The following is a 113,430-nucleotide window of genomic DNA, read 5'->3' on the forward strand; positions in this document are numbered from 1 at the left end:
TTGTAGCCGGTGGTGCTCGCATTGGCGATGTTCTCGGCGACCGTGCTCAGGCGGTTGCCCTGGGCGCTCATGCCGGAACCGCCGGTTCGCATCATTCCGTAAAGACTCATTTCGGATCCTCGTTTTCGTCGATGGTGACAGACTTAGGAGATGGGCCTTGCGTGAACCTGTCTTGCACCGGTCGGGAAAGCCGCCGCCACGGCCGCCGGCGCGACGGCTCAGCTCCAGTCGATGCAGTAGCCAAGGAAGCGCTTGGAATCGATCGGATCGGTGCCGAGGCGCTTGCGCAGCTTCTTGCGCAGCTTGCTGATGTGGCTCTCGACGACGTTCTCCTCGACGTCCTCGTCGAAGATGCCGTAGATCGCGTTGAAGATCTGGGTCTTGGACACGCGGCGGCCGCGATTGGCGACGAGATATTCGAGGATGCGGCGCTCGCGCCGCGGCAGCGGGAAGACCTCGCCGGCGATCTCCGGATCGCGCCCGTCGGCGAAGACGCGGATGGCGCCGATGTCGGTGTAGCCCGTCACCGCCTTCAGGCGGCGGCGGATCGCCGCCGCGCGCGCCAGGATCTCGCGCGGATGGACAGGCTTGCGCACGACGTCGTCGACGCCGCAGTCGAAAAGGGCGAGCGTCGTCTCGAGCGAGGGGCTGTCGCTGACCGCGATCACCGGAGCGCTGGTGCGGTCGCGGATCGCTCGCGGCAGGGTCAGCGTCATCTCGCCCTGGCCGATCAGGAAGGCCTCGACGGCGTCGATGTCGCCATCGGCGGCGGTCGCCACCCATTCGCCGAACTCGCTCGGATCGAAGCCGGTCGAGGGGATGCCCTCCCGGCCGAACAGCGACGTGTATCCGTCCTTCACCAATTCACGCTCATCAACCACTACGATCATTCGTCCGCCTCCGAATCAGTATGGTGTTTCGATGAGATACAGGTACGAATCGCGCGATTCTCCCTCAACTAGAGTTTCTCGTGGGGTGATTTTTACAGTTGATTAACCATGTCGGCGCGATTTGGACTAGATCTGGTGGGTCTCCGCGGTCAAACCCACAAAAATTCCTGGGGAAAAGTTAACGAGTGGTTAATTGCCATTTGCACGCCTCATTTCAGCACAAGGCGCCAAAACGCCGCCTCCCGGCGGCGTCGAAATTATAAATTCAACTTAAAAGTGTTATTGACAGAAGGTGCGGGCGTTCGGCGTCCACTGCCCGTAGCCGGTCGCGACGAGGTTGGCGATCACCCGGCAGACGTAGCGCTTCTGCGCCGGATCGTTGTTCGGACCGGCGTGGTAGCGCGCCACCGCCATCGTCCAGGTCTCGTGCCGCGCATGCAGGTTGGCGAGGAAGCGGGCGGCGTATTCGACATTCTTGCGCGGGTCGAGCATCTCCGCCGGCGAGGCGAAATTCTCGCCATGGAAATGGTGGTTGATCTGCATGCAGCCGAGATCGATCAGCTTGACGCCGCGCGCGCGCGCCTCGGCGAAGCGGCTGAGCACGTCGGCGCTCGACGCCCCGAAATAGGCCTTGCCCTCGATGTTCATCGCATAGGGTTGCAACGACCCCTTGCGCCCCGTCTCCGTCAGCCCGACGGAATAGAGGATGCCGGCCGGCACCTGGTACTTCGCGGCGGCGGCGAGGATCTCGCGTTCGCAGACGCCCGTGCTGGCGCCGGCGTCAGATATAGACGTCCCCAGCGCGAGTGCGCCCAGAAGCATGCGGAAGCTCATCCTGCGGCTCGCCACGCGTCCCACGGCCGCCTGGGCCCTGCTCACTGCCATTGCCGTTGCCATTCCTGTCCCTGCCGTCGTTGAACCCGGTCTCGCCGGAGCGCTCGCGCATGGCCTGCCCGCCCTGCTGCGGCTGACCGAAGGTCGCGTCACCCTGCTGCGCGCCGTCCGGCGGCGTATAGACGATGGTGACCTGATCGACCGAGAAGCCCTGGGCGCGCAGCGCCTTCACCATCTCGCCCTGATCGTCGCTGAGCTGGCGGAAGGCCTCGCCCGTCTCGACCTTCAGGTCGACATGCAGTTCCTCGCCCTTGAGCCTCAGCGTCGCCGTCACCAGGCCGAGCTCGATCGGCTGCATCTGGATCTTCAGCGTGTTGACGACCTTCCCCGTCGCCGCCGCCTGGGCCTCGCTCGTCAACGTGCCGGGCGTGCGCATCGCGTCCGCCCAGTGCGGGTCGGTCGGAAGCAGGCTGGTCACGGCTTCCGCATTGGTGACCGGCGTCAGCCCGAGGAAGCGGCGCGCATCGAGCACCGTGACCGTTTCGGCCCGCCCGTTCGCAGACGGCGCTTCGGTCGAGAGGGCCGGGCGCGTGCCATCGGCGCCGAGGCTGACCGACATCGCCTGGCCGCGCCCGTCGGCGCGCGCGAAGCGGAAGAGGGTCTCGCCAGCGGCAGCCGGCACGGCCTGCTGCGTCGGCATGGCGAGCGGCGGCATCGCCCCGGAGGGGAGCGCCGCGCGCGTCTCGGCCGTCAGGTCCGGGCCTGCCGTCCGGGCCGGGCCTGCCTGCCGCGCCTCCATCAGCCGGGTCACGAGGCCGGGCGTGCCCGCCTCACGCGCCGCGTTCGACGGCGGCATGGCGGCGCGTTCCGTCACCGGACGAAGCGCGGCCGCCGGTACCGGATGGGTCGCGGCATCGAGCCGGGCGAAGGACTGTGAGGGATCTCCCGCCGGCATCGCGCTTGCGGTTTCGGCGTCGGGGGTGCCGGACGGCAGATCGGCAAATGATGCATCGGCCATGCGTCCGTCCAGGCGCTGGAACGACGCGTCGGCCATGGCCGGCTGTGCCCTGAGAAGTGCCGCGTCCGCGCGGCCGGTGGCGACCGACGTGCGCGTCTGCGGCATCTCGGCTGCGGGCGAACGCTCGCTCCGCACCGCGACCGAAGCCGGCGACGCGGCCGCGGCGACGAAGGCGGCGGCACCGGCAAGGGAACCGTCCGCCGGGACCTGCGCAGCCGAGGCGCCGTCGAAAGCGGGAGACCGGCCGGTCGCAGCGTCGCCAGCAGGGCCGTCCTCCTCGACGCCGGCGGCGATCGCCCCGGGCGAGGCTTCGGACGGAGGAAGGACGGCGCCGTGGTTCACGACCTGCGCGGACGATACCGGACCCGACACCACCAGTGTCTCCCGGTGGGTCGCTCCCTGCACGGCCACGGGCGCGGCCGGGGATACGGCAGGGGAATCGGTTGTGCGCGTCCGCGCCGCAGGCGCGGCGTGACCGTCCGCCGTAGCGGAAGGCAACGGCCCGTGCGCCGTCTTCGCGGCGGCATCCGCGCCGATGCGCTCCCCGGACAGGGAGGCCGTCAATGCGGCCGAGTCTGCCGTCTTCTGCCGAGCCTGCACCACGGCCGCGGTTCGCGCCTCGACGGCCGCCGCAAGCCGGCTTTCGGCAATAATGGCACGTCGCTCGGTGGTCGCGGCCGTCTTCTGCACGGCGTGGTCGGCGAGCGCCGCCCTGGTCCCGGCGGCGCGCGTCACGACGGTTCTGGTCTCAGTTCGATCGACCGCCTCGTGCTGGCGGACACTGCGAAACTCCGCCGCCTTGCCCGCGACCGTCGCCTGCACCACCGCCCGCTGCACCTCTCTGGTCGCAACCGTCCTGGAATCCGTCGCCGCGACCTTGCGCGCCTCGGCAACGATCGCCTGCCGGCCGGCCTTGGCGGTCCGCCTGTCGTCGACCTGTTCGGCGATCGCTTCCTTGGTCTCCGCGCTCCGCGTGAGCACGGTGCGGGTCTCGACGCGCTCGGTGGCCAGCCGCCCGACGACCCGCCGGGCTGTCGCCATCGTCTCGCCCGGCGCCGTCGACACCGTGCCGGCCGGCTTCAGCTCCCCCGACCGGCTCTTGCGCTCCGGCTGGTCGGCGGCTGTTCCCGGACGGGTCGCCGCCGGCGGAACCTCGGAAGAGCCGATGGTCCTTGCCTCTGTCGTGTTTCGTATCGCCGACGGCCCCGTCGGATCCCCTCCACGGGACGGGTCCGCCTTCTGTCCGGCCGCGATCTTCGGCTCGTCGAGTCCTGGCCTTTGCGACCGCAGCGCCTCCGCCGCGGATCGTGCCTGAGCAGCGCCGGTCCTCGAGGAAACAGGGTCGGTGCCGGCCGTCCTGCCAGACGCCTTAACCGAGGGAGAATGCCGGTCGGCACTCGTCTCGACGCCCGCGGACGGGCCCGGAACCTGCGACGCGCCCTGAACGGCGTCCTTCGTCTCGCCGGTTCCTGTCGCGGGCACCGGTCGGGCCATGGTGGAAGATCCGGCCGCAGCGCCCGCCGGCCTCGGGGAGGTGAGACGGGCGTCGGAGGCGCCGGCAAAGCCTTGCCCTGAGGGGAGGCGCAGGCCGGGCGGTGTTTCGCGACGCGCGGAGGGATCGTCGGCGCGCCCTGTCTGAGGAATCGCGACGGATTTTCTTTCGCCGACACCGGTCATCGGCGACGGCCGGGCGCCGTCTCGCGATCCGGCCGCGGCGTCTAAGGCGCCGGCAACGCCTTGTCCTGAGGGGAGACGCAGGCCGGGCGCCGTTTCGCGGCGTGTGGAAACCTCTTCGGTACGCGTCGTCTGAAGACCCGTGGCGGCTTTCCTTTCGCCGATCCCGGTCGTCGGCGACGGCCGGGCGCCGTCTCGCGATCCGGCTGCGGCGTCAACCCCTCGTGGTGAAAGCGGAAGGGTCTCGGAGGCGGCATGTCCTTGCCCCGCGGCGGGCCGCGCATGCGCGCCCGCCTCGCTGCCGGAGGACCGGAGCGGCGTGGGCTCGGCTCTTTCCGCGCCCGTCTTCTGCGCGACGGGCCGGGTCGTGGTCTCGGCCGGCGGCTGCTCCAGTGTCCGTGCCGTCCTGCCGGGCACGCCCTCGGCCGTGGCCGCAGCGTTCCCACTAAGGCCCGGCAGCGGCGTCCGCGGCGCAGAGGATCGTTCCGGGACGGCCGTCGCCCTAGCGTCGCCCGCTTTCGTCACAGCGGCCGGAACGGACTGCGCCGCCGGCGCGCCGCGGGCCGGCACACTTGCGTCACCCGGCATCGCCGGCGCGGCCTGGACGGCGGCGCGGGCTGCGATCTGGGCCGACTTGGTCAGCCGCGCGTCCGGCCTGCGATCGGCCCTCACCGCGTCTGTCTCGCCGCTGCGTGCGTCGGTGTCCGGACGCGCTGCGGCCAAGGCGCTCGCGGAACGGTCGGCGGGCGCGGAAGCGTCCGCCGCCGGGTGCCCTGCGGGAAAGGCGGTCTTGCCGGGAGCCGGCTCCAGTATGGGTGCGGAGCCGCCGCCCGGCGATGCGGTTGACACCGCCCTCCCCTGTTCGCCGGCCTCGGTGCCTCGCGACGCCCAGGAAAACATGGCGGCGCTCGTCGCCGCGCTGACGCCGCGCGTCTCGGCGGGGATGGGTGCTGATGGAGACGGGCCGGACGCCTGTCCAAGCGCCCGTCCTTGCACCTGTCCTTGCACCTGTCCTTGTGCCTGCCGCGCCGGCGTCGCGCCGACGGGAGTGGCGGTCAAAACCTGCGCCGAAAGGCGCGTGCCGGCGGATGGCGTGGTCGCGGATGCCTGCGTGGCCTCCGCACCCCGTGCCGGCCCGGCGGCCGCGACCGCGCGGTCCGGCTGGTCGCGGCGCTGCGGGTTCTGGCGCTGGCCCTGGGAGGAGCCGCGCTCCTCGCGCCGCTCGACCGCCGTCCGATCGCCGCGCGGCGCGCGTGTCGCGCGCCATTCGCCGTCTCCGTCCGGATCGGCCATATGGCGCCGCGCGGCATGGGCGATATCGTCATCGCTGTCGCCCGCGTCCGGGTCCGCCGCCTGCCGCTCGATCCGCGCGCCGTTTCCCTCGTCCGGGAGCGGACTGGCCGCCGTCGCGGAAGGGATCTGCGGGCTCCGGCGCCCGGCATGGGCGACGGCCTGCTCGAAGGGCGCCGCGCCGGTTGCCGCAGTCGCCTTCTCGGCCGTCTTCCCGCCGCCGGCTCCGTGCTTCGTCGATGCCGCACCGAGGAGCCTGTCGTCGAGCTTCATTGCAGTCCATCTCCCTTCAGGAGCGAATCGATCTCGTCCAGCTTCGACCGCCCGGCGGTGACGAAACTGTCGATCGCGGCATTCGGCTCCGCGGGCGCGGCGGCTGGGGGCTCGCCCGTATCGGCGGCCTTGCCGGCGACCCCGTCATCCGTCTTTTTCTGTGGGACCACACTGGACCCCGACGCTTGCGTCAGGCTTTCAGGATCGGGTGCGCGCATCACCTCGTCGGCGACGAGCCGCGCGGCATCGCGGAGCGCACGGTCGCGCGGCGACAGGCTGTCCTCGGGAATGGTCTCGATCTGCTTGACGGCCGTCAGGATGTCGGTCGAGGGAACGGAGACGAGGTCGGAATAAAGTCCGGCGCGGGTCAGCACATCGGCGTCGTCGGGACCCGAGAGCTCCTGCGCCCGTTGCGAGGCGAGGCTCGCCAGATCCTTCATCCCGGCGATCGCGGCGCGCCGCGCGATCCTCAGATAGACCTCGCGGCGGCGGTCGGGATCCATGAAATCGAGGATCTCGACGATCTTCTCGCGATAGCTGCCATTGTAGTTGCGCACGGCCATTTCGACGAAGAGGTCGGCGAACTGGCTGGCATAGGGCGAGGTCATGAAACGGCGCGCGTAGAAGAGCGCATAGTGGAAGCCGCGTTCGGAATTGTAGGTGTCGAGCGCGATCGACACGGAGCGGCGCAGCGCCGCCTCCTCGATGATCGTTCCGGGCGCCGTCAGCCGCGCCCAGTCATAGGCCCGCATCGCCTCCTTCGGATTGGAGATCGACGCGGCATTGCCGAGGATCAGATAGAGGTAGGGGCCGAGCCGGCCGTCCTTGTATTCCGGCGCCGCCTTGGTCAGCATCTCCACCATCATCGCGCCCTTGCCGTTCAGGTACTGGCGCAGGGCGTCGGTGATGCGGTTGTCGAAATTGCCCTCGATGTCGCGCGCGGTCAGGAAGGACAGGGTCTCCGGATTGCCGCCGCTCATCGCATAGATCATCGCCGCGTCGGCATTGCGCGGGTCGTCGAAGACCGCCGGGTCGGCGGCACGCAGCCGCCGGTCGATCGCGCTCAACAGGTAGCGCTGCATCTCGATCGCCGAGTGATCACCGAGCACCACGCTGTCCTGGACATATTCGAGCGAGCGGATCATCTTGTAGGGCGGCAGGTCGTCCTCCCCGGTGGCGCGGGCGGGTCCGCTCGCCAGCAGGCAGAGCGCCATCGCCGCCGGAACGAGGGCAGAGGCGATCACGGACAGGCGGGCCATGGCGGTCACCCCTTGCCGGCGCCGGACTGGATGAGGATCTCGATCCTGCGGTTCTGCGGCGCCATCGGATCGCCCGCCACCTGCGGCCGGCGGTCGGCGAAGCCGGTGATCTGGCTGACCCGGCTTTCGGCAAGGCCGCCGCGCACGAGCATGTAGTAGGCGCTCTGGGCGCGCGCCGCCGACAGGCGCCAGTTGTCGTAGCTGCCGTCCTTGAACGGCCGCGCATCCGTATGGCCGCGAATGGCGATCGCGCCGCCGCGGCTCGCGAGTACCTTGCCGATCTGCTCCATCGCCATCACCATCGAACGCTCCGGCACGGCCGAACCGAGGCCGAACATCGGCGCATCGCTCTGTTCGCTCAGCGTGACGAGGATGCCGCCTTCGGCCGGCGTCACCACCAGGCCCTCGGCGAGCCTGCCGGCGGTTGCCCCGATGTCCTTGCGGATCTCGGCCTGGAGGTCCTTCGCTTCCTTTTCCGCCGCGGCCGCGCTCTCGGCACCGTTTGCCGCATCCGGGGCGGTGGCGTCCTTGCCCGTGCCGTCGGCCGTCCTGCCCGCCGCCATCTCGACGGCCGCATCGCCGGGCTCGGTGCCGGGGGGCGCCGGCTGGCCGCCGGTCGCATCCGCCGTGCCGCTGCTTGCCGAGCGCACCTCGACCTGCTTTGTCCAGAAATCGGGGTCGAAGGGATCGCGGTAGGCTTCGCCGCCATCGGCGCCGGTGGCCGGGCCGGACTGGGCGGCGCCGCCGTCGCCCTTGACGCTGACATTCGCCTGCTGGCCGACCTCGTTGGCGATCTCGGAGAGAACCGCATAGGGATTTTCGAAGAAGTCGGCGTCGGAATACTTGGTTTCCTCGCCGGAGGTCGCGTTCTGCTCCTCGCCCGCCTTGGCGGTGCCGCCGGATTTCGACTGGTCGCCCTCGGTCTTCGACTTGTCCTGCGAGGACTCGCCCTTGGCGTCCTTGGCCGGCTTCTTCAGGCCGCGCTCGGAGGGTTTCTGGTCGGTGAGCTGGACGGGGTTGAAATAGGAGGCGATCGCCGCCTTCGTTTCCTCGTTCGCGGCGTTGATCAGCCACATGACGAGGAAGAATGCCATCATCGCCGTCATGAAGTCGGCATAGGCGATCTTCCAGGCGCCGCCGTGATGGCCGTGCTCGTGGCCGCCATGGCGCTTGATGATGATGATCTCGTTCTTGCCGTGGTGGCTGTCACCGTCACTCATGCCAGAACCTTCCGGACTGCCTCGGCCCAAGCGGCCATCCTGGTCATCAGCAGGCTGCCGTCGATGTCAACGCTGATGTCGATGTCGGCCGTCTCGACGTGGCGGAAGGCCGCGGCGCCGTCACCGACCTTCTGCTTCAGCGCCTCGAAAAGGCTGGCCGGGCCGCGCACGACGACGGTGGCGATCTCGCCGGCGGCGATGCCCTCGCGGATCGTCGAGGCCATGTGGTCGAGCGCCCGCGCTGTCAGCTGATCGCCGAGGACGGGCACGAGCGCGCGCGCGGCCTGGTCGCCGATCGCGAGAGAAAGCGCGCAGGCCATGTCGGTGAAGCGGTCGAAGATCATCGCGGCGAGCTCGTTCTCGCAGCGCATCTGCAGCGCGTGCATCTGGACGGCGTGGTCGGCGCGCAGGTCCGACAATTGCTGCTGGTGCTCGAAGCTCAGTTCGGAAATCGCCTCGAGCCGCCCCTCCTCGAAGGCCTGGCGACGCTCGGCGTCGATATCGATCTCGGGTGCGGCGGGCATGTCGGGAAAGCTGGCTGCGGGGCCGGCAAGATCGTCGAGGTCGGCGAAGTAGCGCGGCGACGGCGGCAGGCGCAGCTCGACCTTCGGCGCGCCGAAATCCTTGAGGTAGCGCGACAGCGGCAGGCTCATGGCTGAGACCTCCGCGGCGCGACGGCTGCGACCGGATGGCGCGGCACCCCTGCCCGGGCGCGTGAATCATGGGATCTTTGCACGCTGACAGTCTCCTTCGGGCGGAAGCGCGGCTCCGGCCCTTGACAGATGGCTCCGTACCGCCCCCGGCAACGCATGGAACCCCGGGTTCAAGGGGTTGCCTGCAAAGGCCGGCAATGCCGGCCGGGGGTATGGACGTGTCGGCCCGGACGTCATTCCGGGCGGCGGCCGCTGGTCGATATGGCCGCAGGAGGAGACTTACGCGGTTAAACTTGTGCGAAGATGAAGGGTGTTGGACCGCGCCAGGGCAATTAGCGCGGTCCAACCGTTCCAGCGACGCCGATGACCGGCGGCATCGCGGAATGTCGTGGGCACCGATGCGGCGCCATGCACAGGTCCGGCGGACCGGGAGCCGGCGGCGCCTACCCGCGCCGCCCGGACGACCCGGCCTAGTTCTGGAACAGCCGGAGGATGTTTTCCGAGTTGGTGTTGGCGATCGACAGCGCCTGCACACCGAGCTGCTGCTGGGTCTGGAGCGCCTTCAGCCGCGTCGATTCCTCGTTCATGTCCGCATCGACCAGGCGGCCGATGCCCTTGTCGATCACGTCCATCAGGTTGGCGACGAAGCTCTCCTGCATGCCGACGCGGCTGGTGATCGCGCCGAGCGTCGCGGTCGCGTCGGTCAGCTGGCTGAGGATCGAGTCGACGACGCTGATCATGTCGTCGAGTTCGGAGTTCAGCGTCGACACGCCGATCTTGATCTCCGCGCCGGCGGCCGACGTGGTCGAGTTGGCGTTGATCAGGTAGTAGTTCGCGGCCGTGCCGGAGGCGGTCGCCCTCAGCGTGTCGGCGTCGACGGCCTTGGTCAGCATGCCGCGGCTGGCGTCCGCGGTGTCGATCAGGATCGATTCGGACGTGTCGTAGTCGAGCGTCGCGACCGAGACGACGCCGTCGGTCGAGCGGTTGAAGGAGGCGACGATCGACTTGGTGCCGAGCGGCGCGGAATTCGCGTTGTAGAGCCAGTTCTCGCCGGAGAAGGAGGCGGATTCGGCGGAGGAGGCGAGCTGGTTCTTGAGCTCGGAGATCTCCTTGTTAATCTTTTCCTTGTCGACACCCGGCTCGCGGGCGGCGACGAGCTTCGCCTTGATCTCGCTCAAGACGTCGATGGCGTTGTCCATCGCGGCATAGGCCGTGTCGACCTTGGCGGCGCCGAGGCCCAGCGCGTCCTGGACGGTGGAGAGCGCCTTGTTGTCCGATCGCATGGTCGTTGCGATGGACCAGTAGGCAGCATTGTCGGCAGCCGTTTCAACACGATAGCCGGAGGAGATGCGGCTCTGCACCGATTCCATGTTGCTGTTGATGGATCGCAAAGTCTGCAGCGCGGCCATGGCGGCGCCGTTGGTCATGATGCTGGTCATTGGTCTTTGCCCTGGGAAAATTGGTCGGAACATTCCGGGAAAGGCCGGCAGCGATCGGCTCGCATCATGCATCCGCCCCGTATTTTACCCTGAGGGGCGGCGTCTCGCTCTTGAGAAAGAGTTAACGCCGATATGGTTAACAAAGCTTTAACCGCGGCAGGATTTCGGTCATCTTCATGAACGAAAATCAATCTCGATTGCGATTGTCTTAACGCAAGCCGCCGTCGCGCATGGCCATGGCGGCAGGGCGCAGACATGCAAAAAGCCGCGGCCCAGGGAGGGCACGCGGCTTTTCGGGAGGTCACGGAGCGGGGGTTGGCCCCCGCCCCGGATCGGCGGGCGTCGCTTAGCGGAACAGCGACAGGATGCTTTCCGGGTTGGAGTTGGCGATCGAGAGCGCCTGGACACCGAGCTGCTGCTGGGTCTGCAGCGCCTTCAGCCTCGTCGATTCCTCGTTCATGTCGGCATCGACGAGGCGTCCGACGCCCTTCTCGATCACGTCCATCAGATCGGCCATGAAGCTGTTCTGCATCTCGATGCGCAGGTTGGTGGCGCCGAGATTGGCGGCGGCATCGGTCGCCTGCGACAGGATCGAGTCGACGACGCTGATCATATCGTCGATCTGCGTGTTGGTCGTCGACAGGCTGAGGTTGATTTCCGTGCCGGCGGCCGAGGTCGTCGAGTTGACGTTGACGAGATAGTAGTTCGCCGCCGTACCGGAGGCCGTCGCCTTCAGGGTGTCGGCATCGATCGCCTTGGTCAGGATGCCGAGGCCGGCATTGTTGGTGTCGATCAGCAGCGAGGTCGCGGCATCGAACTCGACGAGGCCGACCGTGACGTTGCCGCTGGCATCGCGGGTGAAGGAACCGACCATTTCCTTGACGCCGAGCGTGCCGGTCGTGTCGTTGTAAAGCCAGTTCTCGCCAGAGAAGGAGGCGGACTTGGCGGTCGAGACGAGCTGGTTCTTGAGCTCGGCCAGTTCCTTGTTGATCTTTTCCTTGTCGACGCCCGGCTCGCGCGCGGCGACGAGCTTGGCCTTGATCTCGCTGATGACGTCGATGGCGTTGTTGAGGCCGGTATAGGCGGTGTCCGTCTTGGCGGCGCCAAGCCCCAGCGCATCCTGGACGGTGCCGAGCGCCTTGTTGTCCGAACGCATCGTGGTGGCGATCGACCAGTAGGCGGAGTTGTCGGCGGCGGTCTGGACGCGGTAGCCCGACGAGATGCGACCCTGCGTCGTCTCCATGTTGGAGCCGATCGTGCGCAGTGTTGCGAGAGCTGCCATTGCGGCGGAGTTAGTAAGAATCGAAGTCATGGCGAACTGCCCCTTTTTGACAGAAGTAAAACGAAGGGACATTCCGGAGCTACCGGGAAACGACGGCCAGCCTCATGCTTGCTAACGCGTTAATATTTGTGGTTAACCCGTCGTTTCGATGCTCATAGAAAACACCAACATGGTTAAAAAAACTCTAAACGTGAAAAATTCTGCAAAAGAAAAACCGCGCCTCTTGCGAGGCGCGGTTTTCTGGACGTCCGGAGGCCGGTGTGGGGGATGCCGGCCGCGGGCGGCCCTACGGTTCTTAGCGGAACAGCGACAGGATGTTCTGCGAGTCGGAGTTGGCGATCGACAGCGCCTGGATACCGAGCTGCTGCTGGGTCTGGAGCGCCTTGAGCTTCGTCGATTCCTCGTTCATGTCGGCGTCGACCAGTCGGCCGATGCCCTTGTCGAGAACGTCGCGGAGGTCGGACATGAAGTTGTTCTGCATGTCGATGCGCTGGTTGGCGGCGCCGAGGTCGGCGGCGGCATCAGTCACCTGGCTCAGCAGGTCGTCGACGACGCGGATCATGTTGTCGACCGTCGCCGAAGACGTCGACGAGGTCAGCGCGATTTCCGTGCCGGCGGCAGAGGTCGTCGAGTTGGCGTTGATCAGGTAGAAGTTCGCAGCCGTACCCGACGCGGTCGCCTGCAGCGCATCGGCGTCGACCGCCTTGGTCAGCAGGCCGTTGCCGGCGTTGTTCGTGTCGATCAGCATCGACTTCGACGTGTCGTACTCGATCAGGCCGACGGTGACGTTGCCGTCCGCGTCGCGGTTGAACGAACCGACGAGTTCCTTCGTGCCCGGCGCGCTGGACGACTCGTTGTACAGCCAGTTTTCACCGGAGAACGAGGCGGACTTCGCGGTCGAGACGAGCTGGTTCTTGAGCTCGGTCAGTTCCTTGTTGATCTTTTCCTTGTCAACGCCCGGCTCGCGTGCGGCAACCAGCTTGGACTTGATTTCCGAGAGGATGTCGACGGTGGTGTTGAGGCCGGTGTAAGCGGTGTCCGTCTTGGCGGCACCGAGGCCGAGGGCGTCCTGAACGGCGCCGAGAGCCTTGTTGTCCGAACGCATCGTGGTTGCGATCGACCAGTAGGCGGCGTTGTCGCTGGAGTCGGCGACGCGGAAGCCCGACGAAATGCGACCCTGGGTGGTCTCCATTTCCGAGTTGATCGAACGCAGGGTGGAAAGGGCGGCGATCGCGGAAACGTTGGTATGAATGCTCGACATAAGCGTGTCCCTCGAGTTACGAAATACAGGAGATTAGGGACATACCGGACTCAGATACTTACCGGTAATGACGGACCGGCTTCATGCCACTCGGCTCCTCGTCTTCGGTGAAGGAAACCAAACCCGTCATGTGAGGATGAAGATCGCAGCCAAACATTGCGATTTGCTTAAACGGCGGGACGACGCGGCACCGGCAGCGAAAAAAAATCACGAAGCAGGAAACGCCGCGTCGCCACGAACGTTAAATAACGATATTAAATCAATATTTTACGGAATATTCACTCTGTTCACCACACGCAGGGCGCGTCAGTTGAACGAGCGCACGAGACTGCCGACCATCAGGTTCCAGCCGTCGATCAGCACGAAGAACAGGATCTTGAAGGGAAGCGAGATCGAGGTCGGCGGCAGCATCATCATGCCCATCGCCATGGTGATGGTCGCGACGATCAGGTCGATGACGAGGAAGGGAAGAAGGATCAGGAAGCCGATCTCGAAGCCGCGCCGGATCTCCGAGATCATGAAGGCCGGCACGACGGCGCGCAGGTCGACCCGGTCGCCCTCGACCACCGTCTGCCCCTTCTCGGCGGCAATGTCGATGAAGAGCTGCAGGTCCTTGTCGCGCGTGTTGGCGAGCATGAATTCGCGAAACGGCTCGGAGACGCGCCGGGCGGCCTCCACCTCAGTGATCTGGTTCTGGATCAGCGGATCGACGCCCTCGCGCCAGGCCCGCTCGAAGGTCGGGCCCATGACGTAAAAGGTCATGAACATCGCCAGGCTGACGAGGATCATGTTCGACGGCGTCGTCGTCATGCCCATGCCGGAGCGCAGGATGGCGAAGGCGATGACGAAGCGGGGAAAGCTCGTCACCATGATGAGGATGCCGGGCGCGACCGACAGCACCGTCAGAAGGCCGAAGGTGCGCACGATCCAGGACGCGGCCGAACCGCTCAACGGCTGGTTGAGCAGATCCGCGGGGAATCCCTGGGCCTGCGCCGCCGCGGTTCCCGTCAGCGCCATCATGGCGCCTATGAAGGCAAGGATGCGAATCATTGCACCACGAACGTCCTGAACATGACGTTGGTTACGCGCCCCTCGGAGCGCAGGTCAACCCGCTCCTTGATGTCGTCCTTCAAATACTGGAAACCGCGCGGCCCCTGGATCTGCTGCAGCGACACGGTCTTCATGTAGGCGGCGATGTCCTGGTGGATGGCTTCGGCGATCGTGACGTCGGGCGTGCCCTTGAACTGCAGCGCCACCTCGATGCGGATCCAGTTTTCCGAAGGGTAGGAGAGGTTGGTCGTCACCGGTTCGAGCAGGACGACGCCGTTCGCCTCGGTGGCGATCTTGGGGATCTCCGGCGCCTCGCCCTCCTTGCCGCCCTCGTGAGCCGCGGCCGCGGGCTCGGCGACGGCCACCTCCGCCTTCGGCGTCTCCGGCGGCGGCGCCACCATGGCGCCGACGACCCAGCCCCCGCCCGCCCCGATCAGCGTCAGTACGACGATGACGGCGATCGGCAGCAGTTTCGACGCCTTCTTCGGCGCCCCTTCTTCGGTCTTCTCAGCCATGATGCCCCGCTATGCCCTGCCACGATCCCAGGGCCTTACGGCCCGGCGCTGCGCCGCGTTCAGATCGGCGAGATGATGTCCATCAGCTGCTGGCCGACCGGGGGCTGCTGCACCTCGGTCAGGCGGCCGCGGCCGCCATAGGAGATCCGCGCCTCGGCGATCTTCTCGTAGGAGATGATGTTGCGCGCGTCGACATCCTGCGGCCGGACGATGCCGGCGACGTTGAGGATGCGCAACTCGTGATTGACGCGCACTTCCTGGGAACCGCTGATGAGGAGGTTGCCGTTCTCGAGCACGCCGGTGACGACGGCGGCGACCTGGAGGCGCAGGTTCTCCGAGCGCGCGGTCTTGCCCTCGCCTTGCGTCTTCGTGTTGGAACCGTAGTCGAGCGAGCCCTTCCAGCCGTAATTGCCGCCCGTCGAACTGCCGTTCGAGCCGATATTGAAGCCGCTGTCATTGGTGCGGCTGCGGTCGGTCTTGTTGTCGAAGGAGGCGCGGTCGTCGATCTTGATGTCGACGGTGAGGATATCGCCGACATTGAGCGCGCGGGCGTCCTTGAAGAGGGCGGCCTGCTGGTCGCTCCACAGCGAATAGCCGTTGGTCACGTGGCGGACCTGCTTCGGATACATGGCGAGCTGGGGCGTCTGCGAATATTGCAGGCCGCTGCCGATCGGGCTCATCGATGGCGCGCGGCCGATCTCCTTGAAGGTCTGGCTGTCGCAGCCGGCAAGGAGGCCGAGCGCCAGGAGCGCGGGGAGGCGGGATTTCATGACGGCTCCTTGGCTACGCCCGCCTCGGCGGCGCGGGACATGATGTTGGTGATCGAGGCCGCCTTGTCGTTGGTCATCTCGCTCAGGATCAGGCTGGACTGGCGGGCCGGAAGCTTCATGATGATCGCCGCGGCGATCTGGGAATTGACCTGGTCCAGCTTGCCGGCGGCGGCATCCGCCTTCATGTTCTTGTAGATCGCCACCAGGTTCTCGTCGGCGAGCTTCTGGAAGTCCTCGCGCCGCTTCAGCCAGGTGCGGTATTCGTCGCGGCGCTGCTCGAGGAGCGCGATGCGCTTGTCGACCTCGGCCTGCAGGGTCTCGAGCTCCTGCTTCTGCAACAGGTAGCGCTGGTCGCGCGCCGCATCGGCGATGTTGCCGCAGAACTGCTCGACCTCGCTGCGCTGGCGGCCGGACGCGGCCAGCGGCACCGGCTCGATCGTGCCCTGATCCTCGGCATAGGCGCCGGGGATCGAGAGTGCGGCCAGCAGCGCGGCGCCGATAAGGAGCGCGCGGCCGGTCCTGCCGGAGAGGTCTGGACGTATCGTCATTGCAGCACGAGCTCCGCTTGCAGGGCACCGGCCGACTTGATGCTCTGGAGGATGGAAATGATGCCGTCGGGCTTGACGCCGATCGAGTTCAGCCCGCTGACCAGCGAGCGCAGGCTCGATCCGTTGAGCAGCGCCACGGTGCCGCCGTCGGCCTTCGCCTCGATCGTCGTGTTCGGCTCGACCGCGGTGACGCCGTCGGAGAAGGGTGCGGGCTGCACCACCGTCGGCGCCTCTGTCACCTGCACGGTCAGCGTGCCGTAGCTGACGGCGACCTCGTTGATGCGCACATCCTGGCCGATGACGATCGTGCCGGTGCGCTCGTTGATGACGACGCGCGCCGGCACGTCCGTCTCGACGACGAGGTTCTCGACATCGGCCATCAGTCGGGCGAGATCGATGCCCTGCGGCTTTTCGACCACGACGCTCTGGGAATCGCGCGCCTCGGAGATGCGCCGGCCGAACTGGGTCGCGGCGTAGCGGTTGATCGCCTCGGCCATGCCGACGGCGGTGGAGAAATCGGGATTGCGCAATTGCAGCGTCAGGTTGGTGCCGTCCTTGAAGCGGGCCGGCAGCTCGCGTTCGATGATCGCCCCGTTCGGCACGCGGCCGGCGGTCGTCACCCCCTGCTGGACCGAGGCGGCGGTGCCCTGCGCGGCAAAGCCGGTGACGACGACGGAGCCTTGCGCCACCGCGTAGATCTGCCCGTCGGCGCCGGAGAGCGAGGTCATCACCAGCGTGCCGCCGCGCAGCGACGCGGCGTCGCCGAGCGAGCCGACCGTCACGTCGATGCGGCTGCCGGGACTGGCGAAGGGCGGCAGGTTGGCCGTGACGAGGACGGCGGCGATGTTCTTCGAGCGCGCCTGGCCGCCTTGCGTGGAAATGCCGAGATTCTGCAGCATCGCCCGCATCGACTGCTCGGTGAAGGGCGAGGAGCGCAGGCTGTCGCCGGTGCCCTGCAGACCGACGACGAGGCCGTAGCCGATCAGCTGGTTCTCGCGGCCGGACTGCAGCGAGGCGACGTCCTTGATGCGCGAGGCGGCCTGCGCCGGAAGTACGGCGGCCGCGACGAGCGACAGGGCGAGAAGAAGGCGGACGGACAGGGTCAGGATCATTTGGCCACCACCTGGATGCTGCCGTCGGCCATCACCGTGCCGGAGACGATGACGCCGCTGTCGATGTTGCGCACCCGGATGAGGTCGCCGATCGAGGCATCTTGCAAGGGAGAGCCGGTCGCGGAGATGACGAGCGGCCCGTTCTGGAAGACGAGGCGGACGGAACTGCCGCGCGCCACCGCATAGGCCTCGCGCAGGGAGGTGTTGAAGACGACGCGGCCGGGCAGGAGCGTACGCTTGCTGACCATGCCGCGGATCTCGTCGATCGAGGTGGCGTAGTCGCCGGACAGGTCGGGATTGGTCACCTCGACCTCTTCCAGCCGGCCGGCGTCGATCACTTCGCCGGGATAGATCACCTGGGTCGGCACAACCGCCATGCGCGGGCTGGCATCCGCCGGCGGCGCGGCGGCGAGACAGGCGCCGAGCGCGACGGCGGCGCAAAGCCATGCGGGCCGCCGGCCGGCGGCGATCGATCGGAGCATCCTGTCCGCCATCCTCGCTTACCTCAGGTTCTTGCTGACCGTGGAGGCCATCTCGTCCGCCGCCTGGATGATCTTCGAGTTCATCTCGTAGGCGCGCTGGGCGGAGATGAGGTCGGTGATCTCCTTGACGGGATCGACGTTGGAGGCCTCGAGATATTTCTGCTTCACCGTCGCATAGCCCGGATCGCCCGGCACGCCGACGATCGGCTGGCCGGAGGCGGGCGTCTGCTTGAACAGGTTGTCGCCCTGCGGCTCCAGGCCAGCCTCGTTGACGAAGTTGGCGATCGTCAGCTGGCCGATCTCCTGCGGCACGGTGTTGTTCGCCGTCAGCGCCAGGACCTGGCCGGAGGTGGTGATGGTGATCTGGCTCGTATCGGCGGGCACGGTGATGCCGGGGACGACCGTGTAGCCGTCGATGGTGACGAGCTGGCCGTCGGCATTGGTGTTGAAGGCGCCGGCGCGGGTGTAGAGCGTCTCGCCGTCCGGCGTCTCGATCTGGAACCAGCCGCGGCCCATCAGCGCCACGTCGAGATCGTTGCCGGTCGAGACGAGGCCGCCCTGGATGTGCAGGTTGCGCACGGCCGAGGTCTGGACGCCGAGGCCGACCTGGGCTCCTTCCGGCACGATCGCCTGGTTCGCCCGGTTCGGCACGCCCTGGGCGCGCTCCGTCTGGTAGAGCAGGTCGGAGAATTCGGCGCGGGCGCGCTTGTAGCCGGTCGTGTTGATGTTGGCGATGTTGTTGGCGATGACTTCGAGATTGAGCTGCTGGGCGTTCATGCCCGTCGCGGCGATGGCAAGTGCCTTCATCGTTCCCTCTCCTCAGATCTGCATGCGTGCGATTTCGAGATAGGCGGTGACGAGCTTGTCGCGGATCGACATGGCGGTCTGCAGCGACTGCTCGGCCTGCATCACGGCGTCGACCACCTCGCGGGTGTTCGCCTCGCCGCGGATGCCCTGGATGGAGAGCGTCTCGGCCTGCTTCAGGTTGTCGACGACGCCGCCCGCCATGTCGCTCATCAGCGAAGCAAAGCTCTGCGGCTGGGCGACGCCCTGCATCATCTGGGCCGATGCCTGCCCGGCGGCGCTCCCGCCGGTCACGCCCTCGGTCGCGCTCATCTTCGACAGCGCGCCGATCGTCTGGATGGGATCGATCATTATTGTGAAGCCTTCAGGAGGTCGATGGTGGCGGTGATCAGGTCGCGCGCCTGCTTGATGGTCTGGAGGTTGGCCTCGTAGGAGCGGTTCGCCTCGCGCATGTCGGCCATCTCGATCAGGATGTTGACGTTCGGCATCTTGACCATGCCCTTGTCGTCGGCCGCCGGGTTGCCGGGATCGAATTCCGTGAGGAAGCCCGAATCGTCGGTGCCGATCCGGTCGACGCCGACGATGGCGGCGCCGCTGGCGCGGTCGACCTCGGCCTGGAAGCTGATCGTCTTGCGCCGGTAGGGATCGGCGCCCGGCGCGTCGCCGGTCGAGCGCGCATTGGCGATGTTTTCCGAAACGATGCGCAGCCGGGTCGATTCCGCCTCGAGGCCCGAGGCGGAGATTTTCAGGGAGGCGATCAGCGGATCCATGGCCTACTTCCTCACCGTCATCAGCATCATGCGATGGAAGGCCTTGACCAGGCCGGCGTTGAGCTCGTAGTCGCGCTTGATCGCGCCGGTCTTCATCAGCTCTTCCTCGATGCTGACGCTGTTGCCGGAGACCTTGACCTCGGCGTCGTTGAGGAGGCCGACCTCGGTGACCTCCGCGGCGGAACTGCCGTCGGTGAGGTGGCCCGGCTGGGTGGCGGCCATGCGCATGCCCTGCTGCTGCAGGACGCTGTTGAAGGGCATGACGTCCTTCGCCGCGTAGCGGGGGGTGTTGGCATTGGCAATGTTGCCTGCGACCACGTTCTGGCGGACAGCCAGCCATTGGGCCTGCCTCGAAGCAAGTTCGAAAAGCTGTATCGGTTGCATCATGCGACTCCGTGCCTGTTGAGGACAAGCTACGGTGTCAATCTTGCGCGGGACTTGCTGGCCTTGCCGGTCGACGGCCACGGGCGATCGCGCGTCCGGCGGCGGAAGGGCCGGCCGGGCGCGTGGGGTCAAGGGAGGAAAGAAAAACAACGCCCGCGCGATCATGGCGGGTTGCGCTCACAGGGCGCGGAACCGGCGCTTCACCGCGACGCGGCCCGGAAAGGCGGGCATACGCGTCGCAAGCGTCAGTTGGCGGCGAAGACGTCGCCCTTCGAGGTGACCATCACCCAGGCACCCTCGCGCTCCTCGAACCGCGCGAGCCTGCTGTTGTCCGGCAGCACGGAGCCGACGCGGACGATGTACATGCCGTTGCCGTCCTCGATGAGGGCGCGGCCATTGGCGACATGCATGAGCTTGAAGCCGGTCGGAACCGGGAAGGGCTGCTCGGCATCGGCCTGCGCGCCGACGGGCGGCGGGCCGCCCTCCAGCGTCGGCACGGTCGCCGTCGTCAGCGTGTCGGGCAGGACCGGCGTCGGCTTGCCGGAACTGTTGGTCATCGCCTGCGGCGAGACGTTGACCGAGGGCGAGCCGATCTTGGTCGAGAGATCGCGCGTGTCGCCGCGCCAGAGTGTGGGGATCGAGAACTTGTCCTGGTTGAAGAAGGCGTACCAGGGAAAGAAGGTTGCGAAGGCGGCGAGCGCCACGCCGGTGGCGCCGATGACCATGTCGGTCACCGGCATCTTCTTGCGGCGCTTGCGCTGCTGGACGATGTCCCTGTCGTCGTTCATCTCGATCACGCTCTATCCCCTCCGGATGGTGCCCGACGGCTGCGGGCCGGCCGAGGCGGCCGCCTTCAGCGCGTTGGCGAGATCGGTGAAGGCGTCGAAGGCCGGACGCTCGCCGGGCGTCTGCTTCAGGATCTCGTAGATGACCGGCACCTGCTTGACCGCCATGTCGAGGTCGGGGTCGCTTCCCGGGCGGTAGCCGCCGATGAGCCTCAGGTCGCGCGTCTCCTCGAAGCGGTGGATCAGCGTCTTCAACCGCGCCACCAGCTTCTCCTGGTCCGGCGTCCAGGCCTTTCGGGCGAGACGCGAGATCGAGGCGAGCGGATTGACCGGCGGATAGCGCCCCTCTTCCGCGAGCGACCGGTCGAGGACGATATGGCCGTCGAGGATGCCGCGGGTCGAATCGGCGATCGGATCGTTGTGGTTGTCGCCGTCGACGAGGATCGAGATGATTGCCGTGATCGTGCCGGTGCCTTCCGCGCCCGGTCCCGCGCGTTCGAGAAGGCGCGGCAGTTCGGTGAACACCGAGGCAGGATAGCCGCGCGCCACCGGCGGCTCGCCCGACGCCGTCGCCACCTCGCGGATCGCATGGGCGAAACGGGTGACGCTGTCGACGATGAGCAGCACGTTGTCGCCCTGCTCGCGGTAATGCTCGGCGATGGTGATGGCCGTCAGCGGCGCCATCTTGCGCAGCATCGGGCTTTCGTCGCTGGTGGCGACGACCGCGACCGACTTCGCCAGATTGGCGCCGAGCGTGTCCTCGATGAATTCGCGCACCTCGCGGCCGCGTTCGCCGACGAGCGCGATCACCACCTTGTCGAAGGCGTCCGCCCGCGCCAGCATGGAGAGCAGCGTCGACTTGCCGACGCCGGAGCCGGCGAAGATGCCGAGGCGCTGGCCGAGGCAGAGCGGCGAGAAGATGTCGATGGCGCGCACGCCGCAGCGAAAGCCGGTGTCGACGCGCTTGCGCGTCATCGAGGGCGGCGCCGCATTGTCGATCGGCCGGTGCACCTCGCCCTGCATCAGGGGACCGAGGCCGTCGATCGGCTCGCCGAGCGCGTTGATCGTGCGGCCGCACCAGCTGGCGTCGGGCGCGACGCGGAAGGCGCCGCGCCGGATCACCTCGTCATGGATGCCGATCGGATCGCCGGGCTCGATCGGGCAGACGACGACGATGTCCTCCTCGACCTTGACCACCTCGCCGAGATGGATGCCGGCCTTGCTCTTGTGCGCGACGAACTCGCCGAGCCGCACATGGCGCGACAGGCCGCTGACCGTATAGTGACCGGGCGAGATGGTCTTGACCCGCCCTCCCGGCGCCAGCGCGACCTCCGGATCGGCAAAACGCGCCGTCAGGCTGGCAAGCGCTGCGAGCGTCTGCGAGGCACCGGCGATTTCGATATGACGACGCTGCATGTCCTGTCTTCCTGCGCTTGCGCCTGCCTCCGCGACCGCGGATCAGTCGTCCCGTCCCTTCGCGCCCCGCCGGAGCGGGGCTGCCGGACCTGCCTTACCGGCTGCCGCCGAGCGTCTTGATCGCCTCGTCGAGCGTACCCTCGCCCTGGCGCATCAGCGCGCTGACATGGTCGAAGGCGCGCGACACCGCGATCAGCTGGGTCATCGACTGGATCGGGTCGACATTCGCCTCCTCGACATAGCCCTGCATGACGCCGACGTCGAAACGGTCGATCACCGCCTCCGGCGGCGTCATCGGCATGACGGCGCTGTTGCCGTAGCGGGTGAAGCCGTTCTCGAAATTGCCCTCGAACAGGCCGAGCGCGGCGACCGGATTGCCGCCCTGGGAGATGGCGCCGTCGGCGCCGATGACGATCTCGCCGCCGCCGGCATTGAGCTGGATCGGCGCGCCGCCGGCATCGAGCACCGGATGGCCGTTGACGGTGACGAGCTCGCCCGCCTCGGTTATGGTGAAGCGCCCGTCGCGGGTGAGCGCCGGTCCGGCCTGGGTGTCGATCGAGAACCAGGCATTGCCCTTGATCGCGACGTCGAGCTGGCCGCCGGTGAGCGTCAGCGCGCCGCTGCTCGTCTTTAGATAGTCCTTGCCCTGGTCGACGAAGGAGACCTTGGCCGGCTGGGTGTTGCCGAGCACCTCGTCGAACTTGATCTCGGTGCCGCGGAAGCCGACCGTGTTGGCGTTGGCGACGTTGTCGGCGATGGTGTTCATCCGCCGCTCGAGCGCGATCTGCGACGAGAGCGCGACGTAAAGGCCGGTCTGCATGGGTCTATCGACCTCCGAGTTTCAGCGTGTTGATCGACAGCAGCAGGTCGGAGGAAATGCCGAAGCCGCTTCTCGAACCGAAGACGGCCAGCGGATCGTAGCCGCCCGTCGCATTGTCGAGTTCCCAGAGCGCGGTGAACCGTTCGAGGAATTTGCCGAGCTTGCCGGGATCCTTGAAATCGGCGAGGTCGACGGCGTCCTCGATCGCCGCCTTCTGCCGGTCGACGTCCATCGCGGCGAATTCCGGCGGATATTGCAGGACGGTGCGGACGACCTGGGCGAGCGCCTCGTCGGCGATTACCGCATATCCGTTGGTGATCGTCGGCGCCATCCGCTCGAAATAGAGCGCCAGCCGCACGCCGGCATTGTCGGCGCCGGCCGTCTCCTCCAGCGTCTGGCGGGCATATTTGCCGGCGACCTCTTTCTGCGCCCGGTCGAAGGAGGTCGCGGCGGCGCCGTAGCGGACAAAGTTCAGCGATTCGGCGAAGTCCTTGTAGCGGCTGTCGCTCAGCTGGTTGGCGAAGGCCGTGTCGCTGTCGACGCCCTCGGTCAGCACCTTGCGCATGAAGGCCTTGGCGTAGGTCATCTCCTCGAGGCCGTGCGCCTTCATCGCGTAGGCATAGAGCCGGCCGTCGGCGAAGAAGTCGTCGACCGATTTGATCGAGGAGATCTTCGACAGGTAGTATTCCGTCTCGCGGGCGACGTCCGGCTGCTCGGACACGCGCTTCAGCGACGTCGGCATGTCGGCGGCAATCGTCCTGTAGCTGGTGTAGGTCGTGGTCACGGGCGTTCGTCCGGGCGTTCGCGGGTCTAAAAAGGCGCGGGCCGCGCCAGAATGCCGCTCGACCATCGCGTGGCTTGCTTGCGCGAACCTGTTGCCGAACCTTCGCTTTTGGCGCGTTGCGCGCCCCCTTCCGCCAGCCTCACGCAAGGCTGCCTTCCTAAAGCTTCCGTCAGACTGCAGAACCCCGGCGGGATTACTCCATGAACATCATCATCGGCCTCCTCATGACCTTCGGCTGTATCCTCGGCGGCTTCATCGCCATGGGCGGCCACCTGGAAGTGCTGAACCAGCCGTTCGAGCTCGTCATCATCGGCGGCGCCGGCCTCGGCGGCTTCATCATGGCCAATTCGATGAAGGTGCTGAAGGATACGGGCAAGGCGCTCGGCGAGGCCTTCAAGCACTCGGTGCCGAAGGAGCGCAACTATCTCGACACGCTCGGCGTGCTCTATGCGCTGATGCGCGACCTGCGCACCAAGTCGCGCAACGAGATCGAGAGCCACATCGACAATCCCGAGGAATCGACGATCTTCCAGTCGGCCCCGACCGTCCTCAAGAACAAGGAACTGACGTCCTTCATCTGCGACTATGTCCGCCTCATCATCATCGGCAATGCCCGCTCCCACGAGATCGAGGCGCTGATGGACGAGGAGATCAACACGATCACCCACGACAAGATGAAGTCGTACAATTCGCTGGTGACGATGGGCGACGCCTTCCCGGCGATCGGCATCGTCGCCGCCGTTCTCGGCGTCATCAAGGCGATGGGCGCGATCAGCGAGCCGCCCGAGGTTCTCGGCGGCAAGATCGCCGCCGCCCTCGTCGGCACCATGCTCGGCATCTTCCTCTCCTACTGCATCGTCTCGCCGATCGTCGCCAACATCAAGACAGTGCGCGAGAAGCAGTTCCGCCTCTACATCATCGTCAAGCAGACGCTGCTCGCCTACATGAACGGCTCCGTGCCCCAGGTCGCCCTCGAATACGGCCGCAAGACCATCTCCTCCTATGAGCGTCCCTCGATCGATGCCGTCGAGCAGGAGATGATGAATCCGGGCGGCGGCGGCGAAAGCAAGGCGGCGTGACGACGATGGCACGCCCGGCCGCCTCCCCCCGCCCCGCCTTCGACCCGCGACTGCTTGCCCGCATGACCGGCACGCTCGGCGACGACCGCGCGATCGGCAAGATCTGCGGCGAGCTCGGCCACGTGCTCGTCGCCTTCCTGCCCGACGTGATCGCCGGGGAGACCGGCCTGACGATGGCCTTCGAATACAAGGGCTTCACCACCGGAGCGAAGAGCGCGCTGATCGCCGCCGCGAGCGACGGAACCGCGCTTTGCGACTTCTCGCTGCGCAACTGGTGTCCCGACTTCACCATCGCCTGCGGCAGCCCGGTCTTCATCGCCATGATCGAGACGTTGCTCGGCGCGCTCGGCAGCACGCCGCCGAAGCCGCGGGCGCTGTCGACCATCGAGATCGACCTTGCGACCGCCGTGTTCCAGCGCGTCGCCGACGTGCTGCGCTCCGGGGTCAACGCCGCCGGCGGCTTCGAGCCGGTCGGCAACCGGCCCTACAACGCCGCCGAACGGCCGCCGGCCGAAAAGGGCGCGCCCGACCCCTTCGCCGCCGCGATCCACCTGACGGTCACGCTCGGAAACGTCCAGGCGCCGATCAGCCTCGTCATCCCGCAGCAGGCCCTGCTGAAGACGGTCGTCGCCGTGCCGAAGGGCGCGGACGCCGCGCGCAAGACGAAGAGCGACTGGTCGGTCCATCTCGAGGAGCAGGTGCGCCGCTCGGCCGTGACGATCGAGGCGCGCATCCGGCTCGAACGGCTGACGCTCGACACGATCAGCCGGCTGCAGCCCGGCGACGTCATTCCCTTCCTCGACACGCAGGACGTGCGCGTCGAGGTCAATGCCAACGGGCGGGAGCTCTATGTGTGCGAGTTTGGCCGCAGCGGCGCGAAATACACCGTCCGGGTCAAGGATACCTATGCCTCGGACAACGACATTCTCAACCACCTGATGCAATGATGGCGGATACTGCCCCGGAGCATGCCTGGGGCAAGTTTCAACTGGAATAGTGTGCCCATGGCGACCAAGACATCCCCCCTTGACGAGATGACCGAGTTCGGCGGCAACGATGCCGAGCTCGACCAGGCGATCGACGACCTGCGCGGCATCCTCAAGCAGGACCATACCGGCGCGGACGCACCGGCCGACGGCCTCGGGGCCTTCGGCGGCGGCGCGGATTTCGGCGGCGACTTCGGTGCGGATTTCGCCGGCTCCGGCTTCGGTGGCGGGCATGATGCCGACGCCGCGCCGGCGATGGGCGGCTTCGAACCCGCCTCCAGGAGCCCGGGCAGCGCGCTCGATTCCAATCTCGGCCTGATCATGGACATCCCGATCGACGTGCAGATCGTGCTCGGCGCAAGCCGCATGCCGGTGTCCGCGCTGATGGGGCTCTCCGAGGGCGCGACGATCGCGCTCGACCGCCGGATCGGCGAGCCGGTCGAGATCGTCGTCAACGGCCGCGTCATCGGGCGCGGCGAGATCACGGTGCTCGAGGAAGACGAGACGCGCTTCGGCGTGAAGCTGATCGAGATCAAGGGCAGCGGCAAGGCGTAAACCTCCCGGTGACGGGACAGGGATGGAATCCATGATGGATTTTGAGAATTTCGAATCGACGGCGCTCGGCAAGCCGCTGAGCCAGACCGAGAAGGCGGCTGCGGTCCTGCTCGCCATGGGCAAGGGCGTGGCGAGCAAGCTGCTGAAATTCTTTACCCAGAGCGAATTGCAGGAGATCATCGCGGCGGCGCAGTCGCTGCGCTCGATCCCGCCGGACGAACTCGAGAAGATCGTCAACGAATTCGAGGACCTCTTCACCGAGGGCGCAGGGCTGATGGACAATGCCCGCGCCATCGAAAGCATCCTCGAGGAGGGGCTCAGCCCGGACGAGGTCGACGGGCTGCTCGGCCGCCGCGCCACCTTCGAGGCCTACGAGGCGAGCATCTGGGACAAGCTGCAGGATTCCGATCCGCAATTCGTCGCCCAGTATCTTGCCAAGGAACATCCGCAGACGATCGCCTACGTTCTCTCCATGATGCCCTCGACCTTCGGCGCCAAGGTGCTGCTGCAGATGCCGGAGGAGAACCGCGCCGACATCATCAACCGCACCGTCACGATGAAGAATGTCAGCCCGAAGGCGGCGGCCATCATCGAGACCCGCGTCGTCGAGATGATCCAGCTGCTCGACGCCGAGCGCAATGCGCTGGGCTCGGTCAAGGCGGCCGAGGTGATCAACCAGATGGAAAAGAACCAGGTCGAGGAGATCATGTCCTCGCTGCAGTCGCTGAGCGCGGAATCGGCGGAAAAGGTCCGGCCGAAGATCTTCCTTTTCGACGACATCCAGTTTATGCCGCATCGCTCGCGCGTCCAGCTCTTCAACGACGTCTCCGGCGACATCATCACCATGGCCCTGCGCGGCTCGTCGATGGAACTGCGCGAATCGGTTCTCGCCGCGATCGGCGCCCGCCAGCGCCGCATGATCGAGAGCGATCTTTCCAATGGCGACGCCGGCATCAATCCGCGCGACGTCGCGATCGCCCGCCGCTCGATCGCCCAGGAGGCGATCCGGCTCGCCGCGAGCGGCCAGCTCGAACTCAAGGAGAAGGACGCGGCCTGAGCGACCGGCGGACGCCATCGGCCGGGGGTCGTTCCGGCGATGCCTTTCGCCGCTCGCCGCGCCGGCAATGCGGCCGGTATCAAAGGATCGCGGTCCCGGTCCCCTCCCGACCGGACAAGGAACGACCGGCCGGTTCCCTGCCGCCGCCCTCCCGGACACGCACGCGGAGCACCCCGCCAGAATTGCGGAGATGCTATCAGCCGCCGCGCCGCCTAGACTGGCGGGCGTGATTCGCGCGCGCGGATCCTCCAAGGCGGGATGCGGACCATGGCGGACGAGGACAAGGAAAGCAAAACGGAGGCCCCGTCCGAGAAGCGCATCTCGGACGCCGCCGCCAAGGGCAACGTGCCCTTCTCCCGCGAGGTGACCGTCTTCGCCTCCACGGTCGGGATCTACATCTATCTCGTCTTCTTCCTGCCCGACGGCATTTCGCGCATGGCGGAGAACCTGAGGGACATCTTCGAGCAGCCCGAGGCCTGGCGGCTCGCCTCCTCGACCGATGTCGTCGCCCTCATCAGCCGCGTGATGATACAGGCGGGCGCGGTGCTGCTGCCCTTCTTCGTGCTGATCATCGCCTTCGGCGTCGGCTCGTCCGTGTTGCAGAACATGCCGGCGCTGATCATCGACCGGATCCAGCCGAAGCTCGAACGCATCTCGCCGATCGCTGGCTTCAAGCGCATCTTCGGGCTTCCGGGCCTCGTCGAATTCGGCAAGTCGCTGTTCAAGATCGTCATCGTCTCGCTGATCGTCGCGCTCGTGCTGTGGAACGACTACTACGAATCGCTCGATTCGATGTTCTCCGACCCGGTGACGCTGTTCGCCACGATGGCGAGCGACCTCAACCAGATCATGATCGTCATCCTCTTCGCCACCGCGATCATCGCCATGGCCGATTTCTTCTGGACGCGCCATCACTGGTTCACGGAACTGAAGATGACCAAGCAGGAGGTGAAGGAGGAATACAAGCAGGCCCAGGGCGACCCGCTCGTCAAGGCCAAGCGCAAGTCGATCGCCCGCGACCGCGCCCGCAAGCGCATGATCTCGGCGGTGCCGCGCGCCACCCTCGTCATCGCCAACCCGACGCATTTCGCCGTGGCGCTGCGCTATGTGCGCGAGGAAAACGACGCGCCGCAGGTCGTCGCCAAGGGCCAGGACCTCATCGCGCTGCGCATCCGCGAGATCGCCGAGGAAAACGGCATTCCGGTTTTCGAGGATCCACCGCTGGCACGCTCAATGTTTGCGCAAGTCTCGGTGGATAGTGTCATTCCACCGGTGTTTTACAAGGCCGTCGCCGAACTCATCCACCGGGTCTACGCCAATCAGCCGCAGCAGAAACGGATCCATTGACCGCGATGAAAAAATGCCAGTATGCCGAAGAGCGCGAAAAGATTGTCGCAGAAGCGATCCGGCCGGTCGCCACCGAACTGAGGCTGGTGGACGCCGCCGATTTCATCGCCATGCTGCGGTTCGAGACCCATGGCAACCTTGCCGACCTCGTCGCCTCCGCCGCCGAGCTCTACTTCCTCCCGGGCACGGTCAATTTCGGCATCGGCGGCAATTACACGCTCGATTGGGACAGGGAGCCGGAAATCGTGCTCGACCTGGAGCTGAAGCCGCGCGGCGTCACCGTCTACGCCCAGCTCAGCCTCGGAAAGGATCGCGCCGGACTTGAAATCAACCACATCGCCTTCGAGGCGCCGTCGTCCGATCCCGACGCCAACACCGCCTTCCTGGCGCAGAGCCTCGAGGATTCAAAATTCGTCCGCTCCTATCCGCTCGCGGCCTGAACGCCGGCGCGCTTACGGGAGCAGGTCCGCGACGGGCAAGATCGCCTTACTATCGGCCGACCCCACGACATCGACGAGCGAGAGCATGCCGGGTGATCCCCGCCTCATCCGGCGTGCTCGAAGGTCCTGCGGCTGAAGCGCTTCTCGCAAAGATGTGCAGCGGTCTTGCGAAAAGACACGCGTAAAAACAACAACCTAAAGCGTACGAGCGAATCTGAAAGATCGCGACACGCTTTAGCGGCCATGACGGTGGTCCGGGCGTTGCGTCTTCGCGGCCGTCCCGTTCGTCGCATCGGGCCGCCGGCGCGCGCGGCCTCGATCCCGTCACCTCAGCGGATGTAGCCGAGCCGGATCGCCTTGGCGATCGCCTGGCTGCGATTGACGGCGTCGAGCTTGCTCTGGGCCGACCCGAGATAGGCGTTGACCGTATGGGCCGACAGCCCGCGCTTGGCGGCGATTTCCTCGCTGGTGAAGCCGTCGCCGGCAAGCTGGAGGCAGGCGATCTCGCGCTCGTTGAGGCCCTCGGCCGGCACGGCACGCTTTTCGTCGGCGGCAAGCAGATCGGTCATCACCTGGCAGCTGCGGCCATGCAGGTCGACGACGACGTCGCTCGACGCGTCGATCGCACTGCCGGCGAAGACGACGTAGCCATTGCCCTCCGCGCCGAGACGGACGGGAAAGGCGATGCCGCAATAGGGCAGGACACGGCCCTTGAGCCGCGTGGTGAACCGGGTGAAGTCCGGAGCTTCGGCCACCTGATGGTCGCTGGCGCCGTTCCAGAGGAGCGGCAGGAGCGAGGCGTCGAGATGGGCGACCAGATCGGCGCCATAGGCTGACAGAAGCTGGTGGGCGTTCTCCTCTGAGGCAGGCCCCCAATTGTCGAGCACGCAGGTGAGCTTGCGCCTCGACGCGGAAAACCCGTTCCCGTTCATCCGCAGCACCGCGAAATGCCGCGCCTGGACGAGCTTCTGCATCGACTGGAGCCGCGCCACCAGCGTGGTGACGCGCAGGGCGCGCTGCTGGCCCTTGACGGTGTTCTTGAGGTCGTCGCCCGTGCCCGAGCGACCGCCGGAGGTCGAATTGCCCATGGCCCGCACGCCTCAGACCAGATTGTTGCGCACGGCGAAGGCGATGGCCTCGACGCGCGTCTTGGTCTGGGTCTTGCGCATGATGCTGGTGATGTAATTGTTGATCGTGTTGCGCGAGATGCCGAGGATCATGGCGATCTCGTCGCTGGTCTTGCCTTCGGCGATCCAGGAGAGGCACTCGACCTCGCGCTCGGTCAGGTCGAAATCGCGATCGCTGCGCTCGGCGCGCTCACTGGTAAGGCCAGTGAAATAGCCGGCGAGCAGGCCGATGTCGCGCAGTCCGTCGGGAGACAGGATCACGTCCTTGGGGAAGAGCAGCATCAGGCAGAAACGGGCGCGGCCGACCGCGAAGGTCACCGCGCAATATTCCCGGCTGAGGCCGGCCGGCACGTTGATGTCGTCGGGCAGGACCGCAAAGCAGGGCTGCAGCGCCGACAGGCATTTCTCGTACTCGCTCGACCGGGCGTGGCGCGCCGCCATCGCCTGGGATTGCCGGCGGACGATGTCGAAGGGCCAGTCCGAGCAGACGACCAGATCGAGGCCGTTCTCGCCGGCGGCATCGCAGCGCGCGAGCAGGTAATGGCGCGCGCCGACATAGTCGGTGAGCGCGGCGAGGCCCGCGTCCAAATGGCTTCGGACGCTCAGTCCACTCAATTTCCGGATGAGAGAATCCCGGCTGCCGCTGCGGCCGAAGCCGCGTGCAACGGGTACAGGTTCATGCCAGACGGAAACGTCTGCGTGCATCATGTTCATATTGTCAGCCCCCGTGATGGGACGCGTAAAACGGGAATTCCCTTTTTCAGCCACCGCCGCCGACAGCCAGATCCGGACCAGTCCGCCTTCCGAATCTTTAGGGAAACCCGCTACGAATCACCTGTTAAAAAGGTACATCCACGGGCTCGAAAAACCACTGCTATCTTCTCGGGATTTACTTTTCATTCATTTCATGCGTGCAAACTCCTTGATTTGCCTGTGCAAAACCGCCCCTTGACAGCGGAAGATGCATAAAATCTTAACTATTTGTAATTTCATCACATTTTATTGAATTTGGCGCCCTGCCCCTTTAAGACCGGCCGGAAACCGCATCCGGAGCGTCGCATCGTATGCGGTGATTGCCACCTGAAGATGCATTCCCTTCCGCCTCTCGCGACCTTGGCAAAAGATTTCACCAGGAATGGAAAAACGACTGTTGCCGATCTGCATCAGATCGAAAGGGGAACAAAAAAATCGACATTGGAACAAAACAAAAACACAACCTATGAGAGAATTAGCCACAGGCCGACATACAGTGTCCACAGTTCGCCGGAAGCTCCGTCGGGACGGATGGCGGAAGAGAAGCGACGACGGTCGTCCGGGCAGACGTCCCGCCGGCAAGCGCCCCGGAGCCCCCTCCCGGCGCGGCAGGCGCGCTGTCGGCCGCAAGACTTTCCGGTGCCTGAAAAACAGAAACACCCGCCGAGAAGAGGCGGGTGTCTCGCGGGCGCCAGGCCCCTTGAGGGTCGAAGGATCAGGCGGCGCGGTCGACCGCCCATTTGCGCAGGATCTTGGCGGCCCGCTCCTCGCTGATTTCCACCATGCGCGACAGGCGCCGTTCCGGCCCTTCCTTGACGCGGCGTGTGAAGACGTTGGAGTTCTCCGAACCGAGGCTGAGCAGGTCGTCGGTGCTGTCGAAGCCGAAGTCCGATCCGAAGCCCTCCATGAGCGCGCCGCCGGGGGCGCCGGGCACGCCGGCCGGCGAGAAGTCGGGCAGTTCGAGACCCGCCGCCTCGCTTTCGAGCGGCGCGGCACTGCCGCGGCCGAGGCCGAGCGAGCGGGCGAGCGGGCGCAGGCCGAGGAGCACCACCATCGCCGAGACCAGGATGAAGGCCAGCGCGTTGATGATCGAGCCGAGGTTGCGCGTCAGGATCTCCATGACGCCGGGTCCGGTGTCGGCGGTGTCGAGCAGTTCCGTATTGACGAAGTCCATCGCCGTCAGCGTGACGACGTCGCCGCGCGCGGTGTCGAGGCCGACGGCGGAGGAGACGATCTTCTGCATCTGCTCGAGATAGGCGTCGATCTTCGCCTGGTCGGCCGGCTCGCCGACCATCGCGGCGACGCGGCCGCGATTGACGACGACGGCGACGGACAGCCGTTCCACCGAATAGCTGTTCTTCGTGGTGGCGACGGTCTTGCTGTTGATCTCGTAATTGGTCTGCTCTTCCTTCTTCTGCGTCTCGTCGCTGGAGCGCGGCCCGGTGGCGCCGCCCTGCGGCGCCGCCTGCGGCACGTTCTGCTGCACGGTCGTCGCATTGTCCTGCTGCTGCTGCTGCGACTTCTGGTCCTCGCGCGTCACCCGCGTCGAGCGCTCGACGCGCGATTCGGGATCGAAGACGACCTCCTGGATCTGCTGCGTGTCGGTGTTGAGCTTGGCGGTGACGCTGGAGCGGAAATTGTCGAGACCGAGGAAGGGGGCGAGCGCCTTGTCGATGTTGCTCTCGATCTCCGTCTGCACCGACTGCACGATGCCGAGCGACTGGTTCATCGCGCTGTTGGAGGAATCGTCGCCCGAGGCGAGCAGCTTGCCGGTGGAATCGAGAATGGTCACGTCGTCGATGCCGAGGCCCGGCACCGACGAGGCGACCAGATGGCGGATCGAGGCGGAGGCCGAGCGGCCGATGGAGGCGCTGGCGCGGATCATGACGGAGGCGGTCGGCCGCTGGTCGGCGCGGCGGAAGCTGCCGCGGTCCGGCATGACGATATGGACGCGGGCGGCGGCGATGCCGGAGATCTGCTGGATCGTGCGGCCGATCTCGCCTTCGAGCGCGCGCACCCGCGTCACTTCCTGCATGAAGGAGGTGAGGCCCAGCGAACCGACATTGTCGAAGAGTTCGTAGCCGGCATTGGCGCTGTTCGGCAGGCCCTTCTCGGCAAGGAGAAGGCGGGCCTTCCCGGTCATGCCGACGGGCACCTGCACCGACTTGCCGTCGGCGCCGACCTCGAAGTCGAGCCCCGCCTCGGCGAGCGCGATGCTAATCTGGTTGATGTCCGTGGTCTCGAGACCGACATAGAGCGTCTCGTAGCTCGGCTTGTTGACGTAGAGCGCCGCCCCGAGCACCAGCGCCACGGACACGAGGCCCGCCGCGCCGAGCATCGCCAGCTTTCCGGTCCCGAGCCCCGCCAGGTTCTTGCCGAACGACGTCATTTGATCCAACAGAGTCATTCTGTTTTCCGCACTCGCTGGCGCATGTCCCGCCGGATCACCATCGTCCGGGCGGAACAGCATGCGCTGATCCCGACCATGGGACCGCCGTCAGCCGATCCTTGCAAAGAATCGCACCCATGGCACTGGTCCCGGTCCCGACGATAGGGAGCGAAACTTGCGCGAACTTGTCGTGGGCGGAGAAGGAGAGAGGGAGGCGCGGGCGCCAGGGCGCGTCAGAAGGCCTCGAAATCGCCCGCCGCGTCGGTCAGCGGCTGGGAATGGCCATGGCGCACGCCGTTGCTGGCGAGCGAGCGCTTCATGTCGGCGAGCTTGACGAGGCTCAGCGCCGTCGTCAGGTCGACGAGGCAATCTTCGGGGATCGTGCCGGTGATCGTGTCGATGAATTCCGCCAGGCCGCGCGTCTTCTGCACGGCGAGGTCGATGCCCTGCAGCACCATCAGCCGGTCGGCGACGCCGAGCATCACGTCGCCGTCGACCTTGCCGAGCTGGGGCTCGATGCGCTCGATCAGGTAGGCGACGTCGTAGAGTTCCGAGACGATGCGCATCAGCACATCCGGCAGGGCTTCCGAAACGTGAGGCATGTGGGTCGATGCGATGCTGTTCATGATGATCCTCACCTGTTCCGATCGGTATTCCGGGTTGGTCGTCGCAGCCGGCGGGCCGGCGGTGGCCTCCCCTGCCCGTCAGAAGAATTCGATGCTGCTTTCGACCGGCTTCGGCGCCGGCACGGGGCGCTGTTCGAGCTGGACGGCGCGCTGCGCCTCGACGCCCGTCAGCGCGTATTGCCGCGCCCTGCCCGAGACGGGCCAATATTCGAGCTTGCGGCCATGGTCGCCGCCGGTGCTTTCGCCGACGATGGCGATGCCTTCGTCGCGCAGGAACTGGCGCGCGAACTGGGCGTTCTGCTCGCCGACATTGGAGAAGCGCGCGATCGTCTTCGCGCCCCCGAAGATCTTTGCCTCCAGCCGGTCGCGTCGCGCGCCCTTCTTCAGGAGGCCGTTGATCAGCAGCTCCATCAGGTGCACGCCGTAGCGCGTGGCGTCGCCACCCGCCGCCATCGCCTCGGCCGAGCCCGGCAGGAGGAAATGGTTCATGCCGCCGACGCCCGCGACAGGATCGCGCATGCAGGCCGCCACGCAGGAGCCGAGGATGGTCGAGAGCACCACGTCCGGATCGTTGACCACCTTGAACTCGCCCTGGATGACATGCACGCGCTTTGCCGCGGAATCAGAGATCATTTCAGCGCCCCGAACACGGCCTCGATCGCCGCCTTCATCTTTTCGATCGTGAACGGCTTGGCCAGCACGTTGTTGGCCCCGAGCGCCGCCGCCTTGGTGACCAGCGCCCGGTCGCCCTGGGCGGTCAGCATGATGAAGGCCGCCTTCTTCGTCGCCGGATTGGTGCGCACCGCCTGGAGCAGGCCGAGCCCGTCCATCTTCGGCATGTTGAAATCCGAGATCACCAGATGATGCGGCTGCTGGTTCATGATCTTCATGCCCTGCTCGCCGTCGCCGGCGACCGTGATCTGCTTGAAGCCGAGCTGCGTCAGCGCGTCGCCGAGAAGCAGGCGGGAGGTCACCTGATCGTCGACGATCAGCACTTTGATTTTCTCTGCGATGGACATTATTCGCTTCCTTCTCTCCGGGCGGCAGTGCTTTTGATGACGTCTTCCCCGATCGATCCCAGGGGCAGTTGTGTCTCGACGGCGCCCAACTCGTAAGCCACGCGCGGCATGCCGTAGACGACGCAGGTCTTCTCGTTCTGGCCGAACGTTCGTGCGCCTGCATGCCGCATTTTCAAAAGACCGGATGCGCCGTCGCGGCCCATGCCGGTCAGAATCACCCCGACGGCGTTGCGCCCCGCCAGTTCCGCGACCGAATTGAACAGCACGTCGACGGAGGGGCGGTGCCCGTTGACCGGCTCGAGATCGACGAGCCGGCAGCAGGGTGAAGAGGGATTGGCGACCTGCAGGTGGCGTTCGCCGCCCGGCGCCAGATAGACCTTGCCGATTTCGAGCCGCGCCCCGTCTGTCGCCTCCTCGACCGTCGGCGCGCAGAGCCGGTTGAGCCGCTCGGCGAAGCTCTTGGTGAAGGTGTGCGGCATATGCTGCGTGATGACGGTCGGGGGGCAGTTGGCCGGGAATTTCTGCAGCACGGTGATCAGAGCCTCGACGCCGCCGGTCGAGGCGCCGATGGCGATGATCTTGCGCGCGGCGCGGTAGTCGGTGTTGGTGTTGGCGGCCCTGGGCGCCGCGACCTTGTTGGCCGTGATGATGTGCTTGCGCTGCGAGCGCGCCGCCGCCTTCACCTTCTCCGCGAGGTCGGCGAAGGGGCGCGGATCGCCCGGCTGCGGCTTGCCGACGCAATCGAAGGCGCCGATCTCCAGCGCGGCGATCGTCGCCTCCGCGCCCCTGTGGGTCAGGGTCGAGACCATGATCACCGGCATCGGCCTGAGCCGCATGATCTTGTCGAGGAATTCGAGGCCGTTCATGTTCGGCATCTCGATGTCGAGCGTGACGACGTCCGGATCGAGATCCTTGATCGCCTGGCGGGCCTGCAACGCATCGGCCGCCTGGCCGACGACGTTGACGTCCGGATCGGCATTGAGGATCGCCGTGATGATGCCGCGCATCGTGGCGGAATCGTCGACGACAAGGACACGCGCGGGAGCACTCATGGCCGTCCTTTCGAAGCTTTGCCCGTGTAGCGGTAGGTGGTGATGCCGATATTGTCGAACAGGCCCTTCGCGTCGCCGGAGACGCGCTCGGAATGGCCGATGTAGAGATGGCCGCCCTGCACCAGCATGCCGGCGAAGCGCGACCAGATCCGCATCTGCGTCTGCTCGTCGAAATAGATGACGACATTGCGGCAGAAGATGACGTCGAACTGGCCCTTGAACGGCCATTGCGACATCAGGTTCAGTTCGTTGAAGGTGATCAGCCGCTTGACCCGGTCGTGGATCCGCCATTTCTGCCGCCCGCCGGTCTCGACCTCCTCGAACCACTGCTTGCGCATCGCAGGGGTGACCGTCTCGAGCGCCCCGGCGTCATAGGCGCCGAGCCGCGCGGCGGCGAGGATCTTCGGATCGATGTCGGTCGCGAGGATGCGGAAATCGTAGTCCGCCGCGTTCGGCAGAAGCCCGAGCACGGTGAGCGCGATCGAATAGGGTTCCTGCCCGTCGGAACAGGCGGCCGACCAGATCCGCACCCGGCCGCCATTCTTCGCCCGCTCGATCAGGCCCGGCAGGACCTCGCCCTTCAGGTGCTCGAAATGGTGGTTCTCGCGGAAGAAGCGGGTGAAGTTCGTCGTCAGATGGGAGAGCATGTCGCGCCGGGCGGCGGCACCCTCCGGCGAGGAGACCAGCGCGCAATAGTCGCGAAAGCCGCGCAGCCCCAGATTGCGGATGTGCTTCGACAGGCGCGAATAGACGAGCGAGGCCTTCGTCTCGTTGAGATAGATGCCGGCATCGGCATAGATCATCGCGGCGATCTCGGTGAGATCGCGCCGCGTCAGCGGATACTCGCCCGACGCCAGACATTCGTCCGGCCCGTGCTTGTGATCGAACAGCGCCGCGGGGCTCATGCGGCCTCGCTTTCGGCATGGGGAAATACGGATTCGAGTTCGATCAGGCAGACCATCCGCCCCTCGATCGCGAGGATGCCGCGAGCGAAGTTCTTCTCGAACTCGGTCGCGACGTCCGGCACCGCCTGGATCTGCTCCTCGCGGATCGTCAGGATGTCGGAGACCGCATCGACCAGAAGGCCGACGACCCTGCTGTTGACCTGGGCGACGATGATGACGTGGCGCACCGTCGGCTCGGCCGGCTTCATGCCGAGCCGGGCGGAGAGATCGATGATCGGCAGCACGGCGCCGCGCAGATTGATCACGCCGAGCATGTAGTGGGGGGAATGCGGCATCGGCGTCGCCGGCGTCCAGCCGCGGATCTCGCGCACGGACATCACATTGACGCAGAACTCCTGGTCACCGACGCGGAAGGCGATCAGTTCCCTGCCCCATTGCACGAGATTGCGGGCGGCCTGGTTCATGGCGTTCATCCTGCTGCTGCAAACGAGGTCTCGTGCCGAAGCGACTGGCCGCGCGAGGCGCCGACGATGGCGTCGACGTCGAGGATGAGCGCGACGCGGCCGTCACCGAGGATCGTGGCGGCGGCGATGCCCGGCACATGGGTGTAGTTGGCCTCGAGGCTCTTGATGACGACCTGACGCTGGCCCTGGATCGCATCGACCATCAGGGCGCGCTGGCCGCCGCCCTCCGACTCGACGAGCAGCGCCACGCCCTCGACCGGATTGGCCTGCACGGCGCGGAAATTGAGGATCCGGCCGACATCGACGAGCGGGCAGAACGAGTTGCGGATCGAGATCAGCCGCTGGTTCGAACCGAAGGCGTGGATGGCGGAGGCTTCCGGCTGCAGCGTCTCGACGATCGCCGTCAGCGGCACGACCAGCGTCTGGCCGGCAACGGTGACGACCATGCCGTCGAGGACGGCGAGCGTCAGTGGCAGGCTCATGGTGAAGACCGAGCCCTGGCCTGGCTTCGACGAGATGCTGATGCGGCCGCCAAGCGCCTGGATCGAGCGCTTGACCACATCCATGCCGACGCCGCGGCCGGAAAGGTCGGACACCTTCTCGGCGGTCGAGAAGCCGGCATGGAAGATCAGATTGTCGATCTCCTCGTCGGAGAGATTGGCGTCGGCCGCGATCAGGTCGTTGTCGATCGCCTTCTGCCGGACGCGCTCGCGGTTGATGCCGGCGCCGTCGTCGGAGAGTTCGATGACGATGCGGCCGGACCGGTGCTTGGCGGTCAGCTTGACCGTGCCCTCGGGGCTCTTGCCGGCGGCGACGCGCTTTTCCGGCATTTCGAGGCCATGGTCGACGGCGTTGCGGATCATGTGGGTCAGCGGCTCGGCGAGCTTGTCGATGACGGTCTTGTCGACCTCGGTGTTCTCGCCCTCCGTCACGAGACGCACCGACTTGCCGGTGATGTCGGCGATCTCGCGCACGGTGCGGGCCATGCGCTGGAACACGGGCTTGACCGGCTGGGCGCGGATCGCCATCACCGAATCCTGGATCTCGCGGGTGAGCTGCTGCAGCTCCTCGAGCCCCATATTGATCGAGGACGTGCCGTTGGTGTCGTTCTCGACGACGCTCTGCGACAGCATCGCCTGGTTGATGACGAGCTCGCCGACGAGGTTGATCAGGCGGTCGACGCGGTCGAGATCGACGCGGATCGTCTGGGTCTGGGCGGCGGCCTGCTGCACGGCGGCCGGGCTCTGGGCGGCGGCGGCCTGCGCCTTGGCGGCTTCTGCGGCCTGGGACGCCACCATCGCAGTCACGGTGCTCGCGGATTCGGCGGCGGCGACGGCAGCCTGCTGGGCGGCGGCGATCTGCTCCTCCTCCTCGACGATGCCGATCGGACCGTCCGGCTCCTCGTCGAGCGCGCTGAGGTCGAAGGGAACCGGCTGCATCGGCAGCTCGTCCTCGCCCGCGGGGCCTTCGCTTTCGCTGAGGCACTTCACGTCGAGCTCGCAGTCCCACTCGGCGAATTCGAAGACGGAGCGGATCGCATCCTCGCCCTTGTCGGTCCGGATCGAGATCACCCAGGAGAAATAGGCGGCCTCCGGGTTCATCGTGTCGAAGGAGGGCAGGCGCTCCATGTCGCAATGGATGCTCATCTCGCCGAGGCGGGAGAGGTCGCGCAGGAGCAGCGTCGCCTCGTTGCCCTTCGAATAAAGGTTGGAATGGGGTGCGAAGCGCACCTCGTAGACCGGAAGCTCGGCCGGCGCGTCGGGCTCGCCCGGATCGAAATCGTCAAAGGAGAAGGCGACGGGGACGAAGCCCTCGTCGTTCGGCGCCGCCGCGACCGGTTCCGGCGCCTTCGCTGCGGGCCTCGCCGCAGGCCGCGCGGGCTCGGCGGCAGGCGCGGCCTGGGGCATCTCGCCATTGGCGAGCGCTTCGAGCTCACGGATCAATTGACGGCTGCGCGCCTGGTCGACGCTGCCGCCGTCGCGCGCGGCATTGGTCAGGTCGGCGAGCACGTCCGCCGACTTCAGCATGACTTTCAGCACATCGGGATTGGGGTCGAGCTTGCCGGAGCGGACGCAGTCGAGCGTCGTCTCGAAGACATGCGCGAAAGAGACCAGATCATCGAGGCCGAAGGCGCCGGCACCGCCCTTGATCGAGTGGACGGCGCGGAACACGGCGTTGACCGTCTCGGGGTCACGGTCGCCGTCGTTCAGCTTGATGAGACCAGATTCCAGTTCCGCGAGCTGCTCCTCGCATTCCTGGAAGAAAATCTCTTTGATCTCGTTCATATCCATTGGGCGGAATCCTGGCAACTTTTCAAGATGTTAAAGTCAACCCCGAGGCAGGCGGGCGCCCGCCTTTCCCGTTTTAAGCCGTAACCCGCTCGATCGCCGCGATCAGCTTGGTCGGATCGAAGGGCTTGACGATCCAGCCGGTGGCGCCGGCCTGGCGCGCGCGGTTCTTCTTTTCCGCGTCGCTTTCGGTGGTGAGCACCAGGATCGGGATCGCCCGGTATTTCTCGTTGCGGCGCACGCCCTCGATGAAGCCGAAGCCGTCGAGGCGCGGCATGTTGATGTCGGTGACGATGACGTCGGGATTGGATTCCTCGAGCACTTCGAGGCCCTCGACGCCGTCCTCCGCCTGGATCGTCTCGAAACCGGCATTGTTGAGCGTGACGAGCAGCATGTTCCGGATCGTCCGGGAATCGTCGACCGTGAGGACTTTCTTCTTCATCTCAATTCTCCTTTGCCATCAGGGGATCGATGTTGACCCCGATGAGCTGCGTGGTTTTCCTGAATGCGTCCGAAACCTTTCCGAACGTGAAAGAGAGCTTGTCGCGTTCCCAGGCATTGCGCGCCGCGATCAGCACCTGCACGCAGAGCGCGCCGGAGCGTTCGACCGCGGAGGCATCGATGACGACCGGGCTGCCCTTCAGTTCGGTCAGCCGGCCATGCAGGGCCGAGGCCTCGTTCAAGTCGAGGACCGGGGCGAGCTTGAGTGATTTCTGCGCTGTCTTCCTCGCGGGCATTAGGATCGTCCTTGTTTCAGGGCCTGTTGCGGTGACGGTGTCGCGACGGTCATCGGCCTAGCCTCCGGCGGCATGGCGGCGCGGGAGCGCGGCGGCGGCTGGAGCGCGGGACGGTAGGGCGGGCCGCCGCGTCACGGCGGCCTCGGTCCGCTCGGTGCGGAACCGGCGGAGCGTGTCCTGAAGACCGGCGAGCGAAAGATCGAGGCTGCGGCCCGCTTCGGCGATCGTCCCGGCGCGCGCCGCACCGGCGGCGAACCGGCGCGCCGACTGCGACAGGCCGGACGCCGCCTCGCCAATTCCGGCGGCCTGACGCCCCGTCATCTCTGACAGGCGGGTCACGCTTGTGTCGATGTCGGACACCTTGGCCGAAATCGCGCCGATCGCCGCCTGCGTCCGCCCGACCATGTCGACGCCGGAGACGACCTGCGCCTTCGTGCCGCTGACGAGCTGCTTGATCTGTCGCGCCGCGTCGCCGGAGCGCTGGGCGAGCGCCCGCACCTCCTGCGCCACGACGGCAAAACCCCGGCCGCTGTCGCCGGCGCGCGCGGCCTCGATCCCGGCATTGAGGGCGAGGAGATTGGTCTGGAAGGCGATGTCGTCGATCACGCCGATGATCTGGCCGATCTGCTCGGCCGAGGCTTCGATATCGGACATGGCGGAGATCGCCTGGCCGGCGATCTCGCCGCTGCGGGCGACGGAATGGCGCGCCTCTCCGGTGAGGGTGCGCATCGCGGCCGCCTCCGCCGCCGCCTCCCCCGCGCCGCGGGCGAGTTCGCCGAGGCGGGCGCTTGCGGCGTCGACCGCCTGCCGTTCGTCGTCCATCTCCGCAGCGAGCGTCGCCGCCTCGGAGCCGAGACCGGCGCATCCCGCCTCCGTCTCGGCCGCCGCGCGCGCCGCCTCGCCGAGCGTGGCCGCCAGGTCGTCGAGCGCCGCGTTGAGGCCCGCTGCCAGTTCCGCATTGGCCGTACCCTCCGCGCAGTCGGCGCGGCGGGTCAGGTCGCCGCCGGCGAGCGCCTCGACGACGCCGGAAAAGACGGTGGCTGTCTCCTGCGAGGCGGTGCCGCGCTGTTCGGAAAGCTGGCGATGGTGGATCTGGCGCAATTCGTTGAAGCGCAGGCTCGTGCCGATCTCCGCATCGACCATCGCCGCGCGGATCAGCGCCGCCAGCAGATCGCGGAATTCCTGCTTGCGTCCCTTGCCGAGGCCGAGGACGGCGGAGGGCCAGAAATCCTCGATCGCCGCGACGACCAGATGTTCGAGGACGACCGCCTGGCCGGCCAGCCGCCAGCGCGGATCGAGCGCGGCGCGGCTTTCGGCGTCCGCCAGCACCTTGACCCGCTCGGCATAGAGACTGTCGAAACGGGCGTCGAGAAGGACGTTCCAGTGGGAGGCCTGCAGGTCGTGCAGGCGGTCGAGCTGGCGCTCGGTCGTGTCGCTGCGAAGGGCGTCGGACTGGCATTGCATGCGCTGGAAAACATCGCGCAGGCCCTGCTCGACATGGGGGATCAGCGTTTCGCGCCGGCGGCGGACCGCGTCGCAGGCCGCCTCGTCCAGGCCGGCAAAGCGCAGGCGATCGGCCAGGCTGCCCGCCTGTTGCCGTTTCCCCTGTTCTGTCGGCACGTCCTGCCTCAAGGCTTTTCCCCGGACTGTTCCATTCCCGTCATCCGGGACCCGCGCCGGTTTTCGTCCGCTGTCCTCAAGGCAGGCGCTCAGCCCGCGAACCGACCGCATCGGGTCCGTTCGCGCGCGGCCGCACGGCATATCGCCTGCCCCTCGGATCCGGCCCCCGGTCCAAATCCATGCGTGAATGAAGTGGCAACCCCCATGCCGGATCGGACCCGGCCCGACGGTTCGGCATCATGCCCGGAGCAAGCGATCGGCTGGCCCACTCCGCCGTGGTAACATCATGTTTATGGTTAATTCCTTTCACGGAGGTTAACGGGCGGATCGCCAGAGGCCGGGCCCTGAAAATTCCCCCGTCGCCCGCTCCCGTCCCGGCTCCGGGCGATGTCCGCGGCGCGTCCTGCGGGCGGACGGCAAGTTCTTGCAGGTAAAACTTCGGAATTGAGAATGTCGGGAGGGGCGACTATGTCTTTGGTCACAATGGCGCAAGCCATGCGCAAGCAAGCGGCGTAAGTATCTTACGGCATCATGACGATGTCCGAGAGGGACCGAACAATGATTGTTCTAGGGGTGAGCGCAACGGTTTTCGCCACATTGACCCTTGCGGCGCTGTCGCTGCTTCTGCTGCTCGAGCGCCGCCGCAGGATCTCGCCGCAGCGGATCTTCTGATCGCGCCGCCACGGTTCCGACCTTTCCTTTCCACCGACCATCGTCTCACGTCCGGCCGCTGCCGGACGTTTTTTATCCGCCAAAGCGTTTCCAGTCAGATCCGGATCATGCGCTGAAACAGAGAAGGCCTGTCCGGTGATCCGGCGTTCGCCGGAGGGGTTCTCAAAGCGTGCTGCGATCCCTCAGATTCGCTCCTACGCTTCAGGTCTTTGCTTCTACGCATGTCTTTTCGCAAAACCGCTGCACATCTTTGCGAGACACGCTTTCAGACGGACGACCCCTGCGGCGCTTCCGCCTCGACCCGGCCGAGCCAATCGCGCGCATAGGCAGCAAACGCGGCCGAGGTTTCCCGGACCGGCGCGCCGTCGCGCACCCTGGCCCGGCCGCGGGCCGCAAGGCAGGCGGCGCCGAGGCTGGTGCCGGTGGCGCTCTGGCTCCCGGCCCGCACCGCCCTCCCCGTTGCCGCCGACAGCATGCGCAGATAGGTGGCGTTCGCCGCGAAGGGCCCCTCGACGATGATGTCGCCGGCCGCCCCGATCAGGCCCAGGCTGGTCGCCGTCATCAATGCCAGATGGAAGGAGACGACGGCGAAACGCTCGCCGGGCGACAGCGCGGCCTCGTCGACGGTGAAGCGGGCGACCATCGACGGATAGGGGCCCGACCCCTGCGGCACCGAAGGCAGCAGCATCGCCGAACGCGCCAGCACCTGCTCGATATCCGCCTCGGTCGCGGAGACCGGGTCGTTGCCGATCAGCGTCGCGAAGGCGCGCCCGCCCATGAAGCGGGCGGAAGGCACGGGATCGCCGAGCGCGTTGACATTGATCAGCGTGTCGCGATGCTCGTCGAGCACGACGTCGGCGCCGCCGACGGAGAGGATGACCACCCAGGTCCCGGTCGAGACCACGGAAAACGGCGCCGGCCGCGCCAGGAGATGCGGCAGGAGCGAGGCGTTCGAATCATGGATGCCGCAGGTGACCGGCGTGTCCTTCGGCAGCCCCGTGCGCGCCGCGACCGCCTCTGTCAGCCCGCCGAGCCCGTCGTCGGCTTGGTGGACGGGCGCGAAGAGGCGTTCCCACCCTTGAGCGTCGACGAGGGTGGAAAACCGGCCGGCCTTCGGGTTCCAGAGATCGGAATGGCAGCCGAGCGAGGTCAGTTCGGTCGTGCGCACGCCCGTGAGTAGGAAGGTCCAGTATTGCGCATAGGTGAGGATCGAGGCGACCCTCGAAAAGGCGTCTGGAAAGGTCTGCTGCTGCCAGTAGATCTGCGCGCCGATGTTGAGGCCGCCCGGAAGCTCGGCCGAGCCGGTCTCGGAAAAGGGCGGCCGCACGCGGTCATAGGCCGGGCGCACCGTGTCGGGGCCGGAATGCTCGTAGTCGAGCACGGGCAGGGCGAGATCGCCATGCGCGTCGACGAGGACGGCGGTCGCCCCGTGGGCGGTGACGGAGATCGCGTCGACCGGCGTCTCCCGGTGCAGTTCGGCAAGGCTGTCGAGGATGAAGGCCCACAGCCGCGCCGTATCGAAATGCGGATAGGGCGCCTCGCGGACCACAGCATTGCCGGTGCGCCGCACGGCCACCTCCTCGAAACGGTCGAGATCGACCAGCGCGACCTTGGCATTCGTCTTGCCGATGTCGATGACGGCGACGGTTTTCATCTTAGGCTCAATCCATGTGGAAGACGGGAAGAAGGGCGACGGCGACCGGCTCGTCGTCCGGCTTCGTCTCCATGATGTCGGCCATGTAGGCCCACCATCTGCGCATGACAGGATGGGAGGGGAGGTCGGCCATCGCGTGATCGGCGCGCCGCTTCAGGACGCCGAAGAGCAGGTTCGTCTCCGCATCGAGATGGATCGAATAGTCCGAAATGCCCGCCTCCCTCAGGAGCGCGACGAGCTCCGGCCAGATCGCATCGTGGCGCGCTTTGTATTCGGCCGCCATGCCGGGATTGAGCCGCATGCGGAATGCGTAGGTTTCCATGGTCTCCCCTCCTCCTGGGCGCCGTTCGATCCGCCTGATCGAGACCGGCGCCCCGCAACGCTTTCTTTTGATGCGCGATCTTGCCGATCCTCGTCCCACTCCGGTCGGATCATCCGCCGGGATCCTGCGGGCGATGCCCGGTCAGGCGTCCGCGGCCGGCGGCCGGATCCGCGCGCCGTCCTCCTTCAGCGCCACGATCAGGCTGACGCCGGCCGCCTCCAACATGGCGGCGTGGCGGTCCTCGATGCCCTCGTCGGTGATCACGGTGGCGATCCGCTTCAGCCCGCACAGGATGAGGCTGGAGCGCTGCAGGAATTTTGAGGAATCGAGCAGCACCACGAGTTCGTCCGCCTGGTCGATCAGCTTCTGCTCGGCCTGGATCAGCAGCGGATCGGCCTCCATCAGCCCGAGGGGGCCGAGCCCCTGCGCGCCCATGAACATGCGCCGCGCATAGAAATTGCGCGTCACGTCGTTGTCGAAGGGGCTGAGGATAATGTTGTGCTCGCGATAGACCGTGCCGCCCGACAGCATGATCGTGTTCTTCGAATGCTTGATCAGGTGTTCGGCGATGGCGAAGGAATTGGTGAAGATCTGCATGCGGCGGCTGGCGAGGAAGTGCACCATCTGGAACGTCGTCGTGCCGCCGTTGACGATGATCGATTCCCCGTCCTCGCAGAGCGCCACCGCCTCGCGGGCGATCGCCTGCTTCTCGCGCGCATGTTCGGCCTCGTTGACGGCGAAGGGGCGGCCGGCAAGGCCGAAGAACTGCGGCGGGTTGATCGCCTCGGCGCCGCCGCGCACGCGCCGCAGCCTTTTCTGCAGGTGCAGCGCCGAGATGTCGCGCCGGATCGTCGCCTCGGAGCTTCCCGTCAGCTCGACGAGTTCGACCACGGTCACGACGGGCTTCGCCTGGACCGCCGACAGGATCAGTCTGTGTCGCTCTTTTTCGTGCATCACGCCCCCGGCATGACGCATGATGGCCACCGGAACCGGGCAAAGTCAATCATCTTCGATCATTCAATTTCCTTGTGCACTGCAATATGACGGGTTTTGATCGTTTATGATTGACATTGCCCGAAACTCGTGGGATCACACCCTCAAGGATCCGCGCGCGCCTCGATGCGGTTCCACGACCATCGGGAGGGTTCACGACCATGAGTGACACGCAACAGTCTCGCCTCGCCAATCTCTGGGACGATGCGAAAGCCGCGGCGATGACGGAGCCGCAACGGCTGCTCTACCGCTCCAACCTGCTCGGTTCCGACAAGCGGATCACCAATTACGGCGGCGGCAACACCTCTGCCAAGGTGCGCGAAAAGGACCTTCTCACCGGCAGGGACGTCGAGGTCCTCTGGGTCAAGGGCTCCGGCGGCGACATCGCCACGATGGCGCTCGACGGTTTCGCCACGCTCTACATGGACAAGCTCGAGGCGCTGAAGTCGCTCTATCGCGGCGTCGCCTTTGAGGACGAGATGGTCGGCTACCTGCCGCACTGTACCTTCAACCTCAATCCGCGCGCCGCCTCGATCGACACCGCGCTCCACGCCTTCGTGCCGCGCGCCCATGTCGACCACATGCATCCCGATGCGATCATCGCCATCGCCGCCTCGAAGAACAGCCGCGCGCTGACGCAGGAGATCTTCGGCGACGAGATCGGCTGGCTGCCCTGGAAGCGGCCGGGCTTCGAACTCGGCCTGTGGCTCGAAAAATTCTGCCGGGAAAACCCGAAGGCCCGCGGTCTCGTGCTCGAAAGTCACGGCCTCTTCACCTGGGGCGATACGGCGAAGGAATCCTACGACACGACGATCGAGATCATCAACAAGGCGATGGCCTGGTTCGAGGCCAAGGCGACCGGCCCGGCCTTCGGCGGTCCCGTCCGGCCGGTGCTCGGAAAAGCCGAACGCCGCGCCGTCGCCGGACAGCTGATGCCCGTCATCCGCGGCCTGATCGCCGGCGACGATGCCAAGGTCGGCCATTTCGACGACAGCCAGGCCGTGCTCGACTTCGTCTCCTCGGGCAAGCTCGAGGCGCTGGCGGCGCTCGGCACGAGCTGCCCGGACCATTTCCTGCGCACCAAGATCCGGCCGCTGGTCGTCGACTTCGATCCGGCGAACCCGGACGTCGAGGCGACCGTTTCGGGCCTCGAAGCGGCTGTTTCCGACTACCGCGCGGGCTACGCCGCCTATTACGAGCGCTGCCGGCATGACAACAGCCCGGCGATGCGCGACCCGAACGCCGTCATCTACCTCGTGCCCGGCGTCGGCATGATCGCCTTTGCCCGCGACAAGGCGACAGCGCGCATCTCCTCGGAGTTCTACGTCAACGCCATCAACGTCATGCGCGGCGCCTCGGCCGTGTCGGACTATGTCGGCCTGCCCGAGCAGGAGGCCTTCGACATCGAATACTGGCTGCTGGAGGAGGCGAAGCTGCAGCGCATGCCGAAGCCGAAGGCGCTTGCCGGCCGTGTCGCCTTCGTCACCGGCGGCGCCGGCGGCATCGGCAAGGCGACGGCCGACCGGCTGATGCGCGAGGGCGCCTGCGTCGTGCTCGCCGACATCGACGCGGCGGCGCTCGATACCGCCGTCGCCGATTTCTCGAAGCGCTACAGTGCCGACGTCGTGCGCGGCGTGACGATGAACGTCACCGTCGAGGCCGAGGTCGAGGCGGCCTTTGCCGCAGCACTCGGCGACTATGGCGGCCTCGATATCCTCGTCTCCAATGCCGGGCTCGCCTCGGCCGCGCCGATCGAGGAGACGAGCCTCGACCTCTGGAACCGGAATATCGGCGTGCTCGCCACCGGCTACTTCCTCGTCGCCCGCGAAGCCTTCCGCATCTTCCGCACCCAGAAGGCCGGCGGCAATATCGTCTTCATCGCCTCGAAGAACGGGCTTGCCGCCTCGCCCGGCGCGTCTGCCTATTGCACGGCTAAGGCGGCGGAGATCCATCTCGCCCGCTGCCTGGCGCTCGAGGGCGCGGCCGCGCAGATCCGCGTCAACACCGTCAACCCCGATGCGGTGCTGCGCGGCTCGAAGATCTGGAGCGGCGAATGGAAGGACCAGCGCGCCGCGATCTACAAGACCGACGACCTGGAGGCGCATTACCGCGACCGTTCGATGCTGAAGCGCAGCGTCTTCCCCGAGGACATCGCCGAGGCCGTCTTCTTCCTCGCCTCCGACATGTCGGCGAAATCGACCGGCAACATCATCAATGTCGACGCGGGCAACGCCCAGTCGTTCACGCGCTGAGGAGGCAGGACCGATGGGCGGGATGATCGACACTTCGGTGATCGAGGCGGAGAACGCGGCGCGCCGCGAGGACCTCCGGACAGACTATGACAGCCTCGGCGCGCGCCTTGCGCGCCGGGGCGTCGATATCGACGCGGTGAAGCGCAAGGTCGCCGCCTATGGCGTCGCCGTGCCGTCCTGGGGCGTCGGTACGGGCGGCACGCGCTTTGCCCGCTTCCCCGGCCCCGGCGAGCCGCGCAACGTCTTCGACAAGCTCGAGGACTGCTCCGTCATCCAGCAGCTGACGCGGGCGACGCCGACCGTGTCGCTGCACATTCCGTGGGACAAGGTGGCGGACCTGAAGGCGCTGAAGGAAAAGGGCGAGGCACTCGGCCTCGGCTTCGACGCGATGAATTCCAACACCTTCTCCGACGCGCCGCAGCAGGAGCATTCCTACAAGTTCGGCTCGCTGTCGCATCCGAGCGCCGCGACGCGCCAGCAGGCCGTCGAGCACAATCTCGAATGCATCGAGATCGGCAAGGTGCTCGGCTCGAAGGCGCTGACGGTGTGGATCGGCGACGGCTCGAACTTCCCCGGGCAGAGCAACTTCACCAAGGCCTTCGAGCGCTATCTCGACGCGATGAAGGCGGTCTACCGGGAATTGCCGGACGACTGGCGCCTCTTCACCGAGCACAAGATGTTCGAGCCGGCCTTCTATTCGACGGTGGTGCAGGACTGGGGCAGCAACTACCTGATCGCGCAGGAACTAGGGCCGAAGGCCTACTGCCTCGTCGATCTCGGGCATCACGCGCCGAACGTCAACATCGAGATGATCGTCGCGCGGCTGATCCAGTTCAGGAAGCTCGGCGGCTTCCACTTCAACGATTCGAAATACGGCGACGACGACCTCGACACCGGCTCGATCGATCCCTACCGCCTGTTCCTCGTCTTCAACGAACTCGCAGACGCGGAAGCGCGGCAGGCGGAAGGTTTCTCCCCGGCCCACATGCTCGACCAGAGCCACAACGTCACCGACCCGATCGAGAGCCTGATGGGAAGCGCGATGGAGGTCTGCCGCGCCTATGCCCAGGCGCTCCTCGTCGACCGTGCGGCGCTCGAGGGCTACCAGGACGGCAACGACGCGCTGATGGCGACCGAGACGCTGAAGGTCGCCTTCCGCACCGATGTCGAGCCGATCCTCGCCATGGCGCGGCTGGAGAGCGGCGGCGCCATCGCCCCCGTCGCCACCTACCGGAAGAGCGGCTACCGGGCGAAGGTCGGCACCGAGCGGCCGGTGGTCGCAAGCGGCGGCGGCGGCATCGTCTGACCGGCCCGGCGCGGCCAACAAAGCCGCGCCGGCCCACTGGCGAAGCGCGGCATCCGCCCTAGTTCCTGCCTTGGAAACCCTTTAGGACAGGAGCACGCAGCATGGGTATCGAAAGCCTGATCATCTTCCTTCTCATCGGCGCGATCGCCGGCTGGCTCGCCGGTATCATCGTCAAGGGCTACGGCTTCGGCATCCTCGGCAACATCGTCATCGGCATCGTCGGCGCCTTCATCGCCGGCGCGCTGTTCCCGGCGCTCGGCTTCACGCTCGGCGGCGGCGTGGTCGCGGCGATCATCCACGCGACGATCGGCGCCGTCATCCTCCTCCTCCTCATCCGCTTGATCCGTCGCGCCTGAGGCCGCATTTTACCGCAAAGGGGCATTGCCCCTTTGCGACCTCGCCCAAGGAGGAGAGCGACGTGACCCCCTTCTCGCCCACGATCGAACAGGCCCTGAAGGCCTTCACCGACGACCATCCCGGAATGACCTCGCGCGAGCAGGCGATCGCCGCGATCCTCGAAAACTGGTTCACCAGCCACGGCTATCTGCCGCGCACCGTCGAGACGGGCACGCGGCCGGAGGATCTTGACGCCTCCAACGACGACTGAAACACTTCCGGGCATCGCTTCCATCGCAAGACCCGTTCCATGTCGCTTCAGTCCGTCAAAGATTTCTTCGCAGATCATGCCCCCGACATTGCCGTCATCGAACTTGCCGACAGCACGGCAACCGTGGCGCTCGCGGCCGCCGGCCACGGGGTCGCGCCGGCGCAGATCGCCAAAACCCTGTCGCTGCGCCTCGACGACGGCGTGATCCTTATCGTCACGCGCGGTGACGCCCGGCTCGACAACAAAAAATTCAAGGCACGCTTCGGCACCAAGGCACGGATGCTGGCCTTTGATGAAGTGGAGCGGGAAACCGGCCATCCGGTCGGCGGCGTCTGCCCTTTCGGCGTCGCCGGTCGTCTGCGCATCTATTGCGACGTGTCGCTCAAGGCCTTTGACGAGGTCGTGCCGGCGGCCGGCGCGCCCAATGCCGCTGTGCGGATCGATCCCGTGCGCATGGCGACCCTCACGGGCGCCGAATGGGTCGATGTCTCGCAATACTGATCGGGCTGTTTCAGGTCGAGCGCCATGGAGGGTGGCGAGGGGGCGGTCCGGCGGCCACCGCCGTCATGACGTTACGGGAACGGGTTAGGCAACCACAGCAAGGAGGAGCATCAGCGAGCCGAGGGAAAGAGCCGCCATGATGCTGATCAGCGATTTCATCATATATGCAGTCACGTCCTTGGTCCTTCCTCCGCAGGCGCGACCGATGGCGCGCGCGGTGGAGGATACCCGCCGCGAACCGGTCACCTTGCGGTTTTCGCGGAGGGGGCCCTGGATCTTTTCGGGTCACGTCCGCTTCTGTTGTTTCTTCCCCTGACAACGCGATCAGAAGCCATTTGATCCCTATATGGCGTCTTCATATGATCGATTTTAGGCCACAACGCTTAAAGCATCGTCACTATCCTGTGAGAAGCGACAAAAATATCGCCAGACCTGAGGATTGCGGACAGGCTTGCCTGCCTGCGATAAAGCGTCGTCCTGGATTTTGCCGCGGCGATCATGGTTTCCGCGAAGTAAATCAAACAGGAAAAGCTTGAAGACGCTGCGTTTCCGCTTCAGGTCGCTTCCGAGTGATCTTCCGCGTCGAGCGCGATGCGGATCTTTTCACGCGCTACGCGGATCACCGCCTCCATCGCCGCGCGCGCGCCGGCCTCGTCCCTGAGGCTGATCCGCTCGACGATGCGGATATGGGAACGGGAGACGGCGTTGATCTTGTCCTGCCCGGCCGCCGGCGAACTGAGCTTGAAGATGCCGACCAGCGCCGCCTCGATCAGGCTGCCGACCGTGCGCATGAACGGATTTCCGGAGGCCTCGGCGACGGCGATGTGGAAGCGCAGGTCCGCCATTGCGAGCGTCTCGGCCGTGTGGTCGGGACTGCCCATCGCCACCGCCAGCCGCATCATCGTGGCAATCTCGGCTTCCGTCGCGTGGCGGGCGGCAAGGGCTGCCGCATGCGGCTCGAAGGCGAGGCGGATCTCGCTCAGATCGTGCAGGAAGGCCTCGTCGACCCCCTTGTGGAAATGCCAGGCGAGCACGTCGGCGTCGAAGAGGTTCCACTGGCTGCGCGCCGTCACACGCGTGCCGATGCGCGCGCGCGGCACCACCAGCCCCTTGGCGGCGAGCGTCTTCATCGCCTCGCGCAGGACGGTGCGCGACACCTTGAAGCGGGCGGCGAGCTCGGGATCGCCGGGGAGGATGGAGCCGACGGGAAAGGTGCCGACGACGATCGCCCGTCCCATCTCGTCGACCACCTGCGCGTGGCTGCTGCGCGCGCTGGAGCCGCTGATGACGGTTTCGAGCACTCCCTTGCGCACCCCTCCCCTCCTCTCCGGCCCTCAGGCCCTGTTGGTCCGCCGCGACGCGAGGAGGATCCCCTTCTGCATGAGGATGAAGGCGAAGAGCAGGGCGCCGATGAGGATCTTCGTCCACCAGCTCGACAGCGTGCCGTCGAAGGTGATGTAGGTCTGGATCAGGCCCTGGATCAGGACGCCGACGAGGGTACCGCCGACGAAGCCGGCGCCGCCGGTCAGGAGCGTACCGCCGATGACGACGGCGGCGATCGCGTCGAGCTCGACGCCGACGGTCGCCAGCGAATAGCCGGCCGAGGTGTAGAGCGAGTAGACGATGCCGGCGAGCCCCGACAGGAAGCCGGACAGCGCATAGATCATCACGGTCGTGCGGCCGACCGGCACGCCCATCAGCGCCGCCGTCTGCGTGCCGCCGCCGAGCGCGTAGACATTGGTGCCGAAGCGGGTCCTGTGCGCGATCAGCATGCCGAGCGCGAAGACGAGGAGCATCAGCCCGCCGATCAGCGTGATCCGCCCGCCGCCGGGCAGCTTGTAGAACAGGGTCTTCAGCGTCGCGTAGAAGGGATGCTTGATCGGGATCGAATCGATCGACAGCACGAAGGCCATGCCGCGGGCGAGGAACATGCCGGCGAGCGTGACGATGAAGGCGGGCATCTCCAGATAGTGGATGATCGCCCCCATGACCGCGCCGAAGGCCGAGGTGATGACGAGCACGAGCAGGAAGGCCGCCAGCGGATGCAGCGAGGTGCTTTCCAGGACGACGGCGAGGAAGATGCCGGTAAAGGCGATCACCGAGCCGATCGAGAGATCGATGCCGCCCGACAGGATGACGAAGGTCATGCCGACGGCGGCAATGCCGAGAAAGGCATTGTCGGTCAGGAGATTGCCGACGACGCGCGTCGACAGCATGTTCGGATACTGCGCCGCACAGAGGGCATAGGAGACGACGAAGATGACGATCGTCGCGATCAGGGGAAGATATTTCTGGTTCATCTGGAGATGCGCTCCGCGCGCGCCTTCGCAGCCGGACGGGCGGCGAAGAAGCTCATCGTGCCCTGGACGCGGGGCGACTGGATCACCAGGATGACGACGATGATCGCCGCCTTGATGATCAGGTTGAATTCCGGCGGGAAGCCGGAGAGGAGGATGCCGGTGTTGACGGCCTGGATGATCATGGCGCCGATCAGCGAGGCGATGATGCTGAAGCGGCCGCCGAGCAGCGAGGTACCGCCGACGACGACGGCGAGGATGGCGTCGAGCTCCAGCCAGAGGCCGGCATTGTTGGCGTCGGCGCCGCGGATGTCGGCGGCGACGATGATGCCGGCGACGGCGGCGCAGAGGCCGGAGAGCATGTAGGCGGCCATCAGCAGCACCGGCGTGCGGATGCCCGACAGCGTGCTCGCGCGGCGGTTGACGCCGATCGCCTCGATCAGCAGCCCGAGCGCCGTGCGCCGCATCAGCAGCGTCACCGCGATGCCGAGCAGCAGCCAGATGACGACGGGCATCGGCAGGGCGAGGAAGGAGCCGCTGCCGATCGAAATCAGCGCCGGATCGTTGAAGGTGAGGATCGCGCCCTCCGTGACCAGTTGCGCGATACCGCGCCCGGCGACCATCAGCACCAGCGTGGCGATGATCGGCTGGATGTTCAGCACGGCGACGAGGAAGCCGTTCCAGACGCCGCAGAGGAGGCCGGTGCCGATCGCGAGCAGGAGCGTGATTGCCAGCGGATCGCCGCGCACGCTGGAGGCGGCCGCGACCGCGCCGCAGATCGCCATCACCGCGCCGACCGAAAGGTCGATGCCCTTGGTGGCGATCACCACCGTCATGCCGATGGCGAGCAGCGCGACCGGCGCGCCGCGATTGAGCACGTCGATCAGGCTGCCGTAGAGACGGCCGTTCTGCACCGTCATCGAGAAGAAGCCGGGGAAGACCAGAAAGATCAGGAACAGGATCACCACAAGGGCGATCACCTGCGGCAGGACGCGCAGGCCGAAGCATTTCGCGCCGTCGATCATGCGGCCCCCTTCTCGCCGGTGCCGGCGGCAATCGCAGTGACGATGTTGTCGGTGGAGATCTCGCCGCCCTTCAGTTCGGCGACATGGGCGCGGTCGCGCAGCACCAGGACGCGCGAGGCGCAGGCGACGAGTTCCTCGAGTTCGGAGGAGATCACCATCAGCGACATGCCGCGCGCGCAGAGATCCTCGATCAGGCGGATGATCTCGGCATGGGCGCCGACGTCGATGCCGCGGGTCGGCTCGTCGAGGATGAGGAATTCGGGATCGGTCGCCAGCCAGCGTGCGAGGATCGCCTTCTGCTGGTTGCCGCCGGAGAGCAGCCGGATCGGCTTCTCCCGGTCGCTGGTGCGGATGTCGAGCGCCTTGATGTAGCGGTCGGCGAGCGCGTCCTGTTCGGCGCGCGGCAGCGGCCGGGCCCAGCCGCGCCGCGCCTGCAGCGCCAGCGCGATGTTTTCCCTGACCGAGAGGTCGCCGACGATGCCGTCGGTCTTGCGGTCCTCCGGGCAGAAGCCGAAGCGGCTGGCGATCGCGGCGCGCGGCGAGGCGATCGACACCGGCGTGCCGCCGATCTCGGCCGTGCCGTGGTCCGGCTTCTCGACGCCGAAGAGCAGCTCGGCCGTTTCGGTGCGGCCCGAACCGAGCAGGCCGGCGATGCCGACCACCTCGCCCTTTCGTACCTCGAGATCGAACGGCCTGACCTTGCCGGCCTTGCCATAGTTCGAGAAGCGCAGGTGAACTGGGCCGGCGACGACCGTTTCCGCCGCCACCGCCTTCTCGACCGCCTGCAGCTCGTGGCCGAGCATCATGGTGACGAGCTCGCGGCGCGGCAGCGCGGCCACGTCGCGCGTGCCGACGAGGCGGCCGTTGCGCAGCACCGTGATGCGGTCGGAAAGCTCGTAGACCTGCTCGAGGAAATGGGTGATGAAGACGATGCCGAGGCCCTTCTCCTTCAGGCCGCGCACGATGCGGAACAGCATCGCCACCTCCTGCGCGTCGAGGCTTGCGGTCGGCTCATCGAGGATCAGCACCTTGCCGGAGAGATCGACGGCGCGGGCGATCGCGACCACCTGCTGGATGGCGACGGAGTAGCGGTCGAGCGTCGCGGTGACGTTGATGTCGATGCCGTATTCGGCGAGCAGCGCGGCGGCGCGGCGGTTCATCGCGCGCGTGTCGACGAAGCCGAAGCGGCGCGGCTGGCGGCCGAGGAAGAGGTTTTCGGCGACGCTCAGGTTCGGCAGCAGGTTGACTTCCTGATAGACGGTGCCGATGCCGAGCGTCTGGGCATCGAGCGTGTCGCGCGGGTCGATCGGCTGGCCGTCGAGCGTCAGCGCGCCGGCATCGCGGCGATAGGCGCCGGTCATGCATTTGATCAGCGTCGACTTGCCGGCGCCGTTCTCGCCGAGCAGCGCATGCACCTCGCCGCGCCGGAGCGAGAAATCGACCCTGTCAAGCGCGATGGCGCCGGGAAACGTCTTGACGATCCCGGAGGCGACGAGGATGTCGTCGGTGAACTTGCTCATGGATATCGGCCCTGCGGAATGGGGCGCGCCCGGAGGAGACCCCCGGACGCGGCAGAAGGGCGCGCATCGGCGCGCGGGCGGCGACGAGGACCGCAGCGGACCTTGTCGCCGCAGACGCGGCCGATCAGTAGCCGAGGCCCTTCTTCTCTTCGTAGACCTTCTGCGGATCGTCAGCCTGGGTGTAGAGCTTCGATTCCGTCTGGATCCACTTCGGCGGCGCCGTGCCGTCCTTGCGATAGGCGTCGAGCGCGTCGAAGGCGGGACCGGCCATGTTCGGCGTCAGCTCGACGGTCGCGTTCGCCTCGCCGGCGGCCATCGCCTGGAAAATGTCCGGAACGGCGTCGATCGAGACGACGAGGATGTCGGTGCCGGGCTTGAGGCCCGCTTCCTTGATCGCCTGGATGGCGCCGACCGCCATGTCGTCGTTGTGGGCGTAGAGCGCGCAGATGTTCTTGCCGCCGTTTTCCGCCTTCAGGAAGCTTTCCATGACTTCCTTGCCCTTGGTGCGGGTGAAGTCGCCGGTCTGGCTGCGGACGATCTTCAGGTTGTCATGGCCCTTCAGCGCCTCCTCGAAGCCCTTCTTGCGGTCGATCGCCGGCGAGGAGCCCGTGGTGCCCTGCAGCTCGACGACGTTGCAGGGCTTGCCCGCGACGGTGTCGACCAGCCACTTGCCGGCGACATTGCCCTCGTGGACGAGGTCGGAGGTCACGGCGGTGAGATAGAGGTCCTTCGAGGAATCGACGGTGCGGTCGAGCAGGATCACCGGGATCTCGGCGTCCTTCGCCTCGGTCAGCACTTCGTCCCAGCCGGTGGCGACGACGGGGGCGACGAGGATGGCGTCCACCCCTTGCGCGATGAAGGAGCGGATCGCCTTGATCTGGTTTTCCTGCTTCTGCTGCGCATCGGCGAATTTGAGATCGATGCCGCGCTGTTCGGCCTGCTGCTTGGTCAGCGTCGTCTCGGCGGCGCGCCAGCCGGATTCGGAGCCGATCTGCGAAAAGCCGACGGTCAGGTCGGCGGCCTGCGCCGTACCGAAGAACGAGGCAGCCAAGATCGTGGCACTCGCGAGTGCGGTCTTCAGTTTCATGATGTCCTCCCAGAGAAAGCTGCTCCTGACAGCCGCGGCATAAAAATCATATAGTATGACTTTTGTAAACCGTCTTTCTGCGGAGCCTGGAAATTCTGCGCCGCCTGACGCGCATCCGCGGCGAAACCGTGCGATGGATCGGCCGTGCCCACGCGGCAAAGCCGGACCGCGGCGCATGCGGTAGTCCAATTTTGGGCCCCAGGGAATTTGCCGGCATGCGCCGCGCGCAGGCATGCGACCCGGCACACCCGCCGGGAAACGGGAATGTCCTGCCCTCCGGCGGCACCGCCACGCGCCGGGGTCTCGCGGGCGCGAGCCTTGCGCGGAACGCATCCCCTGCCCGCCCCTGCGGCGCGCCGACCCTTCCGAGACCTCGCATCGACGAGACAGGCAAGAGCAACGGCATGCACGGACCTCCCGGAATTTGGAGGGTCCGAAACGCCTCCGGGAGAGGCGCAAGCCATGCGCTGGATGCATACCCAGAAACAATGGAGATCCATGATCGGCCGACATTTACGCCTTCTCGGCGCGAGGCGACGTCTCCGGACCCGCTTCCGGCGTTCCCATTCGCTATCGGCACGCAGGAGGCTGCGCGGACCGCCTGTTTTTTCATCCATTCATGCGGCAAACGCACGGCAGCCCTGCACAGGAACGCGCCATGTCGCCCGTCTTTCCGCCTTTTGCCGCCCGAAGGAGAAAAAAGGCATGGAACTTGCGTGAGTGTTGAAATACTGAAAGAGCGGGTGACGATGGAAGGGATGTGCAGCAGGCGCACGGGGAAAATGGCGAAAATGTCCTCCCCGAACGCGATTCCGCCAATGATTCCGGAGCGATGCGATGAACTCAGCAACCGTTACAGCCCGTGTCCATATTTGTTTTGGAGGACGAAGGGTGCGGTGTATGGTAACCCGAGCGGGGGTTGCAACGTCTGGAACATGGGTTAAAAGCTCAGACGACGGCCGGGGATTTGGCAAGCGTGTGACGTAATCGAAAGAATTTGGCATCGCCGGTCCGCGCGGCGCAAGGCGTTCGCGCGCACCTCCGAAACATAACGACAGCTCAGAGTGTTCGTTTGAATATGACAGTTGACATTATTGGCCGTGCCTGCGTGGCGCCGGGTGCGACCTCGCCCCGGGCTCTGTTCAATCTGCTGCGCAAGGGCGTGTGCGCCGTCACGAACATTCCGGGCGACCGGTGGGACAAGGCCCGGTTCTGGCATCCGGACATGGGCGTCCCCGGCAAGACCTACACCTTCGCCGCCGGCGTGCTCGATTCGATCTACGCCTTCGACCCGACGGCCTTCGGCATGTCGCAGCGCGAGGCCATGCACATGGACCCGCAGCAGCGCCTGGTGCTGCAACTGACCTGGCGGGCCCTCGAGGACGCCAACATTCCCGTCAACGCGCTGCACGGGCAGAAGGTCGGCGTCTATATCGGCGCCTCGAGCCTCGACCACGCCAACCTGATCACGCAGGACCCGGCGGCGGCCGGCCCCTATTTCATGACCGGCAACACGCTGTCGATCGTGTCGAACCGCGTGTCGCACAATCTCGGCCTGTCCGGTCCGAGCATGACGGTGGACACGGCCTGCTCCTCCTCGCTCGTCGCGCTCGACCAGGCGATGCAGGCGCTGACGGCCGGCGAGATCGACACGGCGATCGTCGGCGGCGTCAACACGCTGGTCCACCCGCTTCCCTTCGTCGGCTTCGCCCAGGCGCGCATGCTCTCGCCCGAAGGGCTTTGCCGTGCCTACGACAACAACGGCAACGGCTATGTCCGCGCCGAAGGCGGCGTCGTCCTCATCCTGCGCCGTTCCGACCGCGCCCGGCAGGAACGCGACCGCAGCTATGCCAAGATCATCGCCAGCGGCGTCAACTCGGCTGGCCGGACGAACGGCATCTCCCTGCCCTCGCGCCAGTCGCAGGCAAACCTCCTGCGCTCCATCTATGACGGGCACAATATCGACCCGAACCAGGTCGCCTTCGTCGAAGGCCATGGCACTGGCACCAAGGTCGGCGACCCGGCCGAAGTCTGGTCGATCGGCACGGTGATCGGCGCGCGGCGCAATGCCCCGGTCCCGATCGGCTCGATCAAGTCGAATATCGGCCATACCGAGCCGGCATCGGGCATCTTCGGCATGCTGAAGGCGATGCTCGCGCTCGAGAACAACTACCTGCCGGCCTCGCTGCATTTCGACGCGCCGAACGAGAACATCGATTTCGAGGCGCTGAACGTCCGCGTCACCGCCAATCCGATCGAGCTCCTGCGCGGCAAGCGCGCGCGGCTCGCCGGCATCAACTCCTTCGGCTTCGGCGGCGCCAATGCCCATGTGGTGATCTCCGATCCCGATCCGCTTCCGGAAGACCGCAGCAATGCCGGCCATTCGGGCGGACACCTGTTCCTGGCAAGCGCCCATACGGCAAGCGCGCTCGAGGAACTGCTGAAGACCTACAAGGAGCGCCTCGGCAAGGCCTCCAAGGCCGAGACGCGCGCGGTCATCGCCGCCTCCGGCGCCAACCGCACGCAGATGCGCCACCGCTTCGCCGCGCGAAGCGACCATCCCGACGACATCGTCCGCGCCATCGCCAGCCATCTCGAAAAGCCCGCCACCGACATCGGCGAGGCCGGCGAGGCCGTGGTCAAGAACGCCAAGGTCGCCTTCGTCTTCTCCGGCAACGGCTCGCAATGGGCGGGCATGGGCGCCGAAGCCTTCCGCGAGAACCTGCATTTCCGCCAGTGTTTCACGTCCGTCAGCGCGCTGTTCGGCTTCCATTCCGATCTCGTCCTGACCGACATCCTGTTCGACGCGGACCTAGAGCACAAGCTCGCCGACACGAAGATCGCCCAGCCGCTGCTCTTCGCCGTTCAGGCCGCCCTTTCCGATTCGCTGATCGCGATGGGCATCAAGCCGCATGCGGTCTTCGGCCATTCCGTCGGCGAGATCGCCGCCGCCTATGCGGCGGGAGCGCTTTCGCTGGTCGACGCGGTGGCGATCGTGGCCAAGCGCTCGCTGCACCAGGACCTGCTCGCCGGCAAGGGCACGATGGCCGCCGTCATGCTCGGCCCCGACGCCGCCGAGGACTTCGCCCGTTCGCGCGGCCTCAACCAGGTCTGCGTCGCGGCGGTCAACGCCCACAATTCCGTGACGATCTCCGGCCCGGTCGCCGAGGTCACCGCCTTCCGCGACGCCGCCCGCAAGGCGAAGATCCCGGCCCAGGTGCTCGACATCAACTATCCGTTCCATCACCCGATCATCGATCAGGCGAAAGACGCCTTCCTGATGGACATCCCGGACATTGCCCCGCGCAATACCGACCTCGCCTATCTGTCGACCGTCACCGGCGGCAGGCTCGACGGCATGAAGCTCGATCCGGACTACTGGTGGAAGAACGTCCGCGAGCCCGTCCGCTTCCAGGAGGCGACGCAGGCCGCGATCGACCTGGGCTGCGCGCTCTTCGTCGAGATCTCGCCCCGGCCGATCCTTTCCTCCTACGTCAAGGAGACGATCAAGCAGTCGGCGATCCAGGGTGCCGCGATCGCGACGCTGACGAAGGATCCCTCGCCGCGCCGGCAGGATCCGATCTCGCGCGCCATGGCGCGGGCCGTCGCCCATGGCGCGGCCTTCGACGAGGCGCGCGCCTTCGGCCGCCGCAACGCCTTCGTCAACCTGCCCGTCCTGCCCTTCGAGAACAGCGACCTCCGCCCGGCGCGGACAAGCGAGGCGGTCGACGTCTTCGGCGGCGGCGATGCCCGCTACACCCTTGCCGGATGGCGGACGGATCCGCAGAGCGGCAGCTGGAAGAACCATGTCGATGCACGGCTCTTCCCCGATCTCGCCGAGCATGTCGTCGACGGCAAGGCGATCCTGCCGGGCAGCGGCTTCATCGAGATCGCCGTCTCGGCGGCCCGGCAGTTCTACGGCGCCAGCGACGTCAGCATCACCAACCTCGACATCGTCCGGCCGCTGGAGCTGAGCGACAGCCGCATCATGGAACTGTCGACCGTGATCTCCCCGGAGACCGGCGACATCGAGATCCGCTCGCGCGAGCGGCTGAGCGACGACGAGTGGGCGGTGCATGCCGTCGCCCGCTGCCGCAAGACCCTGCCGGGTTCCGCCGGGCGCCGCCCGAGCTTTTCCGGCATGGAGAAGACGGCGAGCGTCACGGCGGCGAAGGCCTACGAGACGGCGCGGCAGTTCGGCCTCGACTACGGCAACCGGTTCCAGCTCCTGGTGCGCGCCATCGCCTATGGCGACCGCATGGTCGACGTGGAACTGCGCGATCCGGAACCGGTCGCCCACCCCTATCTCTCCTACGGCCTGCATCCCATCTCGGTCGACGCCACCTTCCACGGCCTCGTGGCGCTCTTCGAACGGCTGAGCGGCGAGAAGGGCGGCGCGCCTTATATTCCGGTCCGTTTCGGCCAGATCCGCGTCGTCAATCCGGGCCAGACGATCCGCCGCGCGACGATCGAGATCGAGCGGTTCAGCGCCAATTCGATCAAGGCGAAGTTCCGCTTCTTCGACAAGGCGGGCGAACCGGTGGCGGAATTCGACGATTGCCGCTTCCGCCGCACCTATCTGCGCCAGCACAAGACGCTCGACATGCTGTCGATCCACTACGAGGCGGTCGCGCGGCGCGCGGCCCGCGGCGCGCTCGCCGGCACGCTTCCCGAGGGACTTGTCGAGGCCGCCGGGGCCGTCGGCGTCGACAACACGACGCTGCTCTTCAACGCCGCGATCTATCGCGCCTGTCACGACATCGCGCTGAAGGCGGCGCGCGGCGCCTCGGTCATCGACGGCCGGCATCTGCCGGGCGATGCGGCGTTCCGCTGTTTCGTCACCAACTGCCTCTTCATCCTTGAGGATGCCGGGCTCTGCGAGAACCGCAACGGCCTGTGGGCCGTCTCGGCGGAGTATTCCCTGCCGCCGGTCGCCGACATCCTCGGCGACCTCTACCGCGACCGTCCCGACCGCGCGGTCGAGGCGATCCTGATCAACGACAGCCATGCCGAGGCGCTTGACCGGCTGGACCGGCTTTTCGCCGACGAGGTGAGCACGGATGCCGACGCGGCGATCGCCTGGCCGCCCTTCGCCAGCGAGGCGACGCTCGACCATCAGGCGGTGCATTCGGCGGCGAGCCGCGACCGCGCCGACATGGTCCTCGCGGCGCTCGAGCGCGCGCTGGCCGCAGCCGAGGCCGAAGGGCCGCTGCGCGTCGTCGAGCTCGGCACGGTCTCCGCGGCGTTCAGCCGGCGCATCGCCGCACTTGCCGGCCGGTTCGGCGCGTCGCTCGTCATCGCCGAGCCGCGCGACAACGCCCAGCGCAACATCGAGATCGCCTTCGAGAACGCGCCCCACGTCACAGTGCTGAAGAAGGACGGCCTCTCGTCGGTGCCGGGCTTCGACATCGCCGTCAGCGCCTCCGACATCCTGCAGGCGCTCGTCGAGGAAGACGGCTCGGTGCGCACGGCGCTCCGCTCGGCATTCGCCGCTGGCGGCGTCCTGATCGGCGCCGTGCCCGCCCCGTCGATCTTCAACGATTTCGCCTTCGGCCTGACGGAAGGCTGGTTCTCCCGCAGCCCGTCGGCGGAGTTTCCCGTCGGCCGCCAGGCGAGCCTCGGTCAGTGGCAGAAGCTGATCGCCGATCTCGGCCTGGCGGAGGTCGGCATTGCCGACCACGAATTCCCCCATGGCGCGGTGATCTCGATCGAGGCACGGGCCACTTCCGCCGCCGCTCCCGGAGCGACCACGGCCCTGATCACCGGCGACACGCCGGTTCTCTTGCTGCATGACGGCCACGACGCGGCGCTCGCCGCCGCGATCGCCGCCGCCCGGCCCTTGACACGCACGCTCGATCTTTCGGGCGACGCGGAACGCGACCGGGCCGCGGTCGTCGCGGCGCTTTCCGACGCCGGTGCTTCGCCGCTCGTTTTCCTCTCGGCCGCGCCCGCGGCCGGCATCGACGGCGGTTCCGCCGTGCTGCAGGGCCGCGTGATGATGCTCGGCGCCTGCGCGGAGGCCGTGCGCACCCATGCCGCCTCGACGGAAACGTCGGCGCGCGTTCCGCTCCTGCTCGTCGCCACCGGCGGCGCGCCGGTCGGCACCGGGCCGTCCTGCCCGGTCAATGCCGGCCTCTGGACCTTTGCCCGCGTGCTGCAGAACGAGTATGAGGCGCTCGATGTCCACAGCGTGGAATGCGCGGATGCGTCCGTAGGATCCGTGCTGGCGGCGCTGTCGTCCGTCGCCTGCGACGGCGCCAACCGCGAATGGATCGTCGACGGCGCGGAGCTGCGCGAGGTTCGCGCCGTCTCCGGGCCCGCCCCCGGCCGGTTCACGCAGACCGGCAGCTTCGCCGCCGCGACCATCCGCCAGCGCGTCGCCTCGCAGGTCGGCAGCATCGCCTGGGAGGAAGCCGACATTCCCGTGCCGGCCGACGACGAGGTCGTCGTCCGCGTCGCCGCGACAGGCCTCAATTTCCGCGACGTGATGTGGGCGATGGGCCTCCTGCCGGAAGAGGCGCTGGAGGACGGCTTCGCCGGCGCGACGATCGGCATGGAGCTTTCCGGCCATGTCGTGGCCACCGGGCGCAAGGTGACCGATCTTCTGCCCGGCGACGCGGTGATGGCGATCGCCTCCGCGGCCTTCTCGACCCACGCCGTGGTCGCCCGCGCCGGCGTGGCGCGGCTTCCGGCGACGGTCAGCCCGGTCGCGGCCGCCACCGTCCCGGTCGCCTTCCTGACGGCCTATTACGCCATGGTCGAACTCGGCCGGATCTCCGCCGGGGAAACCATCCTGATCCATGGCGCGGCCGGCGGCGTCGGCCTTGCCGCGCTGCAGGTCGCCAAGCTGAAGGGCGCCCGCGTCATCGCGACCGCCGGCACTGTCGAGAAGCGTCGCTTCCTCGCGATGCTCGGCGCCGACCAGGTCTTCGATTCCCGCTCGCTCGGCTTCGTCAACGACGTGCTGCACGCGACCGCGGGCGAGGGTGTCGACCTCGTGCTCAACTCGCTGTTCGGCGAGGCGATGGAGCAGAGCATCGCGCTGGTGAAGCCGTTCGGCCGATTCCTCGAGCTCGGCAAGCGCGACTATTACGGCGACAGCAAGATCGGCCTTCGCCCCTTCCGCCGCAACATCAGCTATTTCGGCATCGACGCCGACCAGCTGCTGGTCAGGGCGCCGGAGGTGACGCGCCGCATCTTCGCCGAGATCGGCCATCTGTTCGAAGAGGGCCATCTCTCGCCCCTGCCCTACCGCGCCTTCGACCACGACGAGATCGGCAACGCCTTCCGGCTGATGCAGAATGCCGGCCATATCGGCAAGATCGTCGTCCTGCCTCCCGTCGCCGGACGGCATGTCGTCGACCTGCGCCCGAAACGCGCCCGGCTTGCCGCGGACCGCGACGGCGTGCACCTCGTCGTCGGTGGCATCGGCGGCTTCGGCCTCGCGGCCGCCAACTGGCTGGTGGAAAAGGGCGCGCGGCGCATCGCGCTCTGCTCGCGCCGCGGCGTCGCCGATGCCGAGACGCGCGAGCAGATGGCGAAGTGGCAGGCGCTCGGCGTGACGACGACGCTGCATGCCTGCGACGTCACCGACCGCAGCGCCGTGGAGGGGCTCTTCGACGAGCTCCGGCTCGCAGCGCCGATCAAGGGCGTGATCCACGCCGCCATGGTGCTCGACGACGCGCTGATCTCGAACCTGACGGCCGAGCGCAACCGGCCGGTCATTGCCACCAAGGCCGAGGGTGCGGCCCATCTCGACGCGCTGACCCGCGAGGATACCCTCGATCATTTCATCCTGTTCTCCTCGGCGACGACCCTAATCGGCAATCCCGGCCAGGCGAATTACGTCGCGGCGAACGGCTATCTCGAGGGGCTCGCGCGGGCGCGCCGGGCGGCGGGCCTGCCCGCCAACGCCTTCGGCTTCGGGGCAATCGCCGACAAGGGCTATCTCGCCAACAACACCGACGTGAACGACCTGCTCGCCAAGCGCATCGGCAAGACGGCACTGAAGGCCGACGCGGCGCTCGACCTGGTCGAGGCCTATCTTACGGCCGATCCCGGAACGGTCGACGCGGCGGTGGCGATGATCTCGGAGATCGACTGGTCGGCGGCGCGCAACCTTGCCGTCGCCCGCAACGATCTGTTCGAGGTGATCCTGCGCGGTGCCGACCAGCATGCCGGCGGCGCCGACGGCCTCGCCATCGACCTTGTCGGCATGATCGAGGGCAAGTCGCCGCAGGAAGCGGAAGACGTGCTCTACGATCTCGTCGCCGGCGAGATCGCGGCCATCCTGCGCGTGTCGAAGGACACGATCTCGCGCAACAAGATCCTGAAGGAGATCGGCCTCGACAGCCTGATGGCGGTGGAGCTCGGCATGAACTTCCAGCAGAGCACCGGCTTCGACATGCCGCTGAGCGGCGTCGCAGACAACACCACCGTCGGCGACGTGGCCCGCAAGCTCTACGAGAAGGTCAGCAAGCGCGACCTGTCGGCGGACGACGAGGCCGGCGGCGCCGACAAGCAGATCGTCAGCGACCTGGCCTTGCGCCATGTCGGAACGGCCGCGGAGACGGAGAAGGCACTGAGCCAATGAGCGACGGCGACATGGCGCATGGCGAGCGCAAGATGAGCAGCAGCGTCAAGGAAAGCCTCCTTGACCGGATGCGCAACACCCATCATTCCTCCGAACGAAACCGCATCGCCCGGACGGAGCGCGAACTGCCGCCGCCGGTGCGCCGGACCCAGCTCCAGTTCGAGGACCTGCCGGAATACAAGCAGGTGCTGACGCAGAAGATCGTCGGCGAGGAAGTCGGCATCGGCAACCCGTTCTACCGGGCCCACCAGACGGCGGCCGGCGCCACGACGGTGATCGACGGGCGGATGCTGATCAATTTCGCCTCCTACGACTATCTCGGCCTCAACCGGCATCCCCAGGTGCACGAGGCGGCGCGCGACGCGATCCGGACCTACGGCATGTCGGCATCCGCCAGCCGGCTGGTCGCCGGGGAGCGCCCGGTCCATGTCGAGCTCGAACGCCGGATCGCCGCCTTCTACGGCGTCGAGGCCTCCGTCTGTTTCGTCTCGGGCTATCTGACCAATGTCGCGGCGATCAGCTGCCTCACAGGCCCCAAGGATCTCGTCGTCCATGACGAGTTCATCCACAACAGCGCGCTCGCCGGCATCAAGCTGTCCGGCGCGACGCGCCGCCTGTTCAAGCACAACGACGTCAACGACCTCGAACATGTGCTGCGAACGGTTTCCGGCGACTACCGCCGCATCCTCGTCATCGTCGAGGGCATCTACTCGATGGACGGCGACGTCGCCAACCTGCCGGCGATCCTGAAGCTGAAGGCCGAATACGGCTTCTGGCTGATGGTCGACGAGGCCCATTCGCTCGGCGTGCTCGGACGGCGCGGCAAGGGCACCTTCGAGCATTTCAACATCGACCCGAAGCAGGTCGACATCTGGATGGGCACGCTGTCGAAGACGACCTCGAGCTGCGGCGGCTATATCGCCGGCAATGCGGCGCTGGCGGCGATCCTCAAGGCCTCGGCCGGCGGCTTCGTCTACAGCGTCGGCCTGGCGCCGGCGCTGGCGGCATCGGCGGTCGCGAGCCTCGACGTGCTGACCCGCGAGCCGCAGCGCACCGCAGCCCTGCGCCGCAACGGCGCGCTGTTCCTGAAGCTCGCCCAGGAAGCGGGGCTCGACACCGGCCTCAGCGGCGGCTTCTCGGTGGTCCCCGTCTTGGTCGGCGATTCGCTGCGGGCGGCGCAGCTTTCGAACGATCTCCTGGAAGCCGGAGTCAACGTGCTGCCGATCATCCATCCGGCCGTGCCGGAAGGTCTGGCGCGTCTGCGCTTCTTCATCACCAGCGAGCATACCGAGGATCAGATCGCCCGCACCGTGGCGCTGACGGCGGAAAAGCTTAAGGCGCTGACCGACCGCAATTTCGGCCTCGGCTCCGTCGATGTCGAGCATATGCTGAAACTGCTGGCGACGCGCTGAGGCATGTCGCGCGAGAATGCGCGGCGGTCCTGCGACGAGACCCTTTGTGACGACGAAGGCCCGACGCAGGACGGCGCGGTCGAAAGATCGCGACATGCTTCGGAACTCCTCAAGCCGCAGCGTTCTCGCGCCCGCGTCGGATGATCCGACAAGACAGGAAGACAGGGCGTAACGGCGCCGGGACCCCATCCCCGAGGCCACGCCACAGCCGGGAGGCGACGTGACCACTCCCCATGTCGTCATCACCGGCGGCTCCAGCGGCATCGGGCTCGCGCTGGCCGCGCTCTATCTGCGCCGCGGCGCGCGCGTCTCGCTCGTCGCCCGCACCTTGCCCCTGCTCGAGGCGGCGCGGGACGGGCTCGCGTCGGGCGTGCCCGGGGCAGCGGCGCGCATCGCCATCGGATCCGCCGACGTAACCGACCGGGATCAACTCGGGCCCGCGATGCTGGCGCTCGAGGCACGCCAGGGGCCGTGCGACATCCTCGTCGCATCGGCCGGCATGGTGACGCCCGGCACCTTCGACGGCCAGGCGCCTGACGTGTTCGAGCGGCAGATCGCGGTCAATCTCTCAGGCGTCGCGAACAGCATCCGCGCGGTCTATCCGGGCATGCTCAGCCGGCGCGCCGGCGCGATCATGATCCTGTCGTCGGGCGCGGGCCTGACGGGGCTCTACGGCTATTCGGCCTACTGCGCCTCGAAATTCGCCCTGCGCGGCCTCGCCGGTTCGCTCCGGGCGGAGGCGCGCCCGGCGGGCATCACCGTGTCCATCGCGTTTCCGCCGGACACAGTGACGCCGCAATATCTCGAGGAGCTGCCGCTTCGCCCGCCCGAGGCCGAGGCGGTGATCGGCACGGTCCGGCCATGGCCGGCGGAGGCGGTCGCCGCCGCCATCCTCGCCGGCATCGACAGGGGGAGGGCCGAGGTCTTCATCGGCCTCGAACTTCACGCGCTCGGCCGCTTCGGCGGCCTTGTCCGGCCGCTTCTCGACCGGTGGTTCGACCGCCTCATCCTGCGCGCGCGGCGCAAGGCGGACGCAGGCCGCGGGTCCTGAGGCAGCCTCGCCGCCGTGCCCTTTCGCGAATTTGCCGTTCAAACCGATTCCGCTGCGACCAAAGATGCAGTAGAAGGCTCAGGCACCGGTGCGGGCGTCCGGGTCGAGAATAAGTCCGAAGGGTCAGCCGTTTGACGTTCATGCCTTTCCACCCTCACGACTACCCGCTCGCCCTGACGCTTTTCAGTTATGTGCTTGCCTGCGTCGTCATCATCTTCGTCGATCGCTTCGCGCTGCCGAAGCGGGTGCGCAAGGCGAACCGGATCGGCCTGACGCGGCGCGACAACATCGTCGACACGCTGGTCTGCCTGCCGGTCATCGCGCTGATCTTCGCCTTCTTCTTCGCCATCTCCTGGCGTCCGCTCTATGCCGCGGCCGGCGCGATCAGCTTCTTCGTCATCTTCATGGGCATCTCGCGGGTGAAATTCCGCTTCATCCGCGAGCCGCTGATCTTTTCCGACATCGCGCTCGTCGCCGACGTCTTCAAGTACAAGACGATCTTCTACGCGACGAAGCTCAACGCGATCTTCTGGCTCCTCTCCTTCGTCTACGTCTTCGGCGCATCTGCGGCCTACATGATCCTGGAGCCCTCGGTGCTGCCGCAGCGCGCCAAGCTCTTCTGGGTCATGGTGATGATCGGCGTCGCCGCCGCGCCCTGGATCCTGCTGTTCTACGGCCCGGTCAACAAGATCGTGGCGACGCTGATCCGCCCGCTGGTGCGGCAGATGAATGTGCGCGCCAGCACGGCGCGCTTCGGCACCTTCTGCTCCGTCTTCTTCCATTTCGTGGCCTGGCTCGGCATGAAGCGGGCCGAGGTGGTCGCGGAAATCTCCGAGCGCCTCTACGCCGCCGTCCAGGACCTGATCGGCCACGGCTCGGCGGAAAAGGCACCGTTGATCCTTGTCTGGCAGTCGGAATCCTTCATCGACATGCGCCATTTCGGCGTCAGTTCGATCAAGCTGCCGAACATCGACCGGATGAAGCGGCTCGCGGCGCAATGGGGCCGGCTCAGCACCGTGTTCGAGGGCGGCTATACGCTGCGCACCGAATTCGCGGTCCTGAGCGGGCTGGTGCCCGACGATCTCCATGTCGATGCCGCCTATCCCTATCTGAGGGCAAGCCATTACGGCGACCTCGTCTGGCCGATGAAGCTCAAGAATGCCGGCTGGTCGACCCATTTCATCCATCCCTACAGCCGCACCTTCTTCTTCCGCCACAAGGCGATGCCGCAGCTCGGCTTCCAGAAGATGACGATGCTCGACGCCTTCGACCACGTTCCCGCGCGCGATGGGCCCTATGTCTCCGACGAGACGCTGACCCGGCGCGTGATCGACGAGGTGAAGGCGCTGAAGGATACGGAAAGCAGCCTGATCTTCGTCGCCTCCATGGCCAATCACGGCCCCTGGGAGCCGGGCCGCGTCGAGGGCCTCAACGATCCCGTCAGCATCTATCTCGACCTGCTGCAGAAATCCGACGCGGCGCTCGGCCGGCTCATCGATTTCCTCGGCAAGCTCGACCGCCCCGTCTGGTTCGTCTTCTACGGCGACCATGCGCCGCTGCTCAAATCCTTCGCCGACCCCTTCCCGGATCCGCGCACCGACTATTTCATCCTGCCGCTCGCCGACGCCCGCACCAGCCAGCACGGGCCGGTCTTCCCGCGCAACGAGGAACCCTGGGACCTGATCCGGGCCCTTTTGCGCCATGCCAAGCTCAGCCGCAAGCCGCTGACGGCGGACACGGTCGCCGAATGAACGATGCACCGCCCCGCACCTTCCTGTTCTTGCAAGGCCCGTCCTCGCCGATCTTCATGAAGATCGCGGCGAGGCTGGAGGCGCGCGGCCATCGCTGCCTGCGCATCAACCTCAACATGGGCGACCGGATCTTCTGGCGGCGGCGCGGCGCTTTCCACTATCGCGGCCGGGTCGGGGATTTCGGCGCCTATGCCGCGCGGGTGATGCGCGAGGAGAGGGTAAGCGACCTCGTGCTTCTTGGCGAGGAGCGGCCGCACCACCGCGCCGCGACGGCTGCGGCGCGGGCGCTCGGCGTCGACGTCACCGTGATCGAGATGGGATATCTGCGGCCGGACTGGCTGACGGTCGAACGCGACGGCATGTCCTCCAACTCGCATTTTCCCGCCGATCCAGACCACATTCTCGAGGCGGCGCGGGCACTGCCCGAGCCGGACTGGACGCCGCGCTACAGCCAGACCTTCGTCGCCGACGCCGGCTACGATCTTCTCTACAACCTGCCGAACGTCTTCCTCTGGTTCGTCTACCCGCATTACCGCTGGCACGCGCTCTTCCACCCGCTGGCGGAATATTACGGCTGGGTGCGCCGGCTGATGGCGGGCAAGCGCCGCGCGCGGGAGGCCGCGGAAGCGATCGCCGCGCTCCGGGCGTCGAGAGCGCCCTACTTCGTGCTGCCGCTGCAATTGCAGACCGACTACCAGCTTCGCGCCCACTCCCCGTATTGTCGGCAGGAAGACGCGATCGACGAGGTGCTGACCTCGTTTGCCGCCCATGCCGATCCGGATGCGCGGCTTCTCGTCAAGCTGCACCCGCTCGACAACGGCCTGATCGACTGGCGGGGCTTCATCACGAGACGGGCGGCCGCGCTTCACCTCGGCGACCGCGCCGCCTTCGTCGACGGCGGCGACCTCGCGGCGCTGCTGGCGGCGAGCCGGGGCTGTGTCACGGTCAACTCGACCGTCGGCCTGCATGCGCTGAGGGAGCGGACTCCGGTCAAGGTGCTCGGCACGGCGATCTTCGACATGCCCGGCCTGACGGACCAGCGGCCGCTCGACGCCTTCTGGCGTGATCCGGCGCTGCCCGATGCCGACCTCGTCTCCGCCTTCTTCCGGCTCGTCGCCGCCAGCATCCAGGTTCGCGGGAATTTCTATTCCACGGCCGGCACCGACGCCGGCGCCGAGGCGATCGCCGAGCGGCTCGATCGCCGCAGCGTCAACGAGCCCGGCGGCTTCGTCGACCCGCCACCGCGCCGGCATCCCCGGAAGCGGCCTCCGGCGAGTGGACGCGTCGCAGACCCTCTCTCCTGATTGTCGGCAGCACGTTTATAGCCGGCGCGGCATCGCTCCAGCCGGATCTTTTCCGTACGGATGTTCAAAGCGGCGCGATGCGTCACGCCGCGTTGGCGATCTCCGCCATCGGCCGGCGGGCGCTGACCAGCCGGCCGATCGCCGCCCGCGCCTCGTCGGCGGAGGCAAAGCGCTGGGCGTCGAGATCCCAGACGTGATACTTGACCGCGAGGAACCGGACATAGTCGTCCTCGGGCACGACGACCCCGACGGCTTCTCCACCAAACTCGATAACCTGCTTCTTCATGCCAGATGCTCCCGTTGCGCGGCCCGCGCGCAACTGCCTGAATTCAAACGTGTCCTGAAATATGCCTGGGCGGCCGTCACATCGGACGGCGAAGCACCACGCATGTCGTTTTTCGCAGGAGACGACAATTCGAGCCAAAACCCCGGAAAGCGGTTTGGCAGGTCGTTTTGGACATGGCTTTCTCCTCTGGCTTGACCCGGCCCCGGGAAGGGGCCACGCATCTGGTTGGCATCGCTCGGGCCTCATGCCCTTCGCGTGATGGTGAAACTAGGATAATCTACTAATTTTGTCAATTACACGGCGGAAGAACGCAAAAATCTTTCCCTTTGAGCCCTTCCGACGGCGTGTTCATGACACGTCCTCTCGTTTCGGCAGCATAGGTAAGGTGCCGCTTCCGTTCGGCAAGCCCCTGTCATGAAAACTTTACCGATCTGCCCTGCGCCGGGCGAACGGAAAAGGGCGGCCCGAAGCCGCCCTTTTCCCTGGCCAGAGCACGGACGGCGAACAGCGGCTCGCCGTCCGTGCTCGCTCCTTTTCTCTTTGCCGCATTGTCCGACGCCGAGGCGATCCTGCCTCGGCTGGACATGTTCCAGGCCCTCTCAGGCGCCGGCGGGCTTCGCCGGCGTCGGGGTGCTGCGGGCCGTTTCGCGATCCTTCCACCAGCGGCTGAGGAAGAGCAGGATCGGACCGCCGATATAGATCGACGAGCTGGTGGCGACGACGACGCCGAACACCATCGGCCAGGCGAAGGGCTTGACGGTATCCCCTCCCCAGATCGCCATCGGCAGCAGCGAGGCGAGGATGGCGACCGAGGTGAAGATGCATCGCATAACCACCTGGTTGATCGACATGTCGATCAGGTCGGAGAAGGGCATCGTCTTGTACTTGCGCAGGTTCTCGCGCATGCGGTCATAGACGACGACCTTGTCGTTGACCGAGTAGCCGATCAGCGTCAGGACGGCGGCGATCGCCGTCAGGTTGAAGTCGATGCCGGTCAGCGCGAAGAAGCCGATCATCTTGGTAATATCGAGGATCAGCGTCACGATGGCGCCGATGGCGAAATGCCATTCGAACCGCCACCAGATGTAGATCAGGATCGCCACCATCGCGAGACCGACGGCGAGGAAGCCGGACTGGGCGAGTTCGGCGCTGATCGTCGGGCCGACCACTTCGGTGCGCTCGAAGGTCGCGTCGGGGACGATTTCCGCCACCCGTTCCTTGATGGCGTTGAGCGCGACCGTCTGCTGCTCCTCGCCGCCCGCCTGGCGCTGGACGCGGATCAGCACCGAGGCGCCATGGCCGAACTCCTGCAGCGCCACCTCGCCGAGCCGCAGGTCCTCGAGGCCGGAGCGCAGCGGCGCGAGGTCGATCGTGGTCTTCGAGGTCGCCTCGACCTGGATGCCGCCGACGAAATCGATGCCGTAGTTGAGGCCCGGCGTGAAGAACAGCACGATCGAGCTGACCGACAGCACGGCAGAGACGCCGATCGCGATGAAGCGTCCGCGCATGAAGGAGAAGGAGGGAAGCTGCGGCACCTTGCCGAACAGCGAGTGGATCTCGATCTTCTTCATCTTCCGGCGGATGACGGTCTCGTGCATCATCAGCCGGACGACGGTGATCGAGGTGAACATCGAGATGACGATGCCGATCATCATGGTGATGGCGAAGCCGCGCACCGGCCCCGTGCCGAACATGAAGAGCAGCAGCGTGCCGACCAGCGTCGTGACGTTGCCGTCGACGATGGTGGCGAAGGCCTTGTTGAAGCCGAGGTCGAGCGCCTTCATCGCGCCGGCCCCATTGGCCGTCTCCTCCCGGATGCGGGCATTGATCAGGATGTTGGCGTCGACCGCCATGCCGATGCCGAGGATGATGCCGGCGATGCCGGGAAGGGTCAGCGTCGAGCCGAGCATGCCGAGCACGGCGATGGTGAAGATCGTGTGCAGGATCAGGCCGAAATTGGCGATCCAGCCCCAGGCGCCGTAGAGCAGCACCATGAGCACGACCACGGCGGTGAGGCCGGCGAGACCGGTGTAGAGGCCCATGCGGATCGAGTCCGATCCGAGGTTCGGGCCGACGGAGCGCTCCTCGATGATGGTGAGCGGCGCCGGCAGCGCGCCGGAGCGCAGGAGTGCGGAGAGGACGGTCGCTTCCTGGGCGGTGAAATTGCCGCTGATCTGGCCCTGGCCGCCGATGATCGGCTCGCGGATCACCGGGGCGGTCAGCACCTTGCCGTCGAGGACGATGGCGAAGGGGCGGCCGACATTGTCGCGGGTGATGTCGGCGAACTGGCGCGCGCCGAGGCTGTCGAAGGTGAAGGAGACGATCGGCTCGTTGGTGCGCTGGTCGAAGCCGGCCTTGGCATCGGCCAGCCGCTCGCCGGAAATCGCGACGCGGCTTTCGACCGCGTAGCGGGCGCCGTCATTGGAACCGGGCAGGATCTCAACGCCGCGCGGCGGCGGCGTCGTCTGGTTCGGGTCGGTCGCCGGATCGACCATGTGGAAGCTCATCTGCGCGGTCGAGCCGAGGAGCTGGCGCAGCCGGGTCGGATCCTGCAGGCCCGGAAGCTGCACGAGGATGCGGTCGGAGCCGACGCGCTGGATCAGCGGCTCGGCGACGCCGACCTGGTCGACGCGCTGGCGGATGATTTCGAGGCTCTGTTCCACCGCCTTGCTGGTGCGGTCGGCAAGGCCGGCCTCGGTGAGCGCGATGGTGATCGCCTGGTCGGAGGAGGCGACCGAAATGTCGGACTGGCCTCCGCCAAAGCCGAGCGTGCCGCCCGTGGGCGCGGCGAGCTCCTGCAGTTTCGGCAGGATGCGGTCGCGCGCCGCCGCATCGTCGACGGTGACCGTGACCGTGTCGGCGGTGATGCGGGCCGACGTGGCGGGCACGCCTTCCGCACGCAGCGTACGGCGGGCGTCCTCGAGCAGCGTGTTGAGGCGCGCCTTCTTCAGCCCGCTGGCATCGACTTCCAGCACGAGGTGGGAGCCGCCCTTGAGGTCGAGGCCGAGGGTCACGGGCCCGAAGGGCAGGTAGGGACCGACGGTCTGCATCGCCGCCGGCGTCAGCACGTTGGGGAGGGCCGCGATGATGCCGAACAGCGTCACCACGACATAGGCCAGCACGGCCCATTTCGAAGTTCTCATGATGTTTTCCAAAAGCCCGGCGCCATCCCCTGAAGGCGGATGCGGCCGGCAACCGAAGACGAACGCGGCGGGCCGCGTCGACGAATGTTCAGGCGAAAACGGACGCGGGCGGCGCGCGGGCGCGGCGGGACGGCGCGAGCGCCGACGGGCAACCGGGATCGCGAGGCGGGCAAAGGCGTGGTCCCGGCCGGCGGGCGACATGCAGCAGCGGACCGGCGGACGCGATCAGCGGCTCGGGCCCGCCGAGCGCCTGCTTCAAATCGCTGCCCCGCTCGGCGAAGCGCAGGTCCGCGAGCTTGCCGAGCCTCAGCGGCGAGCGGGTCAGGCCCGGATCGCGCTCGCCCGGCGGAAGGGCGGAAAACCGGCCTTGAACGACCTTGCCGGAAGGGCGGTGGCTTACGCCCTCGCCGGTCGCGGCGAGCTGCAGCGCCAGGGCGGCGCAGAGGATCCACAGCGCGGCCGTCAGCCTGCGCGTCGCTTCCCCCGCCGCGAAGATGCCGTGCTGCCGCACATCCGCTCCCGTCGCCGGCGACGCACCTCACGGACGGGAGGGCATCGCGCACAGCCTTCATTGAAACTTTCGGCGATGCGGTCGATCGCGTCGCATGGAGAGCGGCAGGGCGCGACCGCTCGGGCCGACGCACCGGTGTGCTCAGCTCGGTAGAAACCATTAACGCCCGGCAAAGTCAAATCGCGGCGGGGCCGGTCGCGACGGCTGCCGATGTCACGGAGCCTGCCCGGCGAACACCGGCTCACCGCAAGGGCTGCCTGTTTCCGTCCAGCGTCGGTGTCCGACTGAAGATCGATCCCGCTTCAGCTTGGCATGCTCAGCTGGACATGCGGGCGGCGCGCGCCCCTGCTCCTCCGGCAAGGCGCATGGCGAGCGCGGCGATCCGGCGGCTCGCCTCGGCGATCGTCTCGTCCGGGACGGTCAGGCTGATGCGGATGAAGCCGGCAGCGCCCGCGCCGAACGACGCGCCGGGCATGACCGCGACCTGCTCCTCCTCGAGGAGCCGCCAGGCGAAGTCGGTGCCCTCGAGCCCGGTGCCGCGCACATCGACCACGGTGAACATGCCGCCCTCCGGCACGAAGACGGAGACGCCCGGCATGTTGGCGAGCCCGTCGGCCATGATCGCGGCGCGCCGCGCATAGGTCGCGCGCATCCGGGCGGCGGTGTCGATCTCGTGGGTCAGGGCATAGGCCGTCATGTCGGCGATGAAGGGCTGGACGCCGAACAGCATGGTCTCCGACACCGGCAGCAGGCGCCGGGTGAACTCCGCCGGCCCGACGGCCCAGCCGCTGCGGAAGCCCGGCGCCGCATGGGATTTCGAGATCGAGGCGACGACGATGGTGCGTTCGGCGAGTTCCGGATCGTCGAAGGGCGAGGCGAAGCCGGCGCCGAACACCAGGTCCTCGTAGACCTCGTCGCAGACGATCCACAGATCGTGACGGCGCGCGACCGCGCCGATGGCGGCGATCTCGTCCCGGGTGAGCACCGCCCCGGTCGGATTGTGCGGCGTGTTGAGGAGAACGGCGCGGCAGGCGGGCGTCACCGCCGCCTCCAGATCCTCCGCCTGCATGTGAAAGCCGTGCTCGGGCTTCAGCGGCACGGTGACGCGGTGCGCGCCCGTCGCCTGGATCACGCCGTCATAGGTCGCATAGAGCGGATCGCCGGCAAGCACGCCGTCTCCGCTTTCGACCAGCCCCGTCATCACGGCGAAAAGTGCTGCCTGGGTGCCGGGAAAACAGAGGATGTTGTCGGCGGTCACGCCCGGCCGGCGCCGGGAATATTTGTCGGCCAGCGCCTGCAGCACCGCCGGTTCCCCCCGCCCGTTGGAATAGCGGGTGCGTCCCGCCTGCATGGCGGCGATGCAGGCCGCGACCATGCCTGCGTCCGGCGGCAGGTCCGGCTCGCCGATCGTCAGCTCGATCACCGGCACGCCCGCCTGAACCATCTGCCGCGCCTTCAGGTGCAGGGTCCATTTGCCGGAGCCGAGGCCAGCCAGCCGGTCGGTGATCGAAGCATAGCGCATGACGATGTCCTTCACGTTTCTGTCCGCGCGGCGCGGCCTGCCCGCCGGCATAGCCGCTGAGCGGGCCCGGCGCCAGTGCCACGGCGACACGGGCAAGCGCAGACGCATCGCGCGGTCGGGGAAAGGCGGGGGGTTTGAACGCGCCGCCGGGAATGCCAGAATGGCATCCTTATCTCTCCTCTCATAGAGGTCCGCAGGAACATGACCTTTGCTTCAGCCAATACAATGCCCGATCTCGTCGCCATCCGCCGCGACCTGCATGCCCATCCCGAACTCGGCCTCGAGGAGACGCGCACGTCCGGCCTGGTCGCGCGCTACCTCGAGCATCTGGGCTATACGGTCACGCGCGGCCTTGCGACCACCGGCGTCGTCGCGACACTTCGCAACGGATCGGGCGCGCGCGCGATCGGCATCCGCGCCGACATGGATGCGCTGCCGATCCTGGAGGAGACCGGGCTCGCCTATGCCAGCACCATTCCCGGCAAGATGCATGCCTGCGGCCATGACGGCCACACCACCATGCTGCTCGGCGCGGCGAAGGCGATCGCGGAGCGGCGGAATTTCGACGGCACGGTGCACCTGATCTTCCAGCCGGCGGAGGAGACGGTGGGCGGTGCCCGCATCATGATCGAGGAGGGGCTGTTCGAGCGCTTCCCCTGCGACGCGGTCTTCGCCCTGCACAACGATCCCGCCCTGCCCTTCGGCCAGTTCGCGCTGCGCGAAGGGCCAATCATGGCGGCGATCGACGAGGCGACGATCACCGTCCACGGGCGCGGCGGGCATGGCGCCGAACCGCAGGAGACGCTGGACCCGATCGTCTGCGGCGCCTCCATCGTCATGGCGCTGCAGACGATCGTCTCGCGCAACATCCATCCGCTCGATCCGAGCGTCGTCACCGTCGGCGCGTTCCATGGCGGCTCCGCCAGCAACATCATTCCGGGCTCAGCGGAGCTCACGCTCGGCGTCCGCTCCTTCGACGACGGGGTACGCGACGAATTGCAGCGCCGGATCACGCTGATCGCGGAACGTCAGGCGGAAAGCTACGGCATGACGGCCAGCGTCGACTACCGGCGCGGCTACGAGCCCACCATCAACCACAGGGCCGAGACCGACTTCGTCCGCGACCTCGCGATCCGGTTCGCCGGTCCCGACCGTGTCGTCGACCTCGCCCGTCCGTCGATGGGCAGCGAGGATTTCGCCTTCATGCTGAAGGCGCGGCCGGGCACCTATTTCTATCTCGGCGCCGGCAGGGACGGCGCGGACAAGCCGCTGCACCATCCCGGCTACAATTTCAACGACGACCTGCTTCCGATCGGCGCCGCCTTCTGGACCGAACTCGCGGAGGCCTATCTCGCAGCCCCGCGCTGACCGAGTCCCGCTCCGCAGGCGGGCGCGATCGCGTCAAAAACGGAGCCTCGCGGCCGCCTCAAACAAGCGTGACAAACATGTGACGCCCCTTGAAATCCGTGCCGATCGTGTCACCGCCACAATTTCGAACCACGACCGCACCAGACGCAATCTATGATTGCCTTCGCCCTCGTCGCAGGACGCCCCGCGCGTAACCTTTCGGAATATCAGATATTTTCTGCCTTGCTTGCGAAAGCATGTCCGAATGCGGCGCCCCGCTGCCTGCCCCATGCGCGCAGGTGGGTTGCAGCGATGAATCGGCCAATTCATTGTCAACTAATCGTTGACAAAAGTTCAACATAAGACACACTTTACACCCGCATATTGAGGGACCATCTTTAACTCACAAGAGCAGCGAAACGCTCTTGAGACCGGAGACGGACACGAGCTTCCGGTGGAATGAGAGAACGCCCGAACGGGGTCGATCCTTCTCCTTCCGTCGAAGCTTCATTCTTGAAGGCGATGAGCCCTCGGAATGCAGAACCGCACCGGCGGACCGATTGTGACCAACGTCGCCGAACCGAATGGCCGACGCGCTGGATGAGCAATCGATCCGGGAGAACCGAACGTTTGAACCTATATGTGAAGGAATACGACCATGACCAAGACCATCACCTCCGCCCTTTCCGCTTTCGTCCTGGCATCCGCCTTTGTCGGCGGCGCCTCCTCTGCCTTCGCCTCGGGCGACTACTATAGCGGCGCAGGCGCTGCCCCGATCACCGTCGGCGGCTCGGCCTCGTCCGGCACCGGAACGGCAGCGACCGTCAAGGCGGGCGGCGACGGCGAATATTATGTCGGCCTCGACCGCAACCCGATCGACACGACCGCCACCGGCAGCATCGTCAAGGGTGGCGCCGCTCCGGCCCCGGCCCGCGACAGCGGCGACTACTTCCCGGGCGCCAGCCGCTAAGCACTTAAACACCACACCATTCGAGACAGACGGGCGCGGCCGGCGCAACGGCGCCGCTCGCCCATGACCAAAGGATCACGACCATGACCAAGACCATTCTCGCAGCCCTCCTCGTCGCCTCCGCCGCCGTCGGCGGCGCCTCCTCGGCCTTCGCCTCCGGCAACTATTACAGCGGCGCAGGCGCTGCCCCGATCGCCGTCGGCGGCTCGGCCTCGTCCGGCACCGGAACGGCAGCCACCGTCAAGGCGGGCGGCGACGGCGAATATTATGTCGGCCTCGACCGCAACCCGATCGATACGACCGCCACCGGCAGCATCGTCAAGGGCGGCGCCGCTCCGGCCCCGGCCCGCGACAGCGGCGACTACTTCCCGGGCGCCAGCCGCTAAGCGCTTAAAAACCACACCATTCGAGACAGACGGGCGCGGCCGGCGCAACGGCGCCGCTCGCCCTTGATTTAAGGATCACGACCATGACCAAGACCATTCTCGCAGCCCTCCTCGTCGCCTCCGCTGCCGTCGGCGGCGCCTCCTCGGCTTTCGCCTCCGGCAACTATTACAGCGGCGCAGGCGCTGCCCCGATCGCCGTCGGCGGCTCGGCCTCGTCCGGTACCGGAACGGCAGCCACCGTCAAGGCGGGCGGCGACGGCGAATATTATGTCGGCCTCGACCGCAACCCGATCGATACGACCGCCACCGGCAGCATCGTCAAGGGCGGCGCCGCTCCGGCCCCGGCCCGCGACAGCGGCGACTACTTCCCGGGCGCCAGCCGCTAAGCGGCGCACACGCCACACCATTCGAGACAGACGGGCGCGGCCGGCGCAATGGCGTCGCTCGCCCATGACCAAAGGATCACGACCATGACCAAGACCATTCTCGCAGCCCTCCTCGTCGCCTCCGCCGCCGTCGGCGGCGCCTCCTCGGCCTTCGCCTCGGGCGACTATTACGATGGCGCCGGTGCCGCCCCCTTTGTCGTCGGCGGCTCGGCCTCGTCCGGCGCCGGAACGGCAGCGACCGTCAACCCCGGCGGCGACGGCGACTACTATGTCGGCGCCAGCCGCAACCCGGTCGACACGACCGCGACCGGCAGCATCGTCAAGGGTGGCGCTGCGCCGAAGCGGGTTCTCGACAGCGGCGACTACTATCGCGGCGCGGACCGTTGATCGTCCGGCACTGATTCATTCATAGACCTCCCCGCAAGCCCGGCGCCGATCCCTGAAGCGCCGGGTTTCGCGCGTCTTGAGGGGGGGGGCTTCCCTCCCCTCTCAGGGACGGCCGCCGCCGGGCTGAAGGGAGAGGTCCGCGGGAAAGCAGCCGCGAAAATGGGCGAGGCTTCCCTTCGCCTCCGCACCGCCGGCGGCGAAGCCGGCGATGAGGGCATCGGTCGACCCGCCCGGGCGATGGCCGCGCAGGCGCGTCGAGAGGAACCAGTCGGCCGGCGTGCGGCCGAGACCGGCGGCAAAATCGGGAAGCGTCGGCGCCTCGCCGAGAAGGTCTCGGTAAAGCGCGATGAACCGGGCGGAGGAGACATCGGGCGTCCGGGTTGCCGCCACCTCGGCCATCGCGGCCCGCGCGAGCGGAACCAGATCACCCGGCCGGTCGAGCATGCTCTGCAGCCTGCGGCCGGCGTCCGTCGCATCGGCCGCGACATGACCGGTGATGCCGTCCCGGACGATCGCCCGTTCCGCCGGATTGTCGAAGACGACCGGCACCGCCCCGAGCGACATCGCCTCCACCAGCGCATTTTCCGCCGTGCCGTAATGCTCCGGCTGCAGCAGGTAGAGGAAAATCCCGGCCTCGCCGAGCACGGCGGCGGGATCCGCCGCGTGTCCCTCGAAAACGATGCGCTCCGGGCGGCGCATGCGCCGGTGCGCCTCGGCGACCGGTCCGTCCGCCTCGACCGCGCCGTAGAGCGAGACGTCGATCCCTTCCCCCTCCAGCCGGTCGACGACATCGAAGAGGGCCGGGCTGAGCTTGACGAAATCGAGCGTGCCGAGGCAGGCGATGCGCCGGGGATGGCGGGCGGCCGCAGGCTCCCCGCTTCTCTCGGGAAATCCGAAGCCGCTGTTGACGACGGCGAGCCGTGCGCGCGTCTCCGGCGGCAGGGCGGCGACCTCCGGCATGTCGAGCGAGCAGGCGGAGGTGAAGACGAAGCGCTGCGCCGCCGTCATCAGCGCCGGGGGCACGAAGGGCGCGAAGAGCCCGGAGATATGGCACCAGACGAGGCTGCGCATCGGCGGAAACGGCGTGCGGCACAGCGCCTCGTAGATGCGGGGATGGTTCCACCATTCGACCTGGACGATGTCCGCCTCTGCGGCAAGCCGCGCCAGTTCCTGCGGATCGGGCGCGATCGACAGCGTCGCGCCCGATGCGGCGAGCGCATCGGCGAAGCGCCGGTCGCGCGGCGCCTCGAGCACGGCATAATGCCGCCGGATCGCCGCCGGATCGGCGCCGGCGATGGCGGCATGGGCCTTGCCGACCCCTCCGCCGAGATGGGCGGTGACGTGCAAGATCCTCATCGCGCCCTCCGCTCGACATTGCAGCGGCCGACGACGGCGGCGGGATCGGACGGATGCAGCGTCGCCGTGCCGAATTCCAGGAGATCCTCGCGCCCCAGGTCGCGGGCGATCGCCGTGACGAAATCGCGGATGGTGACGGCGCGGCCGGAACAGATATTGACGACGCCGGTCTGGCGCGTCGCCACCACCTCGGCGATCAGCGCGCCGGCATCCGCGACGTCGAGGAAGTCGCGCAGCTGCGTGCCCGCCGAAAGCCTTGCCGTCTCGCCGGCGTCGAGCCGTGCCCGGACATAGGGCACGAGCCGGGCGGGATGCTCGCCCTCGCCATAGAGATAGAACAGGCGGCACCAGGAAAAGGCGATGCCCCGGCGCGGCAGATACTGTTCCAGCACCTGGAAGACCGAGAGCTTCGCCGCCGCGTAAAGCGTCGTCGGGCCGACGGGCGCGTCGGCCCCGATCGACGCATTGGGCAGGCGATATTCGAAGCAGGTGCCGAGGCCGACCAGATGGGTGACGCCGGCATTCGCCGCCCCGCGCGCCATGGCGAAGGCGGAAGCCGCGCATTGGAGGTTCTCGGCGGCGTCGAGGTATTTTCCCGGCTCGACATACCAGGCGGCGTGGACCAGCGTGTCGACGCCCGACAGGATGCCCGCCCACCAGCCCTCGTCCTCGCGGAAGAGATCCTCCGTCTCGACGATCGCCGCCCCGTCCGGCAGCGCGCCCCGTCGCCCAGCCGAGGCGCGGCGCAGCACGACACTCACCCTGCGGCCGTCCGCGATCAGGCGCCGGACGATCTGGCGCCCGACGAAGCCGGTGGCGCCGGTGACGAGGACATGGCTCATCGCCGGCACGCTCCGCAGGCGGCACTGCGGCACTTTCCCGGCTTTCCACCGCCCTGCCGGATTGCTATAGCGGCCATGCGCCTCCCCTGCGGCCAAGGCCGCCGTCGTTGCAAGACCAGGAGTATCCCATGTCCCGTCCTCCCGAAGACTGCACGTCGATGGCGGAGATCCGGGCGGAGATCGACCAGATCGACCGGGCCCTGATGCGGCTCTTCCACGAACGCTGGGGGTATATCGGCCGCGCCGGAGAGATCAAGCGGGCGATCGGTCTCGCGGCCGACATTCCCGAGCGGGTCGAGGAGGTGCGCGCCAATGCCCGCCACCAAGCGGAAAGCCACGGCCTCGACCCCGATCTTTACGACCGCATCTGGGAGATGCTGATCCGCCATGCGATCGCCTATGAGGAAGAGATCCTGAACGCCGGCCCGCAGGCGCCTTCAGCGCCGTGAGGCCTGCGCCTTGCCGATGTCAGCGCGCGAGCTTGGCATCCGTCGGAACCCGCGCGACCTTGATCGCCGGAACCGGTTCGGCCGGCTCGGGCGCGGCACTCACGGGTGCAGCGTCAGCGACGGCACCGCCGTCACGAATCTCCCACCCCAGTCTCTGATATACGAAAGCTGCTGGCTGATTTCGTCCTGAAGGTTCCATGGGAATATCACCACCCTTTGCGGTTTTTCGGAGCGCAGCACATCCTCGGTGACCACCGGAATGCGGCTGCCGGGCAGGAGCGTGCCCTGCTTGGCCGGGTTCTTGTCGACGACGAAGGCGAGCAGGTCCGGCTTGACGCCTGCGAAATTGAGAAGCGTGTTGCCCTTGGCGGCGGCGCCATAGGCGGCGACGGTCAGCCCGGCGCGGCGGCTCTCGATCAGGAAGGAGAGGAACCCGTCGCGCACGTCCTCGGCGGCACTCTGGAACCCGAGGTAGAAGCCTTCCTCGAGCATCCCCGCCGCCTGCTCGCGCGCCAGCATCTCCGCCACCGACGGCAGGACCGCATGGGTGCGGCTGTCGCTGCGGGCGGCAAAGACGCGCAGGCTCCCGCCATGCCAGGGCGTGGTCGTCACGTCGAACACCCTCAGCCCGTTCGCCGAGAAGATGCGCGCGACCGCCGTCAGCGACAGGTAGGAATAGTGCTCGTGATAGGCCGTGTCGAACTGCGCCTCGCGCACCATGTTGAGAAGATGCGGGAATTCGAAGGTCGCGACCCCCTCGGGCTTCAGCGCATGGGCAAAGCCGCGCACGAAGTCGTTGATGTCGGGAACATGGGCGAGCACGTTGTTAGCGGCCATCAGGTCGGCGGCATAGCCCTCGCGGGCAAGGGCCGCGCCGAGTTCCGCGCCGAAGAAGTCCTCGCGGATCTCCAGACCCTTGTCGCGGGCGGCGCGGGCGGTGCTGGCCGTCGGCTCGATGCCAAGGCAGCGCAGGCCGGCCGCCTGGGCATATTGCAGGAGGTAGCCGTCATTCGCCGCCACCTCGACGATGGTGGCGCCGGGGCCGAGGCCGAAGCGCGCCTGCATCTCGCCGACATAGCGCTTCGCATGGCCGAGCCAGGAGGAGGAGAAGGAACTGAAATAGGCGTAGGAGCCCGAGAAGAACACCTCGCGCTCGGCGAAGTCCTCGGTCTGCACCAGGCGGCATTCGGTGCAGACGCGGATGACGAGCGGATACCAGAGCTCGGGCCGGTGGCGCTCGGCGACGGAGACGTAGGAATTGGACGGCGGCGCCGTGCCGAGATCGAGGAAGGGCGCCATGTGCCGGCCCCCGCAATGGCGGCATGTCATGCGGCAAGACCCGGATAGGCGGTGGCGATCATCGGATGGGCGGCATCGCGGGGCGACAGCCGCGCCACCGGCAGCGGCCAGCGCAGCCCGAGCGCCGGGTCCTGGCAGTGCAGGCCGCCTTCCGCCTCGGCGACGAAGGGCATGGAATGGGCATAGATCATGCGCACGTCGTCGGTCAGCGCCTGGAAACCGTGGGCGAAGCCCTTCGGCACCAGGAGCGACAGGCCGTTGCCGGCCGAAAGCTCGACGGCATAGGAGGACAGGAAGGTGCGCGATCCCTCGCGCAGGTCGACGACGATGTCGAGCACGGCGCCCCGGGTGCAGGTGACGAGCTTGATCTCGGCATGGGGCGGGCGCTGGAAATGCATGCCGCGCACCGTGCCGCGATAGGAGGTGCCGGTCTCGTTGATCTGGGCGACGCCGCCCTCCCAGCCGAATTCGGCGAGGTCCGAGACGCAGAAGAGCCGCGAGAGGAATCCCCTCTCGTCGCCGAGCCGGCGGCGCTTCAAAAGCACCAGCCCGTCGACACCCGTTCCCTCCGCCTCGAACCGTCCGCTCATCCCACCACCCTCATCATCGGCTGCTGCTGTGCCTGGGCGAAATCATGGATATCGGCGAGGCAGAGGTCGCGGGCGGGGCGGCCGTCCTCGTGGCCGCGATACCACCGCATCGTCCGCATCACCGTTTCGGACAGGCCCCAGCGCGGCCGGTAGCCGAGTTCGGCGCGCGCCTTGCCGCTGTCGAGCACCAGATAGCCGGCCTCGTGCGGGCCCTCGCTGCCGTCGCCGAGCACCATCTCGCCGCCGCCGTAATGGCGCTGGGCCTGGCGCAGCACGGCGCCGACGGAGGCCGCCTCGCCGTGATCGGGGCCGAAATTGTAGCTGTCGGCGGCGTCCGGCGCATGCCAGAGGCGCTGGGCGAGGCCGAGATAGCCGCCGAGCGGCTCGAGCACGTGCTGCCAGGGGCGGATCGCCTTCGGCCGGCGCACCTGCAGCGTCTCGCCGCGCTGCCAGGCGCGCACGGCATCCGGGATCAGCCGGTCTTCGGCCCAGTCGCCGCCGCCGATCACGTTGCCGGCCCGCGCGGTGGCGATGCCGACGCGCCGCGTGGCGAAGAAGGAGGCGCGGTAGCTCGCCGCGACGATCTCGGCCGCCGCCTTCGAGGCGCTGTAGGGATCATGGCCGCCGAGCGGATCGCTCTCGATGAAGGCGAGGCCGGATTCCGGATTGTGATAGACCTTGTCCGTGGTGACGACGACGACGGCGCGCAGGTCCGGGACGACCCTCAGCGCGTCGAGCAGGTTCGCCGTGCCCATGACGTTGACGTCGTAGGTGCCGAGCGGATCGCGGTAGCTGGCGCGTACCAGCGCCTGGGCCGCCAGATGGAAGACGATCTCGGGTTTCGCCCTCAGCACCTGATGGTTGACGGCATGCCGGTCGCAGATGTCGACGATCCCCTCGTCGGCGGCGTTGCCGAGCAGGTGGTGGAGCGCGGGATTGCTCAAGGGCGGCAGCGACAGGCCGGAAACCTCGGCACCCATTTCCCGGAGCCAGAGCGTCAGCCAGCTGCCCTTGAAACCGGTGTGGCCGGTAACGAGAACCCGCTTGCCCTTCCAGAACGCATGGGTCATGCGGGCACCCCGGCGCGGCTGTCAGTCGGGATGCGGCGTCTCGTCTCGTCGTCTCTGGTCATGATGCTCCCGATCCGGTCGTTCTGCCGGAGGGAAACCTAGACCCCGAAGCTGTCGTCAAACTGGAGGAACGGGCCTCCCGAAGCCTGTCGCGATCGTTCAGATCCGCTTGTATGCTTCAGGCCTTTGCTTTTCCGCATGTCTTTTTGCAAAACCGCTGCTCACCCTTGCGAGACATGCGTTAGAAGCTGTTCTTGCGGGCGAGGTGGCGCTCCCAGGCGAGCGCGCTTTCGATGATGCCCGAAAGATCGTCGTGGCGCGGCTGCCAGTTCAGTTCGCGCTTCGCCAGCGACGGATCGGCGACGATCATCGCCGGATCGCCCGCCCGACGCTCACCGATCGCGACGTCGAAATCCCCGCCATGGACCGCGCGCACGGCATCGAGGATTTCAAGCACCGAGAAGCCGCGGCCATAGCCGCAATTGGCGGCGAGCGACCCGCCACCGGCGCGCATGCGCTGCAACGCCTTCAGATGGGCATCGACCAGGTCGGTGACATGGATATAGTCGCGCACGCAGGTGCCGTCCGGCGTCGGATAGTCGGTGCCGAACACCGTCATCGAGGCGCGCTTGCCGAGCGCCGTGGCGCAGGCGACCTTGATCAGGTGGGTGGCGTTGGCGGAGGACTGGCCGGTGCGGCCCTTCGGATCGGCGCCGGCGACGTTGAAATAGCGCAGCGCCGTATAGGTGAAGTCATGGGCGGCGGCGGTGTCGCGCAGCATGATCTCCGTCATCAGCTTCGACGAGCCGTAGGGCGATTCGGGCCGGAGCGGCAGGTCCTCCTGCACCGGCTCGAGCACGCTCGGCGTTCCGTAGACGGCCGCGGTCGAGGAAAAGACGAAATGGGGAATGCCGGCGCGCACCGCGCTCGCGATCAGGCTGCGCGACTTGACCGTGTTGTTCTCGTAGTAGGAGAGCGGATCGGCGACGGATTCCGGCACCACGATCGAGCCGGCGAAATGGATGACCGCGTCGACCGGGTTCTCGGCGAAGATGCGGTCCGTGAGCGCGGCATCGCCGATGTCGCCCTCGTAGAAGCGCGCCTCCGGCGCGATCGCCCAGCGGAACCCGGTCGACAGCCGGTCGACGACGACCACGTCCTCGCCCGCGTCGAGGAGCGCCCAGACCATGTGGCTGCCGATATAGCCGCCACCACCCGTCACCAGTACCGCCATGCCGTGTCCTTTCGAAAGCGGCGCATCAAAGCCGCTTTCGCCCCGCTTCTCAAGGGCAAAGAACGGGGGGAGGACGGGCGATGCCTCAGAGCGCCTTGATGTAGGCGGCAAGCCGCTCCGCAGCCTCGGAAACCTGGGCGGGATCGCGCAGGAAGCAGGCACGCAGGAACGGCGCGCCGCCGGGGCCGAAGGCGGTGCCCGGCGCCAGGCCGACCAGCGCCCGGTCGACGATGTCGATCGCGGCGCGGCGGGTGTCGGTGATGCCGTCGATCTTCAGGAAGGCGTAGAAGGCGCCGTCCGGCTTCAGCGTCTCGACGCGGTTGGTGGCGATCAGCGCGTCGCAAAAGAGGTCGCGCGCCCGCGTGGCGATCGCCACATGCTCCTCGATGACCGGGTCGCCCGCCTCGATCGCGGCGAGCGCGCCCTTCTGCATGAACTGCGCCACGCCGGAGGTCGAATACTGGATGAGGTTCTCGAGGACCTGCCCCGTTTCCGGCGGCGCGACGATCCAGCCGACGCGCCAGCCGGTCATCGCCCAGTTCTTCGAAAACGAATTGACGAACAGGATCCGGTCGCCCTCCTCCATCACGTCGAGGAAGGAGAGGGCGCGGCCGCCGGCATAGAAGAAGCGGGCATAGATCTCGTCGGCGATGATCCACAGGCCATGCCTGCGGGCGATCGAGAGAATATCGGCGAGATCGGCGCGGGTCGCCGTCCAGCCGGTCGGGTTCGACGGCGTGTTGACGAAGAGCGCCGTCGTCTTCTGCGTCACCGCCGCCTCGATCCGGCCGGCGTCGAGCTGCCAGCGGCCGTCGCGGAAATCGATCTCGACGGCGTGCGGCCGGCAACCGGAAAGGGCCGCGCTCGCGGCGAAATTCGGCCAGGCCGGCGAGAGATAGAGCACGTCGTCGCCGGGCGAGGTGACGGCCTCGATCGACAGCTTGATCGCCTGCATGCCCGAGCCGGTGACGTAGACATGGTCGGGCGAGATCGCGTGGCCGAAGCTGCGCCGGTAGTAGTCGGCAAGCGCCTGGCGCAGCGGCGGGATGCCGCGCTGCCAGGTGTAGAAGGTCTCGCCGGCAGCAAGCGCCTCGGACGCGGCGGCGGAGATGAAGGCGGGCGTCGGCCGGTCGCCCTCGCCGACCCAGAGCGGGATCAGCCCCTCGCGGGTGCGGGCGTAGTTGACCACCTCGACGATGCCGCTCTCGGGCGCTTCGAGGGCACGGGGGCTGAGGTTTTGCAGGATGGACATGGGACAGAAGGGCTCCGGATCGACCGGGCCCTTCTAGCGGTTTTGGCTGGCGCCATCACGCGAAAATCGCTGACGCGACGATCGATATCGGTGATGGATGCGGCCTTACGGCTTCTTCAGGAGATCGCGGATCTCGGTGAGGAGCTGGATGTCTTCCGGCGGCGGCGCGGCGGCGGCCACCTCTTCCTTCTTGGTCTCCAGCGACGCGCGCATCCGGTTCACGCCCTTGACGATGAGGAAGATGATCCAGGCGAGGATGAGGAAGTTGATGACGACGGTGATGAAGTTGCCGTAGGCGAAGACGGCGCCCTGCTCGCGGGCGGCGGCGAGCGAGGTGGCCGTGACCGTGCTCGACAGCGGGATGAAGAAGTTGGAGAAGTCGATGCCGCCGGTGATCGCGCCGATGACCGGCATAATGATGTCGTTGACGAGCGAGTTGACGATCAGGGTGAAAGCGCTGCCGATGATGATACCGACGGCGAGGTCCAGAACATTCCCCCGGGCGATGAACGCCTTGAATTCATTCAGCATGAATGATCCCTCTTTCCTGTTTCGGGCGGCGCCGGCCTGTCCTGCCGGCGCGAGAAGACGCCTCACGGCAACACTAGACAAACCGGATCGCGTTGCAACCGCTAACGCAGGGAGAGACAAGGCATGTCGCGCGAAAGCGTGCTGAACGGTTTGCACGACACGCGGTCGAGCATGGCATCGGGGCGGGCAAGCGGCTACCGAGGATCGCGACGCGCCTCAGCCCCTCGCGGCGGCGAGGCAGAGAAGGCCGTGGACAGGCGCGCCGGCATCCATGCGGATGACCGACCGCTCGACGGCGACGATGTCCAGGCCGTGACCGTCGCACATCGCGCGCAGATAGGCCTCGGAATGGGCATAGCGCAGCGACGGGCGCAGGACCACGTCGCCCTCGGCACCCGCATCCTCGACGGAGAAGGCGAAGCGGCCATGCGGGGCGACGAGCGCGGCAACGATGGCGAAGGCCGCCTTCAGGTCGCCGAGATACATCAGCACGTCGGCGGCGCTGACGAGATCGGCGCGGTGGCGGGCGAGCGCGCCGGAAAAGAGCCCGCTGTCGCCGGGCGGCAGCGACAGGTCGGCCTCGGCCAGCAGGTCGTAGAGATCCTTCGCCCGCGCCTCCGCCAGCATGCCGGCGGAAAGGTCGAAACCTTCGAGCCGGCCGACATGCGGACGGACGCGGGCGCCGAAAAGGCCGGTGCCGCAGCCGAGATCGACGGCGAGGGGAAACGTCGCGCCGTCCCTCTCGCGAAGCACAAGCGCGGCGAGCGTCTCCGGCACGCTGTAGGCAAGCCGCTCGGTCAGGGCCGCGTCGAAACGGCGGGCATAATCGTCGAAGAGGCGGGCGACATAGGCACTCGGCGGTGTCGCAGGAGCATCGGCCACGCCGAGCCGCGCGAGCTTCAGGCCGGCGCCGAAGATGTCGTCCGGCTGCAGCAGCAGGGTGCGACGCAGCGCGTCGGCCGCCTGGCCGGGATGTCCGGCGCGCTCCTCGTAGCCGGCGAGCTCGAACCAGCCGGCGGCCCAGGAGGGGACGATCTCCAGCGCCTGGCGCATCAGGTCGGCCGCCGCCTCCGCCTCGCCGCCCTCCGCGAGCATGCGGGCATAGCCGGCGCGGCGGTCGGCGATCAGATCTCCGGAGGACAGCGGGTCTGCGACCATCGTTTCACCGTTTTTGTGATGTCCACGGCATCTGGCGGGCCGCGCGGCAAAAGACAAGCGGAATTTCGACGCGCCCCTGCCTTGCGCAGAGGGCCGGCAGCCTTGCCGTCCGGCGGGCAAGACCTGCGCAAGCGCCGTGCCGCATCATCGACCGCATTCCGCGCGTCGCAGACAGGAGACGAAGGGCCGATGGCCGAAGGACTGAACAGATTTCTCGGGGACAGCCCGCTCAGGGTGCTGGTCAAGCTGATCGTGGTGTCCGTCCTCGTCGGCTTCGTCATGAGCTTCTTCGGCGTCTATCCGCTCGACGTCTACGATGCGGTGCGCGATTTCCTCTTCGACCTCTGGCACACCGGCTTTGCCGCGCTCGGCCGGGTCGGCGACTATCTCCTGCTCGGCGCCACCATCGTCGTGCCGGCCTTCATCCTGCTCCGGCTCTTCGGCACGCGGCGGTCGTGATGGCGGAGGCGGCTTTCCTCCCGTCCCGGCGCATCGCGCTTCGCCTCGGCGGGCTCGGCGCCCTTGGCCTGCTCGCCTCCTGCACCACGTCGCGCGTGCTTTTGCCCGAGACCGGCACCGGCGAGGACCAGACGGAGGCGATGCTCGCCGCCGTCAACGCGCTGAGGGGCAAAAAAGGCCTCGCACCGCTTGAGGCCGACCCGAAGGCCCGGGCCGCGGCGCTCGACCAGGCGGCGCGCATGGCGCGCGCCGGCCGCATGGAGCACAATATCGGCTTCGGCGCCGATTTCGGCAAGCGGATGAATGGCCAGGGCGTCACGCTTCCCGCGGCGGAAAACATCGCCAGCGGCCAGAGGGAGGCGGCGCGCGCGTTCCAGGCCTGGGTCGATTCGCCGAAGCACCTCGCCAACATGCTGGGCAGGCCCTATCGCGGCCTCGGCGTCGCGGTCGCGCGCAATCCGGTTTCCGGCGAGCGTCCTTATTGGGCCATGGTACTTTCCGGCTGACGGCGATTCGCGCCGAGCCGCCCCGGCACCTTCCCTGCCGGCGGCATGAGACCGGATCATGCCCATGACCGCTTCCCCGACGACGCCCGCCGAGACCCTGCCCGAGGGCGCCGGCCCCTTCCACGTGACCCACCGGCTGATCCTCTCGATCGCCGTGCCGATGACGCTCGGCTTCCTCACGACGCCGCTGCTCGGCCTCGTCGACACGGCGGTGATCGGCCAGCTCGGCCGGGCCGAGGCGATCGCCGGGCTTGCGATCGGCGCGCTGATCTTCGACCTGCTCTTCGTCACCTTCAACTTCCTGCGCGCGGCGACGACCGGCCTCGTGGCGCAGGCCTATGGCCGCGGCGACCGGGCGGAGGAGCAGGCGGTCTTCTGGCGCTCACTGCTGATCGCGCTTGCCGCTGGCACGGCGATGGTCGTGCTCTCGCCGCTCATTCTCGCCGTTGGCCTCGCCGTGATGGGGCCGCAGGGCGAGGTCGCCGAGGTGACGCGCACCTATTTCCTCTGCCGCATCCTCTCCGGGCCGGCGGCACTTGCCAACTATGCCATTCTCGGCTTCGTGCTCGGGCGCGGCGAGGGAACGACCGGCCTCCTGCTGCAGACGCTGATCAACGGCATCAACATCGTGCTCTCGATCGTCCTCGGCCTCGTCCTCGGCTGGGGCGTGGCGGGCGTCGCGATCGCCACCGTCACCGGCGAGGTCGTCGGCGCGGTCGCGGGCTTCGCCATCGTTCATCGCCGCTTCGACCGCAAAGGCGCGCCGTCCTGGGCGCGGATCTTCGATAGGGCGCGGCTCAGGCTTCTCTTCGCCCTCAACCGCGACATCATGATCCGCTCCTTCGTGCTGCTTTCGGTCTTCCTGCTGATGACGCGGGTCGGGGCGCAGTCCGGTCCGGTGACGCTTGCCGCCAATGCCGTGCTGATGACCATCTTCATGGTCGCCGGCTACTATCTCGACGGCCTCGCCAACGCCGCCGAGCAGCTCGTCGGCCGCGCGATCGGCGCGCGCTTCCGCCCCGCCTTCGACCGGGCACTGAGGATGACCGCGCTGTGGTCGCTCGGCCTCGCCGCCGCCACGACCGTCCTGTTCCTCCTCGTCGGCCGGGCCGTCGTCGATTTGCTGACGACGGCCGAGGATGTGCGCGCCGCCGCCTATGTCTACCTGCCCTGGGCGGCGGTGACGGCGATGACCGGCGCGCTCGCCTTCCTGATGGACGGCGTCTTCATCGGCGCCACCTGGTCGCGCGACATGCGCAACATGATGATCGCCGCCTTCCTCTGCTACGGCGTCGCCCTTCTCGTGCTGGTACCGGCCTTCGGCAATCACGGGCTCTGGGCGTCGCTGAACCTTTTCCTGGTGCTGCGCGGCGTCTTCCTGTTCGCGCTCGTGCCGCGCCGCTCGGCTCAGACCTTCCGCGCCGCCCAGTAGCCGGTGCGGCTGTCGCGGATCTCGCGGATCGCGCCGAGATGCTCCCGGTCGCAGAGGCGCGACAGGTCGCGGACGATCCGGCCGGGCAGCGACGGGCCCTCGTAGACCATCATCGAATAGAGCTGGACGAGATCGGCGCCGGCGCGGATCTTCTCCGCCGCGTCCTCGCCCGAGCCGACGCCCCCGACGCCGATGAGCGGCATGGCCGGCCCGACGCGCCTGCGCATGCGGGCAAGCACCGCCGTCGACATCTCGAACAACGGCCTGCCGGAAAGCCCGCCCGCCTCGCCCGCCTGCCGGCCATCCTTCAGCCCGGCCCGCGACAGGGTGGTGTTCGAGACGATCAGCCCGTCGAGGCGCCGGTCGAGCGCCTCGGCGGCGATGTCGTCCATGCCCTCCTCGGTCAGGTCCGGCGCGATCTTCAGGAAGACCGGGACGCGGCGTCCGTCCTTCACCGCCTCGGCGTCGCGCGCGGCGATCACGGCGGAAAGCAGGGCCGCGAGGTTCTCGCGGTCCTGCAGGCTGCGCAGCCCCGGCGTGTTCGGCGAGGAGATGTTGGCGGTGAAATAGCGGGCGACGGGATAGAAGCGGCGGATGCCGGCGACGTAATCGGCGATGCGGTCGGCGCTGTCCTTGTTGGCGCCGATGTTGACGCCGACCATCGCGTCGCGCGACACGGCGGAGAGCCTGCGGAAGGCCGCCTCGTGGCCGTCATTGTTGAAGCCGAGCCGGTTGATGACGGCCTCGTCCGCCTTGAGCCGGAAGATGCGCGGCCGCGGATTGCCGGCCTGCGGCTTCGGCGTCACCGTGCCGATCTCGGTGAAGCCGAAGCCGAGCCGGAGCAGCGCTTCCGGCACCTCGGCATTCTTGTCGTAGCCGGCGGCCATGCCGAGCGGGTTGTCGAAAACGAGCCCCGCGACGGTCTGGGCAAGACGCGGATCGCGCGGCGGGGCGGAGACCGGGACCAATCCGCTCGAAAGCGCGCGGATCGACAGGCCGTGCGCCGTTTCGGGATCAAGGAAGAACAGGCCGCAGCGGGCGAGCCGGTCAAACGCGCCCATCAGGCGATCTCCGCCGGGAAGCGATGGGCGCCGTCGTTCCCAAGCGGCAGAGGGATTTCAGAGCGAACATGATCGAGCGACAGGGGGCCGTAGAGATGGGGGAACAGCGCGCCGCCGCGCGAGACCTCGTAGACGAGCGCCGTGCCGAGGGCGGCGGCGTCGACGGCGACGAGAAGGAGGTCGCCCTGCCCGGCGAAATGCTTCGCCGCCGTCTCGCGGGCCTGCGCGGCGGTGGAGAAGTGGATGAAACCGTCGGCGCGGTCGACCGGCGCGCCCTCGAAGACGCCCGTCCGGCGCGCCTCCTCCCACAGCGTTTGCGGCACGATCTTGTAGATGACCTCGTCCATCGGCGGCAGCCTCGCGTTTAATGCCTCGTTGTCGTCGCAATGCCGCAAAGTCCGGCGATTGTCCACCGACCGCAACCGGAGACGCTTTCGATGAAGAGAGAGATCCTGTGCCTTGCCGCCTTCCTGTCCGCCTGCGGCACCGCCGCGGCGGAAGGCGCGGGCCGCTACGCCATGCAGAAGACCGAGACCGGCATCGCCCGGCTCGACACGGAGACCGGGGAGGTGTCGCTCTGCCGCGAGGACGACGGGCAGATGGTCTGCCGGATGGCGGCGGATGAGCGCACGGCCTTCGAACTGGAGCTCGATCTCCTGACCAAACGGGTCGAGGCGCTGGAAAATGCGGCGTCGGCACCGGCAAATCCGCTCAAACCACGGTTGCCGACGCAGGAAGAGATTGACCAGACGATGAGCCTCATGGAAAGAATGATGCGGACATTCATGGGGATCGTGAAGGATTTCGGCCGGGAGGATGCCGAGCCGCAGAAGACCTGAGGTCTCCCGGAATGGCGTCATGGCGCGGAACGCGGACGGAGGATCCGGCGACCGCGCCGTACCGGGAGGACGCGCATGGCCGACAATCTCACCATCATCATCGCCGACGACCATCCGCTGTTTCGCGGCGCGATGCGCCAGGCGCTCTCTTCCATGGCGGGCGACACGAGGATCGTCGAGGCCGGCGATTTCTCCGACGTGCGCGCCGCGATCGAGGGCTGTCCCGAAGCGGACCTGCTGCTGCTCGACCTGACCATGCCGGGGGTCAGCGGCCTTTCGGGGCTGATCGCGCTGCGGGCGGAGTTTCCGAGCCTGCCCGTGGTCGTGGTCTCGGCCCATGACGATGCCGCGACGATCCAGCGGGCGCTGGCGCTCGGCGCCTCCGGCTTCCTGTCGAAATCCGCCGGCATCGACGAGATCCGCGACGGCGTCGACACGGTGATCGCCGGCAACGTCTATACGCCGCGCGACTATCAGGGAGCGGAGCAGGAGCCGGAGGTCAAGGCGCTGCTGAACCGGCTGCAGACGCTGACGCCGCAGCAGTCGCGCGTGCTCGGCATGCTCGCCGAAGGCCTGCTCAACAAGCAGATCGCCTACGAGCTCGGCGTGTCCGAGGCGACGATCAAGGCGCATGTCTCGGCGATCTTGCTGAAGCTCAACGTCGACAGCCGCACCCAGGCGGTCATCCAGCTCTCGAAGATCGGCGCGGTGGCGGCCTGACGCGCCGCGCCGGAAGCAGATCGCGATGCTTCGGATCCGTGCCCTTGCGCCCGTCCTTTCGCAAGACCGCCGGGTCTTGCGTGGCATGCCTCACTCGGCGGCGACCTTGCGGGACGCCGAGAGCTGCGTCAGCCAGGCGCGCAGCGACGCCGGGCGCACCGGCTTGTTCTGCAAGGCCACCGCGTCCTGCTCGGCGGCACCCCGCACCTCCGGCGAACGGTCGGCCGTGACGAGAAGGGCCGGGATCGCCGCGCCATAGGCCCGGCGCACGGCGGCGATCGCCAGGATGCCGGTGCCGTCGCCGAGATGATAGTCGGCGATGACCGCATCCGGAGGCGGCACCCCGGCGGGATCGATCGCTTCGCAGGCGGAAAGCGAATCGAGCGCGACGACGCTGCAGCCCCATCCGCCGAGCAGCACCCGCATGCCGTCGAGAATGCGCTTTTCGTTGTCGATGCAGAAGACGCGCAGGCCCGACAGCGGCTCGGAGGCGCGGACCGGCACCGGCGCGGGTTGCGTGCGGACACGGCCCGGGACATGCCGGTCGACCGGCAGGGTGACGCGGAACACCGTGCCGTGGCCCTGGCGCGACTGCAGGTCGACGGGGTGGTTCAGCACGCGGGCGATGCGGTCGACGATCGACAGGCCGAGGCCGAGGCCGGCGGCCGTGCGCGCACCTTCGTCGAGCCGGGCGAACTCCTTGAAGACGGTGCGGAACTTCGATGCTGGGATGCCGATGCCGGAATCGAAGACCTCGACCACCGCCCTGTCGGCACGGCGCCGCACGCCGACGAGGACACGGCCGGAGAGCGTGTACTTGATCGCGTTCGACACGAGGTTCTGCACCAGCCGGCGCAACAGGTTCGGGTCGGTGCGCACCGTAAGCGAGGTCGGCATGATCGTCAGCCGGAGGCCCTTGGCGCGGGCGATCGGCTGGAAATCGGTCTCGATGCGGCGCAAGAGCTCGTTCAGTTCGACCGACTGGATGCGCGGCTTCATCGCGCCGGTATCGAGGCGCGACAGGTCGAGCACGGCGCCGAGGATGGTCTCGACCGATTCGAGCGAGGAATCGATGTTCTGCACCAGGATGCGCTCGCTCGAATCGCCGAGGCGCTCGACCAGCGAGGAGGAATAGAGCCGGGCGGCGTTCAGCGGCTGGAGGATGTCGTGGCCGGCGGCGGCGAAGAAGCGCGTCTTGCCGATATTGGCGTCGTCGGCGGCGGCGCGCGCCTCGGCGAGTTCGCGGTTGACGCGGGTGAGCTCTGCGGTGCGCTCGGCGACGCGCTGTTCCAGCGTCTCGTTCGCCTGTTTCAGCGCCATGTCGGCGGCGACGCGCTGGGTGATGTCGGTATAGGTGGTGACGATGCCCTTGTCCGGCATGGCGTTGGTGCGCACCTCGATGATGCGCGCGCCGCCGGAAAGCGCGAGCTGGAACGGCGTGTCGAGGGTGAAGACATTCTCGACCAGCGCCTTTTCCTCGTCCGGGGCGATGTCGCCGCGCTCGACGAGGATCGAGACGATGCCGGCGAGCGGAAAGCCGACCTGGCCGGCATGCTCCGGCAGGTCGAGAAGCTGGCGGAAGCGGCGGTTCCAGGTGATCAGCGTGCTGGAGCTGTCGAAGACGGCGATGCCCTGGTCCATCTGCGACAGCGCCGTCTGCAGCATGTCCTGATTGTATTGCAGCGCCTCGCTCGCCTGGTCGAGCAGCCAGGCGGTGTCCGAGGAGGCATCGTCCATGCGCTGGAGCACGAGCGAGAGCACGAGACGGGCCGAGGACGAGCCGATGGCGCTGCCGAGAAGCTGCTCGGAGAAATGGACGAGCGCCATGTCGGCGGGTTCGGCATCGGCGAAGCGGCGACCGGACTGGCGCTCGTAGCTGGTGAACGAGCGGCGCATGCGCTCCTCGCCGAGATATTTGGCGATCGTCGTCTTCAGGTCGGCGACGGTGACCTTGGTCTTGCGGCCGCGAAAGCTGCGTTCGGAGCGGGATTTGCGCCGGATGAAGACGGCCGCCTGCAGCCGTTCCAGCGGCTTCGGCGCCCGCGTCATCGAGCCGACGACATAGGCGACGACATTGACGAGGAGGCTCAGCGCCACGGCATTGACGAGCGGATCGGCGGACGGCCCGGAAAACAGGCCATGGAAGGGAAAAAGGAAGGAGAGGACGGCGGCGGCGACCAGAGAATTGTCCGGCCCGCCGAGGCTCGGCAGGAAGAGGAGATAGGCCCAGACGAAGATGCCGGACAGCATGCCGGCGATCGCGCCGCGCGCATTCGCCTGGCGCCAGACGAGCCCGCCGAACAGCGCCGGCGCCATCTGGGCGATCGCGGCGAAGGCGAGCAGGCCGAGCGAGGCGAGCCCGGCGCTCATGTCGGCGGCGCGGTAATAGGCATAGCCGAGCAACAGCACGACGAGGATGGCGGTGCGGCGGATGTTGAGCAGCGTGCCCGCGATGCTGTCGACCTGCGCCGTGCGGCCCATCAGGTTGCGGCGCAGGAACACCGGCATGACGATGTCGTTCGACACCATGATCGACAGCGCGACGGAGGCGACGATGACCATGGCGGTCGCCGCCGAGAAGCCGCCGATGAAGGTGAAAAGCGTGAGCAGCGGCACGTCGCCGGCAAGCGGCAGGGTCAAAAGGTAGAGATCGGCCTCGCCGGTGCCGGAGAATTTCAGGATGCCGGCCAGCGCCACCGGCAGCACGGCGAGGTTGATCGCCACCAGATAGAGCGGGAAGAGGATGCCGGCGGTGCGCAGTTCCGCATCCGTGCGGTTCTCGACGACGGTGACGTGGAACTGGCGCGGCAGCATGATGATCGCCACGCAGGAAAGGCCGATCAGAAGCAGCCAGCGCGGCAGCGGCGTGTCGTACTGAAGCGCCGCGACCGCCTTCGGATGGGCGAGCGCCTGCGTCCAGAGGTCGCCCGGCCCGTCGAACAGGACGAACAGCACATAGGCGCCGGCGGCGAGCATGGCGACGAGCTTCACCACCGATTCCATCGAGATCGCCAGGATCAGCCCGTCCTGGTGCTCGGTCGCGTCCGTGTGGCGCGTGCCGAAGACGATGGCGAAACAGGCGAGGAACAGGGTGACGAGCAGCGGCAGGTCGATCGAGGCGGGGCCGGAGCCGAAGCCGTATTCGCTGGTGTCGATCATCGCGCTGACCGAGCTCGACACCGCCTTCAGCTGGAGCGCGATATAGGGAATGGCGCCGATCAGCGAGATCAGCGCGACGATGGCGGCGACCGCCGGGTTCTTCCCGTAGCGGGCGGCGATGAAATCGGCGACGGAGGTGAGCTTCTCCGCCTTGGCGAGCTGGATGATGCGGCGGATCAGCGGCAGGCCGAGCGTGAACATCAGGATCGGGCCGATATAGATGCCGGTGAATTCCAGCCCGTGTTCCGCCGCGAGCCCGACTCCGCCGAAATAGGTCCAGGAGGTACAGTAGATCGCAAGGCTCAGCGCATAGACGAGCGGCCGCCCTCGCGTCACCGGCGGGCGCCCGCGCGTCTTGCGGTCGCCATAGCTCGCCACGGCGAAGAGCAGCGTCAAATAGGCGAAGGCCGAAGCGAAGATCACGGACGCCGACAGCATTGTTTTTCCTCCGCCGCCAGCATAGGCCAAGCCCTCCGCGAAGAAAATCGGCACGGCCTCAGCCTTAAGTCATAGAGGGAGGCGGCCGTGACGCACCTTGATTGTGCCCCGGTACAGGCTAATCTCCGCCATGGGAGGCAACCCGGGGTCCCCTATGGCAGACAAAGCCCGCCTGTTCGGCTTCTGGAATCCGTCGCCGACGAAACACACGCCCTTCGAGGATGCGCAGGGCATCTTTTCCGGCGCGATGATCGCAGCGCTCGGCATCGGCATCCTGTCGAGCGCCGGGCTGCTCACCGGCGGCACCGCCGGCGTCGCCTTCCTGCTGCACTACGCAACGGGCTTAAGCTTCGGCCTGATGTTCTTCCTCGTCAACCTGCCCTTCTACTGGCTGTCGCTGCGCCGGCTCGGCTGGGGTTTCTCGACCAAGACCTTCATCGCCATCGCGCTGACCTCGCTGATCACCGAGGTGCAGCCGAAGCTGATCTCGGTCACCTCGATCAATCCCCTGTGGAGCGCGCTGCTCGGCGGCCTGCTGCTCGGCTTCAGCCTCTTGGCACTTTATCGCCACCGGGCGAGCCTCGGCGGCATCGGCATCCTCGCCGTCTACCTGCAGGACCGCTTCGGCTGGCCGGCCGGCATCGTCCAGCTCGCCTTCGACCTGACCGTGCTCGCCCTTTCCTTCGCCGTGCTCGAACCCCTCGTCATCGGCTGCTCGGTCGTCGGCGCGGTGACGCTCAACCTCTTCCTCGCCATCAACCACCGCAAGGATCGCTACATCGCGCTTTAGGCACGCCTTCATTTCGGCCGGCGATCGACTACATTCGGTCGTGTGAACCAGATCGATACCGCTTTTCCGTCCGAGACCGACCTCGTGCTGCCAAAACTCTTCGGCGACTGGTTCGCGCGAAAGGGCTGGCGTCCGCGGCCGCACCAGCTCGACCTGCTCATGCGGGTGCGGAGCGGCGAGGACATGCTGCTGATCGCGCCGACCGGCGCCGGCAAGACGCTGGCCGGCTTCCTGCCGTCGCTGGTGTCGCTGACGCAGCGCGGCCGCGTGCCGCCCGGCACCGCCTTCACCGGCATCCACACGCTCTACATCTCGCCGCTGAAGGCGCTCGCCGTCGACATCGAGCGCAACCTGATGGCGCCGGTCAGCGAGATGGGCCTGCCGGTCCGCGTCGAGAACCGCACCGGCGACACGCCGCAGGCGAAACGCCAGCGGCAGAAGCTCGACCCGCCCGACATCCTTTTGACGACGCCGGAGCAGCTGGCGCTGCTCCTGGCGAACGGCGAGGCCGGGCGGTTCTTCAAGGACCTGCGCCATGTCGTGCTCGACGAGCTCCATTCGCTGGTCACTTCGAAGCGCGGCCATCTCCTGGCGCTGGGGCTGGCGCGGCTCAGGGTGCTTTCGCCCGGCATGCGCGCGATCGGCCTGTCGGCGACGGTCGCCGATCCGATGGACCTGCAGCGCTGGCTGAGCCCCCAGTCAGACGGCGAGGACCGGCATGCCGGCCTGATCACCGTCGCCGGCGGGGCGAAGCCGGACATTTCCATCCTCGACACGGACGAGCGCGTGCCCTGGTCTGGCCATTCGGCCCGCTATGCGCTTCCCGGCATCTACGCGGCGATCAAGGCGCACCGGACGACGCTGATCTTCGTCAATACCCGCAGCCAGGCCGAGCTTCTGTTCCAGTCGCTCTGGTCGATCAACGAGGACACGCTGCCGATCGCGCTGCATCACGGTTCGCTCGATGTCGGCCAGCGACGGCGGGTGGAGGCTGCGATGTCGGAGAACCGGCTTCGCGCCGTCGTCGCCACCTCGACGCTCGACCTCGGCATCGACTGGGGCGATGTCGATCTCGTCATCCATGTCGGCGCGCCGAAGGGGGCGAGCCGGCTGGCGCAGCGCATCGGCCGCTCGAACCACCGGATGGACGAGCCGAGCAAGGCGATCCTGGTTCCCGCCAACCGATTCGAGGTGCTGGAATGCCAGGCGGCGCTCGATGCCAGTTCCCTCGGCGCGCAGGACACGCCGCCCGTCGGGCGCGGCGCGCTCGACGTGCTCGCCCAGCACGTGCTCGGCATGGCCTGCGCCGAGCCCTTCGATCCGCTCGCGCTCTACGACGAGATCCTGAGCGCCGCGCCCTATGCCGATCTGACCTGGGAGACCTTCGAGCGCGTCGTCGATTTCGTCGCGACCGGCGGCTACGCGCTGCGCGCCTATGACCGCTATGCCCGCATCCGCCGGACGCCGGAGGGGCGCTACCGCGTCGCCAATCCGAAGGTCGCCCAGCAGTACCGCCTCAACATCGGCACCATCATCGAATACCCGATGCTGAACGTCCGGCTCATCAAACCCGGCAGGGCGGCGGTGTCGCGCGGCGGCATGGCTCTCGGCAAGGTCGAGGAGTATTTCGTCGAGATGCTCTCGCCCGGCGACACGTTCCTCTTCTCCGGCAAGGTCTTGCGCTTCGAGGGCATCCGCGAGAACGAATGCCTCGTCTCCCAAGGCTACACGCTCGACCCGAAGGTACCCTCCTATGCCGGCGGAAAGTTCCCGCTCTCGACATATCTTGCCGACGGCGTGCGGCGCATGCTCGCCGACCCGGACGAGCAGACGCGCCTGCCGGACCAGGTGCGCGACTGGCTGGCGCTGCAGCGCGACGCCTCGATGCTGCCGGCCGAAAGCGACCTCCTGATCGAGACCTTTCCGCGCGGGCAGCGCTTCTACATGGTGATCTACGCCTTCGAGGGGCGGCTGGCGCACCAGACGCTCGGCATGCTGCTGACGCGCCGCCTCGACCGGGGCGGGCTGAAGCCGCTCGGCTTCGTCGCCACCGACTATGCGCTGGCGATCTGGGCGCTCGACGATCTCGGCCAGGCCTTCGCGGAACGGCTGCCGCTTGCCGGCCTCTTCGACGAGGACATGCTCGGCGACGATCTCGAAGCCTGGCTCGACGAATCCTTCCTCCTGAAGCGCACCTTCCGCAACTGCGCCGTGATCGGCGGGCTGATCGACCAGCGCCATCCGGGGCAGGAAAAGTCGGGCCGCCAGGTGACGGTCTCCGCCGACCTCATCTACGACGTGCTGCGCAGCCACGAGCCGGACCATATCCTGCTCGAGGCGACGCGCAACGATGCGGCAACGGGCCTTTTGGACATTCAGCGACTTGGCGATATGCTGAAGCGAATCAAGGGCCATATCGTCCACCGGAGGCTTTCGCGGATTTCGCCGCTCGCCGTGCCGGTGATGCTGGAGATCGGCAAGGAACCGGTGGCGGGCGAGGCGCAGGACGCCGTTCTCGCCGAAGCCGCCGAGGACCTGATCGAGGAAGCGATGGCGGGCCTTGCCCCCTGATCATCGGGGGCGGACACGGCACATGGAAAGATCGGCATGACACGCATCGCGCTCGCCACCGCGCCCCCGGACCTCGCCTTCGCACCGGTGGTCGAAACCGCCGTGAACGGCGTCCACGCCCTGCTCGATCCGCTCGGCGGCCTGGTCCTGCCCGATGACGGCATCCTCGTCGTCTCCGACCTGCATCTGGAAAAGGGCGCCGCCTTTGCCCGGCGCGGAATGATGCTGCCGCCCTACGACACGCTGGCGACGCTGAAGCTGCTCGCCCGCCTGGTCGACCGCCACGACCCGAAGGTCGTCGTCAGCCTCGGCGACACGTTCCACGACCGCGTCGGCGCCGCGATGATGCCGCAACCCTTCCGCGAGATGATCGCCGCGATGGCGCGCGGGCGCGAATGGATCTGGATCGCCGGCAACCATGATCCGGACGGCGTCGCCGACCTTCCGGGGGTCTTCCTAGACACCTTCCGCCACGGGGCGCTCACCTTCCGCCACGAGCCCTCGCTCGGACCGTCGACGCGCGGCGAGATCGCCGGGCACCTGCATCCGGCGGCCGTGGTGACGCGGCGGGAGAAATCCGTGCGCCGCGCCTGCTTCGCCACCGACGGCGCCCGGCTGATCATGCCGGCCTTCGGCGTCACCACCGGCGGGCTCGACCTCAGGCACAAGGCGATGACCGGCCTCTTCGACCGCGCCGCGCTGATCGCGCATCTCCTCGGCCGCGACCGGATCTATTCCGTGCGGTTTTCCAACCTCGCCGGCTGAGGTCAGAAGGCGTTGAAGGTCAGCGTCGTCAGCGAGCGGGCGATGCCCGGCACGCTTGCGATGCTGTCGTTGATGAACTTGCCGACGTCCTCGCCTTCCTCGACATAGATCTTCAGCAGAAGGTCGTAGTCGCCGCTGGTCGAGTACATTTCCGAGACGATTTCCTTGCGGTAGATCTCGTCGGCGACCGCATAGGTCTTGCCGGGCTGGCACTGGATCTGGACGAAAATCGGCTTCATCGGTCTTGCCTCGCTGTTTCAGCGCCCTGATGTGGGCCATCCGTCGCGCGCGGTCAATCCTTGCGGAAGGCGACGCTCGCGCCCCAGCCGGTGACGACGGCGAGCAGCACGGCGACGATGCCGTAGACGAGCGGCGATTCGTGCGCGGCGCGGGTGATCGCCTGTTCGAGGCCAGTCTTGACGACGCGCAGTTCCAGCGCCTTGGCCGAGACGAAGACGCCGTCGCGGAAGAGATAGGCGCGCACGATGTGCAGCCCGTTCGGCACGTTGGCGGGCAGGCGCAGCGAGGCGCGGAACAGGCTCGAACTGATGAAGTCGACGCCGCCGGGATTGCGCTCGAACACGCCGGACTTCTCGCGCAGGCGGCGGAAGGCGTTGCGAAATTCCGACATGTTCGATCCGTCGCCGAAATAGCCCATCGGCGTCAGCCGCAGGTGCTCGACGCCGATGCCCATGTTCGCAATGTCCTCGGGCGGGGCGATGAGGTCGAGGTCGCGCGTGCTCGACAGGGAATAGGATTCCGGCACGAGTTCGAAGGTCATCGAGCGCGTGTTGATCCAGATGCCGAAGACCCGCTCCTTGCGGCGCACCGTCGCATTGTCCTTCGGCCCCTCGAGCGCGACGACGATGTCGTACTTGCCCTGGGTCAGCAGCCGCTGGTCGAAGCCGTCGATGGCGCCGAAGATCGTCAGGTCCGCGCCGCGGAAATCGGAGGTGATCGCGATCTCGTCGGTGGAGATGCCGATGTCCAGCCGCTCGGTGAAGTCCTCCGTCGGCTGGGAGGCCGCCGGGGTGGCGGCCAGGCCCATCAGCACGGCGGCGAGGCGGAGAAGCCGCATCAGAAGCCCCCCGCCGAGACGACCGAATAGACATCCTCCGGCGTCAGCACCAGTTCGACGCCGAGCCTGAGGCCGACCGAGAGCACGAGAAGCGCGAGGAGCGCCCGCAACTGCTCGCCGCGCAGCTTCTGCCCGGCGCGCACGCCGTATTGCGCGCCGACGACGCCGGCGATCATCAGGAGAAAGGCGAGCACGATGTCGACGGAATAGCTCGTCGTCGCCTGGACGATGACGGTATAGGCCGAGACGAAGACGATCTGGAACAGCGAGGTGCCGACGACGACATTGGTCGGGATGCGCAAGAGGTAGATCATGGCGGGCACCATGACGAAGCCGCCGCCGACGCCCATGATCGAGGTGAGCATGCCGATGAGGAAGCCGAGCGTCACGACGGGGATGACGCTCAGATAGATCTTCGATTTCTTGAAGCGCATCTTCAGCGGCAGGCGGTGCACCCAGTTGTGCTGGCCGGGACGGCGCAGCGCCACCTTCTCGTTGCGCGCGGCCTTGCGCATCGCCCGCACGCTTTCCATCAGCATCAGCGTGCCGACGGTGCCGAGCAGCACGACATAGAGCAGCGAGATCACCAGGTCGAGCTGGCCGAGCCGCTTGAGGATCGAGAAGAGAAAGGCACCGAGCGTCGCGCCGCAAAGGCCGCCGACGAGCAGCACCGTGCCGAGCTTGACGTCGATCGTGCCGCGGCGGAAATGGGTGATCGAGCCCGAGATCGACGAGGCGACCACCTGGTTGGCGCCGGTCGCCACCGCGACGACGGGAGGAATGTTGTAGAAGATCAGCAGCGGCGTGATCAGGAAGCCGCCGCCGACGCCGAACATGCCGGACAGGAAGCCGACGGCCGCGCCCATGCCGAGGATGATCAGTATGTTGACCGACAACTCGGCGATGGGCAGATACACCGTCACAGGCGAACCCCGAAAACGTCAAAAAGGCGCCCGACGACGCGACAGCGTTGCGACCGTGCCGCGATCGGCCCGGCCTATGAAGAAGCGGATCGAAGTGCCTCTGCGCGCTTGAAAAACGCCGCGCGGCCCCTCTTTTTCATGCGCCGCCCATCCTGACCTGTCAACCGTGTCGGGACGATGGCGGAGCCGCCGCTCCGCCCCGGACGGCGATCAGGAGTTGCGCTTCAGCAGCTCCTTGATGAGCGCGTCGGTGATCTCGCCCGTCGGCTCCTGGCCGATCGATGTCTGGAACGCCTTGATCGCGGCGACCGTCTTCTTGCCCATCTGGCCGTCCGGCCGGCCGGCGTCGAAGCCGTTGTTGTTGAGGATCGCCTGGATGTTGCGCACCGCCTTCTTCATGTCGACAGAGGCGGTCTTCAGCGGCTCGCCCGCCCAGGCGTCCGGAACCTCGGCCGCATTGGCATTGCTGTCGACCGGGGCCGGCTTCCAGTCCTCGAACATCTTCTTCGCGGCCGTCAGCTGCTCCGGGCGCATCGCCTGGCCCACCTCGTCGCGCTTCTGCGCCGCGTCCTGGTCGCCGTCGCGCGCGGCGATCGCGAACCACTTGTAGGACTGCTCCAGATCCTGCGGCACGCCGTTGCCGCGGGCAAAGAGGATGGCGAGGTTGAACTGGCTGTCGCGCACGCCGAGCTCGGCCGCCTTCTCGAACCAGGTGCCGGCGGCGGCGAAATCGGGCGCGCCGACGGAGCCGCTCGCATACATGACGGCAAGGTTGTGCATGGCGCTGGCATTGCCCTTGGCGGCGGCCTCCTCGTAGAACGCCTTTGCCTTGGGAAGATCGCGCGCGACCCCCGTTCCCTTTTCATAGAGGTTGCCGAGGCGATAGAGCGCCGGCGCGAAACCGCTGTCGGCGGCATGCTGGTACCACTTGGCGGCCTCGGCCGGATCCGCCTTGACGCCGCGGCCCTCGGTGTAGCGCGCGCCGACCTCGAAATAGGCGAGCGGATCGCCGCCCTTGACGGCGGCGACCAGCGCCTCGGGACCAAGGCCGACGGGCACCTCGATCGGCGCGGCGACGGCAGCCGGCGCCTCCGGCAGCGGCTCGATGGCGGCGGCGGGATCGCCGGCCGGCGCGTCGATACCGCCTGCGGGCGCGACCGCGGCCGACGTCTCCTGCGCCGGCTCCGAGACCGGCCCGTCCGTCGGCTCCAGGGTCTCGAAAGTGCCTGCCTGTGGCGTCGGCGACGGTGTCGCCAGTGCGCTTGCCGTTTCGCCGGCGGAATCGGGAGCCCGGGTCTCGTCGGCGGCAACGGCCGGATCCGCGTCGTCGGTGGCCGTCTCGCCCACGGTCTCGCTGATCGCGGCGACGGGGGCGTCGGGGGCCGCGTCGCCGCGCACCAGCGTGTTGACCAGCGGCAGGGACATGACGACGAGAAGGATCGCGCCGACGGCCATCATGATCGGCCGGCGGTTGCGGGCGAAGACGCCGCCGGCGGCGGACGGCACGCCCGGACGGCTGGCGCGCAGATTGCCGTCGACCTCCTCGGCGGCGTTCTGCGCCGCACGCCGGGCGGCGGCGATGAAATCGGCCTTGTCTGCGTCGGCGGAGGCCCCCGCCGAGGCGCGGGCCATCTGGCCGGCGCGGACCCGCTCCAGGATCTTCTTGACGTCCGGCACGCCGGAGCCGGGTTCCAGGAGCTGGTTGGCCTCCTCGGGCGCCATTGCCAGCGACGGATCGATCGAGGGCACGGGATCGGCGGCGGGGCGGGCCGCATCGAGCGAGGCGGCCTCCTTCTTTGCCGAGAAGCGCCGCGCGAGCCCGGCGATCAGTCCAGTCCTGCCGGCCTTGGCCTCGACGTCGGCGACCGACCGCGACGGGGCTGCCGCCTCGCGCCGGACGACCGGAGCCGCCGGCGCCGTGTCGAAATCGTCCTCGTCCTCATCCTCGAAACGCGGCTGCGACGCCTTCGGCATGGACGGGCGACGGCCGCGCAGCGTCCGCTCCGCCACGGCGCCCGCCTCGGCGATCCGCGCCTGTTCGCCCTGCTCCTCCAGCTTTTCCAGCTTCGTCGCGATCTGGACGAGCGTGTCGTGCAGCGCCTCGAAGGTGCGCGCGGTGCGCTCCTCGCTGGAGCGGCTCATCGCTTCCAGCGCCTTGAGATCGTCCGCGAGGCCGGCGATCGCGGCGACGTCGGCCGTGCCGGCGGCCTGCAGGGCACCGTTGCGGGAATAGGCCTCCATCACCGCCTCGGCGGCCTGGCGGGCCGCCTCGATGATGTATTCGTCGCTCGTCGCCAGGTAATCCTCGAGCGCGCTCATTCGGCTTTCGAAAGTCGCCGTCAGCTCGGCCGAATCGCCGCGCGGCTGGCTGACGAGGCTCGACAGGTTGGCGATCTGCGCCTCGAGGCTGCGCAGCGCGTCGCGGTCGTCGACGGGGGCGACATGGGCCTCCTCGAGCCGGATGGCGATGTCCTGCAGCCGGTCCTCGAGCCGCTCGAAGCGGCGGTCGTCGAGGCGGGGCTGCTGAGAGGGCTGAAAACCATCGATCCGGCGGGCGAGATCGTCCAGCCGCTCGGCGAGCACGGCATTGACCTCGCCGGAATCGAGCGCCTCGATCTTGCGGGAAATGTCCGACAGATGGGCGTCGAGATCGGGCATCTCGTGGGCCCGCGACTGTTCGAGCGCAACGGAAAGCTGGGCGATGCGCTCCTCGAGCCGCACGACGGCCGCCTTCTCGCTCGCCAGTTCCTCGACGCGGGCGGCCAGCGCCTCGATGCGCGGCGTCAGCGTGTCGGCCGGTGCGGCCAGCGCGTCGATCTGGCGCGAGAGGCCGACGAGCCGGTCCTCGAGGCGGCCGGTGGCGGCCTCCGCGGCACCGGGCGTGCGGCCGCTCGCGACGATGGCGCGGCTGATCTCGTCGAGGCGGGCGTCGAGGTCGGCGAACTGCGAATCCAGCCGCTCGTCCGGACGCATCTGCCGGCCGAGCATCTCGATCGCCTTGGCGACCGAGATCAGCTTGTCCTCGACGCCGACGATCGCGCTCGCCGAATTGAGCGAGCCGATCTGCGTCTTGATGTCGTCGAGCCGGTGGGCGAGCGCCAGCAGTTCGTCGTCGCGGTTTCGGTCGAAGATCTTCAGGCGGTCCTCGACGCCGGTCCAGCGCGTCTCGATGCGCTTGACGCTGTCCTCGCGGGCGAGCCCGTCGATGACGCTGCGCAGGCCGTCGAGCTCGACCCGCAGGGCATCCGCATGGGCGGGCGAGGCCTGGCGGCCGAGCTGGTTGATGCTGTCGGCGAGCTTCTGCAGGTCGGAGCGCACCTCGTCGGGAAAGTTCTGGTCGCCGGCATCGGCCTTCAGGCTGCGGATCTCGGCGCGCAACGCCGCCATCTCGCGGTTGACGCCCTCGGCGATCTCCTTCTTCAGGTCGTGGCGCAGCGACACCAGCGATTCGGCGATGTCGGTCATGTCGCCGGCACCCCGCACGTCGCGCTGCGGCTCGCGCGGCGCCGGCTGCGGATCGCGAAAATGCTGGGCGAAGGCCGGCTCGCGCTCGGCACGGCGCTGCGGCGTGCGCGCATCCGGCTCGGCGTCGCGGCCGAGCGGCTCGCGCGCGGCCTGCAGGGCGCGCTGGCGCTGGACGATCTCGGAAACGGATTCGCGCCGGATCGTCTCGCGGTCGGCGGCAGGACGCGGGCGCTGGTCCCGCCCCGGCGTGCCGATCAGCCCCTCGATCCGTGCCTCCAGTCCCTCGATCGTGCGGTTCAGCGCATCGAGCGACGACCGTTCGCCGAGGCCTGCGCCTGCGCGGGGAGGAGTGGTTCGCGATCCGTTCATCTGTTCTTCGCCCTTGTCGCCAGTCGGAGGTGGCAATCTCGTTTCGCAAGGGGCCCTTCGTGATGCAGTCTGCGCATCGGAGGCCGGAACGAAGCTTGCGGGCACGCGAAGAACAGGACTGCCGCCACTTCAAACCTTGCGGCTTCACCATCGTCGAAACGTGGTAAACAAGCCGTTAACCAGCCTGAAGTTTTTTTAACGAGTGCGGCGGCGGCTCAGGCCGCGCGGGCGACGAGGCGGCGCCGGCGCAGCCTCGGCCAGAGGATGAGCCAGCTGACGAGCACGAGATTGACGCAGTTCCAGAGAAAACCGTGCAGGAAGGCGAGGCGGTAGGAGCCGGTGGCATCGAAGATGTAGCCGGCGGCGAGGCCGCCGCAGGCCATGCCGAGAACGGTCGCCATCAGCACGAGGCTGATGCGCATGCCGGCCTCGCGCGGCGGCAGGAACTGGCGGATGATCACCGCATACATCGGCACGATGCCGCCCTGGAACAGGCCGAACAGGCCGGAGATCACATAAAGCGACGACTGGCTGTTGAAGAACACGTAGAGCATCAGCGCCGCCGCCTGCATGGAGGAGCCGAGGATCAGCATCGGCCCGGCGCCGATCCGGTCGGCGAGCACGCCGGAGGCGAGCCGGCTGACGACGCCGAGCCCCAGCATCAGGGCGATGATCTGCGTTCCGATCGCGACGCCGTAGCCGAGATCGCCGCAATAGGCGACGAGGTGGACCTGCGGCATCGACATCGCCATGCAGCAGGCGAAGCCGGCGACGACGAGAACGGCCTGCAGCACGTTGGGTTTCAGGCCGAGTTCGCCGCGCGCCGCCTCCGTCGCGGCTTCGGCCTGGAGATAGGTCGCGCTCTGCAGGCGCCGTTTCAGCAGGAGGCCGACCGGCACCATCACCAGCGGTGCGAACAGGCCGATCGCGACATGGGTCGCCCGCCAGCCTTGCGTCGCCTGGAGGTGCTCGATGACGAGCGGCCACACCGCGCCCGCGAGATAGCTGCCGGAGGCGGCGAAGGCGACCGCGAGCGCCCGGTGCCGGCGGAACCAGTGCGACAGGTCCGAGATCAGCGGCGCGAAGCCCGCCGCCGAGCCAAGGCCGATCACCGCCGAAAGGGCGGAATACTGCCAGAGGCTGGTGGTGAAGGCGGCCGCGACATAGCCGATGCCGAGCAGGACGGCGCCGATCAGCACCGGCGCGACGATGCCGACCCGGTCGGCGAGCCGGCCCATGGCGACGCCGCCGAAGGCAAAGCCGAGCATGGTGCAGGTATAAGGCAGGGACGCGCCGCCGCGCACCGTGCCGAACTCGATCTCGAGGATCGGCAGCAGGACGACGACCGACCAGTTGCCGACGCAGGCGACCGTGCCGAGAACGAGCGTGAGGAACAGCCGGAACCAGGCATAGGGCGAATCGACCTCGCCCCTTCCGTCGCCGTCCGTCCGGCGTCCCGAGATCGACATCGCACACTCCTCCAGATCCGTAGTGCCTCCGGCGTTGACCTGTCACCGCGCGCCGGCGCCGTCAAGCGTCTCCGTCTCGATCGGCGATGGCCCGTCCCCGACCGGGCATGTCCCGGCGGGGTCGGGATCGTCAACCGGGTGCGCAAAGACGCCCGTATCGCGGCGATCGCCGCTCCCGCATCGGCCCTTCGCCTCGATCCGGGGCGGCAACGGCGTCGAAGACGGCAGCGTCGCCGCGGCAGAGACCCGTGGAGGACGTGGCGGTCGCGGCACCGGTTCCGCCGGCATGAGGTCGGCGCACGGAAAAAGGCCGTGCCTCCCCCTGCGCGCGACTGCCCCCGTCTTCGGGCCGGACGCGGGCAGTGAGGAAACGTAAGGGATCTCGCCCTTACACTGGGCGAGGCCGGACGGGCGGAGCACGGGCTGCGGGAATTTTTGACGTTTACGCGAACGTCAAAAATCCCTAGGCTGACCCGACATCGCGGGACGGCGGAGGCGCGGCGGAGCACCGCCCAGAAAAGGTGAGGACTGAGATGCCTGTCTACAAGGCCCCGGTGACGGATACGCTTTTCGTGCTCGACGACGTGCTGGACATCGGGCGCCACGGCGCCCTGCCGGGTTTCGGCGAGGCGAGCGCCGAGACGGTCGAGGCGATCCTCACCGAGGCGGCGAAGCTTGCCGAGGACGTGCTGTTTCCGCTCAACCTTTCCGGCGACCGGGAGGGCTGCACGCGCCAGGCCGACGGCCGCGTCACCACGCCTCAAGGGTTTCGCGAGGCATTCGGCCTCTATCGCGACAGCGGCTGGCTCGGCCTCGCCATTCCGGAGGAGCATGGCGGACAGGGCCTGCCCTACACGCTGCACACGGCGGTCGGCGAATATTTCTCCGCCGCCAACATGGCCTTCACCATGTATCCGGGCCTGACGCAGGGAGCGATCGCCGCGATCCTCGTCCATGGCAGCGCGGAGCAGAAGGCGACCTACCTGCCGAAAATGGTGGAGGGGCGCTGGACCGGCACGATGAACCTGACGGAACCCCATTGCGGCACCGATCTCGGCCTGCTGCGGACGAAGGCGGTTCCGCAGGGCGACGGCAGCTACCGGATCACCGGCCAGAAGATCTTCATCTCCGCCGGCGAGCACGATCTTTCCGACAACATCGTCCATCTGGTGCTTGCCCGCATCGAGGGCGCGCCGGAGGGAACCAAGGGCATCTCGCTGTTCATCGTGCCGAAATTCCAGGTGAACGAGGACGGGACGCCCGGTGCGGCGAACGGCGTCACCTGCGGCGCGATCGAGCACAAGATGGGCATCCACGCCAATGCCACCTGCGTGATGAACTATGACGGCGCGATCGGCCAGCTGATCGGCACGGAGAATCGCGGCCTCAACGCCATGTTCGTGATGATGAACGAGGCCCGGCTCGGCGTCGGCATGCAAGGCCTGTCGATCGCCGAGGTCGCCTACCAGAATGCCGCCGCCTATGCGCGCGAACGGCTGCAGGGCCGGGCGCTGACGGGCGCGAAGGCGCCGGCAAAGGCGGCCGATCCGATCATCGTCCATCCGGACGTGCGCCGCACGCTGATGACGATCCGCGCCTTCACCGAGGCGGGCCGCGCCTTCACGCTGTGGACGGCGCTGAAATCCGACATCGCCCACCGCTCCGGCGACGCCGCCGAGCGCCAGGCGGCCGACGACCTGCTCGGCCTGATGACGCCGATCCTCAAGGGCGTGATGACCGACCGCGGCTTCGACCACACGGTGATGGCGCAGCAGGTCTTCGGCGGCCACGGCTATATCGAGGAGCATGGCATGAGCCAGTATGTGCGCGACGCGCGCATCGCCATGATCTACGAGGGCGCCAACGGCATTCAGGCGCTCGACCTCGTCGGCCGCAAGCTCGGCCAGAACGGCGGACGGGCGATCATGGCGCTGTTCAAGGAAATCGGCGATTTCTGCGAGGAGAACCGCAGCGACGAAAAGCTCGTCGTCTACACCAAGGCGCTGAAGAAGGGATTGGGCGACCTGCAGGCCGCGACCATGTGGTTCATGGCCAATGCGCTCGCCAGGCCCGACAATGCCGGCGCCGGCTCGACCGACTACATGCACCTCTCCGGCCTCGTCATGCTCGGCTACATGTGGGCGAAGATGGCGAAGGCGGCGGAAGAAAAGCTGGCCGCGGGTGAAGCTGACAATGCCGCGTTCCTCAAGGCCAAGCTGGTGACGGCGCGTTTCTTCATGGAACGGCTGCTGCCGGAAACCGCCCTGCGCAAGGCCCGCATCGAGGCGGGCGCGGACACGACGATGGCGCTGGAGGCGGATAGATTTTGAGCGCATTCCGCCGAACCCGACCGCGCAAGACGGATTGACCCCTCGCCTGGCGCCACTACAACCACATCATCAGGCAGGATGACTGCTCCACGGGAGTTCTTACGACCATGACCGACGTCTTCATCTACGACCATGTGCGCACCCCGCGCGGGCGCGGCAAGAAGGACGGCGCGCTGCACGAGGTGCCGTCGGTCCGGCTCGCGGCCAAGGTGCTGGAGGCGATCCGCGACCGCAACGGTCTGGACACCGCCGAAGTCGACGACATCATCATGGGTTGCGTCGACCCCGTGATGGATGCCGGCGCCGTCATCGCCAAGGGGGCCGCCTTCGAGGCCGGCTATGCGACGCGGGCGCCGGGCATGCAGATCTCGCGCTTCTGCGCCTCCGGGCTCGACGCCGTCAACCTTGCGGCGGCCAAGATCGCGCAAGGGGCGGACGATATCGCCATTGCCGGCGGCGTCGAGAGCATGTCGCGCGTCGGCCTCGGCATGGCGGGCGGCGCCTGGTTCATGGACCCGTCCGTCAACCTGCCGGCCTACTTCATGCCGCAGGGCGTCTCCGCCGACCTGATCGCCACGAAATACGGGTTTTCCCGCGACGACGTCGATGCCTATGCGGTGGAGAGCCAGAAGCGCGCGGCCCATGCATGGGCGAGCGGCTATTTCGATCGCTCGGTCGTACCCGTAAAAGACCAGAACGGGCTGACCATTCTCGACCGCGACGAGCACATGCGCCCCGGCACGGACATGCAGGCGCTGGCGGCGCTGAACCCTTCCTTCCAGATGCCGGGCGAGATGGGAGGCTTCGAATCCGTCGCCATCCAGGCTCATCCCGAGATCGAGCGCCTCACTTATGTCCACCATGCCGGCAATTCGTCGGGCATCGTCGATGGCGCGGCCGCCGTGCTCATCGGCTCGAAGGCCGGCGGCGAGGCGATGGGGCTGAAACCGAGGGCAAGAATCCGTGCCTTCGCCAATACCGGCTCCGATCCGGCGCTGATGCTCACCGGCCCCGTCGACGTCACGGAAAAGCTGCTGAAGCGCTCGGGCATGTCGCTCTCGGACATCGACCTCTTCGAGCTCAACGAAGCCTTCGCCGCCGTGGTGCTGCGCTACCGCCAAGCCTTCGACATTTCCTCCGACATCATCAACGTCAATGGCGGAGCGATCGCCATGGGCCATCCGCTCGGCGCCACCGGGGCGATGATCCTCGGCACCGTGCTCGACGAACTGGAACGCCGCGATCTCAACACCGCGCTGGTGACGCTCTGCATCGGCGCCGGCATGGGCACCGCGACGATCATCGAACGCGTCTGAGCCGGGGAGAACAGACTATGACCTACACCAACTTCTCCATCGAGACCGACGCCGACGGCCTCGCGCTCGTCACCTGGGACATGCCGGGCCGGTCGATGAACGTCATCACCCAGGAGGTGCTGGCGGAACTCGATGCGATCGTCGATCAGGTCGCCTCGGACGCTGCGGTCAAGGGCGCGGTCGTGACGTCCGGCAAGGCCGCCTTTTCCGGCGGCGCCGATCTTTCGATGATCAAGGGCATGTTCTCCTTCTACGAAGAGCAGAAGCGGACAGATCCCGACCACGCGGCGGAAAAGCTGTTCGAGCTCGCCGGCAGCCTCACCCGCGTCTTCCGCAAGCTCGAAACCTGCGGCAAGCCCTGGGTCGCGGCGATCAACGGCACCTGCATGGGCGGCGCCTTCGAACTGGCGCTCGCCTGCCACGGCCGCGTCGCCGCCAACACGGCATCGGTGAAGATCGCCCTTCCCGAGGTCAAGGTCGGCATCTTTCCCGGCGCCGGCGGCACCCAGCGCGTGCCCCGCCTGACCAACACGCAGGACGCCCTGCAGATGATGACGACCGGCCAGACGCTCACCCCGCAGCGCGCCAGGGCGATGGGCCTCGTCCACGAGATCGTCGATCCGGATAGACTCATCGAGGCGGCGAAGGCGATGCTGAAGGCGGGCCTGAAGCCCGTCCAGCCCTGGGACGAGCGCGGCTTCAAGGTGCCGGGCGGCGGCGTCTGGACGCCCGCCGGCGGTCAGCTCTGGCCGGCGGCCTCGGCGATCCTGCGGCGCGAGACCTATGGCAACTTCCCCGGCGCGACGGCGATCCTCAAATGCGTCTATGAAGGCCTGCAACTGCCCTTCGACACGGCGCTGAAGGTCGAGCAGCGCTATTTCACCGAGATCCTGCAGA

At 67.4% G+C, this 113,430-nt stretch carries 99 protein-coding genes (2 of these 99 cut by a window edge); 33 read left to right on the forward strand and 66 right to left on the reverse strand.

The window, feature by feature from the left end; all coding sequences use genetic code 11:
• The 24 genes from ACEVQ6_RS01005 to ACEVQ6_RS01120 all read right to left on the reverse strand — a co-directional run.
• Positions 1-110: the start of a flagellar hook protein FlgE gene (locus tag ACEVQ6_RS01005; protein ID WP_374887023.1), read on the reverse strand. It extends 1,114 nt beyond the left edge of the window; only the first 110 of its 1,224 coding nucleotides appear in the window; it begins with the start codon at positions 108-110; the stop codon falls past the left edge of the window.
• A gap of 108 nt (positions 111-218) precedes the next feature.
• Positions 219-890, reverse strand: coding sequence for a transcriptional activator Rem (gene rem, locus ACEVQ6_RS01010; protein ID WP_374887024.1), 672 nt, complete (start codon positions 888-890; stop codon positions 219-221).
• Positions 891-1,169: 279 nt separating this feature from the next.
• Positions 1,170-1,712, reverse strand: a complete 543-nt coding sequence (locus ACEVQ6_RS01015) for a transglycosylase SLT domain-containing protein (RefSeq protein WP_374887025.1) — start codon at positions 1,710-1,712, stop codon at positions 1,170-1,172.
• On the reverse strand, positions 1,672-5,709 hold the full coding sequence (locus tag ACEVQ6_RS01020; RefSeq protein ID WP_374887026.1) for a flagellar hook-length control protein FliK: 4,038 nt from the start codon (positions 5,707-5,709) through the stop codon (positions 1,672-1,674). Before ACEVQ6_RS01020 ends, ACEVQ6_RS01015 begins: the two co-directional genes overlap by 41 nt.
• Positions 5,710-5,975: 266 nt before the next feature.
• The gene (gene motC / locus ACEVQ6_RS01025; RefSeq protein ID WP_374887027.1) at positions 5,976-7,238 is read right to left on the reverse strand and encodes a chemotaxis protein MotC; all 1,263 of its coding nucleotides are present in this window, start codon (positions 7,236-7,238) and stop codon (positions 5,976-5,978) included.
• 5 nt (positions 7,239-7,243) lie between these two features.
• On the reverse strand, positions 7,244-8,458 hold the full coding sequence (locus tag ACEVQ6_RS01030) for a MotB family protein (RefSeq protein ID WP_374887028.1): 1,215 nt from the start codon (positions 8,456-8,458) through the stop codon (positions 7,244-7,246).
• Positions 8,455-9,111, reverse strand: coding sequence for a hypothetical protein (locus ACEVQ6_RS01035; RefSeq protein ID WP_374887029.1), 657 nt, complete (start codon positions 9,109-9,111; stop codon positions 8,455-8,457). Before ACEVQ6_RS01035 ends, ACEVQ6_RS01030 begins: the two co-directional genes overlap by 4 nt.
• A 470-nt stretch (positions 9,112-9,581) precedes the next feature.
• Complete coding sequence (locus ACEVQ6_RS01040; RefSeq protein ID WP_374887030.1) at positions 9,582-10,550, reverse strand: flagellin N-terminal helical domain-containing protein; 969 nt, start codon at positions 10,548-10,550, stop codon at positions 9,582-9,584.
• A gap of 346 nt (positions 10,551-10,896) precedes the next feature.
• Positions 10,897-11,862: a flagellin N-terminal helical domain-containing protein gene (locus ACEVQ6_RS01045; RefSeq protein WP_374887031.1), complete on the reverse strand. Its 966-nt coding sequence runs from the start codon at positions 11,860-11,862 to the stop codon at positions 10,897-10,899.
• 265 nt (positions 11,863-12,127) lie between these two features.
• Complete coding sequence (locus ACEVQ6_RS01050) at positions 12,128-13,093, reverse strand: flagellin N-terminal helical domain-containing protein (protein WP_374887032.1); 966 nt, start codon at positions 13,091-13,093, stop codon at positions 12,128-12,130.
• A 306-nt stretch (positions 13,094-13,399) separates the two neighbouring features.
• Positions 13,400-14,143, reverse strand: a complete 744-nt coding sequence (gene fliP, locus ACEVQ6_RS01055; protein ID WP_374887033.1) for a flagellar type III secretion system pore protein FliP — start codon at positions 14,141-14,143, stop codon at positions 13,400-13,402.
• Entirely contained in the window at positions 14,140-14,658 is a 519-nt protein-coding gene (locus ACEVQ6_RS01060; RefSeq protein WP_374887034.1) for a flagellar basal body-associated FliL family protein, read from the reverse strand. Before ACEVQ6_RS01060 ends, fliP begins: the two co-directional genes overlap by 4 nt.
• A gap of 59 nt (positions 14,659-14,717) precedes the next feature.
• Positions 14,718-15,428, reverse strand: a complete 711-nt coding sequence (flgH, locus tag ACEVQ6_RS01065) for a flagellar basal body L-ring protein FlgH (RefSeq protein ID WP_374887035.1) — start codon at positions 15,426-15,428, stop codon at positions 14,718-14,720.
• A complete protein-coding gene (locus ACEVQ6_RS01070) occupies positions 15,425-15,976 on the reverse strand; it encodes a MotE family protein (protein ID WP_374887036.1) in 552 nt (183 codons plus the stop codon). Before ACEVQ6_RS01070 ends, flgH begins: the two co-directional genes overlap by 4 nt.
• Positions 15,973-17,088: a flagellar basal body P-ring protein FlgI gene (locus ACEVQ6_RS01075; RefSeq protein ID WP_374887037.1), complete on the reverse strand. Its 1,116-nt coding sequence runs from the start codon at positions 17,086-17,088 to the stop codon at positions 15,973-15,975. The genes ACEVQ6_RS01070 and ACEVQ6_RS01075 overlap by 4 nt, the downstream gene beginning before the upstream one ends.
• Positions 17,085-17,570 (reverse strand): flagellar basal body P-ring formation chaperone FlgA, encoded by a 486-nt coding sequence (flgA, locus tag ACEVQ6_RS01080; RefSeq protein WP_374887038.1) that lies wholly within the window; start codon positions 17,568-17,570, stop codon positions 17,085-17,087. The genes ACEVQ6_RS01075 and flgA overlap by 4 nt, the downstream gene beginning before the upstream one ends.
• Before the next feature lie 18 nt (positions 17,571-17,588).
• Positions 17,589-18,377 carry a flagellar basal-body rod protein FlgG gene (flgG, locus tag ACEVQ6_RS01085; RefSeq protein ID WP_374887039.1) on the reverse strand — a complete coding sequence of 263 codons (789 nt, stop codon included), beginning with the start codon at positions 18,375-18,377 and terminating at the stop codon, positions 17,589-17,591.
• Between the two features lie 12 nt (positions 18,378-18,389).
• On the reverse strand, positions 18,390-18,725 hold the full coding sequence (locus tag ACEVQ6_RS01090; protein WP_374887040.1) for a flagellar hook-basal body complex protein FliE: 336 nt from the start codon (positions 18,723-18,725) through the stop codon (positions 18,390-18,392).
• Positions 18,725-19,144 carry a flagellar basal body rod protein FlgC gene (gene flgC / locus ACEVQ6_RS01095; RefSeq protein WP_374887041.1) on the reverse strand — a complete coding sequence of 140 codons (420 nt, stop codon included), beginning with the start codon at positions 19,142-19,144 and terminating at the stop codon, positions 18,725-18,727. Before flgC ends, ACEVQ6_RS01090 begins: the two co-directional genes overlap by 1 nt.
• Before the next feature lie 3 nt (positions 19,145-19,147).
• Complete coding sequence (flgB, locus tag ACEVQ6_RS01100) at positions 19,148-19,528, reverse strand: flagellar basal body rod protein FlgB (protein WP_374887349.1); 381 nt, start codon at positions 19,526-19,528, stop codon at positions 19,148-19,150.
• Positions 19,529-19,773: 245 nt separating this feature from the next.
• A complete protein-coding gene (locus tag ACEVQ6_RS01105; protein ID WP_374887350.1) occupies positions 19,774-20,316 on the reverse strand; it encodes a flagellar protein in 543 nt (180 codons plus the stop codon).
• Positions 20,317-20,328: 12 nt separating this feature from the next.
• Positions 20,329-21,729: a flagellar protein export ATPase FliI gene (fliI, locus tag ACEVQ6_RS01110; protein WP_374887042.1), complete on the reverse strand. Its 1,401-nt coding sequence runs from the start codon at positions 21,727-21,729 to the stop codon at positions 20,329-20,331.
• 94 nt (positions 21,730-21,823) lie between these two features.
• Entirely contained in the window at positions 21,824-22,549 is a 726-nt protein-coding gene (gene flgF, locus ACEVQ6_RS01115; protein ID WP_374887043.1) for a flagellar basal-body rod protein FlgF, read from the reverse strand.
• 4 nt (positions 22,550-22,553) lie between these two features.
• Positions 22,554-23,333, reverse strand: coding sequence for a DUF1217 domain-containing protein (locus tag ACEVQ6_RS01120; RefSeq protein ID WP_374887044.1), 780 nt, complete (start codon positions 23,331-23,333; stop codon positions 22,554-22,556).
• Between the two features lie 200 nt (positions 23,334-23,533).
• On the opposite strand from ACEVQ6_RS01120, the gene motA reads away from it, so the two are divergent.
• The 6 genes from motA (at position 23,534) to ACEVQ6_RS01150 (ending at position 28,797) form a co-directional block, all read left to right on the forward strand.
• On the forward strand, positions 23,534-24,412 hold the full coding sequence (motA, locus tag ACEVQ6_RS01125; RefSeq protein ID WP_374887045.1) for a flagellar motor stator protein MotA: 879 nt from the start codon (positions 23,534-23,536) through the stop codon (positions 24,410-24,412).
• A gap of 5 nt (positions 24,413-24,417) precedes the next feature.
• A complete protein-coding gene (locus tag ACEVQ6_RS01130; protein WP_374887351.1) occupies positions 24,418-25,359 on the forward strand; it encodes a FliM/FliN family flagellar motor switch protein in 942 nt (313 codons plus the stop codon).
• A gap of 21 nt (positions 25,360-25,380) precedes the next feature.
• Positions 25,381-25,953, forward strand: coding sequence for a flagellar motor switch protein FliN (gene fliN, locus ACEVQ6_RS01135; protein ID WP_374887046.1), 573 nt, complete (start codon positions 25,381-25,383; stop codon positions 25,951-25,953).
• Positions 25,954-25,984: 31 nt separating this feature from the next.
• A complete protein-coding gene (fliG, locus tag ACEVQ6_RS01140; protein WP_374887047.1) occupies positions 25,985-27,010 on the forward strand; it encodes a flagellar motor switch protein FliG in 1,026 nt (341 codons plus the stop codon).
• A gap of 267 nt (positions 27,011-27,277) precedes the next feature.
• A complete protein-coding gene (flhB, locus tag ACEVQ6_RS01145) occupies positions 27,278-28,357 on the forward strand; it encodes a flagellar biosynthesis protein FlhB (protein ID WP_374887048.1) in 1,080 nt (359 codons plus the stop codon).
• A 5-nt stretch (positions 28,358-28,362) separates the two neighbouring features.
• Positions 28,363-28,797, forward strand: a complete 435-nt coding sequence (locus ACEVQ6_RS01150; protein ID WP_374887049.1) for a hypothetical protein — start codon at positions 28,363-28,365, stop codon at positions 28,795-28,797.
• Between the two features lie 329 nt (positions 28,798-29,126).
• Here the strand turns inward: ACEVQ6_RS01150 and visR are convergent, their stop codons facing one another.
• The 16 genes from visR to ACEVQ6_RS01230 all read right to left on the reverse strand — a co-directional run bounded on the left by visR (position 29,127) and on the right by ACEVQ6_RS01230 (position 45,379).
• The gene (visR, locus tag ACEVQ6_RS01155) at positions 29,127-29,885 is read right to left on the reverse strand and encodes a transcriptional regulator VisR (RefSeq protein ID WP_374887050.1); all 759 of its coding nucleotides are present in this window, start codon (positions 29,883-29,885) and stop codon (positions 29,127-29,129) included.
• 12 nt (positions 29,886-29,897) lie between these two features.
• Entirely contained in the window at positions 29,898-30,638 is a 741-nt protein-coding gene (visN, locus tag ACEVQ6_RS01160; RefSeq protein ID WP_374887051.1) for a transcriptional regulator VisN, read from the reverse strand.
• A gap of 754 nt (positions 30,639-31,392) precedes the next feature.
• Positions 31,393-33,084 carry a flagellar basal-body MS-ring/collar protein FliF gene (fliF, locus tag ACEVQ6_RS01165; RefSeq protein ID WP_374887052.1) on the reverse strand — a complete coding sequence of 564 codons (1,692 nt, stop codon included), beginning with the start codon at positions 33,082-33,084 and terminating at the stop codon, positions 31,393-31,395.
• Between the two features lie 215 nt (positions 33,085-33,299).
• Positions 33,300-33,692 (reverse strand): chemotaxis protein CheT, encoded by a 393-nt coding sequence (gene cheT / locus ACEVQ6_RS01170; RefSeq protein ID WP_374887053.1) that lies wholly within the window; start codon positions 33,690-33,692, stop codon positions 33,300-33,302.
• A 78-nt stretch (positions 33,693-33,770) separates the two neighbouring features.
• A complete protein-coding gene (cheD, locus tag ACEVQ6_RS01175; protein ID WP_374887054.1) occupies positions 33,771-34,325 on the reverse strand; it encodes a chemoreceptor glutamine deamidase CheD in 555 nt (184 codons plus the stop codon).
• Complete coding sequence (locus ACEVQ6_RS01180) at positions 34,322-34,711, reverse strand: response regulator (protein WP_374887055.1); 390 nt, start codon at positions 34,709-34,711, stop codon at positions 34,322-34,324. The genes cheD and ACEVQ6_RS01180 overlap by 4 nt, the downstream gene beginning before the upstream one ends.
• Entirely contained in the window at positions 34,711-35,763 is a 1,053-nt protein-coding gene (locus tag ACEVQ6_RS01185; protein ID WP_374887056.1) for a protein-glutamate methylesterase/protein-glutamine glutaminase, read from the reverse strand. The genes ACEVQ6_RS01180 and ACEVQ6_RS01185 overlap by 1 nt, the downstream gene beginning before the upstream one ends.
• Positions 35,760-36,668: a protein-glutamate O-methyltransferase CheR gene (gene cheR / locus ACEVQ6_RS01190; protein ID WP_374887057.1), complete on the reverse strand. Its 909-nt coding sequence runs from the start codon at positions 36,666-36,668 to the stop codon at positions 35,760-35,762. Before cheR ends, ACEVQ6_RS01185 begins: the two co-directional genes overlap by 4 nt.
• Positions 36,665-37,132 (reverse strand): chemotaxis protein CheW, encoded by a 468-nt coding sequence (locus tag ACEVQ6_RS01195; RefSeq protein WP_374887058.1) that lies wholly within the window; start codon positions 37,130-37,132, stop codon positions 36,665-36,667. Before ACEVQ6_RS01195 ends, cheR begins: the two co-directional genes overlap by 4 nt.
• A 5-nt stretch (positions 37,133-37,137) precedes the next feature.
• A complete protein-coding gene (locus tag ACEVQ6_RS01200; protein ID WP_374887059.1) occupies positions 37,138-39,423 on the reverse strand; it encodes a chemotaxis protein CheA in 2,286 nt (761 codons plus the stop codon).
• A 73-nt stretch (positions 39,424-39,496) separates the two neighbouring features.
• Entirely contained in the window at positions 39,497-39,862 is a 366-nt protein-coding gene (gene cheY1, locus ACEVQ6_RS01205; RefSeq protein ID WP_374887060.1) for a chemotaxis response regulator CheY1, read from the reverse strand.
• Between the two features lies 1 nt (position 39,863).
• The gene (locus ACEVQ6_RS01210) at positions 39,864-40,157 is read right to left on the reverse strand and encodes an STAS domain-containing protein (RefSeq protein ID WP_374887061.1); all 294 of its coding nucleotides are present in this window, start codon (positions 40,155-40,157) and stop codon (positions 39,864-39,866) included.
• A 57-nt stretch (positions 40,158-40,214) separates the two neighbouring features.
• Complete coding sequence (locus tag ACEVQ6_RS01215) at positions 40,215-41,777, reverse strand: globin-coupled sensor protein (RefSeq protein ID WP_374887062.1); 1,563 nt, start codon at positions 41,775-41,777, stop codon at positions 40,215-40,217.
• A gap of 937 nt (positions 41,778-42,714) precedes the next feature.
• Positions 42,715-44,103, reverse strand: coding sequence for an FGGY-family carbohydrate kinase (locus ACEVQ6_RS01220; RefSeq protein ID WP_374887063.1), 1,389 nt, complete (start codon positions 44,101-44,103; stop codon positions 42,715-42,717).
• A gap of 7 nt (positions 44,104-44,110) precedes the next feature.
• Positions 44,111-44,425 (reverse strand): L-rhamnose mutarotase, encoded by a 315-nt coding sequence (gene rhaM, locus ACEVQ6_RS01225; RefSeq protein ID WP_374887064.1) that lies wholly within the window; start codon positions 44,423-44,425, stop codon positions 44,111-44,113.
• A 141-nt stretch (positions 44,426-44,566) separates the two neighbouring features.
• A complete protein-coding gene (locus ACEVQ6_RS01230) occupies positions 44,567-45,379 on the reverse strand; it encodes a DeoR/GlpR family DNA-binding transcription regulator (protein WP_374887352.1) in 813 nt (270 codons plus the stop codon).
• Between the two features lie 200 nt (positions 45,380-45,579).
• Between ACEVQ6_RS01230 and ACEVQ6_RS01235 the strand changes: the two genes are divergently transcribed.
• From ACEVQ6_RS01235 to ACEVQ6_RS01255, 5 genes are all read left to right on the forward strand, one after another.
• The gene (locus ACEVQ6_RS01235; protein ID WP_374887065.1) at positions 45,580-47,670 is read left to right on the forward strand and encodes a bifunctional rhamnulose-1-phosphate aldolase/short-chain dehydrogenase; all 2,091 of its coding nucleotides are present in this window, start codon (positions 45,580-45,582) and stop codon (positions 47,668-47,670) included.
• A gap of 13 nt (positions 47,671-47,683) precedes the next feature.
• Positions 47,684-48,976, forward strand: coding sequence for an L-rhamnose catabolism isomerase (rhaI, locus tag ACEVQ6_RS01240; RefSeq protein ID WP_374887066.1), 1,293 nt, complete (start codon positions 47,684-47,686; stop codon positions 48,974-48,976).
• A 101-nt stretch (positions 48,977-49,077) separates the two neighbouring features.
• Positions 49,078-49,332 (forward strand): GlsB/YeaQ/YmgE family stress response membrane protein, encoded by a 255-nt coding sequence (locus tag ACEVQ6_RS01245; RefSeq protein ID WP_374887067.1) that lies wholly within the window; start codon positions 49,078-49,080, stop codon positions 49,330-49,332.
• 62 nt (positions 49,333-49,394) lie between these two features.
• Complete coding sequence (locus ACEVQ6_RS01250; protein WP_374887068.1) at positions 49,395-49,583, forward strand: hypothetical protein; 189 nt, start codon at positions 49,395-49,397, stop codon at positions 49,581-49,583.
• Between the two features lie 39 nt (positions 49,584-49,622).
• Positions 49,623-50,084, forward strand: coding sequence for a YbaK/EbsC family protein (locus ACEVQ6_RS01255; RefSeq protein WP_374887069.1), 462 nt, complete (start codon positions 49,623-49,625; stop codon positions 50,082-50,084).
• 554 nt (positions 50,085-50,638) lie between these two features.
• On the opposite strand, the gene ACEVQ6_RS01260 is transcribed toward ACEVQ6_RS01255, so the two are convergent.
• The 5 genes from ACEVQ6_RS01260 to ytfQ all read right to left on the reverse strand — a co-directional run bounded on the left by ACEVQ6_RS01260 (position 50,639) and on the right by ytfQ (position 56,013).
• Entirely contained in the window at positions 50,639-51,397 is a 759-nt protein-coding gene (locus ACEVQ6_RS01260; RefSeq protein ID WP_374887070.1) for a FadR/GntR family transcriptional regulator, read from the reverse strand.
• Positions 51,398-51,418: 21 nt separating this feature from the next.
• Entirely contained in the window at positions 51,419-52,384 is a 966-nt protein-coding gene (yjfF, locus tag ACEVQ6_RS01265; RefSeq protein WP_374887071.1) for a galactofuranose ABC transporter, permease protein YjfF, read from the reverse strand.
• Complete coding sequence (locus tag ACEVQ6_RS01270; protein WP_374887072.1) at positions 52,381-53,406, reverse strand: ABC transporter permease; 1,026 nt, start codon at positions 53,404-53,406, stop codon at positions 52,381-52,383. The genes yjfF and ACEVQ6_RS01270 overlap by 4 nt, the downstream gene beginning before the upstream one ends.
• Positions 53,403-54,926 carry a galactofuranose ABC transporter, ATP-binding protein YtfR gene (gene ytfR, locus ACEVQ6_RS01275; protein WP_374887073.1) on the reverse strand — a complete coding sequence of 508 codons (1,524 nt, stop codon included), beginning with the start codon at positions 54,924-54,926 and terminating at the stop codon, positions 53,403-53,405. Before ytfR ends, ACEVQ6_RS01270 begins: the two co-directional genes overlap by 4 nt.
• A 124-nt stretch (positions 54,927-55,050) precedes the next feature.
• Entirely contained in the window at positions 55,051-56,013 is a 963-nt protein-coding gene (ytfQ, locus tag ACEVQ6_RS01280; RefSeq protein WP_374887074.1) for a galactofuranose ABC transporter, galactofuranose-binding protein YtfQ, read from the reverse strand.
• A 1,078-nt stretch (positions 56,014-57,091) separates the two neighbouring features.
• Between ytfQ and ACEVQ6_RS01285 the strand changes: the two genes are divergently transcribed.
• The 5 genes from ACEVQ6_RS01285 to ACEVQ6_RS01305 all read left to right on the forward strand — a co-directional run bounded on the left by ACEVQ6_RS01285 (position 57,092) and on the right by ACEVQ6_RS01305 (position 70,124).
• Complete coding sequence (locus tag ACEVQ6_RS01285; RefSeq protein WP_374887075.1) at positions 57,092-64,606, forward strand: SDR family NAD(P)-dependent oxidoreductase; 7,515 nt, start codon at positions 57,092-57,094, stop codon at positions 64,604-64,606.
• Complete coding sequence (locus ACEVQ6_RS01290; protein ID WP_374887076.1) at positions 64,603-66,018, forward strand: aminotransferase class I/II-fold pyridoxal phosphate-dependent enzyme; 1,416 nt, start codon at positions 64,603-64,605, stop codon at positions 66,016-66,018. The genes ACEVQ6_RS01285 and ACEVQ6_RS01290 overlap by 4 nt, the downstream gene beginning before the upstream one ends.
• 220 nt (positions 66,019-66,238) lie before the next feature.
• Positions 66,239-67,069 carry an SDR family oxidoreductase gene (locus ACEVQ6_RS01295; protein ID WP_374887077.1) on the forward strand — a complete coding sequence of 277 codons (831 nt, stop codon included), beginning with the start codon at positions 66,239-66,241 and terminating at the stop codon, positions 67,067-67,069.
• Between the two features lie 140 nt (positions 67,070-67,209).
• On the forward strand, positions 67,210-68,820 hold the full coding sequence (locus tag ACEVQ6_RS01300) for an LTA synthase family protein (RefSeq protein ID WP_374887353.1): 1,611 nt from the start codon (positions 67,210-67,212) through the stop codon (positions 68,818-68,820).
• Entirely contained in the window at positions 68,817-70,124 is a 1,308-nt protein-coding gene (locus tag ACEVQ6_RS01305) for a capsule biosynthesis protein (protein WP_374887078.1), read from the forward strand. The genes ACEVQ6_RS01300 and ACEVQ6_RS01305 overlap by 4 nt, the downstream gene beginning before the upstream one ends.
• 82 nt (positions 70,125-70,206) lie before the next feature.
• Here ACEVQ6_RS01305 and ACEVQ6_RS01310 read toward each other — a convergent pair whose 3' ends face one another.
• The 4 genes from ACEVQ6_RS01310 to ACEVQ6_RS01325 form a co-directional block, all read right to left on the reverse strand.
• A complete protein-coding gene (locus ACEVQ6_RS01310) occupies positions 70,207-70,410 on the reverse strand; it encodes a hypothetical protein (protein ID WP_374887079.1) in 204 nt (67 codons plus the stop codon).
• A gap of 599 nt (positions 70,411-71,009) precedes the next feature.
• Positions 71,010-73,553 carry a protein translocase subunit SecD gene (secD, locus tag ACEVQ6_RS01315; protein WP_374887080.1) on the reverse strand — a complete coding sequence of 848 codons (2,544 nt, stop codon included), beginning with the start codon at positions 73,551-73,553 and terminating at the stop codon, positions 71,010-71,012.
• 88 nt (positions 73,554-73,641) lie between these two features.
• Positions 73,642-74,064: a hypothetical protein gene (locus ACEVQ6_RS01320; protein ID WP_374887081.1), complete on the reverse strand. Its 423-nt coding sequence runs from the start codon at positions 74,062-74,064 to the stop codon at positions 73,642-73,644.
• A gap of 316 nt (positions 74,065-74,380) precedes the next feature.
• Complete coding sequence (locus tag ACEVQ6_RS01325; protein ID WP_374887354.1) at positions 74,381-75,586, reverse strand: pyridoxal phosphate-dependent aminotransferase; 1,206 nt, start codon at positions 75,584-75,586, stop codon at positions 74,381-74,383.
• A 201-nt stretch (positions 75,587-75,787) separates the two neighbouring features.
• On the opposite strand from ACEVQ6_RS01325, the gene ACEVQ6_RS01330 reads away from it, so the two are divergent.
• From ACEVQ6_RS01330 to ACEVQ6_RS01350, 5 genes are all read left to right on the forward strand, one after another.
• Entirely contained in the window at positions 75,788-76,954 is a 1,167-nt protein-coding gene (locus ACEVQ6_RS01330; protein WP_374887082.1) for a M20 aminoacylase family protein, read from the forward strand.
• A 637-nt stretch (positions 76,955-77,591) separates the two neighbouring features.
• Positions 77,592-77,903 (forward strand): hypothetical protein, encoded by a 312-nt coding sequence (locus ACEVQ6_RS01335; RefSeq protein WP_374887083.1) that lies wholly within the window; start codon positions 77,592-77,594, stop codon positions 77,901-77,903.
• Between the two features lie 83 nt (positions 77,904-77,986).
• Entirely contained in the window at positions 77,987-78,289 is a 303-nt protein-coding gene (locus tag ACEVQ6_RS01340) for a hypothetical protein (RefSeq protein ID WP_374887084.1), read from the forward strand.
• Between the two features lie 83 nt (positions 78,290-78,372).
• Entirely contained in the window at positions 78,373-78,675 is a 303-nt protein-coding gene (locus ACEVQ6_RS01345) for a hypothetical protein (protein WP_374887084.1), read from the forward strand.
• A gap of 84 nt (positions 78,676-78,759) precedes the next feature.
• Positions 78,760-79,062, forward strand: coding sequence for a hypothetical protein (locus tag ACEVQ6_RS01350; protein WP_374887085.1), 303 nt, complete (start codon positions 78,760-78,762; stop codon positions 79,060-79,062).
• A gap of 102 nt (positions 79,063-79,164) precedes the next feature.
• On the opposite strand, the gene ACEVQ6_RS01355 is transcribed toward ACEVQ6_RS01350, so the two are convergent.
• Together ACEVQ6_RS01355 and ACEVQ6_RS01360 are read right to left on the reverse strand one after the other, a co-directional pair.
• On the reverse strand, positions 79,165-80,418 hold the full coding sequence (locus ACEVQ6_RS01355; RefSeq protein ID WP_374887086.1) for a glycosyltransferase: 1,254 nt from the start codon (positions 80,416-80,418) through the stop codon (positions 79,165-79,167).
• On the reverse strand, positions 80,415-81,260 hold the full coding sequence (locus ACEVQ6_RS01360; protein WP_374887087.1) for an NAD-dependent epimerase/dehydratase family protein: 846 nt from the start codon (positions 81,258-81,260) through the stop codon (positions 80,415-80,417). The genes ACEVQ6_RS01355 and ACEVQ6_RS01360 overlap by 4 nt, the downstream gene beginning before the upstream one ends.
• Before the next feature lie 128 nt (positions 81,261-81,388).
• Between ACEVQ6_RS01360 and ACEVQ6_RS01365 the strand changes: the two genes are divergently transcribed.
• A complete protein-coding gene (locus tag ACEVQ6_RS01365) occupies positions 81,389-81,709 on the forward strand; it encodes a chorismate mutase family protein (protein ID WP_374887088.1) in 321 nt (106 codons plus the stop codon).
• Between the two features lie 99 nt (positions 81,710-81,808).
• Here ACEVQ6_RS01365 and ACEVQ6_RS01370 read toward each other — a convergent pair whose 3' ends face one another.
• From ACEVQ6_RS01370 to ACEVQ6_RS01400, 7 genes are all read right to left on the reverse strand, one after another.
• The gene (locus ACEVQ6_RS01370) at positions 81,809-83,038 is read right to left on the reverse strand and encodes a methyltransferase domain-containing protein (protein WP_374887089.1); all 1,230 of its coding nucleotides are present in this window, start codon (positions 83,036-83,038) and stop codon (positions 81,809-81,811) included.
• A complete protein-coding gene (locus ACEVQ6_RS01375; RefSeq protein WP_374887090.1) occupies positions 83,035-83,598 on the reverse strand; it encodes a dTDP-4-dehydrorhamnose 3,5-epimerase family protein in 564 nt (187 codons plus the stop codon). The genes ACEVQ6_RS01370 and ACEVQ6_RS01375 overlap by 4 nt, the downstream gene beginning before the upstream one ends.
• Positions 83,595-84,668, reverse strand: coding sequence for a CDP-glucose 4,6-dehydratase (gene rfbG, locus ACEVQ6_RS01380; protein WP_374887091.1), 1,074 nt, complete (start codon positions 84,666-84,668; stop codon positions 83,595-83,597). Before rfbG ends, ACEVQ6_RS01375 begins: the two co-directional genes overlap by 4 nt.
• 241 nt (positions 84,669-84,909) lie before the next feature.
• Positions 84,910-85,902: a UDP-glucose 4-epimerase GalE gene (galE, locus tag ACEVQ6_RS01385; protein WP_374887092.1), complete on the reverse strand. Its 993-nt coding sequence runs from the start codon at positions 85,900-85,902 to the stop codon at positions 84,910-84,912.
• A gap of 85 nt (positions 85,903-85,987) precedes the next feature.
• Entirely contained in the window at positions 85,988-87,154 is a 1,167-nt protein-coding gene (locus tag ACEVQ6_RS01390) for a pyridoxal phosphate-dependent aminotransferase (protein WP_374887093.1), read from the reverse strand.
• A 105-nt stretch (positions 87,155-87,259) separates the two neighbouring features.
• Entirely contained in the window at positions 87,260-87,685 is a 426-nt protein-coding gene (gene mscL / locus ACEVQ6_RS01395) for a large conductance mechanosensitive channel protein MscL (protein ID WP_374887094.1), read from the reverse strand.
• Between the two features lie 216 nt (positions 87,686-87,901).
• Positions 87,902-88,843: a class I SAM-dependent DNA methyltransferase gene (locus ACEVQ6_RS01400; protein WP_374887095.1), complete on the reverse strand. Its 942-nt coding sequence runs from the start codon at positions 88,841-88,843 to the stop codon at positions 87,902-87,904.
• 189 nt (positions 88,844-89,032) lie between these two features.
• On the opposite strand from ACEVQ6_RS01400, the gene ACEVQ6_RS01405 reads away from it, so the two are divergent.
• From ACEVQ6_RS01405 to ACEVQ6_RS01415, 3 genes are all read left to right on the forward strand, one after another.
• Positions 89,033-89,302, forward strand: coding sequence for a DUF6460 domain-containing protein (locus ACEVQ6_RS01405; protein ID WP_374887096.1), 270 nt, complete (start codon positions 89,033-89,035; stop codon positions 89,300-89,302).
• Positions 89,302-89,808 carry a CAP domain-containing protein gene (locus ACEVQ6_RS01410; RefSeq protein WP_374887097.1) on the forward strand — a complete coding sequence of 169 codons (507 nt, stop codon included), beginning with the start codon at positions 89,302-89,304 and terminating at the stop codon, positions 89,806-89,808. Before ACEVQ6_RS01405 ends, ACEVQ6_RS01410 begins: the two co-directional genes overlap by 1 nt.
• 64 nt (positions 89,809-89,872) lie before the next feature.
• Positions 89,873-91,240 carry an MATE family efflux transporter gene (locus tag ACEVQ6_RS01415; RefSeq protein ID WP_374887098.1) on the forward strand — a complete coding sequence of 456 codons (1,368 nt, stop codon included), beginning with the start codon at positions 89,873-89,875 and terminating at the stop codon, positions 91,238-91,240.
• On the opposite strand, the gene ACEVQ6_RS01420 is transcribed toward ACEVQ6_RS01415, so the two are convergent.
• Positions 91,216-92,301: a quinone-dependent dihydroorotate dehydrogenase gene (locus ACEVQ6_RS01420; protein ID WP_374887099.1), complete on the reverse strand. Its 1,086-nt coding sequence runs from the start codon at positions 92,299-92,301 to the stop codon at positions 91,216-91,218. The two genes, ACEVQ6_RS01415 and ACEVQ6_RS01420, sit on opposite strands and share 25 nt — an antisense overlap.
• On the reverse strand, positions 92,301-92,648 hold the full coding sequence (locus ACEVQ6_RS01425) for a DUF952 domain-containing protein (protein ID WP_374887100.1): 348 nt from the start codon (positions 92,646-92,648) through the stop codon (positions 92,301-92,303). The genes ACEVQ6_RS01420 and ACEVQ6_RS01425 overlap by 1 nt, the downstream gene beginning before the upstream one ends.
• A gap of 90 nt (positions 92,649-92,738) precedes the next feature.
• Between ACEVQ6_RS01425 and ACEVQ6_RS01430 the strand changes: the two genes are divergently transcribed.
• Together ACEVQ6_RS01430 and ACEVQ6_RS01435 are read left to right on the forward strand one after the other, a co-directional pair.
• A complete protein-coding gene (locus ACEVQ6_RS01430) occupies positions 92,739-93,140 on the forward strand; it encodes a hypothetical protein (RefSeq protein WP_374887101.1) in 402 nt (133 codons plus the stop codon).
• A 75-nt stretch (positions 93,141-93,215) separates the two neighbouring features.
• Complete coding sequence (locus ACEVQ6_RS01435) at positions 93,216-93,860, forward strand: response regulator transcription factor (protein ID WP_374887102.1); 645 nt, start codon at positions 93,216-93,218, stop codon at positions 93,858-93,860.
• Between the two features lie 90 nt (positions 93,861-93,950).
• On the opposite strand, the gene ACEVQ6_RS01440 is transcribed toward ACEVQ6_RS01435, so the two are convergent.
• A complete protein-coding gene (locus ACEVQ6_RS01440) occupies positions 93,951-97,457 on the reverse strand; it encodes a PAS domain-containing hybrid sensor histidine kinase/response regulator (RefSeq protein ID WP_374887103.1) in 3,507 nt (1,168 codons plus the stop codon).
• Between the two features lie 154 nt (positions 97,458-97,611).
• On the opposite strand from ACEVQ6_RS01440, the gene ACEVQ6_RS01445 reads away from it, so the two are divergent.
• From ACEVQ6_RS01445 to pdeM, 3 genes are read left to right on the forward strand one after another with little or no spacing between them, the layout of a single operon-like run.
• Positions 97,612-98,247, forward strand: coding sequence for a YitT family protein (locus ACEVQ6_RS01445; protein ID WP_374887104.1), 636 nt, complete (start codon positions 97,612-97,614; stop codon positions 98,245-98,247).
• Positions 98,248-98,289: 42 nt separating this feature from the next.
• Complete coding sequence (locus tag ACEVQ6_RS01450) at positions 98,290-100,818, forward strand: ligase-associated DNA damage response DEXH box helicase (RefSeq protein WP_374887105.1); 2,529 nt, start codon at positions 98,290-98,292, stop codon at positions 100,816-100,818.
• Between the two features lie 36 nt (positions 100,819-100,854).
• Positions 100,855-101,583, forward strand: coding sequence for a ligase-associated DNA damage response endonuclease PdeM (pdeM, locus tag ACEVQ6_RS01455; RefSeq protein ID WP_374887106.1), 729 nt, complete (start codon positions 100,855-100,857; stop codon positions 101,581-101,583).
• Positions 101,584-101,585: 2 nt separating this feature from the next.
• On the opposite strand, the gene ACEVQ6_RS01460 is transcribed toward pdeM, so the two are convergent.
• The 5 genes from ACEVQ6_RS01460 to ACEVQ6_RS01480 form a co-directional block, all read right to left on the reverse strand.
• Positions 101,586-101,822, reverse strand: a complete 237-nt coding sequence (locus ACEVQ6_RS01460) for an Lrp/AsnC ligand binding domain-containing protein (protein WP_374887107.1) — start codon at positions 101,820-101,822, stop codon at positions 101,586-101,588.
• Between the two features lie 53 nt (positions 101,823-101,875).
• Positions 101,876-102,661, reverse strand: coding sequence for a TIGR02186 family protein (locus ACEVQ6_RS01465; RefSeq protein ID WP_374887108.1), 786 nt, complete (start codon positions 102,659-102,661; stop codon positions 101,876-101,878).
• Entirely contained in the window at positions 102,661-103,584 is a 924-nt protein-coding gene (locus tag ACEVQ6_RS01470; protein WP_374887109.1) for a sulfite exporter TauE/SafE family protein, read from the reverse strand. The genes ACEVQ6_RS01465 and ACEVQ6_RS01470 overlap by 1 nt, the downstream gene beginning before the upstream one ends.
• A 210-nt stretch (positions 103,585-103,794) precedes the next feature.
• Positions 103,795-107,418 carry a peptidoglycan-binding protein gene (locus ACEVQ6_RS01475; protein ID WP_374887110.1) on the reverse strand — a complete coding sequence of 1,208 codons (3,624 nt, stop codon included), beginning with the start codon at positions 107,416-107,418 and terminating at the stop codon, positions 103,795-103,797.
• Between the two features lie 215 nt (positions 107,419-107,633).
• Positions 107,634-108,887: an MFS transporter gene (locus tag ACEVQ6_RS01480; RefSeq protein WP_374887111.1), complete on the reverse strand. Its 1,254-nt coding sequence runs from the start codon at positions 108,885-108,887 to the stop codon at positions 107,634-107,636.
• 533 nt (positions 108,888-109,420) lie between these two features.
• Between ACEVQ6_RS01480 and ACEVQ6_RS01485 the strand changes: the two genes are divergently transcribed.
• From ACEVQ6_RS01485 to ACEVQ6_RS01495, 3 genes are all read left to right on the forward strand, one after another.
• A complete protein-coding gene (locus ACEVQ6_RS01485; protein WP_374887112.1) occupies positions 109,421-111,217 on the forward strand; it encodes an acyl-CoA dehydrogenase in 1,797 nt (598 codons plus the stop codon).
• A gap of 107 nt (positions 111,218-111,324) precedes the next feature.
• The gene (locus ACEVQ6_RS01490) at positions 111,325-112,533 is read left to right on the forward strand and encodes an acetyl-CoA C-acetyltransferase (protein WP_374887113.1); all 1,209 of its coding nucleotides are present in this window, start codon (positions 111,325-111,327) and stop codon (positions 112,531-112,533) included.
• Positions 112,534-112,550: 17 nt separating this feature from the next.
• Positions 112,551-113,430: the 5' portion of a 3-hydroxyacyl-CoA dehydrogenase NAD-binding domain-containing protein gene (locus ACEVQ6_RS01495; RefSeq protein WP_374887114.1), read on the forward strand. The gene runs 1,331 nt beyond the window's last position; 880 of the gene's 2,211 nt are visible here — the first part of the coding sequence; it begins with the start codon at positions 112,551-112,553; its stop codon lies beyond the right edge, outside the window.

Source organism: Ensifer soli (assembly GCF_041928815.1).
Lineage (GTDB): Bacteria > Pseudomonadota > Alphaproteobacteria > Rhizobiales > Rhizobiaceae > JBHFEI01.

Excerpts from the sequence above, each read along its gene's own strand:
- rem (WP_374887024.1), bottom strand. The coding sequence starts at position 890 with ATGATCGTAGTGGTTGATGAGCGTGAATTGGTGAAGGACGGATACACG.
- ACEVQ6_RS01015 (WP_374887025.1), bottom strand. The coding sequence starts at position 1,712 with ATGCTTCTGGGCGCACTCGCGCTGGGGACGTCTATATCTGACGCCGGC.
- ACEVQ6_RS01020 (WP_374887026.1), bottom strand. The coding sequence starts at position 5,709 with ATGGCCGATCCGGACGGAGACGGCGAATGGCGCGCGACACGCGCGCCG.
- motC (WP_374887027.1), bottom strand. The coding sequence starts at position 7,238 with ATGGCCCGCCTGTCCGTGATCGCCTCTGCCCTCGTTCCGGCGGCGATG.
- ACEVQ6_RS01030 (WP_374887028.1), bottom strand. The coding sequence starts at position 8,458 with ATGAGTGACGGTGACAGCCACCACGGCAAGAACGAGATCATCATCATC.
- ACEVQ6_RS01035 (WP_374887029.1), bottom strand. The coding sequence starts at position 9,111 with ATGAGCCTGCCGCTGTCGCGCTACCTCAAGGATTTCGGCGCGCCGAAG.
- ACEVQ6_RS01040 (WP_374887030.1), bottom strand. The coding sequence starts at position 10,550 with ATGACCAGCATCATGACCAACGGCGCCGCCATGGCCGCGCTGCAGACT.
- ACEVQ6_RS01045 (WP_374887031.1), bottom strand. The coding sequence starts at position 11,862 with ATGACTTCGATTCTTACTAACTCCGCCGCAATGGCAGCTCTCGCAACA.
- ACEVQ6_RS01050 (WP_374887032.1), bottom strand. The coding sequence starts at position 13,093 with ATGTCGAGCATTCATACCAACGTTTCCGCGATCGCCGCCCTTTCCACC.
- fliP (WP_374887033.1), bottom strand. The coding sequence starts at position 14,143 with ATGATTCGCATCCTTGCCTTCATAGGCGCCATGATGGCGCTGACGGGA.
- ACEVQ6_RS01060 (WP_374887034.1), bottom strand. The coding sequence starts at position 14,658 with ATGGCTGAGAAGACCGAAGAAGGGGCGCCGAAGAAGGCGTCGAAACTG.
- flgH (WP_374887035.1), bottom strand. The coding sequence starts at position 15,428 with ATGAAATCCCGCCTCCCCGCGCTCCTGGCGCTCGGCCTCCTTGCCGGC.
- ACEVQ6_RS01070 (WP_374887036.1), bottom strand. The coding sequence starts at position 15,976 with ATGACGATACGTCCAGACCTCTCCGGCAGGACCGGCCGCGCGCTCCTT.
- ACEVQ6_RS01075 (WP_374887037.1), bottom strand. The coding sequence starts at position 17,088 with ATGATCCTGACCCTGTCCGTCCGCCTTCTTCTCGCCCTGTCGCTCGTC.
- flgA (WP_374887038.1), bottom strand. The coding sequence starts at position 17,570 with ATGCTCCGATCGATCGCCGCCGGCCGGCGGCCCGCATGGCTTTGCGCC.
- flgG (WP_374887039.1), bottom strand. The coding sequence starts at position 18,377 with ATGAAGGCACTTGCCATCGCCGCGACGGGCATGAACGCCCAGCAGCTC.
- ACEVQ6_RS01090 (WP_374887040.1), bottom strand. The coding sequence starts at position 18,725 with ATGATCGATCCCATCCAGACGATCGGCGCGCTGTCGAAGATGAGCGCG.
- flgC (WP_374887041.1), bottom strand. The coding sequence starts at position 19,144 with ATGGATCCGCTGATCGCCTCCCTGAAAATCTCCGCCTCGGGCCTCGAG.
- flgB (WP_374887349.1), bottom strand. The coding sequence starts at position 19,528 with ATGCAACCGATACAGCTTTTCGAACTTGCTTCGAGGCAGGCCCAATGG.
- ACEVQ6_RS01105 (WP_374887350.1), bottom strand. The coding sequence starts at position 20,316 with ATGAACGACGACAGGGACATCGTCCAGCAGCGCAAGCGCCGCAAGAAG.
- fliI (WP_374887042.1), bottom strand. The coding sequence starts at position 21,729 with ATGCAGCGTCGTCATATCGAAATCGCCGGTGCCTCGCAGACGCTCGCA.
- flgF (WP_374887043.1), bottom strand. The coding sequence starts at position 22,549 with ATGCAGACCGGCCTTTACGTCGCGCTCTCGTCGCAGATCGCGCTCGAG.
- motA (WP_374887045.1), top strand. The coding sequence starts at position 23,534 with ATGAACATCATCATCGGCCTCCTCATGACCTTCGGCTGTATCCTCGGC.
- ACEVQ6_RS01130 (WP_374887351.1), top strand. The coding sequence starts at position 24,418 with ATGGCACGCCCGGCCGCCTCCCCCCGCCCCGCCTTCGACCCGCGACTG.
- fliN (WP_374887046.1), top strand. The coding sequence starts at position 25,381 with ATGCCTGGGGCAAGTTTCAACTGGAATAGTGTGCCCATGGCGACCAAG.
- fliG (WP_374887047.1), top strand. The coding sequence starts at position 25,985 with ATGATGGATTTTGAGAATTTCGAATCGACGGCGCTCGGCAAGCCGCTG.
- flhB (WP_374887048.1), top strand. The coding sequence starts at position 27,278 with ATGGCGGACGAGGACAAGGAAAGCAAAACGGAGGCCCCGTCCGAGAAG.
- ACEVQ6_RS01150 (WP_374887049.1), top strand. The coding sequence starts at position 28,363 with ATGAAAAAATGCCAGTATGCCGAAGAGCGCGAAAAGATTGTCGCAGAA.
- visR (WP_374887050.1), bottom strand. The coding sequence starts at position 29,885 with ATGGGCAATTCGACCTCCGGCGGTCGCTCGGGCACGGGCGACGACCTC.
- visN (WP_374887051.1), bottom strand. The coding sequence starts at position 30,638 with ATGAACATGATGCACGCAGACGTTTCCGTCTGGCATGAACCTGTACCC.
- fliF (WP_374887052.1), bottom strand. The coding sequence starts at position 33,084 with ATGACTCTGTTGGATCAAATGACGTCGTTCGGCAAGAACCTGGCGGGG.
- cheT (WP_374887053.1), bottom strand. The coding sequence starts at position 33,692 with ATGAACAGCATCGCATCGACCCACATGCCTCACGTTTCGGAAGCCCTG.
- cheD (WP_374887054.1), bottom strand. The coding sequence starts at position 34,325 with ATGATCTCTGATTCCGCGGCAAAGCGCGTGCATGTCATCCAGGGCGAG.
- ACEVQ6_RS01180 (WP_374887055.1), bottom strand. The coding sequence starts at position 34,711 with ATGTCCATCGCAGAGAAAATCAAAGTGCTGATCGTCGACGATCAGGTG.
- ACEVQ6_RS01185 (WP_374887056.1), bottom strand. The coding sequence starts at position 35,763 with ATGAGTGCTCCCGCGCGTGTCCTTGTCGTCGACGATTCCGCCACGATG.
- cheR (WP_374887057.1), bottom strand. The coding sequence starts at position 36,668 with ATGAGCCCCGCGGCGCTGTTCGATCACAAGCACGGGCCGGACGAATGT.
- ACEVQ6_RS01195 (WP_374887058.1), bottom strand. The coding sequence starts at position 37,132 with ATGAACCAGGCCGCCCGCAATCTCGTGCAATGGGGCAGGGAACTGATC.
- ACEVQ6_RS01200 (WP_374887059.1), bottom strand. The coding sequence starts at position 39,423 with ATGGATATGAACGAGATCAAAGAGATTTTCTTCCAGGAATGCGAGGAG.
- cheY1 (WP_374887060.1), bottom strand. The coding sequence starts at position 39,862 with ATGAAGAAGAAAGTCCTCACGGTCGACGATTCCCGGACGATCCGGAAC.
- ACEVQ6_RS01210 (WP_374887061.1), bottom strand. The coding sequence starts at position 40,157 with ATGCCCGCGAGGAAGACAGCGCAGAAATCACTCAAGCTCGCCCCGGTC.
- ACEVQ6_RS01220 (WP_374887063.1), bottom strand. The coding sequence starts at position 44,103 with ATGAAAACCGTCGCCGTCATCGACATCGGCAAGACGAATGCCAAGGTC.
- rhaM (WP_374887064.1), bottom strand. The coding sequence starts at position 44,425 with ATGGAAACCTACGCATTCCGCATGCGGCTCAATCCCGGCATGGCGGCC.
- ACEVQ6_RS01230 (WP_374887352.1), bottom strand. The coding sequence starts at position 45,379 with ATGCACGAAAAAGAGCGACACAGACTGATCCTGTCGGCGGTCCAGGCG.
- ACEVQ6_RS01235 (WP_374887065.1), top strand. The coding sequence starts at position 45,580 with ATGAGTGACACGCAACAGTCTCGCCTCGCCAATCTCTGGGACGATGCG.
- rhaI (WP_374887066.1), top strand. The coding sequence starts at position 47,684 with ATGGGCGGGATGATCGACACTTCGGTGATCGAGGCGGAGAACGCGGCG.
- ACEVQ6_RS01245 (WP_374887067.1), top strand. The coding sequence starts at position 49,078 with ATGGGTATCGAAAGCCTGATCATCTTCCTTCTCATCGGCGCGATCGCC.
- ACEVQ6_RS01255 (WP_374887069.1), top strand. The coding sequence starts at position 49,623 with ATGTCGCTTCAGTCCGTCAAAGATTTCTTCGCAGATCATGCCCCCGAC.
- yjfF (WP_374887071.1), bottom strand. The coding sequence starts at position 52,384 with ATGAACCAGAAATATCTTCCCCTGATCGCGACGATCGTCATCTTCGTC.
- ACEVQ6_RS01270 (WP_374887072.1), bottom strand. The coding sequence starts at position 53,406 with ATGATCGACGGCGCGAAATGCTTCGGCCTGCGCGTCCTGCCGCAGGTG.
- ytfR (WP_374887073.1), bottom strand. The coding sequence starts at position 54,926 with ATGAGCAAGTTCACCGACGACATCCTCGTCGCCTCCGGGATCGTCAAG.
- ytfQ (WP_374887074.1), bottom strand. The coding sequence starts at position 56,013 with ATGAAACTGAAGACCGCACTCGCGAGTGCCACGATCTTGGCTGCCTCG.
- ACEVQ6_RS01285 (WP_374887075.1), top strand. The coding sequence starts at position 57,092 with ATGACAGTTGACATTATTGGCCGTGCCTGCGTGGCGCCGGGTGCGACC.
- ACEVQ6_RS01290 (WP_374887076.1), top strand. The coding sequence starts at position 64,603 with ATGAGCGACGGCGACATGGCGCATGGCGAGCGCAAGATGAGCAGCAGC.
- ACEVQ6_RS01300 (WP_374887353.1), top strand. The coding sequence starts at position 67,210 with ATGCCTTTCCACCCTCACGACTACCCGCTCGCCCTGACGCTTTTCAGT.
- ACEVQ6_RS01305 (WP_374887078.1), top strand. The coding sequence starts at position 68,817 with ATGAACGATGCACCGCCCCGCACCTTCCTGTTCTTGCAAGGCCCGTCC.
- ACEVQ6_RS01310 (WP_374887079.1), bottom strand. The coding sequence starts at position 70,410 with ATGAAGAAGCAGGTTATCGAGTTTGGTGGAGAAGCCGTCGGGGTCGTC.
- secD (WP_374887080.1), bottom strand. The coding sequence starts at position 73,553 with ATGAGAACTTCGAAATGGGCCGTGCTGGCCTATGTCGTGGTGACGCTG.
- ACEVQ6_RS01325 (WP_374887354.1), bottom strand. The coding sequence starts at position 75,586 with ATGCGCTATGCTTCGATCACCGACCGGCTGGCTGGCCTCGGCTCCGGC.
- ACEVQ6_RS01330 (WP_374887082.1), top strand. The coding sequence starts at position 75,788 with ATGACCTTTGCTTCAGCCAATACAATGCCCGATCTCGTCGCCATCCGC.
- ACEVQ6_RS01335 (WP_374887083.1), top strand. The coding sequence starts at position 77,592 with ATGACCAAGACCATCACCTCCGCCCTTTCCGCTTTCGTCCTGGCATCC.
- ACEVQ6_RS01340 (WP_374887084.1), top strand. The coding sequence starts at position 77,987 with ATGACCAAGACCATTCTCGCAGCCCTCCTCGTCGCCTCCGCCGCCGTC.
- ACEVQ6_RS01345 (WP_374887084.1), top strand. The coding sequence starts at position 78,373 with ATGACCAAGACCATTCTCGCAGCCCTCCTCGTCGCCTCCGCTGCCGTC.
- ACEVQ6_RS01350 (WP_374887085.1), top strand. The coding sequence starts at position 78,760 with ATGACCAAGACCATTCTCGCAGCCCTCCTCGTCGCCTCCGCCGCCGTC.
- ACEVQ6_RS01355 (WP_374887086.1), bottom strand. The coding sequence starts at position 80,418 with ATGAGGATCTTGCACGTCACCGCCCATCTCGGCGGAGGGGTCGGCAAG.
- ACEVQ6_RS01360 (WP_374887087.1), bottom strand. The coding sequence starts at position 81,260 with ATGAGCCATGTCCTCGTCACCGGCGCCACCGGCTTCGTCGGGCGCCAG.
- ACEVQ6_RS01365 (WP_374887088.1), top strand. The coding sequence starts at position 81,389 with ATGTCCCGTCCTCCCGAAGACTGCACGTCGATGGCGGAGATCCGGGCG.
- ACEVQ6_RS01370 (WP_374887089.1), bottom strand. The coding sequence starts at position 83,038 with ATGACATGCCGCCATTGCGGGGGCCGGCACATGGCGCCCTTCCTCGAT.
- ACEVQ6_RS01375 (WP_374887090.1), bottom strand. The coding sequence starts at position 83,598 with ATGAGCGGACGGTTCGAGGCGGAGGGAACGGGTGTCGACGGGCTGGTG.
- rfbG (WP_374887091.1), bottom strand. The coding sequence starts at position 84,668 with ATGACCCATGCGTTCTGGAAGGGCAAGCGGGTTCTCGTTACCGGCCAC.
- galE (WP_374887092.1), bottom strand. The coding sequence starts at position 85,902 with ATGGCGGTACTGGTGACGGGTGGTGGCGGCTATATCGGCAGCCACATG.
- ACEVQ6_RS01390 (WP_374887093.1), bottom strand. The coding sequence starts at position 87,154 with ATGTCCATCCTGCAAAACCTCAGCCCCCGTGCCCTCGAAGCGCCCGAG.
- mscL (WP_374887094.1), bottom strand. The coding sequence starts at position 87,685 with ATGCTGAATGAATTCAAGGCGTTCATCGCCCGGGGGAATGTTCTGGAC.
- ACEVQ6_RS01400 (WP_374887095.1), bottom strand. The coding sequence starts at position 88,843 with ATGGTCGCAGACCCGCTGTCCTCCGGAGATCTGATCGCCGACCGCCGC.
- ACEVQ6_RS01405 (WP_374887096.1), top strand. The coding sequence starts at position 89,033 with ATGGCCGAAGGACTGAACAGATTTCTCGGGGACAGCCCGCTCAGGGTG.
- ACEVQ6_RS01410 (WP_374887097.1), top strand. The coding sequence starts at position 89,302 with ATGGCGGAGGCGGCTTTCCTCCCGTCCCGGCGCATCGCGCTTCGCCTC.
- ACEVQ6_RS01415 (WP_374887098.1), top strand. The coding sequence starts at position 89,873 with ATGACCGCTTCCCCGACGACGCCCGCCGAGACCCTGCCCGAGGGCGCC.
- ACEVQ6_RS01420 (WP_374887099.1), bottom strand. The coding sequence starts at position 92,301 with ATGGGCGCGTTTGACCGGCTCGCCCGCTGCGGCCTGTTCTTCCTTGAT.
- ACEVQ6_RS01425 (WP_374887100.1), bottom strand. The coding sequence starts at position 92,648 with ATGGACGAGGTCATCTACAAGATCGTGCCGCAAACGCTGTGGGAGGAG.
- ACEVQ6_RS01430 (WP_374887101.1), top strand. The coding sequence starts at position 92,739 with ATGAAGAGAGAGATCCTGTGCCTTGCCGCCTTCCTGTCCGCCTGCGGC.
- ACEVQ6_RS01435 (WP_374887102.1), top strand. The coding sequence starts at position 93,216 with ATGGCCGACAATCTCACCATCATCATCGCCGACGACCATCCGCTGTTT.
- ACEVQ6_RS01440 (WP_374887103.1), bottom strand. The coding sequence starts at position 97,457 with ATGCTGTCGGCGTCCGTGATCTTCGCTTCGGCCTTCGCCTATTTGACG.
- ACEVQ6_RS01445 (WP_374887104.1), top strand. The coding sequence starts at position 97,612 with ATGGCAGACAAAGCCCGCCTGTTCGGCTTCTGGAATCCGTCGCCGACG.
- pdeM (WP_374887106.1), top strand. The coding sequence starts at position 100,855 with ATGACACGCATCGCGCTCGCCACCGCGCCCCCGGACCTCGCCTTCGCA.
- ACEVQ6_RS01460 (WP_374887107.1), bottom strand. The coding sequence starts at position 101,822 with ATGAAGCCGATTTTCGTCCAGATCCAGTGCCAGCCCGGCAAGACCTAT.
- ACEVQ6_RS01465 (WP_374887108.1), bottom strand. The coding sequence starts at position 102,661 with ATGCGGCTTCTCCGCCTCGCCGCCGTGCTGATGGGCCTGGCCGCCACC.
- ACEVQ6_RS01475 (WP_374887110.1), bottom strand. The coding sequence starts at position 107,418 with ATGAACGGATCGCGAACCACTCCTCCCCGCGCAGGCGCAGGCCTCGGC.
- ACEVQ6_RS01480 (WP_374887111.1), bottom strand. The coding sequence starts at position 108,887 with ATGTCGATCTCGGGACGCCGGACGGACGGCGACGGAAGGGGCGAGGTC.
- ACEVQ6_RS01485 (WP_374887112.1), top strand. The coding sequence starts at position 109,421 with ATGCCTGTCTACAAGGCCCCGGTGACGGATACGCTTTTCGTGCTCGAC.
- ACEVQ6_RS01490 (WP_374887113.1), top strand. The coding sequence starts at position 111,325 with ATGACCGACGTCTTCATCTACGACCATGTGCGCACCCCGCGCGGGCGC.